Consider the following 115,343-nt stretch of genomic DNA (forward strand, 5'->3'; position numbering starts at 1 on the left):
AGAGGAGGTGTGCAAGCACTGAATTGAAGCCCCGGTAAACGGCGGCCGTAACTATAACGGTCCTAAGGTAGCGAAATTCCTTGTCGGGTAAGTTCCGACCTGCACGAATGGCGTAACGACTTCCCCACTGTCTCCAGCATCGACTCAGCGAAATTGAATTCCCCGTGAAGATGCGGGGTACCCGCGGTCAGACGGAAAGACCCTATGAACCTTTACTGCAGCTTTGCAGTGGCATCAGAGACATTCTGTGTAGGATAGGTCGGAGGCTTTGAAGCCCGGGCGCCAGCTCAGGTGGAGCCATCCTTGAAATACGACCCTGAATTTTTCTGATGTCTAACCGAGACCAGTAAGCCTGGTCCGGGACCCTGCATGGTGGGCAGTTTGACTGGGGCGGTCGCCTCCCAAAGTGTAACGGAGGCGCGCGATGGTGGGCTCAGGCCGGTCGGAAACCGGCTGTCGAGTGCAATGGCATAAGCCCGCCTGACTGTGAGAGTGACAGCTCGATCAGAGACGAAAGTCGGCCATAGTGATCCGGTGGTCCCACGTGGACGGGCCATCGCTCAACGGATAAAAGGTACTCTAGGGATAACAGGCTGATCTCCCCCAAGAGTCCACATCGACGGGGAGGTTTGGCACCTCGATGTCGGCTCATCACATCCTGGGGCTGGAGCAGGTCCCAAGGGTTCGGCTGTTCGCCGATTAAAGTGGTACGTGAGCTGGGTTTAGAACGTCGTGAGACAGTTCGGTCCCTATCTGCCGTGGGTGTAAGAGACTTGAGAGGATTTGTCCCTAGTACGAGAGGACCGGGATGAACATACCTCTGGTGCACCGGTTGTCACGCCAGTGGCACAGCCGGGTAGCTAAGTATGGACGGGATAACCGCTGAAAGCATCTAAGCGGGAAACCCACCTCAAAACTAGGTCTCATAGAGCCGTGAAAGACCATCACGTTGATAGGCCGGGTGTGAAAGTGCAGTAATGCATGCAGCTAACCGGTCCTAATCGCTCATACTTCTCACATCAAAACACATGCACAGAAATCAGCCACACTCTCTTCACACCGCACCAACCTCCACCCTCTCTCAAAAGACAGGGTGGGCTGGAAGACCTGGTGGCCATTGCGAGGGCCCTACACCCGATCCCATCCCGAACTCGGCCGTGAAATCCCTCAGCGCCTATGATACTGCACCTTAAGGTGCGGAAAAGTCGGTCGCCGCCAGGTCCCCCAGCCCACTCACATAACCCAAAAAACCAACATCAATCACACCACCGCGGGGTGGAGCAGCCCGGTAGCTCGTCAGGCTCATAACCTGAAGGCCGCAGGTTCAAATCCTGCCCCCGCAACCAATGTATCCTGCACCAAGAACTTACTAAGAACGCCAGCATCAGGGTGATGCATGGCGTTCTTCCTGTTTGACGCAAATCCCAGCATTGCAGGCCCATTCACCGAACCTGCTCTTTATTCCAAGGACTTCGAGCCTCCTTCATCTAAGGAAAATATTTTAGATTTCAGAATTATTCTGGCGTAGCGATGCTGCAAGCTTTCCACAGTGGAAACCAAGGGGTGAACCCGATGTTATGCGTCGTACAGTAGTCGAGCATTTCCTCGCTGGTACGATCGACAAGGTCGTAGCGGTTCTGGGCGGTCGCGACCTCAAAGAACCTCGATGCTGCCTTGATATTCTCAACGGACACCTCGCTCAGTCCCGCGTAACGAATCAGTTTCTGATCGATGAAGGACCGGATTGCATCGAACTATTCGTCCGCCGGGACTCTAGAATCAATGCGGTGCAACTGCCACAGGTCGATCTGTTCGACGCCCAGATTGCGCAGGCTCTTATGCACCTGCTGCAGTAGGTATCCGGTCGCTTTACGGGTTTCCAGATGTTTGGCTCTGAACAGATCAGGCCCCCCTTTGCTGCAATACGAGGCCCTTGAGGTAGGGATGTAGAGCTTCCCTGATCAACCATTCCGAGACGTCGGGTCCGTAGGAATCCGCCGTATCAATAAAATTGACGCCGAGTTCGGGAAGACGCTTCAGCGTGCGGATAGCTTCATCATGATCAACAGGCGGTCCCCATATGCCTTTGCCGGTGATGCGCATTGCACCAAAACCCAGACGGCTGATCTCGAGATCGCCGCCGATTTTGAACGTGTCGGATCGGGAAGCGCTGGAGGGTGAGTAAGTCATATTCCTCAGTTCCTTCATGACGGGATTGCCTCTGATGCCAGTATCTCGGCCAGCATAGAGATGTGTCAGCATCCGGACTTTCATACTGGCGGCGTGCTCGGCAGGCGCCTCGAACTGTCCGCGCCACTGAGTGAATGTGCTATCGCTCGCCGTTATGGGAAGAAGGATGATCGTAGAGCATAGTTTCTGATGGGCAGCGCTGATTTAATCATCGAGAACGTCACCACATGGTCCATGTCGATAGAAGCTGTTCACGGATAGGGCCGACATAGCCCATTTCAACACGGCGAATTGCCACCCACGCGATCACCGGGCTCACTGTCTTCAATCACGCAGCTTTGTACGCCCGGTAACCAGCATCCAAGGCGCTGAAATCACGGACCAGTCCCCCCATCGAAATCCGACGCGGCCGCGCCTACAGCATTGACCGTAATGCCCCGCTCACCCAGTTCTTTTGCCATATACAGCGAGATGACTTTGGTGGCGGCCTTTCTGGCTGAGATGCGGCGGTATGTTCTGGAACTCAATTTCCGCCCCAACTGCTCCATAATATTCACATGAAGCAGGGTCAGGGAGTTATAGATCGGTCAATCTGGAAAATTGTGACTTTAAGGCCTCTTTGCCTCATGCGCGCTAGTGTCTGTCTGACTGTGTTCGTCCGGACATCGTCGCGTTGGCATCCCACAATGTTAGAAGTGACGTAATGGCCGCATCCAATTGTGTTGATGTCGCCCCATCCCGAACTTCGCAGGTCATGCCATGGAGAAATGTCGTGAGAATATCGGGCAGGACTTTTGTGGCTGCGCAATCCTGCAGTTCACCGTGGGCAACGGCGCGTTCCACGCAGGTCCGGATCCCAGCTCGTGTCCGCTGCCGCTCGCTTCCAAGGAGGGCCTGAACAGGTTCGTTTTCGGGTGAACAATTGCTGGCGCCCGATACGACCAGACATCCGCAAGGGTGCGTCCGCGCCGCCTGCATACGCGCTGAGCCGCGCAGGGTTCGTTCGATTGCATCGCGCGATGACAGACTTTCGTCCCATAAGGGCGCCATAACCTGTCCATAGGTCGCCAGATAATGCTGCACGACTTCGCGGAACAGGGCTTCTTTGGAGCCGAACGCTGCGTAGAAACTCGCGGGCGAAATATTCCCCATGCAGGATTTTAGCTGCGTCAGGGACGTCGGTTCATATCCCTGTGCCCAGAAAAGCGCCGTGGCCGCATCAATCGCCTTGTCCCTGTCAAACTCACGGGGACGACCTGTCCGCGCCATGCTGCTGCTCCTTCTAAAAGACTTCCATATTAATCGATCCAGAAATAATTGCCAGAATTTTGCTACTCATATATATACCAACCGATCCATATATGAGTAGCCCATGATCCCGAAGACGACATCCCTCCGCAGGAACCCCGATGATGGACTGCCTGTAGCCAGTCTGCTCGCGCTGGCGATGACTGGCTTCATCTGCATCATGACCGAAACTCTTCCCGCTGGTCTGTTGCCCGAGATCGGGGCTGGCTTGCATATTTCCTCCGCATTGGCCGGCCAGATGGTCACAGCTTACGCTCTGGGCTCCCTGAGTGCCGCGATCCCGCTGACACTGGTCACACAGCGTTGGAGGCGAAGACGGGTTCTGCTGCTGGCGATCATCGGCTTTGTAGTCTTCAACTCCATTACGGCATTTTCGACGCATTACGACCTGACCCTCGTGGCGCGATATGGTGCAGGTGCAGCGGCAGGTCTCGCCTGGGCCTTGCTGGCAGGCTATGCGCGCAGGATGGTGACACGGGCCCAGCAGGGACGTGCTCTGGCCATCGCCATGGTCGGGACGCCGATTGCGCTCTCGTTGGGCGTTCCGGCGGGTACATGGCTGGGCGCGGCTGTTGGCTGGAGACTGGCCTTCGGGATCATGTCGGGCGCCACCCTGCTGCTAATCGTCTGGGTTCTGGCGAAAGTTCCTGATTTTCCGGGCCTTGCACATCACGAGCGTCTGCCGTTCGGGCATGTCCTGCGAACGCCAGGTGTACGGTCTGTCCTGAGCGTCGTGATGACATGGATGCTCGCGCACAATGTGCTGTACATCTATATCGTACCGTTCATCGCTCCTGCCCGACTGGCGGGGGAAGCCGATCGCATCCTCCTGCTCTTTGGTTTCGCCGCTCTTTTCGGCATCTGGCTAACCAGCCGTACGGTCGATCACGCTCTGCGTCTGTCGGTTCTGGCCAGCCTCGCAATCTTCGCCGTTGTCGCTGGCGTTTTTGCAATCGGATCTGCATCGCCTGTGGTGATCATGATCGGCGTCACGGTATGGGGCCTGACATTCGGTGGCGCTGCGACGTTACTTCAGACAGCCCTTGCGGACGCGGCCGGTGAAGGCGCGGATGTCGCCCTGTCGATGAACGTCGTCGCCTGGAATAGTGCCATAGCCGGTGGAGGAATTCTGGGCGGGGTGTTGCTTGAGACCTGGGGGGCTATGTCGTTCCCCTGGGCTGTAATGGGTCTCGCGCTTGCTGGACTCCTGATCGCATGGAAGGCCAGATCCCATGGATTCCGACCTGGGCACCGGCTCGGGCATGAGGCCGAAAACTAAAAGTTTGATGTGGGTGGATTGTGGATACGAGAGGCATCAGCCTTGCCAATATATCGGTCGCTATCCGGCCCGAGGACCGAGTAAAATGATACTCGTTCCGATCAAACAAATCAGACCGCCCGCGATATCCCAACGGTCGGGTCTCACGCCATCAACTGCCCACAACCAGAAGAGAGAAGCACAGACGTAAATGCCGCCGTAAGCCGCGTAGGCGCGTCCAGCTGCGTCACTGTCGACGCGGGTGAGAAGCAACGCGAACACGGTCAGAGAGACCATGCCTGGTGCGACCCACCATGCAGATTTGCCAAGGCGTAGCCACGCCCAAAATGCGAAGCAGCCGCCGATCTCCGCCAGCGCAGCACCGATATAGGCAAGAATGGTCATCATCAGTTGGCTCCGCAACAGGCTATGGCCAGCCTTGCCGTCCCCGACAAGTCGTCCACTATGGAGTAATCAGGCTCGGGCCTTTCCTACATTCTGTATCGCACGCTGTGACGAAGTGCGCGATGCTCATTTCCAGTCTCATCACAGAGACCTGGGCAGATTACCGAATTCAACTCCATAAAACCCTGAGTTCAAACGGCATCCGTTTGCAGAAAACGCCTGATGCTTTCCAGAACCTGCCATCGATTCTTTTCCATAACCACCATATGCGTTCCTTCTCCAATTTCGACCCAGCGTCGGTAAGGTGCGTTTTTAAAGCGAGGGAATAGATTCACCATTTGCGCGGTGGTTACACTCCTGTCCCACTCGGCATGGAGCAAAAGAACCGGGACTGTGATGTGTTCTGGCTCGTAGAAGGATTTTCCAGCAGACCAGTATTCGCGAATATCCTGTATCACGCCTGCTGGTGCACGGATGATACCATTCTGTTCTGCAGGGTCGCTGGCAAGCATGACCGTGCCCCATTGCTCGAACCATCCTGCAGGAAGAATCTCGCTGCGTTTGTCTTCCGGTACGCCGTCCAGCCAGTTTTTGTGGAATGCCGCGACATCGAACCGCCGATAAGCGTGAACAGGCCCGCCGGGATCCAGCAGAGCCACGCCTTTATTAATCCATTGCGGCGCTATGAGCGTCAGTTTTTCGACTTTATCGTTATTCGCGGCTGTATAAGCGCCTGTAACGGTACCGCCCCATGACATACCGATCAGGCACAGGCGAGGAAGACCGTGCTGGGTCAGGATATAATTGACGGCGGCTTCCAGGTCACGCACGGCAGTTTCAGTTCTGACCTGAGGAGGGGCGTCCTCCGGTGCGCCCTCCATGCCGGGTGGGCGTGTTGAACCTCCGAAGCCACGCACGTTGAGCGCGTAGACGTCAAACCCATCTTGAGCGAGGCTGTCCATAAACGTCCCATCGCCAACAGGAACGTCAAACAGACTCTCCGCTGGTAGTGTCGCACCGTGCATCAACAAAATGGTGCGCTCTGGACCAAATGACGGGATGTCCGTGCGTCGTTTATGACGCAGATGGAGTGAAATACCCGTAGTATCACTGGGGATATGCAGGTTTTCTGTATGAATATTGGTCATTTGATTTCTCCTGTATCGGGCTGTGCAAATTCCCATGAAAATCCGTTTTTGCGGCGTTTGACGTAACCTGCACTCGTTTCTGCAAAATGCGGCGTGAAACACAGGCTTCCACTTTCGGCGGCCTGTTCGAGCATCCATCGACGCGAGCGTTCTGCCGTTTCAATGAATTCGCAGTAAACGGAGCGCAGATCCGGGCGATAAACCTGAAGTGGATGATGCATGACATCTCCCGTGAACCAGGCTTCCTGCCCCTTCGACCTCAGGCGGATTGAGGCATGGTCGATGCTGTGCCCTGGGGTCGAATGAAAAGAGAGGCCTGCAAGGACTTCCTGACCGTCGATTGCGATAGGCTGTCCAAGCCCGGCTTCGATCACTGGAAGCATGCTGTCTTGATAGACACGGCGTAGTGGTCGATGGTCGGGAGGTCCCAAAATCTCAGGGGGCAGATCCGGCGCCGGATCAATACCGTCGTTGCTGGCGCCATAACGGGCTTCAATTTCCGAAAAATAATGACGTGCGTTCGGAAAAGTCGGCACCCATTTTCCGTCTCGTAAATGGGTATTCCATCCGACATGATCGGCGTGAATATGCGTGTGCAGTACAGTATCAATCTGTTCGGGCTGGACGCCTACAGCAGCAAGACGTGCAAGAAACGGCGTATGCAGATGATCAAGTGCTGGTGCGGCTGGTAAGGGCTTATCATTACCGGTCGCGGTATCGATCAGGACCGTGGTGCCCGGCAATTGGACGAGCCATGCGTGGGTTCCTTGCGCAAGTCTACCGGTGGTGCTGTTAAAGGAGCCGGGCGTTAAGGACGAACCAAACGTCGCCAGCGCCTCAGGATCCATATCCGGATACAGTTTTCCGGGATCAGCATTGTCCCAGTGCAGTTCCTGGATACGCGTAATGCGGGCGTCTCCAACGTGAAAAGCTTCTGTCATTTCAGCCCCAATGCAATTGTTTTGCGTTGCATCTAGAGCTAGGGTGCATCCGATCATCATACAAATCGATTTGACGCATGAAGCCTATTGATCATTTCAATCTTCGATCCTTTGACCTCAATCTGCTGATCGCCTTTGATGCCCTTGTGTCAGAACGCAGCGTCACGAAGGCTGCGCACCGTTTGCGTATTCAGCAACCGGCAATGAGCCATGCTCTGGCAACGCTGAGAATACTTCTGGCAGATGAGGTGCTGGTAAGGACGGGTGCCGTCATGCTGCCGACCGCCAAAGCAGTCGCCATGGCTCCGCGTGTTGCTGAGATGTTGAGGCAGGTTCAAGTCATTCTGACAGCCGAGGACCGGTTTAACCCGGAGACAGAGAAACGAATTTTCCGTTTTGGATTTTCATCCGAACTCGAAGTCTTCTTAATGCCCAGACTGACGTCTTATCTACAAAGCCATGCGCCGGGGATACAACTGCTGTCACGAGGCTCGCCGCGTAGCGAAGTTCATACGTTGCTGGACACTGGTGCGCTGGACATTGCGGTTGGGTGTTTTGATTTCGGGATGGAGCGTCACTGTGGCGTGCCACTGTATGAACAAACGCTTGCCTGCTGCTTCAACCCTGATCTGATTGATCCGGACGCTCCACTCACGATTGAACGCTATCTTACATTGCCGCATGCGCTCATGACGTTGAAGGACGACATTCAGGGCTGTTTGTCTGAGGCTCTGGGGCGGATCGGTCAGAAACTTAATGTCGTTCTGGCCGCATCAGATTTCCTGACTGCGCTGGCCACAGCCGCGACTGCGCCGGTTCTGGCGACACTGCCCAGTCGTATCGCGCATCAGCATGCAGAACATTTCGGTTTGACGTTACGACCCGTACCGTTGGATCTGCGAATTCCTGCTGTTTCAATGGTCTGGTCTGTTCGCAGCGATCGCGACCCTGCTGCCATGTGGCTGCGTAACGTCGTGACGTCGCTATTAAAAAATGACATCCAGACTTCCAGCGTCTTTCTGTAAAAAAACATAGCTGCTCTTTTGCAACCATACCCTGCAATTTTTTCTGTTGTACGGAGTATCTCTGTTATTCTGGTCTTTTCAGGCTTGGTAACCCCGTGCCGGAAGCTGTAAAATCCGGCATAGCTTCTCGGTTGCTCACTCGTACCGTTCCATCTGCTTTCCGCTAGCAGGAAAGTCCATTATCCGAAGACTATTGCTATGTTCGGCGACTATACCCGGGAGGCACACCGACAATCCGTTTGTAGGCACGGCTAAAGGCTGCCTGAGACGTATATCCTAGCCGATCGGCCACTCTCTCAATGGAAATTTTGTCGTAAGCAAGCCAGGTTCGGGCAATGCGCATCCGTAACTCACCAGCATAACGCAAAGGGGTAACACCTATCGTTTCCTGGAAGCGCTTTGCAAAGACGGAGCGCGAAAGACCGCTTTCAGCGGCCAGCTCCGCCACACTCCAGTCACGTCCAGGTTGTCGATGGAGGGCAAGAATGGCGCGTGACAATCTCGGTTCCCGCAAGGCTGTTACAAAAGCGGAACTATTACCGCAACCGCATTCGACCCAGCCCCGAACGATGACAGTCATCACAACATCCGCCAGACGCGCAAGAATACCAGCATCTCCCACGCGTCCGCTGCAGGCTTCCTGTTCCATGGCTGTTAAAATCGGCATAAGTTCGAGGTAACGCTGGCTCGTAGCATCAATCTTTATGATCTCGGGCATCAGAGGCACAAGCCCTTGCAGACCGCCAAGGTCGAACTCCATGCAGCCACTGAAAAAGATGGACTGCGGTTCAGGGGTTGTCACGGCATACAAGGTCTCGCTGAGAGGAGCGACATCGTAATGCTCGATATCCTGAACTGAAGCCGTCGGATCGGAGACGATTTGATGAGCGCTCCCTTGCGGCAAAAACACTGCATTTCCCGCCGCGAGCGTCTCACGAACTCCGTCTTCGGTTCGAAGCTCTGCCGTCCCAGTCGCCATAAAATGGAAATAGGCGCAACCGGTTTTTTCTCTGAACGCAAAACCAAAAGACGGACCCACATGGATGCGACGGTATTGAAGACCGCGCAAACGCATTCCGAGAAGAAGCTCACTCATGAGGTCGGAGGACGGAGAAACCTGATCCAACATCAAAAAATTCCGGCTTTAGGATCAAAAAAAACGGATTTCCAATCATAGATCGTCCCGATCGATCTGCCTAGCCTGTGACGTAATGGCAATCTTGAGGACATTTTTATGAGTGACGCATTTCTGGACCCAGTCTCTGCTGAGTCCGGCGTTATCGAAGCGAAGGAGGTTACGTCTCCTGCATGGATGGCGGTCTTTTCGCTAACCATGGGGGTTTTCGGACTTCTGACAGCGGAATATCTGCCCGCAAGCCTTTTGACCCCCATGGCAGCCGGGTTAGGCGTCTCAGAGGCGCTGGCAGGACAGGCGGTTACTGTAACAGCGGTGATCGCCATGTTCTCGGGATTGCTGACAGCAAGCCTGACGCAGAAGATCGATCGCCGCGTTGTGCTCCTCGCGTTCAGTCTGTTGATGATTGCTTCCAATCTGCTGGCAGCTCTTTCAACGAGTCTCACCTTCCTTCTTGCAATGCGTGTTCTGCTGGGTGTTGCGCTGGGCGGGTTCTGGAGCATGGCGGCTGCCGTAGCGATGCGCCTTGTTCCAGCAGCACTTCTGCCACGGGCCCTTTCGATCATTTTCAGCGGTATTTCGGTGGCAACTGTCGTCGCCGTACCCTTTGGCAGTTATCTCGGCGGGTTATACGGTTGGAGAAGCGCCTTTTTTGCTGCCGCAGCGCTCGGGGCTGTGACGTTGCTCTTCCAGTTCCTGACACTTCCGCCTCTGGCACCGCAGCGTCCGGCTAAGCTGAGTACCATTCTGGGAATCCTGCGCAGGCCGGGGATCGGCGTGGGCATGTTGTGCTGCACCTTTGTCCATACGGGGCAGTACGCCTTGTTCACCTACATCCGGCCCGTGCTGGAAAGTGTGATGGTGATTAACGTCAGCGGTCTGGCATTGGTGTTGCTGGCATTTGGGATCGCAAACTTCGTTGGAACACTGGTTGCCGGATGGGTACTGGAACGTAGCCTACGCGCTACGCTCATCGTCATGCCGGTTCTGATCGGCGGAGCAAGTCTGGGTCTGATCCTGCTGCCTACTGGAACAACCGGTCAGGTGCTGCTGGTGATCCTATGGGGGATGGCTTTTGGTGGTGTTCCTGTAGCGTGGTCTAACTGGGTCGCACATGCCGTGCCGGATCAGGCAGAAAGCGCAGGCGGAATGGTCGTCGTGTCCGTACAGTCTGCCATCGCTACTGGTGCGGCTGTCGGAGGCGTGATGTTCAGTATTGGCGGTGTGATAGGGGTATTTAGTGTAGCCAGCGCCATCCTTCTACTTTCGGCACTACTAATTGCCCTTCGGGTCAGGGTCCGGCCGCATTGATCTGAGTACGGCAATCTGTTTGGCGATCCTCGCGAACAGAGAGTCAATTCTGTCTTGGCAATCAACTTCAACGACACTCCCGTAAGCATCGCTTCGGGAGTGTTTTTTTGATGTTGTAAAGTGGCTAGCGGATTTTGAGAAGGCTCTGTCCCATTCAGACAGAAGCAAGGGCGGGTGTCCGCCATGGCGTTGCTGAACAACCTATTCGACAAACAGAAGAAGTATCTGATCGATGCTCGCCTTCCCTTCATGCGATTTCTGTTCTTGGAGCGAATATTATCACCAAAAGACCACCAACGCCCGTCCGTTAACGCCTTAATCAGGGCATAACGGCTTTAGTTAACGGTTCTTTGATTCCCTCACACCCTCGACTTTTCAAGCAACGTCGTAACGCGTGTCAGAAAAATTTCGTTTTTTAGACGGTGTTCATGATGAAATTCAGTAAAGCGAAAAATCTGCTACACTACGAGGAAAGTGTTTTTCGTGGTGTGAGTGGAATGCCCTTTTTTAAAAGACTAAAGTCGCGTTGAGAATGCTGTGAATAAATCTGTAGGCTATTGAATAATATTGACATTAATGATTTTAATAAGTGTGGAGTAATTGAATTGATAAAAAATAGTAATAAACGGATTTTTTTCGCTACATTATCATTGGTGTTGTCAGGATGTGCGACATCGGAATTGGACACAGCCCCCGCTAGCCCTGATCAGCCGTGGCAACCCAATGTTACTGCCGGGGGGGTGATCATTCCTGGAAAAGAAAAAAAATTATCTAAACTATCTTTTCCTGCAAAATACACACTTCCCTCAAATCCAAATGCAGTTATTCAGGGGGAAGCGCCACTGCTTAATGATCAAAAAAAAGATTCATATACTCTGGCAGACCTGATTGATGTTGCGCAGTCCTCTAATCCGCAAACAAGAAAAGCATGGAATACTGCACGAGATGCGGCGCTGGCCGTTGGAATTATTAAAAGTACTTATCTTCCCACGTTAACGGCAACTGTTGTAGGAGGATGGTCTCGAGCGAAAAGCCAAACTACGGATGCATCGTTTGACGCAGACAACTATGGCTCAATTGGCATCAATGGCAACCCAAAGCGGCGCAGTTCAGGGTCTGCGGAAGTTCAGACAGTAGGTCTGCGATGGTTGTTATTTGATTTTGGTCGGAGAGAATCCCTTATTAGTGCTGCGCGTCAGGCTCAATTGGCAACTAATGTTCTTTTCACGGGTGTGCATCAGAAAATCATCTATGGCGTTACAACTGCTTTCTATACACATGCTGCAGCCTCTACTCGCGTGCAACTCTTACAGACATCGCTGGAAAATGCAGAACACGTGCAAGCCGCGGCAGAGGCAAGGCTGAAACAGGGGCAAGGAACAATCATGGATGTCACACAGGCACGACAGGTGACCGCACAGGTCAATCTGCGTCTTGTGCAAGCTCAAGGAGAAGAACAGAATACTTATCTGGCGTTACTTAATAATATGGGAGTTTCGACGGAATCCCGTATCAATCTTGAAGACGTATCGGGTCGTTCCCTGTCTTTGGAAGATGTTCGTTTAAGTGACGAAGTGGTCAAAGCAGCGGTTGGACGTCGTCCGGATGTATTGGCTGCTTATGCAGCAATGCGTTCTGCGCAAAGTCGTATTTCTGCAGCGCGAGCGGCATTTCTTCCAAGCATCTTTATGACAGGCAACGTGGCGTACTCAACAGGGCGAACCAATCTGACTTCCATACCGAGTGCCAGTGATAGTGTATCTCCAACTCTTAATCTTTCAGGAAACCGTTTCAGTACGTTGATTCTTGGCGGTATCAGTGTCCCTATTTTTGACGGTGGTTTGCGTTCTGCCATTGTCAAACGCGCACAAGATCAGGAAGACAGTGCAGAAGCCACTCTTCGACAGACAGTCAATGGTGCAGTCCAGCAGATTGTTCTGGCGGAGAATGCCCTGCATACAAGCCTTCAAGCTTACGACGCGGCATCCAAACTCCGTGTGGCCTCGCAGACGAACTTTGATGCAGCTTTGTTATCGTACCGCTCGGGAACGGGGTCAGTGACACAAACGGAGTTGGCGCAGAACGGGCTTCTTGACGCTAATCTCAGTCGTTCAGATGCTTATTACGCTGCTTTGATTGCTGCTGCGGGGTTGGCCTTTGGGACAGGTTCTTTGGGTTGAAAAAGGTAACCTCCAGCTTCCAGAGAGCTGCGTGATTTTCTGTATGATGCTCGATCAAAAAGATAATTAATGGCTGACGTTCAGTTCTGGAGATTGCTTGTATGAGACTGCCGGATTTCGAGGCTTGGGCCATTTTTGCCAAAGTGGCCGAACGCGGTTCTTTCGTGCGCGCTGCCGAAGAGCTTCAGCTTTCCAAACCGACGATCTCGAAAGCCATCAGTCGTCTGGAGCAGTCTCTGGGGGTGGCGCTGTTCAGCCGGAATTCCCGTCAGATGTCCGTAACGGAAACAGGTCGCATGCTGCTGGGACATGCAAACCGGATACTTGCTGAGGCAGAAGCAGCTGAAAGTGAAGCCCGTGGAGGCACCCATCGGCCTTCAGGCCTGATCCGGGTCGCTGCGCCCATGACGTTCGGAATCAGGCATCTCTCGCCCGTACTCCCGGCCTTTCTGGAGCGATATCCGGATATCGACATCACTGTGGATTTCAGCGATTCCCTCGTTGACCTTGTGGCTGAAGGGTATGATCTGGCTTTGAGGATTGCATCTCTGGCCGATTCATCCCTGCGTGCCCGGCATCTCTGTGGAGTTCGGCTGCTTCTGGTTGCAACCCCGAAGTACCTGGATCGTATCGGGCGTCCGACGCATCCTCGTGACCTCGAAGAGCAGAAAAGCTTCGTTTATACGAATATATCCGCTCCCGGTACGTTGCGCTTTACGTCCACAAAAACCGGTGAGGATTATGTGCTGTCCCAGGCCTCACGTTTTAGGGCCAATAATGCGGAGGCTTTTCTGCCAGCACTGGAAGCGCATCTGGGATTTGGCCTGTTTCCCGAATTCATGGTCTGGGATGGCATGCAGGATGGACGGTTCGAACAGATCCTGCCGGACTGGGATGCCGCGAGCATTGCGCTTTATCTCGTGACATCCAGCAGTACGCTCCGCCCCTTCCGGGTCAACGCCTTGATGGATCACCTGATCTCGGCGTTTGAACATCCGCCCTGGGCCAACACGACTGCATGAAGTTCGACCAGATAAGACTATGGGCTTATCGACGCAGAGCATCCACAGAGAAGCGACCGGCTCCAGAGGCCGCGAGGGCGAGAAGACCGCCTGCGATACTGAAATTCTTGTAGAAATGAATCCACATATCGTATCGAGCCATGCCGTCGAACGTCCAGTAATGATGACCGATGAACGCTGTGACGATCGTATAGATAGCGAGAAGAATGGAGAGCGGTCTCGTTAGAAAACCGGCGATAAGTGCCAGACCGATACCGAGTTCGGTGACGATGGCAATAATAGCAGACACTGTCGGAACCGGGGCACCCGTGCTGGCCATATATCCTACGGTTCCTTCAAAGCCCGTCAGTTTGCTCCACCCCATCAGGACGAACAGAAGGGCGAGAAGAATGCGTGAGGCAAGAAGAGCCTGATCGCGTGGAAAGGACATGTTCATCGGTTTGTCTTTCGTATTTGAAAGTATCTGACATTCAGCCGGAGGCTTGCTGTTCTGCGCTCCTAGGCCGTTGATGTCTGTTTTACCGTTGCCTCAGAAATCAATAAATGGAAACTATAGAAACTGTATGTTTCTATAGTTTAGCCGGATGAGCCAGAGAAACCACGCCCACCCAGCTCGTCGGAGAACGCAGTACAGAACACTGTCACGGACGGGTCGGTGCTTCTGACGTCTGGCTTGCGGTGACATCGATGGTCACACCCACCTGAAGCGCAACCCACTGTCCGGTGGCCCACGGGCCCTGACCAATGCCGAAAGCGGAGCGGATCAGATCAAGATGACCTTTGGCGTGAGCTGTCTGGCCGTTGATGTCGAGAGTGAAAGGCAGGGTCTCGGGCCTGCTGACACCACGGATCGTCAGCGTTCCAACAGCTTCGTATGCATTACCGCCTTTGGCCCGGAAGCTGCGGGCTTCAAACGTCGCAGTCGGGAAGCGGGCTACATTGAACCAGTCACTTCCTGGCATGGCTCCATCACGCTGTTTGTCCGTTGTCGTGGCGCTTGCAATATCGATCGTGATTTTCGCATGCCCCTCTTCGGGATGAGCCGGATCGAAAGAGATGGTTCCGTCGAATTTTCCGAAATGTCCCGTAAAGGCATGTCCGGTCTGTGTTCCCGAAAAATCGATCGTGCTGTGAGCCGGATCAATCGTCCAGTCTGCGGCGAAAACAGGTGTCGCGCCCAGAAAGCTCATGGCGAACGCTGAAAAGGCTGCTTTTTTAAGGAAAGCCATGATGTCAGTCTCCGTGTCTGGGAACAGACTTTCTGCCAATGGCAGGAAGCATCTGTCGCAGGGTGTTATCGTTCAAAACGACATGGTGACGCAGGGCAGCGGCGATGTGCAGAACAATCAACGCCAGCAGAAACCAGCCGCCCCAATGATGAACCGCTTTTAGTGCGGTTTCGACGGGGGCTTTATTCTGCAACGTTGAAAGCACTGGCAGATCGGGCCAGAGGATGGTGCCGTACAGAAGGGTTGGAATCCCCAGAGCGGACACCGACACCATGGCCCATCCGCTCAGCGGCATGAATATTTGCAGGCCGTATAAAGCTGCATGCGTCAGATGGGCCGCCATGCGCTCGAACCCCTTCATGTCACCGGGAAGCTCTGGCGGCCTGTGCGTCAGGCGCCAGACAACCCGCAGGGCAATAAGAACCATGACCGTAATACCGATCGACTTGTGAAGCTGGTACAGCTGAAAAACACGCATCGGATCAAGAGACAGATGATCCATGACCAGCCCCATGACGATCAGGGGCAGGATTCCCGCAGCGATCAACCAGTGAAGGATGATCGCCACGCCCGTATATCGCGTGATCCCGCGGCTCTGCTTTGCGGGCGCAGCCATGGACTCAGCCCTGCTTTTCGAAAGCGCCGGCAATCCGCAACTGCACGGCATCGCTGACATATGGGACATACATCTTCACACCAAAATCGCTGCGCTTGATGGTGCCTGTGGCTTCAAAACCGGCTGTGTATTTCTTGTCGAGCGCGTTCACACCTGCACCGATGAAATGAACCATCAGCGTCTCGGGCTTCGTAACACCATGCAGTGTCAGATTACCGGTCACGATGGCATCGGCCTTGCCTGTGCGACGGACGGAGGTGGATTCAAACGTGGCGTTCGGATACTGCGCCGTGTTGAACCACTGGTCGCCCTTGAGTTCTTCGGTCAGCTTGGCGCTGGTCGTCTGAACCGATCCAACCGGAATGCTCACGGAAAGATGGGATTTAGCCGGATTTTTGTCGTTGAGGTCCAGCGTGCCGGAAACGTCGGAAAAGACGCCCTGATAGTTCGTGAACCCAAAATGCAGAACGGAAAAGCCAACCTGAGTGTGGCTAGGTTCGACGTCATAGGTGCCGGACTGTACCTGTTCCGGGGCCGTGACGACCTGAGCTGCTGCCGGATGCGGAATGACGGATGCAAACGTCAGGGCGGTAAGGGAAAGCAGAAAGAAAGAGGATTTCATGTCGGGTTCTCTGGTCAGAATGAAAAAGCAGGGACGGAGAGACAGGCCCTGAAAGAACCTGTCGTGCATCCTTGTTGACCAGAAAATTAAGTGAGAATTTTCAAGCAATAAACAAAAACAACAGAAACTCATCGTTTCCTGTTTTTTACGTTATCCCTTCCTCTGAAGCCCCCAGATGACCAGCCGCCTCAATCTCCTGCATATCCATGGCCTGTTCCATTTCCCGTAGAACCCGGTCATGGATCTGACCTGCATGATGCAGGCGCAGGATTTCCTCCCGTCCTGCTTCGATGGCCTTCAGCACGGCTTCGTAATGGGCAATTTCTTCCGGACGATGCGCGTCAGTATCCTCCGCATACTGACGTGCTACATCCAGGCGATAGCGATATTGTTCCAGAAGACGCGGATGGCGCTCGCTCCCGTCTGAAAGACGGGACGCCTCTTCAATGGCATGAAGCTGCGCCTCGGCAACCGCAATCCACGCCCGGTTTTCATCAGACTGGATAACACGCAGTTCTGACCCCCCGTTGATCCTGAGCAACCCGATCAGAGGCGCCAGCGTCGTCCCTTGGACCAGAACGGTGACCAGAATCGAGGCAAAGGCACAGGCCAACGCCAGATCACGTCCGGGAAACCCTTCCGGAAGCGACAGGGCCGCCGTCAGGGTCACGACTCCCCGCATGGCCGCCCATCCCATAATCGTTGAAATAGCCACAGACGGACGCGCAAACCGTTCCGGCCAGCGCCGACGCAGCAGACCGACAATTCCGTCCGACGCGAACAGCCACACAAACCGGGACAGGACCATCGCCACCAGTACGATCCCGACGGGATAGACGAGATGGTGCAGAATATCAGGTGTGCCTCGAAGGCGGCCCAGAACACCCCGAAGGGAGAGCCCGATCAGAATGAACAGGACGGATTCCAGCAGGAAAACGAGCACTTTCCAGAACGCATGAGACTGAAGGCGGGTCTCCGCATCAAAATCCCTGTGCTGATGCCAGCCCAGAACCAGCCCCGTGGCGACGGTGGCCAGAACACCCGAAACATGGAGATGATCTGCACCGATATAGGACACTTCCGCCAGAAGAACCGTCGTAATGATAACCATGTCACTGTCGCGCAGGCGGCGGATGACAAACAATCCTAGGAACCCGACGAGAAGACCAATCAGCACCCCGCCAACAGAGACGACACAGAACGTTGTCAGTGCCTGAAAGGGACGAAAAATTCCTGTCAGAGCCGCAACGACCCCAAAGCGGAACAGAACCAGTCCCGTAGCATCATTCAACAGGCTCTCACCCTGAAGCAGTGACGTCACACGACCGGGTAGGGACAGGCGCTCCAGAGCCGCCTCGGCCGCAACGGCATCGGGCGGAGAAACGATCGCGCCCAGCGTGAAGCACGCGGCCCATGGAAGAGCGGGAACCACGAGATGCGCCGCCACACCTACGGCTGCGGTCGTGAACGTCGTGGTGCCAACCGCCAGAAGAAGAATACCGGACAAGTTTTTTCGAAATTCCCGCCATGCCGTGAACCACGCACTGCTCATCAGCAGTGGCGGAAGAAAGACAACCATGACCAACTCGGGGTCGATCGTGATCTCGGGCGACCATGGCGAAAGAGCAAGCCCGGTACCGCCCAGAATGAACGCCGCCGCAGGGGGGAGCTTCAGTTTGCGCGATAACAGTTCAAGAATCAGGATGACGGTCAGAAGAAACAGAAAATACTCGTAACGCGCCGTATCAGACATGTTGCGTCCAGTGCTGGAGCCTGCTCGGAAAGAGAGGGATGTGATTTTGGATCTAGCACATCGAACGCGATACTGTTTCCAGTTCTCCGACCACTCCGGCAACGAAATCCGAAAAGGCGCGCGCCTTGGCGTTCGTGAGTCTGCCAGAAGGATAGACAACCCATAGATCGACAGGTGGCAGGGACCAGTCCGTCAGGCATCGTACCACCGTCCCACGCTCTAGTTCGGACTGGAACATCAAGTCTGCGGCGATGGTCAGTCCCAGATCGGCAAGCACCGCGGCGCGGATTCCTTCGGCGGCGCTTAGGTTCAGGCGCGGACTCAGGACTGCGCTCATTTCTCTTTCCTGTTGGCGGAATTTGTATCTGACACCATTGTCCCGCGCATAGGTGACAGCCTGATGCAGGGTGAGGTCTTCAGGAGTTTCAAGGGGCAGGGAGGTGCCCAGATAGCGGGGCGTTGCGATGACAGATCGCTTTCCGCTCCCGAGGCGTTTAGCGATCATCGTACTGTCGTTCAGAGGCCCGACACGAATGGCAACATCAATTCCTTCCGCCATCAGGTCCACACGCCGGTCATCGAGTTCGATATCCATCTGCAGTCGCGGATGTTTCTTCAGAAATTCTCCAAGACGAGGCACGATCTGAATCCGGCCGAAGGTTGTGGGAATCGCTACCCGGAGCCGACCTTGCAGACTGAAAGTACTGTCGCGCGCAGCGGCATCGGCCTCCTCTGCATCGGATACGATCCGGGCTACGCGTTCGAAATATCGCTGTCCGGCATCCGTTGGTGTCAGACCATGCGCAGAGCGGAGCAGAAGCTGCACGCCCAACTGACGCTCAAGCTGGGCAACGGCCTTCGAGACCGCCGGCTGCCCAAGATGCATCAGCCGCGCCGCCGCAGAAAAAGAGCCACTCTCAACGACCCGTACGAAGACGGTCATGGCTTGAAGACGATCCATTTTATTATTCCATTATGGAATTCTCTCTATACTGAAATGACGGCTGCCAATCCAATACGGAAATCTTCATCCTCTGAGGCACGCCACGGATGGCGCGTTTCACACAGGATTGTTTCCCATGGCCGATCTTCTCTTTTCCCCGAAATTCGTAGGCGCCATGCGGCTCGAGCACCGCATCGTCATGGCGCCCCTGACCAGAATGCGCTCCAGCATCGGCAATTTGCCCAACGACCTGATGCTCGAATACTACACCCAGCGCGCCACGCCGGGCGGTCTGCTCGTTTCTGAAGCCTCTCCGGTTGCACTGACGGGATATGGTTTTGAACGCGCCGCTGGAATTTACGATGACGCACAGATCTCCGGCTGGAGACGCATCACGGATGCAGTCCACGCCAAAGGAGGACGCATGTTCCTGCAACTTTGGCATGTCGGGCGACAGTCTGCGCGTATTCTCCAGCCTGGTGGCGCAGCCCCTCTTGCTCCATCCGCCATCAGGGCAGACGGCACGGCATGGACGCTCAATGGCACAGTCCCTTATGACCCGCCCCGTGCTCTGGAACTTGATGAAATTCCGCCATTGATCGACGCCTACCGTCAAGCCGCAGCACGAGCCCTTCAGGCAGGATTTGACGGTGTGGAAATCCACGGTGCCAACGGCTACCTTCCCGATCAGTTTCTGCAGGACGGTACAAACAAGCGTACCGACGCCTATGGCGGCCCGGTCGAAAACCGCGCACGCTTTCTTCGGGAAATCACTCAGGCGGCCATTGACGTATGGGGCGCCGATCGCGTCGGCGTTCGCCTCACGCCCAGCGGATCTTACGGATCAATGTCCGACAGCAACCGACACGCAACATTCAGCTATGTCGCCACAATGCTGGAAAACATGGACGTCGCCTACCTGCACATTGTTCAACCACGGATCGGCGCGGATGCAGAACCCGACCCGGTCGATGTGTCTATCCTGCGTCCACTCTTTTCCCGAACCCTCATCGCCGCAGGCGGCTTCACAACCGCAAGCGCCGAAAGACTTCTGGAATCTGGGGACGCAGACCTGATCGCATTCGGACGCGCCTTCATCGCCAATCCGGATCTGGTCCTGCGATTACGGAATCATTGGCCGTTGAACCGATACGACCGCTCCACCTTCTATGGCGGTGATTTTCACGGCTATACGGACTATCCGACATTCAGCACTGAAGAGAATGAACAGCCAGCGCTCCCATCCCAGCCGACAATCGAATAAGGCCTCACGTCATGGATGAACCCTCCCTTCAGAATCCCGCATGCCGCGCTTCCGAAGCGAGTCACGGCCCGGAAGCACCTCTGTCCGGGTTTCTGACGCTGGGGATGGCTGTTGCGGCCGGAATCGCGGTCGCCAACATCTATTACAACCAGCCCATGCTGGGCATTATGCGGCGTAACCTGCCCGGTCCGCTCACAGGCCTTATCCCGACCGTTACCCAGCTTGGCTACGCTGCAGGACTCTTCTTTCTTGTGCCAGTAGGAGATCTTCTGGAGCGCAGGCGGTTGATCGTGTGCCAGTTCATTTTTCTGGCTCTCGCACTCGCAGGGGCAGCACTGGCGCCCAGTGCCGCCGTGCTGCTTGTCGCCTCCCTTGCCGTGGGAGCCATGGCGACTGTTGCCCAGCAGATTGTCCCGTTTGCCGCACATCTGTCGTCTCCTGAACGTCGTGGCCATACGATCGGTATCGTCATGGCAGGGCTTCTGGGCGGCATCCTGCTGAGCCGCACTCTGGCAGGCATGGTCGCCACCTATGCCGGCTGGCGCGACATGTTCTGGCTGGCTGTGCCAATTGCTCTTGGCGCAGGAGCGCTGATGGCCTGGCGTCTGCCGACAAACCGTCCCACCGATACCAGCCTGAATTATAAGCAGTTGCTGATGTCCCTCGGCGGTCTGTGGAAGGAATTTCCAGAACTGCGCCTCGCCGCTCTCACGCAGGGCTTTCTGTTTGCTGCCTTCAGCGTGTTCTGGACAACGCTTGCTCTTCGTCTGCAACAACCCCGTTTCGGCCTTGGAGCTGATGCTGCCGGGCTGTTCGGTATTGTCGGAGCAGTCGGAATTCTCGCAGCCCCCCTGTCGGGCCGGATCGCGGATCGGCACGGCCCACACCGGATCATCATTCTAGGCGCGACATTAACGCTCGTGTCATGGATTATCTTCGGTTTATGGACCTCGTTGGCCGGATTGATCGCGGGCGTCACCGTACTGGATTTTGCGATCCAGAGTGCCCTCATCTCCAACCAGCATGTTGTTTATGCGCTACGTCCGCAGGCGCGGGCCAGACTGAACACGATCTTCATGGGAACGATGTTTCTGGGAGGCGCAGGTGGTTCAGCTATGGCGATGTGGGCATGGTTGCCATGTGGCTGGACAGGTATCGTCATCCTTGGGGGAGTGTTGGCGCTATCAGCCACGTTACTTCAGCTCCAAAACCAGATCAGGACACGAAGTCGATAGTCTGGAAGTCCCTGCAAACCTACATGCCGATGATGTCTGGCCTGACGTCATCCAAGAGTGTTGAGGAATAAGGTGCAGCAACACAGGGCTGTTGGAGAAATATGAGAGGGTTATTTTGAGTTCGCGCAAAATAACCATTTAAAAGAAGGAAAAGGCGGAAAAAGAAGCAAAAAGTGTATTTTCTGAGATATTTTTGCAAAATTTGATCGAATAAGGGAACTTTAAAGCACATTTTACATAAACATCTGTGCCGCAATCTCAAGGTTTGCATGGCAACGGGTACAGAAATTCATTCTATATTTTATGGAGATTTAATAATGAAAAAAACCGTTTTAGCCTCATTGTTTTGTGTGGCTGCGTTGTCAGCCTGTGAATCTCCTCAGCAAATGGTCAGCCAAAAAGACGACCATCTGGCAGCAGCAGGGTTTCAATTGAAGCCTGCATCCACACCCCAACAAATTGCCATGTTGAAAAAACTCCCGTCGCATCACTTTATCCGTCGGGTACACGGAAACACAGTAACCTATGTCTATGCTGACCCAACAGTCTGCGGTTGCCTCTACGTTGGAAATCAGGCTGCTTACGGTCGCTATTTAGCGTATCAGCAGCAGCAGAGCCTCGCCAACGAACAACAAATGACGGCTGAAGATTATCAGGATGCCCAATGGAATTGGGGAGACTGGGGTCCTTGGGGGGGTGATTTCGGTCCAGATTATGGTTTTGGCCCAGGTTGGGGTTGGTAAAGTTTAGTAAAATATTTCCCAAAAATAAGCTCTCAGAAAATAGAGAGCTTATTTTAATTTAATTTCTGAAATTAAAATAAATATCTGAATTCTGATATTTGGCTCTAGGTTGATCAGAATAAAACGATTTTTCAAAGACTTCGCGATGCGTACCTTTTAAAAGGACGTTTCGTGGAATTACGAAGCTGCAATACCTCATGCTATCGCGTTGACAGCGCTCGACACTCATAACAGTTTTGAGGGCAGCGCCGTTTGGATGTGAAAAACAGCTGGAGCGGTATGTAAAAAACTTTCTGTCCCACAGCTGCTTCGAAAGATTTTACTAATCTCGGGCAAAAATGTAATCTGTCAGAACTATATTTTTAGCAGCAACAGTAACAAGGCCTCCGTCGTGCAAAAAGAAAAATCTGCAATAGTAATATTTGTTAAAGATGAAGCTCACGACATTATGGCATGGTTATCATGGCACATATCTTTAGGATTCAAAAAAATATTTGTGTATGATGATCATTCAACTGACGGAACTTACGAAATAGCAAAGTCTTGTGAAGATATTTATAATGTTGAAGTTTTTAGAACCTCTATGAAAGAGGGAAATTTTTATTATAGACAGAGAGACAGTTATTTCGATGCTATCCAGCGAGCTTCCGGCCATTATGAATGGATCGCTATGCTCGATGGAGATGAATATATCAGCATCGAAGGATCCAATAATATCAATGATTTTTTAGAGAAATTTACCGAAAATGATACGGCAATTGCGTTAAGTTGGTGTATATATGGAAGCTCAAGTAGGGTATTGAAAGATAAAGTTCCGACTTATCAAGCGTTTAATTATAGGTCAACTGCCGATCTTGACGACAATACACTTGTTAAAAGCTTTGTGAGGCCTGAAGCCGTTAACTTTTCATATGAAAATCCTCACAAATATAATCTACATTATGGAAATTATGCAGACTCTTTAGGACGTCCGGTGCAATGGCGGTCCGGCGCAACAAAAGATATCGTGTGGGAAGGTGCACGCGTTAACCACTATATCTGCAGGTCCATGGAACATTATATTGGACGCATTAAAAGACGGCTAGGATCTGATTTATCAAATAGCACGGTTTACTGGTCACATTTTGATCGTAATGATGTTTATGATCCTCAGGACCAGATACAAATTAACTTAGCTAATGATGTATATAAAAATATTCAAAGGAATATATTCAAATTTTCCCTGAAAACATTCCTTATAAACGGAAATTATTCTGATGATTTGCTAAATTCAGCAATTAAACCAGAGAATATAGATATATTTTATTTGAAAAGCTTTCACGGTTCCTATTTATCTATCAATAACATTGATGGCCATTTGGTGCAGGGGGAAGGGTATGAAAAAATAATGGCGGCTATTCTTCAGGATAGCAATAAAATATTAATTTTTAGAAGTCCATTTGTGTATTCATCAAACATAAGATTTCATATCAATCTATCTGCTCAGACCAGTTATTGTTATGAATTTGATTTTGAATATTCTGGTGATCAAATACACATCAAATCACAAAAAACTGGAAAATATTTGACAGCTATTCCTGAAAATCAAGGTGGATCTGTAGAGTTTTCGAGAGAACATGCAGCAGGATGGGAGATGTTTTCTATAGCAGAGAAAGTTGGGGAATTTAAATTTTTTGGGAAAAAAGATTATTCATCCTCTGATTTAATCTATTATATGCTTAATTCTGGTGAAAATTTTTCCTATGAAGAATTTATCCTTAGATTATCTACATTCAACACCTCAGATACGATCAATATGTGTAACCTTCTTGGTGTTCAGATAATGGCTATTATCTGAACACCAAGAAGGTAAGATATAAGATAAAACAGATTAGCTCTTTAGTGCTGCGGCTACAGCTTCAAGCGGTTTTAGTCCGAAGCGTGTGTCGGGTTCCAGAATATTACCTTCAGCCCATTCGTTCCAAGCTTTGAAGAAAATGAAATTATCACCACCGACTTTTCTGTTTCTCAATACTGCTTTGTGCACGTATTCACCTAATAATTCAGGAGAATACCCTTCAAAGACAATCCCACGGCGTTTGCAACGTGGCGTGTTGTCCCAACCCGTGGTTACGCAGGGGATATAGTCCGGTGATGCCGGAAGGTTTTTAAATGCCTGATCAACAACGTCTCGGAAGGGATGGTGGATCGGTGCATTCATGGCTTTTCTTAATGCGTCGGGAAGCCAATCTGCCTGAGGTGCGCAGGCTAGGCTCAGGACTCATTCTTTAAGATAGAAGATGAAGGTTGCTGCGATATGGATTGCGGACATGAAGATATGAGCGCATCGGTCGTATCTGGTCGCAATACGTCGCCAGTCTTTGAGTTTCGCGAACATGTTTTCGATGAGGTGGCGCTTTTTATACAGATGCCAGTCGTAAGGCAGCTTTGATTTCCGGTTCTTTTTCGGGGGAATACAGGCAGTGATATTGCGTTCTGCAAGCGATAACCTGATCCGGTTGCTGTCATAGCCTCTGTCCCCGATGACTTCTTCTGTCTCTTCGGGGAGATCTGCCAGCAGCACGTCTGCGCCTTTGAAGTCACTGACTTGTCCTGCTGTCAGATAGAGGCGAACAGGCCTGCCCTGACTATCGCACACGGCATGGAGTTTTGAGTTCAGGCCGCCTTTTGTCCGTCCGATATGGCGGGGAAAAGCCCCTTTTTGAGTAGAGACGCCGCCGTTCTGTGTGCCTTGAGGTGTGTTGCATCGATCATCAGGCGCTTTGAACGGCCAGCCTGTTCTGTCAGGGCGACAAAGATCCGGTCGAAGACACCCAGGCGGCTCCAGCGAATAAAACGATTGTATAAAGTCTTGTGCGGGCCATACGCTTTCGGAGCGTCTTTCCACTGAAGCCCGTTGCGGATCACGTAAACGATTCCGCTCAAAACACGCCGGTCATCCACACGGGGCACTCCATGCGGCAGAGGAAAAAACGGCTCAATCCGCTCCATCTGGCGTTCAGACAGCAAAAATACGTCACTCACAGCCTTACCTCCATCGGTAAGCCTGTGAATCACAACGTCTCGCTCAGTTCAATATTTTAATAGGTCCTGAGCCTAGGCGACGCATTACGCGGCTCAATAATCCTAGCGGGCGTTGGTCTATGTAATCTCCCGGTCCGCAAGGCATGACCTGATCACAACAGGTGATAAGTTTTTCAGGGTTACTATTGGCCATGCCGATGATGTGAAGGCCGGGAAAGCCGTGTTCAACAGCCAGATTACGAAGCGCCTGAATATAAGACGGTGGATCGGGGAGTTCATGGACACCATAGATTGGAAAAACAGGCCGTCCATCAAACGTAATATAGCGCGGGTCCCGGAAGGCCTTTGAGAGAAAGGCGAAATGGGCCCGCATATCCTCCTCACCATTATAGGTTTGTTCCATGAGAACATGACTTGGTACTCCATGCCATACACCAGTCCAAGACTGGTTGGCCTAGCATAGACAGAAGGGGAAGTCAGGCTTTTGCGTTTCCAGAATTTTATTGAATGGTTTCTCTAGAATGCGTTTGCCGTTGCCGAACCAATAATGCCAATAGCAAAAGCCTTCTATGCCATGGCTCTGTGCCATGTGCGCCTGCGCGGCATAGACGTTTTCGTCCAGTAGATTGTAATAGCCTAACTTTTTTGGAACGATCGGTTGGACATGATTGTTGAAAATCGAACTTTTGTCCATTCGGTAAAACCCTTACCCTATCATGCGTCGTTTTTTGGGGTTTGATGAAACTATGGCAAATAGAAAGCGATAATTTTTAATTCAGGGTTCAATTTTTAATCTTTCTAGAAGATATTATTGATAAATTTTAAAGGACATCATTGAACCGGTCTAGGATATTTACCGATCTTCAAAGTGGTTTATCTGAAGGAATTGAAGAAATATTGAATAACTCTAACACTACAATTGTATTTTTATGTAATATCTAATTCTCTTATTTGTAATGGAATAGGATATGATGACAGGTGGAGCATCTGTTGAAGAGACGCTTTTCCGTCATTTGATGAGGTGCGAGCTGTTAAGGACAAGATATGTCCGCTGTTTGGTCAGGCTCGGGTTGCGGTTTCGACGGAGCATTATCTGGAAATGCTTTAGGGCAACCTGCCGCGCAAGACGGGTTGGTAACGTGCAGAAGCCGCAGGCGACGAGGGGCTCATGGCGTCAGCAGGCTTTGCTGGGACGGACGCAGTGGGGCGCCCACGGTCTTTGCTCATTGTCCGCAATCATGTTCAGGAAGCCCTGAGTGATAAAGACGCTGTTCTCGTGGTTGATGAGACGGGGTTTCTCAAAAAGGATCGGCGTCTCGGTGTGGGTTGCCAGTATATAGGGGCGGCGGGTAAAATTACGAACTGCCAGATCGGTATGTTCGTGACCTACGTCTCATTGTGCGGTCATGCTTTTGTGGATCGTGCCCCGTATCTTTCTAAAGCCTGGAGCACAGATCCGGTACGATTAATTTCAGCCTCTGTTCCAAAAAGCAGGACTTTTACGACCACGCCTACTCTTGCACGGGAAGTGATCGAACGTAGTCTGTACAGCGGTCTTCCTTTCGAATGGGTTATTGCGAACAGTGTTTATGGTGTGGACGAGATAGAGATGAGCCTACATCATGCCGCAAAAGGATACGTTCTGGATGTGGCAGGCAGTCACGGATTCAACTTTTGGGGCTTGGGGAAAGACCGGTTGCAGTAGAAACCCTCTATATTGCTCAGGACGCTCCGCAAGAAGACTAGGTTTCCCTGTCAGCGGGACACGGAACAAAGGGCGAGCGGATTTATAAATGGTTATGGTGTCTGCTCGCCGAGCTCCAAGGGGCAGATATACCCCGGCTGATGACAGAGTCTGGATGCGCAGCCTCCTCGCGGGCCGCAATCCAGTCGATGGAGATCGCGCATATTTCACCGTCTGGTGTCCTTCGGGAACACCGCTTGAAAAGTTGGTACAGGTCGAGGGTACACGATGGCGGACCGAAGAAAGGTTCAGAACAGCCAAAAACGAATTTGGCCTCGACTATAACGAAACCCGGTCCGGGCCTGCTTAAAACATCGTCATATGTAGTTTGTCATGTTGGCCTACGCCCCCTATGGCCGGGGTCAGGACACAGGCAAATGACCAGCCTTCAAAAAAGATAGAGAGTCCGGTACAAAGTCTGATCCGGCAACCCATTCAGGAACTCCAGCGCCTTATCGTCAGGCTGACTCAGTGTCAGATCTCTCTCTCTCAACCATATTCTGCACTGGTCAAAATTCAGACAAACATATCAGGCGAAATCCTACGTCTTTCGCATCAAAATATAACTGTAGTGCTAATGGCGCTATGAAGTCTCTAAGCTGTTTTGGGATGTGACAATACTGCTCTTGTAAACGGAAGCCCAAGTTCGCGAAGACTGATTCTGGCAAGAAGGCGAAGTATACCGAGATTAAGCCACTAGGCTGTGTTTAAGCGGCGGAGGTAACGCGCCACGGCAGGCCTGTTTTGAGGACAGCATTGGCGATTGTGACGAGACGCCGTGCGATGGCGACAATCACCAATTTATGGGGTTTGCTATGCTGCTTCATGCGCCTGGCGACAGCCTTCAGAACAGGATTATGGCAGGCAGCTGCCATTCCTGCCTGGAACAGGACGTGGGGGAGAGAGCTTCGGCCCCCTGAAATGACACGTTTTCCGCGCATCGCGCCGCTATCGTGAACCATTGGTGCAAGTCCGGTCATGGCGGCGGCTTCGGTCGCTGTCATACGACCGAGTTCTGGCATTTCTGCGAGAAGGCTGGCGACTGATACTGGGCCGAAAGCCGTTTACGCGCGTCTATCATCTGTGCTCTGCGAACCGTCAAGGCCCGGAGAAGCTGAAGTTTTTCATCTGGCAGTGTTCGGCCGGCCTCTGGGCGAAACACCATGAAGCGCGCAACAAGTTCCGCGTTGATCTGGTCGGTCTTCGCTCTTTTTCCCATGGAAAATGCGAAAACTTTGATCTGTGCAGGTGACAACTGGACTGCATTGATCCCTTTATGAATAAGAACACGCCAGAGCGCCCATTCCTGTTCTCCTGTGGCTTCAAAGCCGACCTTGAGATCGTCGGGCATGCTCTGAAGGATTTCGAATAATCTGGCATAGCCATCGAGTGAATTCTGACAACAAAATCTCTGTTTCCCGGGTAGGAAAAAGGCATCAAGCCAGTCTCGGGACACATCTATGTCAATGAAGATTTGCGCAGACATATCACTCTCTCTTTCCTTATGTTCGCGGTCCCGGAACCGGGCCGCCGTCAACTGTTCGAGAGGGTGAAGAGAGGCGAGATCAGCCTTCTAGAAAACGTGGTCAGGCTAGCCAGGTGTTAAGCGCTGTATCTGACCTCATGAACGCCCCTGGCCAGGGGCGTTCATGAGGTCAACATAACAGGCTGGAAACACATAAGATGTTTGGTCCCGGGGTTTGATGGTTTAGATTTCTGATGAATCTTTCTGGCTCTGAAGTTCATATTTTGCAGACATATTCGTAAGGCGTGAGTCCACTCAGCGTTTTGAGCCTTCTCCCGAAGCTGTAGGTTGCCATGAAGTCGTTGAGGTGGATCTTCAACTGTTCATGGCTGTCGTCATGGAAGCGTTTGACGGTTGCTTCCCTGATTGTCCGGTTCATCCGCTCAATCTGACCGTTCGTCCATGGATGATTGGGTTTCGTCAGACGATGTTCGATCCCGTGGGCTTCGCAGAGGATGGCGAAGCGCGTGGGACGCGACCACACCGTATTTCGATTACGGGGCTGCTCAGCGAACTGGATTCCATTATCGGTCAGAATGGTATACACCCCATAAGGAATGATGCTCAGGAGATGTTCGAGGAATTCTCAGGCCGTCCTCCGATTGGTTTTTTCGACCAGTTGTGTGACAGCGGATTTGCTGGTCCGGTCGATGGCAACGAAAAGATGCAGCTTGCCTTCAGCGGTCTGGACTTCGGCAATATTGATGTGAAAAAAGCCGATGGGATAGCGTTTGAAGCGCTGCCGTTTTGGCTTGTCTCCCTCCATGTCCGGAAGCCGTGAGATCTGGTGACGCTGAAAGCAGCGGTGCAGGGCCGAACGTGTCAGATGAGGAATGCTGGCCTGCAGGGCATAAAGGCAGTCATCCAGCGGCAGTAAAGTATGCCGGCGAAAAGCGACTGCCATGGTTTCTTCGGTTTTTGTCAGGTTTGTTGAACGAGGCTCTTCAGGGCCAGTTTTCTGATCTTCAACAGTCTGGCGCTTGCGCCATTTTGCAACGCTTTTCGGATCGATCCCGAACTCCTCGCTCAGTGCCGCGAGCGAAGCCTGCGATCGCTGTATTGCTGCTCGCACAACGTGCGTGGTCGTGGCGCTGCCATGACGGCTCTGGTGGCAATACGCCGCCAATCTTTCATCTTTGCGAACATGTTTTAGATCAGGTGGCGCTTTTTATAGAGATGCCAGTCGTAAGGCGTTTTTGATTTCCGGTTCTTCTTCTGCTGGATACAGGCGATAATGTTCCGCTCTGCGAGAGAGAGTCTGATGCTGTTGCTGTCGCATCGCTCAGCAGGCGCTTCGATCGACCAGCTTGTTCTGCCAAGGCGATGAAGATCCTCTCGAAAACACCTAGGCTCAGGACTCATAGCTAGAAGATGACGGTTGCGGCGAGGCAGATGGCTGAGAAGAAGACGGTCGGGCATCTGTCATAGCGTGTTGCGCCCTGCCGTCAGGCCTTGAGTCTCCCGACCATGATCTCGATACGGTTACGTCGTTTATATTTTCTCTTATCGTATTTTATCGGTTCCCCGCGGGATTGCCGTCCTGGAATGCAGGGCTTTATCCCTTGCTCTTCCAAGGCGTTCCTGAACCAATAGGCATTATACCCGCGATCTCCCAGCATCCATTGTGCTGCGGGAAGACTGTCCAGAAGGGCAGAGGCACCAGTATAACCGCTGATCTGTCCCGCCGTCATGAAAAAGCTTAGCGGTCGTCCGTTCTGATCGGTGATCGCATGCAGCTTCGTGTTCATGCCACTTTTTGTCCGTCCGATCAGGCGGCCCGGAGCCCCTTTTTTAGCCACAGGCTCGTAGCTGTACGGTGTGCCTTGAGATAGGTCGCATGAATCATGATGGTCTGGGGCTGGGCTTTTGCAGCAGACAGGCCATCCATTATCCGCATGAAAATGCCCATGGCGCCCCAGCGCTTACAGCGGTTGTAGAGCGTCTTATGTGGCCCGTATTTTCGGGGCGCATCACGCCAGTGCAGAGCATTGCTGTTCACAAAAATGATGCCGCTCAGCACACGGCGGTCATCGACGCGAGGTTTACCGTGGCTCTTGGGAAAGAACGGCCGTAGACGCTCCACTTGTTCGTCCGTCAGCCAAAACAGATCGCTCATCTTCAGTCTCCTTGCAGAGCCTGAATCAGATTTCCGCAATCAAATCAATGGGTCCTGAGACTGAAGTGCAAACTGATCCGTGTTAAATTAAAATCAAAAAACCGTGCTATATATATAGATAATGCAAAATGTCTCGGGTTAGATCGTAATACACGGTTCAATTTTCTTTTAGAGATATATTTTATTCGGCTCGATGGAGCCAAAATATCACTCAACGGACATTCGGATCGGCTTTCCTCACCCGGAGTTCTGTCTTCCAGGCCATCGCATGTCAGAGATGATTAGTTCCGTTTATTAGCATTTGTTGTGTTCGGGTTTTATCTCAACCGTTATTCGAGCAAGCAGGCACTGAGATCCTCGTTTTAGGCTGAAGGTTTGAAATCGTGCGTTAGTTTTTACACATACGCGTGAAACCTAGAGTTTTTTAGAACGCTCTAGGTACGGATAAAAAACACTTTTAAAACATTAAATATGTGATATTTTAGGTTATAGTAACGCGAATCTAATGATGGAATATCATACCTCACTTAGAGAATGTTTTTCATCTTTACCGGTAAACTATATCCTGTGAGGCAATACATGGCCAAGTCCGATCCTATCGTCCAGTTACCGGACGGTTTTTATCTCAATCGTACACCTTTGCTCGCATTTGGTTTGTTGTGTTGTCTGTTTTCTCTATGGGGCTGCGCCATGAGCCTCAATGACGTGTTGATCGGGCAGTTCCGCAAAGCCTTCATGCTGTCGGATTTTCAATCTGCCCTCGTGCAGTTTTCCTTTTACATCAGTTATTTTGTGCTGGGCATTCCAGCAGGTATGATTATTAAGAAATTCAGCTACAAATGGTCCATCCAGTTGGGATTGTTCCTTTACCTTATCGGCTGTTGTCTGTTTTTTCCCGCGGCATATTTTGCGACATATCAGATATTCTTCGTGGCTCTTTTTGTTGTTGCTGCCGGACTGGTCTTTATTGAAACCGCTGCCGATACTTACTGCACCTTGCTTGGCCCACCGGGCCGTGGAACGCATCGTCTGAATTTTGCGAGTGCTTTCCAACCGATAGGCGCCATTCTGGGAGCCAGCATGGGGGCTTATCTGATTTTCAAGGAAAACGATCTTTCGCGTGAGCAGCTCTCTGCCATGCCAGTTGCTCAGGCATGGCAGCATCAGCTCGTTATGATCCACGCCACTCTTGAGCCCTATGTCTACATCTTAGGGGTTCTATTGGTCGTCATGATCGCCATTGGCATCACGCGTTATCCAGCCTGCAAAGGGCGTGATCAGCAACGCAGTTATGAGCTCGATACTGCGGGTGCCCTGAAAAGGTTGTTTGCCAACAAACGCTTCGTCCTCGGTATTCTGACCCAGTTTCTATATGTCGGCGCACAGGTGGGCGTCTGGAGCTTCATTATCCGTCTTTCCATGAGACTGGGGCACATTAACGAAAGACAGGCATCTGTTTACCTGATCGCGTCATTTTGTGCGTTTTTTGTTGGCAAGCTGGTGGCAAATTTCTTCATGCGGCACGCTCGTCCGGCGCGAGTTTTGCTCGTTTATAGTCTGCTCTGCATTATTGCACTAGGTTATGCGGTCATGGTGCATGACTTCACGGCTGTGTATGCAGCTATTCTCGTTAGCGGGCTCCTCGGTCCCTGCTGGCCAACGATCTATGGCCTGACCGTTGATGAACTGGGCCATGACCGCGCTTATGGCGGATCAATTCTGGTTATGAGCATTAGTGGCGGTGGTATTCTTCCACTATTGCAAGGTTATATTTCAGATTCTACTGGTGGAAACATGCAACTTGCTTATGTTGTGCCGATGGGATGTTTCTTCATGATTGCAATCTTCGCAGCGTACTGCATAAGAAATACGAATGAAGCAGCAGAACATACAGATGTGAACTCAGTTTTTCAAACTATTGATTAAGATAAAACCCGCTTTGAGAGAAAGCGGATTTTATGGGTAAGCAACGTGCAAGACGTATGCGGAGGAGGTAAATCACGGGTTGCCCCGGAGGTGATCCGTGAAGAGCTGATGTTGGTGGATCTGGCGTCGAAACATGGCTTGCAGCAGATGATGATCGCGCAATAGAAGCCCACGCAGTTGCAGGCATGGCAGCGATTTTCTCAAGCACAACGAGGCTTTCACATTTCGGGGTGCTTTCAATAGGTTGTGCGAAGCTGCGAAATCTTTGTGGGCGTTTAGTGCATTATTCGTGGTTGGATATTTTCATTAAGATGAGGCCACAAACTATGAAGATTGCAGCTAAAGCTCTGGTCAGGGTGAACGCTTCTCCCAAGATAAATATCCCGACTAAAAATGCCCCGATTGCGCCTATTCCTGTCCAAACCGCGTAAGCCGTTCCCAGAGGCAAAGACTTCATAGCCAGAGAAAGTAGACCGAAACTAATCAACATCCCCACAAACGTGACTATGGAAGGCCAGAGCTTTGAAAACCCATCTGACTGTTTCATGGCAAAGGCCCAGATTACCTCGAAAGCACCAGCAACGATAAGAACAATCCAGTTCATAGAGATTTTCCAGCATTTTTAAGAAATTCAGAGAGCCCGTCGGAGCAAAAGAGTTGCGAGGAAGAGCATCACACACCCGATAACAAGATCTAAAATCTTCCAGGATTTTGGTGTGGCAAACATTGGCTGCAAAAAACGTGCGCCATATCCTAACGCTCCAAACCACAAAAAACTCGCTGATGCCGCCCCAACTGCAAAAAAAGATCTGAGATGGAGCGGTTGCGCTGTGGAGGCCGTGCCCATCAAAAGCATCGTATCGAGATAGACATGCGGGTTAAGCCAGGTGAACGCTGCTACGGAGGTCAATGCTCTTGATAAAGAGACGGGCCCGCCTTCAGTCACTGTCATGCTCTCAGAAAGTGTGGCCTGTCGTAGCGCTTTGATGCCGTACCAAAACAGAAATCCGGCGCCAGCAAGGGTAAATCCTTTTGCGACGTGTGGCAGTGAGACGAGTAGAGCGCCCATTCCACTTACTCCTGCTATAATCAGGATAGCGTCTGAAAAGCCGCAGAAAAGAACGATTGGACCGACATATTCGTTCTTCAAACCCTGTCGAAGAACGAACAGATTTTGAGCGCCAATAGCGACAATCAGCGAGGCAGAAAGCGCAAATCCGGACAAAAAGCTGATAATGAAAGGCATCATTCAGCTTTTTTATACAGCACAATTAATGAAGGAAAACTTGTTTTTCTTATCCTTATAAAGCAATCCTTCATTGATGTTGGATTATAACGCTCTTGTGGCCGTCAGTGCTGTTATCCGAGAAGGCTCTTTTGAGGGTGCGGCGAGGAAATTGAATATTACGGCTTCTGCCGTTTCTCAACGCATCAGAGGATACGAAGACCGGCTGGGTGCTCTGCTGGTTATCCGGGGACAGCCATGCAGACCAACAGACCTGGGGCAGGCTCTGGTAACTCATCTGGACAAAGTTTGTTTGCTCGAGGCGGAAATTCCTCATCTTTCGCACGCGTCAGGCTTTTTGTTGCAATCCGAGATTACTCTCAGAATTGCCGTAAACGCGGACAGTCTTGCAACGTGGTTTCCAGAGGCCATCTCGCGCTTTACAACAGAAACAGCCATTTGTCTGGACCTTCTCGTCGAAGACGAGACCTGTACAGCAGATCGTCTTCGGGCAGGCGAGGTCACAGCCGCGATTACGGCTCAGACGGAGCCGATTCCAGGATACAAGTCCGTCCATTTAGGGAAGATGCAATATGTTGCCTGTGCCACTCCTGATTTTGCAGCAAGCTACTTCAGTAACGGAGGAACAGTAGCCGAGTTTAGGGATGCACCCTGTATATGTTTTGACCGAGACGACGCTTTGGAAGCGCGATGGTTGTATGATCTTCACAAAACCGCTCTGCCATCACGGATACATTACATTCCTTCGACGCAGGGCTTCCTTGATTTTACACTCAAAAATGTCGGGTGGGGGTTACAGCCGCTCGCCCTGGTGGATAAATATCTGTCTCAGGGTAATCTGATCGAGATTGTTCCTGATAATCGTCTTGCTGTTGACCTTCATTGGGTCATACCAAGGATGAATAGCAAATTATTGAATGATCTCACTATTCACTTAAAAAACGAATGTGTGAAACATTTTTGGTTCGATAGAAGCGTAGGGAATTATACCGTTTGAATATATTGGTTTTTTGACAGGAATAATTTAGATGCGAGGTATTGCTGGAATCCGTTTCTATACATCTGTTTGATGTTTTTTTTACTCTTCTGACGTCACACATTCGTCGGGCAGAACCCTAACAATCTGGGTCAGAATTTCTTCTGTCAGCATCTTTGAGAAAAGGAAATCCCAGCCAAGGCGCTTGAGCCTGACGAAATTTCCTTGGGATACTGGTCTGTAAAAAGACTCCAAACCAAAGGCGAAACAATCGACGCTTGGATATTCCGACGTTACGTCCAGGAGGGAATGATGGCTCCGTGATAGGCTTCAAGCAGCTTGGTGCGGACATTGGGTTTTTGAAAAGCGCTCACCAGTGGCTGAACCCAGTTGGCATGGGCATCGGGCTCGTTTACAGCGATAAAATTAATATAGGGATTATTGTCCATACTCTCTCGCGCCAGACGCTCCGATTTAAGGTCGATCCCGGCTTTGTAAGCCCATTCCGTAATCACTACGCCAGCATCCAGATCTGGCAGAGAACGCGCGAGAACAGGATCATCCAATTCTTTTATCGTCAGATTTTTTGGATTTTCGGAGATGTCGAGTGCGGTTGGCATTTCGCCTGCGTCAGATGAAATCTTCAGCAGTCCGAGAGATTGCAGGAGTTTAAGCGCGCGTCCTTCGTTCGTAGGGTCCGCAGGAACGCCGATCGTTGCACCATCAGGAATTGTGGAGAGTGTTTTCCATTTTTTCGAATAAAAGCCGATCGGTGCGAAATAGGTGTTTCCAACAGGCACGATATGAGATCCAAGCGCGGTATTCTGGGCTTGAAGGTAAGGACCGTGTTGAAATGCGTTGGCGTCCAGATCTCCTGCCGCAAGGGCTGCGTTGATCGGATTGCCTTCAGAAAAAGTGACGACTTCGATTGTCAGGCCGGTCGTGCGGGCATTTTCCTGAACAATACGCCAGATATCCTCGTCTTCTCCTGACAGGATACCGACCCGTACAGGCTTTGCTTGCGCTTTTGCGGATGGACCAATGAAGGATGTGGCAGCGAGGAGCGTTAGCAGGCTGCGACGCCCCAGAGAAATACCGGGCGCGGACTGCTTCTGGCTTGGAAGGCGATTACGCATGGTGCAGGGCTTTCGATGAAACGGCAGAGAAAAGATCACTGTGATGTCGGGCCGCGACATCTGGATGGGAGCGCAGCCGCCCTTTGAGTGTGTTCTGTCCGATCTGGGAAAAGAGAGGATTGTTGGGGTCCTGCGTGATCCCGCTGCTGGAGCTTGCCAAGGCGTCGGGCAGCGGGAGGATTGGCATCGTTGCGTCGAGTTGTGCCCCAAGGAAAAAGGCCGCAGAAAGCCTGTCCCGCCCTGAGTTCGGGCTGACGACACGATGAATCGCAGCCTTGAAATATCCGCTTGTGGCGACTTCCAGCAATTCGCCGATGTTGACGATGAACGTCTCCGGCTGGGGTGGTGTCTGAAGCCACTCACCGTTTGCCAGTTCCACTTCCAGTCCGCCCTCATTGTCCTGAAGGATGAGCGAGAGGAGGTCGCTGTCTTTATGAGCACCCACGCCCTGCCTCTCTCCCTCGCCCTGATGGCCAGGATAATGGATGAGTTTCAAAAGCTGATAAGGCGTATTGCTGACGACGGGATGAAAAGCGTTCGCCGCTTGACCTAGAGATAAAGCAAGCGCTTCTAGCAGGCGTCTTAGGACATTCAGAACCTGCTCCTGCCATGACAGAACAATTATTTTGAGTTGTGGAAGTGCGTCTGGCCATTGGTTGGGTCCCTGAAGGCGCAGGTAAGCTGGCTTGTCCTTCAGATCTTCCACGATGGCTCGTTCGGGGCCGATATCGAGTTGCTCTCGCCAATCTGCTTTGCCGCGTGTGATCTCTCGGCCTGCATGATTATACCCTCTGAAATGTGGAGAATTAACCATAGAAATACGTTCTTTTTGCGTCATCGACAGAGAGAAAAATCTGGTCGTCTGTGCCATGAGATCGGTATTCAGATCAGCCGAAATTCCATGGCCTTTCAGGTAAAAGAAGCCATATTCGTGGGCAGCGTTGCGCAGAGATGCAAGGAAAATCTCGTCTGGCGCCTGATGATCCTGCCACTGGGACAGGTCGATGGTGGGTAGAGAAAGAGTGCTCTGCGTCATACACGTAACCACTTTCGGCTCTAAATTTTTTGCCCTTGGAACCCCTTTTGCAACAGATTCCAAGGTCATGCGTCCTCATATAACCCTCCATAAAACGCGACATATATTAAATCCACATCAATGTTATGTTTGACTCAAAAAACACTATGAAATAATCAACAAAACACAAATCTTCTTGAAAGAACTTTTATGCGTAGTGGTTATGTCCTGGCGCCACTTCTTGTTGGCCTTTCGTTTTCTGGGACCTTTCCGGGGGCTGTCGCGGCCGAAAATACTTCGGGTCAGGATAGTACCGGCGTGAAAAAACAGCCCAGAAAAGAGACTGTGGTCAAAAAAAACGTGCCTGCCGTCAGGACAGAACAGGCTGTGGCTGACGAACCGGAGCAGGTCATCGTGACGGGTACGCGCGATCCCTCCCAAACGGCGGCACGCAGCATCAGCCCCATTACGATCATTGGGGGCAACCAACTTAGGGCGACAGGCATGACGGACATCCGGGAGGCGCTGGTCCAGCTTTCTCCCTCTATCAGCCGTGAAGTCAATGGCTCGGATCAGGGATCGGTCGTAGATGCGTTAAGTCTTCGGGGACTAAATGCCGATCAGACCCTGGTGCTGGTGAATGGCAAAAGACGGCATACGACAGCCGCCATTGCGGTGGATGCGTCTTCACAGCAGGGAACGACCCCTGTTGATCTGGATATGATCCCGATTTCTGCAGTCGATCACATTGAGATCCTGCAGGATGGTGCGGCTGCTCAGTATGGATCGGACGCCATCGCGGGCGTGATCAATGTCATTCTGAAATCCAACAATCACGGCATCCATCTTCAAGCTGTCAATGGCGGTTATGCTGCAGGAGACGGCTTTACGACCGGTGAAAACCTGAATGCAGGTTTCAAGCTGGGTCATCGTGGATTCCTGAATCTCAGTGCGGAATTCAAACATCAGGATCGCACCCAGAGAACGGGGATTGATCCCCGAACCGGTAAAAATAACGATCTGGCAACGGGTCAGCCTCAGGTGACGCGTGAGTCCATCGAAACGAATTTCGGCTATCATGTGACGGATGCCATAGAGCTTTATGGTTTTGGAACATTTACGCACCGCGATGCCGAGCGTTGGGCTTTTCTGCGTGCTCCGAGCACCACTGCGGCTGACGGGCTTTCCGGGATGTATCCGAACGGGTTTGAACCCGTCGAAACAATGCCTGAGAATGATTATGGCTTCACGCTCGGTTTTCGAGGAAAACGACTTTACGGTTTTGACTGGGATCTGAGTTCCACGATCGGTGGAGACCACGACACGCTGGGGGATTATAATTCCGCCAACGCAGACGCTTATAAAGAGACAGGATATTCCCCGTCGCGTTTCTTTCTTGGCAGTTACTCCAACCAGCAATGGACGAACAATCTCGATATTCGGCGCGGCGTAGATCTGCCGTTTCTGTACAGCCCCTTGAATATTGCGTTTGGTGGCGAATATCGCCGCGATACCTATTCCATAGGAGCGGGAGAACCGTTGTCGTATTACTTGAGCGGTGCACAGGGATATCAGGGCGAAACGCCTCAGGATGCCGTTAACGCAGCCAGACACGTCGCAGCCGCCTATGTTGATTTCTCGACGCAGATCGTCAAACGCTGGCGGGTGGATCTCGCCGGACGGTTTGAGCATTATGACGACGTTGGAAATGCGCGGACGGGAAAGATCTCCACGCGATATGACATCAACCGTTTCATCGGATTTCGTGGAACCGCCAGTACCGGCTTTCGCGCTCCGACCCTCGCGGAACAAAATTTTGCGGCTTTCATCTCCAGCCCGAACTATGCAACCGGACAGATTGCGGCCAATTCACCCGCTGCGCGCGCTTTGGGTTCGCCTGGCCTCAGACCGGAAACATCCACCAATTTCAGTGCAGGCATGATCCTGAATCCGTTGCCTCGGCTTCATATTAATGTCGACGGTTATACAATCTACATCAAGCACCGGATCGTTGATGGAGGGTACGCTTCAGGTGCCCGGGCGGTAGAAGCCTATGCCGCAGCGGGTGTGGATACGTCCGGATTTTCTGGCGATGAGTCTGCAGTCAGTACAAACTACTTTACGAATGGTGCCAGTACCCGGACAACCGGCCTTGATATTACGGCGCATTATTCTTCGGACTTTGGGCGTTATGGGAAAGTGGACTGGGATGCGGCCGTCAATTTCAACCATACCAATGTCAGAAACATTGCCCGGACCGGGGAGGGGGCTCCGGTTCTGAACGCTCAGCAGATCAGTTTGATGTCAACGGAAAACCCGTCCAACAAGCTGATTTTTGGAGGGATATGGCGTCAGGGAAAATGGACGGTCGCCGTTCACGAAATCCGTTATGGGCATACGACGTCTGACCTGACATTCGTTTCAGGAAGCAACGCTTTTTCGACAACGGATTTTTACCATCAGATCAACCGTCCGCGCTTCGTGACCAATCTTGAAGTCGGTTATCAGGTTCTGCCTCAACTTCATCTGGCGCTGGGCGGCAACAATGTCGGGAACGCCCATCCCAGCCGTGTGCCGTCCTTTACGGCAGATTATAACAACAATCTCTACGACACACTTAGTCAGCAGCTTTCCGAAGAGGGTGGTTTTTACTATCTTCGGGCTGATCTTTCTCTTTGAATATGATGGTGATGCAGAATACGGGTATGGCTGAAGCGAATGAGATGTTGAAAGTTGAAGGTCTGTCAAAGACCTTTGATGGTCACCTTGCGCTGGAAAATATCAGCTTTTCTGTTCTTCGCGGTGAAATTGTAGGGCTCATTGGACGTTCGGGGGCAGGGAAAACCACCTTGCTTCGGTGCCTTAACGGCGCAGAAATCTTGGATTTAGGGCGCGTTCTCGTTGAAGGAAAAAACCTCAGCGTCCTTAAAGAGCGGGAACTGCTTGCCCTTCGACAAAGGATCGGTCTTGTTTTTCAGGGCTTTAATCTTCTTCAGTCCCGCACTGTAGCGGGAAATATTTCTCTTGCTCTTGAGATTTTGGGAACTCCCAAAAGAGAACGGCAGCACCGTATTCAGGACCTGATCCATCTGGTCGGCCTTGAAGGGCATGAAGGAAAGTATCCCTCACAGCTTTCCGGAGGACAAAAGCAGAGGGTTGGGATCGCAAGGGCGCTGGCGGGTCATCCGGCTATTTTGTTGTGTGACGAAGCAACATCCGCGTTGGACCCTGAAGCAACGACTTCAATTCTCGCCCTTCTTGAAACCGTTAATAAAGAGCTTGGTGTTACGGTCATTCTCATTACACATGAAATGGATGTTATCCGTCGGCTGGCTCACCGGGTGCTTGTGCTTGATCAGGGACGTATTGTTGAAGATATCTCCAGTGAATTACTGAATAGAGGGGAGGCGAAGCACGCCTTAACGCAGTCTTTCATCAGTCGTTTGCCGAATAATGGAGAAGACATGGAGGGCGCCGGATATGCATCATCAGGTTTTTGATCTGTTTTTCAAAGCCACGCTGGCGACGCTCGAAATGGTTTTTGCGTCCGCAGCAATCGCCGTTCTCTTTGGATTGCCTCTCGCTATTCTTCTCACCATCACGAGGTCCGGGGGACTATGGCCCGTTCGTCCCATCGGTCGGATTCTTGGGGTTGTGGTTGATCTGACAAGAGCAGTGCCCTTCATTATTCTTCTTGTCGTTTTGATCCCTTTCACGCGCTTCGTAATGGGAACGGCTCTTGGGACTGCCGCGGCCATCGTTCCACTGTCCATTACCGCGATCCCATATTTCGCGCGCATTGCGGAAGTCTCATTGAGAGAGGTGTCTCCGGAACTGATTGATGCGGTTCGTGCTATGGGCGCAACACGGACGAAAGTCGTTCGCTCGGTTCTTATTCCCGAGGCTTTACCAGGGCTGGTCTCCGGCCTGACCGTCACACTGGTCACACTCATCAGTGCATCTGCCATGGCGGGTGTTGTTGGCGCAGGTGGACTGGGGGATCTTGCAATCCGCTACGGATACCAAAGGTTTAATACAACCATGATGTTGTGGGTGGTGAGCATTCTTGTTGTATTGACGATTCTTGTTCAGATCGTTGGAAATTCTATTTCTGCCCGATTGAGGAAGAATTTCATATGAGGATGGTGTTCCTCTTGATGACGTCTTTAGGAAGCTCAGACGCCACTAAGAGCACCTTTCCAACTCAGCTATAGGCTGGAAAGGTACTGTCTAACCTATGATATGCAGCCAAAATCTTCTTGATCCTGTTTCTGGCTGCAATCGTCATATTTCTACCTTGAGCCTTAAATCCATATTGATTCCGGTATATTATTCTGAAGTATCAATCATCTAAATCATGTCCGTCATCTGGGCCTTTAAGCTGGCGGCTTTTTTCACCAGTGACGCTAATAGGAGTGTCTCCGCGCACGGTAATCCGGCGCAGGAGGCGGGGATGGGTGTCGAAGTCGGCCGTGGCGTAGTGTTGCGTGGCGCGGTTGTCCCAGATGGCGACATCACCGGGTTTCCAGTTCCAGCGGACGGTGTTGTCGATCTGCGTGATGTAGGACTGAAAGATTTCCAATAGCCGGTTGGCATGTTGGGTAGGAATACCACGGATTTCTTTGAAAAAATGACCCAAAATAAGTGTGCGTTCGCCGGTTTCCGGGTGGACGCGGACGACCGGGTGCTCCGTTTCATAAATCTTTGAGATGAAGCTTGCGCGAAAATTGGCAATTTCCTCGTGACGAAGATCATATTTATAGAAATTGGTATCGTAGTCGTTGCCATGAACGGCCCAGAGTGTGTCGGCGAGTTGTTGCAGCGGGGCGGGCAGGTCGTCATAGGCCGTGGCCGTGTTGGCCCAGAGGGTGCTGCCGCCATAAGGCGGAATTGTGATGGCGCGCAGAATGGAAGCTTTGGGATAGGCGGGGACGAACGTGACATCCGTGTGCCAGGAATCCGTGGAGCGGCCGTTGCGCGAGTTCAACTCAAATGTGTAGGGGGTGCCGTCTGCGGCGGGGATAGTCGGATGGAGGATCGGGTCTCCGAAAACACGGCTGAGTGTTTCATGCTGGGCGTCATCAAGAAACTGATCGCGCAGGAAGATCACCTTGTGGCGCAGCAGGGCGTCATGAAGAAACGCCTTGTGTTCTTTGGGCAAAGGCTCTCGGGCATTGATGCCATGAATGATGGCACCGATGCGGGACGTCACCTTTTCAGCGCTGAGGGTGTCGGCGAAGGCGGGTTCGTTGGGGACAAGGCGGAGGGTCGTCATGAGGGAAGTCCTTCGGGCTGGGGGACTACGGTGCTGTTGAGAGCACGGTCAGGGCGTGTGAGGGGCGGTGGTGTGATGAAAAAAGTGAGGATGGCGCTGGCCAGAAAAAGTGCGGCGTAAATGAGAATAATGCCCTGCGTGCCGACAGCACCTTCAAAGGCATAGACGATGAAGGGGCCAATCCAGACGCTGCTGCCGGCACCGAGGTTCAGCAGGGACATGGCGATACCCTTGTGATCTGGCAAAAGAGACGGCGTCAGGGCCGAGAGCGGCACATATCCGGCAAGAGTCATCCCGAAGACGGCAGCGGAGGCGTAGACTGCGAACAGGCTGCTCTGGGCGTAGAGTAGGGGGATCCAGTACAGTCCGACGCAGCTCAACGCGCTGCCGATGCCGCCAAACCAGATCACAGTCTGGCGCCAGGAAATGTAGTCGCTGGCAAAACCGATCAGCAGGTTGAAGACGATATTGCTGGCGAAGATGATTTCCAGAAACCGGATCCACACATCCTGCGACAGGCCCAGACGGCTGGTGAAGAAGAAGGGCATGAAGACGATCAGGCCATGCGTGGCGCTGGAATTGACCGCACGCACGATGCAGGCCAGCCCTACGCCCGGATTGTGGCGGATCTGGCGGACTGTTTCGCGCAGGGTCGGGCCGATATCCTTCAGGCTCCCTTTCTGCGACCGGGGCGTGGCAGGTAGGGGCAGGATGGCGAGAACGCCTCCAGCGCCTACGCCGAGCAGGGCGATCCAGAGCGTAACGTACTGGCCGTACACTGGCAGCAGGAGTTGCGCCACGATGGAGCCGGCCGTAGGCAGGCCGCAGGTAAAGCAGAACCAGAACAGGCCGACGGCCCGTCCCAGACGGTCCTGCCGGACCGTGGTGACGAGCAGGGTCAACAGTCCGTAGGAAAACAGCGGATAGCCTGCTCCGCGCAGTCCGTAGGTCAGCAGAAGCAGGGTTGGAGAATGGGCGGGAATGGCGACGCCGAGGAAGAGGAGCTGTGGGAGAACCCAGAACAGCAAGCCTGCCGTCATGACCGTGCGGCTGCCGAAAATATCGCATAGCAGGCCCGAGAACCAAGCCGCCAGGGCAGCAGCCAGACCATAGGCCGTAAAAAGGAGGGCGACGAAGTGTTCCGTCTGGCCCGTCTGGACCAGAAACGGCGACAGATAGCCGACCTCGACACCATCTCCGATCATAAAAACCAGAAGCCCGGCATATTGCAGCGCGAAGCTCCGTGGCAGGCGGCTGGCGGGCAGGAGTGAGGCGGTGGGGACCATCGTCTGCATCTCAGAAATCCGCATGAACCGCGCCAAAATACTGGCGTGGAGCACCGAGGACGACGGACTGATAGTCGCCCGCCATGGGATAACCGTTCTGGCCCATGGTGGAGATGTATTTCACGTTCGTCAGGTTATAGACGTTGAAGTCCAGCGAGAGGTGTTGGACGAAGCCTGTATGGGACAGGTGGTGGAGCTGTTTGCTCAGGTCGTAGCGGGCGCCGAAATTAGTCAGCCAGTAGGACGGGACTTTGGTGTCTCCCGTATAGCTGAGGTTACGCTTGCCGACATACTGGGCCTCGATATGCGCCTGAAGGTCATGCCAAGTGTAGGACAGATCGGCATGGTACATCAGGCGCGGATAAGCCACGACCTGTTGTCCCCGGATGTTGTAGGTCACCCGCGATCCATTAATGGTCTGGGTGATGTTGTTATCATAGACAGCATGGTTGTAGCTGATGCTGTTGGTCAGGCTCAGTCCTTTGACGGGGGTGAGCGTAACAGCACCGTCCACGCCGCTCATCGTCACGCCGCCGACATTCTGGATGGTGGTGTAAGGCTGGGTTGTCGGACCGGTAGAGATGCGTTGCAGGCGGTTGGAAAAGATCGTGTGGTAGCCGTAGAGCGAGCCGCTGATGAGACGGCCGGTGTAGCGGTAGCCGCCAGCGAAGTTCCAGTCGGTTTCAGGTTGCAGGCTGCTTTTGGACGCCAGATAGGACGCCTGTGAGGTCGAGAAGGGTGATGAGCCGCTGTTATAGCCCGAGACCGGATAGACCTTCACGTTCTCGGCAATATCGAAATAGAGTTGATGGCCGGGAGCAAAGCGCCATTCCCCGCTGAAATGCGGCAGGAAAGGTTTGCTGGAGGTGAGGGAATCTCCGCCTGCAATCGCAGTGGTGCGGGTGTAAGTCTCCCAGTTGGCAAGGGCCCCGACGCGGCTGGTATTCAGGACGGAACGGAAACCGGCATGCAAAGCGATGGTGTTCGTAACGTGATAGGTGTCCTGAAAATAGGCGACAAAGGTGTTGGTGTTGAAGACCTGCCGATAGCCATTCTGAAACGGGTTCTTGAGATTATCGAGACCATTGACCGGCGTCGCGGTGCCGTTGAGCACGTCTTCCAGCAGGGGTTCCTGATAGAGCGGTTTGCTGATGTCGAAATGGGTGTTTTCGTACCACAGCCCCGCATTCAGCACGTTATGCGCGATGCGGTAGGACAGGGACGTCGTGAAACCGAAGCGGTCCGTATCGGGCTGCGTGACCTGATCGATCAGCGGGGCGCCGTTGGGCGATGCGATCAGCGGGCTTGCAACCGATCCACGCTGGTAGGAACGATGTCCATAGGCGGTGCTTTGCCAGCGCAGACGGTCGGTTAAAGCGAGATCCGCCGAGACGCCGCCGATATAGGAATGCTGCATCTGCGCGCCTTCATAATAAGACGCGGTATAGGGGCTCTTGAGATTGGCATAGGCAGCCGGAACCTGTCCGCCGGGCAAGCCGCGCTGGGCCAGTGCCAGGCGATAGGCTTTCTCATATCCTCCGGGTTGTCCGATGAAATTGTCGATCGCGTAGCCACCGTGGTTGAACATATCCAGGCTGTAGTCCTGGTAGTTCTGCATCTGAAGGTCCGCGTAGTCGAAGAAGGCCGTGATGCGGCTGTCCTGTCCGATGGGGTGCAGAACCTTCGCATTGATCTGCTGCATGAACTGGTCCTGTCCGCCACGCCATTTGTTGGTGTCGTTACGGGCATAAGAGACATAAAAACGCGTCCCCTGCGGGTTCAGATCGCCGCTTTCGAGCCGCAGAAATGTCCGGTACATCGCATTGCTGCCAAAGGTCTGGTTCACGCTTGCGCCGCGCTTATGGGACGGATCGCGGGAAATGAACTGCACCGTGCCGCCCAGATTGGATGTACTGGCGACGCTTTCCGAGCCCGTGGAGGCTGAGACATCCATTCGCTCGATGTTTTCGGACGATATGGCAGATGTTGGGCTGAGGCCGTTGACGTTGCTGAACTGCTGATCGCCCAGCGGGATGCCGTCCAGCGTCATGCCGATCTGGCTCTGGTCGAAACCATGCATCAGGAACGAGTTCTGCCAAGTATTCACGCCCTGCGGGTCTCCGGAATTGAACAGCACGCCGGGCAGCCGTGTCAGGGCCTTGAGCGGATTTGTTCCGGCTACATATTCACGGATCGTGGCGCTGGAGACGGGGTTGGATACCCAGTTGGCCTGCCGGTGTCCCTCCACGCCGATATTTTCGGCAATATGAGAGGTCAGAGCACGCGCTTTGGCAGGCGGCTTGTGAGTGGGGGGCGCCGGCGTGGCGTGACGGGACTTCTCGTCGGGCTTTGTGACGGGTGCGCTGGTGGCGGCAAAGGCCTGCGTGCTGACCGAGAGGGTCAGCAGAGCGATTAAGGATGCGGAACCGCTGGGGATGCGGTTGGAAAACTGAAAAGCGGACATGGAAAGACACTCACAAGAAACAGGAAAAGGGGTTTTCAGGTCTTGGGAGGATCAACAGCGCCAGGCTGGATGGTCGGCGGCGGGATGCGCAGAGGCATTCTGAGGAAAAAGGCTTTCACGCAGGGTTTTGCCGGGTTTGGGCCTGATGCGACCGCGACGCTTCAGTTCCGGCAGGACGAGGCGAATGAAGTCGTTGTAACTGTCCGGATTGATGAGCTGGATCAGGTTCAGCCCGTCGGTTTCCGACTCTTCGAGCCAGCGCTCGATCTGGTCCGCGACGGTTTCGGGGCTGCCGACAAAAGTTTTGGCGCGACCGAAGCCTTCTGCCGGGCTCGTCGCTTCGGCGATGGTCCAGGGCCGGCCGCTGATGGCGGGATCGAACTGTTCAAGGACGGACTGGCTGGCCTCCGTTGGGCGATAGGTCAAAACCTCGTCCGTCTGGTTCTTTGAGAAATCCACCCCCGTCATGGAGGAGTAATGGATGAGCGATCCGGTCGCGTCGTAGAACGCTTTGTATTCGGCAAATTTGCGGATGGCTTCTTCTTCCGTTTCACCCACGACGACGGCGGCAGCGCAGATGAAGCGCAGGCTGTCGGGATCGCGGCCTTCGCGTGCGGCTTCCTCCCGGATGCGTCGGACATTCTTTCGCGTTCCCTCCGCTCCGGCGCCGACGACGAAAATGACTTCCGCATGTCGGGCCGCGAAAGCGCCACCACGGGCGGAAGCCCCGGCCTGAAGAAGGACGGGAACGCGCTGCGGGCTGGGTTCGGCGGTATAGCCGTCTGGAACGCGATAGTACCGGCCGTCATGACGGATGGGATGAACCTTTTCCGGGTCTGTATAGATCCACTCGCCCGACGCCGTTTGCCCGCGGATGACAGCGTCTTCTTCCCAGGATTTCAGCCACAGCTTATAGACGATATCCATGAATTCGTCTGCGCGGTCATAGCGTTCGTCATGCGGGATCTGATGGTCCAGTCCAAGATTGCGGGCCGCGCTTTCCTGCTGGGACGTCACGATATTCCAGCCCACACGCCCTTTGGTCAGATGATCAAGGGTCGTCAGTTTGCGGGCGAGCAGATAGGGATGCTCGTAGGTCGTGGACAGCGTGATGCCAAAACCGAGCGATGTGGTGGCGGCGGCCATTGCGGACACGAGTAAAAGCGGATCGATCAATGGGGACTGGATACCGTGCTTCAGGGCAGCGTCCGGGCTGTTGCCGTAAACGTCAATCTGGCCGAGGGCATCCGCGATAAACAGGGCATCAAACCCGGCGTCATCCAGCGTGCGGGCCAGTTCGGTCCAGTATGTGATGTCCTTGTAGCGATATGTCTGGTCGGCAGGATGGCGCCACAGCCCGTAATTCAGGTGTGAGACCGTCGCCATTGTGAAGCCGTTGAGAATGATGTGCTGTCCCATTACGCCACCCCCACGCGCCATTGGATTGGCGGCAGGGTACCGTTGACGGCGTAATCTCCGACAACACGCGTGCGATAGACGCGCGGGTTGTGATTGCCCAGGGTGCGAACATTGCGCCAGTGTCGATCAAGGCCGGCCACGCGCAGGGTGGCACCGCCGCTCAACGCATCGAACAGGGCGGTGGTGGCCTCCAGAACCAGCGGGAGGATGCGGTCCTGCACCTGCCACACTTCGAGTTCGGCGCGGGCGACCGTGAGGTCGAGTTCCGGAACCGGACTGTCTGCAACGGCCTGAATGGCGCGGGCGGCGCGCTCAACGGCAGCGCTGGCAAGATAGGCGGCACTGAACACATGCCCAACGATTTCAAGAATCTGTGGGTCTGCGGCAGGAAGGTCTGCATTGCCGTGGCTGAAAGAGCGTTTGCGACGACGCACGGCATCCGCGACATCTGTTGCCGCAGCACGGGCGATACCCGCAACAGTCGCCAGATGATAAAGCTGGAAGAAAGCCTGCGAATGTGGAAAAGCCGTATTGCCGTAGCGCAGATCGGCTTCTTCAGTATGGACGTTGCGGAAATGCGCGGTGCCACTGGCCGTCAGACGCTGCCCAATCCCATCCCAGTCATCCACGATTTCGAGACCGGGATCGTTGCGGGCGGCTAATGTTTTGACGGTCTGGCCGTCTTCGGTGGTGCCGGTAACGGTGAGCCAGTCAGCGTAAAGTGAGCCAGTTGTGAAAAACTTGGAGCCGTTGATAACCCACCTGCCATCCGTTTGGGACAGGGTGGTGCTGAACAGATCGCGCTTGGAAGCCGGGCCTTCAGCGGCGGCGGCTCCTGCGGTCTGCCCTGTGCCAAGGCGGTCGAGCCATTTTGTACGGTACGGGCCAGCAGATTCAAACAGCAGATGTTCGACGAAACCAAAATGCGCCCTGAGTGCCTGTGCGACGTTTGAATCGGCCGTCGCTAGCGTAGTAACCAGGGCAAACAGGTCTTCAAGACTTGCGCCAGAACCGCCATGTACAACGGGAACACGAAGGGCTGTAAAGCCACTCTCTTTGAGGAAGCGGATCTGTTCGAAAGGCAGTTCGCGGTTCAACTCGGCATGCAGCGCCTGTCTGCGGATCTGCTCGAAAACAGGAGCGAAACGGTCGTGCAGCGGAGTAATTTCACGGGCGTCCTGCCCCCAGAGAAGGGAAAGGTCGGGAGAAGGTGTGTCTATCGTCATAAAACAGGAACACCTGAGTTTCAGAGTTATGAACGTTAAAGATTAGTGCATTAATTATTATTCCAGATGCTGAATGTTGTTTTTGGAATAGTCAACATAATTAGTATAATTTTATATAAACTATTATAAATAGTTATTAATAGACAATGTTGGCCCAGATGTGCGATTTTCGCTATGTTGAAGACTATCTACGGGACAAAAGGCTTTTGATTGATACCTGACCGGCAATAAGGCGGCTCCAGAAACTGGCCAATGTCTGCGTGCAGCTTTTCAACGTCGTCTCTTAATCACTGTAATTTTGCCCCAAAATCCATCCTTTCAGGCAAAATTACAGCTTAACGACATGTTCAAGGGCGACGCATGTTGTAGACGATATTGGCCAGTCCGATCTTCATCGGTGGCATAGGTGATACCTACAGCCCGGAAAACAATTCTATCCGTGAGGCTGTAAATTGCCTCAATAATGACCGCGGATTGTGAAACTGAAAGTCCGAGGCTCACCAAAAATCATGCCGTCATAGAATCCGGCCTGTCGCACGTAGGTTTTGTCCGTCAGATTGGTGATGTTGCCAGCCACATCGATCCACTTGGCCAAACGGTAGCGCGCCATAAGATTGATGAGCGTGTAACCACCAACACGCAGGTTGGAACTGTCATACTTCCCGTTCCCAAGCGGACGGCCAGGATTGGTGGTCCATTCCGTGTTCGTCTGGCTGGAAATGCCGCCGCCTATGGTCAGGCGATGCAGCGCACCTGGGAATGTATAGCTTGTGGTCAGGCGAACGAGATGGTGCGGGTCCTGCCGATAGCTCAGGCCTTTTTCGTACAGATAGCTATAGCCGAAGAAGACATTCCAGCCCGGCAGAAGTTCGCCAGAAGCATCAAGATCAATACCTTCGGTTTTGACGCCATTGACGGATCGGTAAATGGATTCACCCGTCGTTGTATTGGTGGCACCCGTCGCTTCCGCCACATTACTCTGTCTGTTCAGATAAAAAGCCAGAGATGTGTTCAGACGCTGTTTGAAGAAGGCTCCTTTCAAACCTGTTTCATAACTTTTCCCCATGACAGGACTAAGGGGCTGATTGTTGGCATCTCTCAGATTGGATTGGGGGGTGAAGATATTGGTGTAACTGCCATAAACGGACATGGTCTTTGTAAAATCATACACCATGCCCGCATAAGGCGTTAGAACGGCGTTCTGGCGTCCTGTTCCTGTCGCCCCCGAATACTGGTTCTGTACATTATACGTACCGCTATACGCTTCGTAGGTGCTCACCCGACCGCCAAGGATCAGGGAAAGACCTTTGGCAAGAATGAAACGCCCTGAAGTGTAGGCACCGTAATTACGCGTCACATCGACTTCGCGTGCTTTTGTCCGATGTGTCATAAAATCCGGGTATGAACCATCCCAGGTCTGCCAGTTGGCAATGGGAAGGCCTGCCGCACGATACTGACAGCCCGAATATGGCGTAACACCTGCAATACTACAGTTTCCGAGCGCTTTGCTGAATGTGTATTGCGTCAGCTCATCATTGTACCCGTTGAAGCCGAAAACGATCTGATGCTCGTGTCCAAGAAAATGTATCGGACCTGAGATATGAACATCCGCATTGTCGCGCGCGTCAGCATATTCGGCGTGGAGCGCATTGAGGTATCCACCTGTACCATCCTGATTCCAAAAACCGGCATAGCCTCCGATATTTCTGGCAGCATTGTTGATTTTGGCGACACCCAGGTTGCTGTAGGAACTGCCCTGCGTTCGCATATAGCCGACTTTTAGGTGCCAGCCCGCTGAAAAATCGTGATCGTAATTGATGAAAGCCGTGTACTGGTCCCGCGTGGCCTGACTCCAGTCTGCCGCCGGGTTGGTGCTGCGGGGCAGGTGCGTCTTAGTGCCATCAGCATACCAGATCGGAACATTGGTTCCCCATGAGGCGCCGTCATTGCGGGTTCGTTCATACTGAAAACCAAAGCTCAACGCATCTCGTACAGAGAGATCCGCAGCGAAATTGGCAAGTGCACCTAAACGGTTGACGTGCTCACGAACGCGAAATGTATCCGTGTCATCCCATGTAAAAACATATCGGCTGCGGATCGTGCCGGAATGATTCAGCGGGGTGTTGATATCCGCCATGACCCGATGCTCATTCCAGTTACCCAGTCGAAGCAGGCCATTGGCTGAGAACTCTTTGGTGGGCGTCTTGCGTTGTAGATAGATGGTTGCGGATGGATCACCTGTTCCTCCAAGAAGGCCATTGGCGCCACGGACGATTTGAACATTCTCATACAGGTCCATATTCATGGACGAACCAACTCCCCCGAAACTGGTGGTGGCATCAATCTGCATGCCATCGATTTTGTAGTTGGTGATGTTGAAACCACGCGCACGATAAGTCGTCCGCCCAGCGTTGTCATTGGCGTAGGATGTGACACCAGGTGTTGTTTTCAGCACGTCATCAAGACTGTTGATCTGCTGATCGTCCATAATCTGTCGTGTCATGACAGTTACGGTCTGAGGCGTCTCGCGAAGACTGAGGGGGAGCCCCGTGGAAGCGCTGGTTGAAGGGGCGGTATAGCTTCCATGGTCCCATCTTTGGGAACGGACAATGATATTTTCAGCTGTAGGAGCAGTTTTTTCGTGTGCTGTCGACTGCCCAACATCCTGACCTTTTCCTGAATGCGGTTTTAGTAACACCCTTTTCTTTCCGATATCGACATGTTTTTCGGATTTTTCAAGAACGGGAGGCTTGTCTTGCACGTCGTCGGCGTGAGCGTATCCAGGAATACCCGTTGCCAGGAATGTGGAAGCTAAGAGGGTACTTAAGGCGCAACGCGTTACAGGGCGCAGGTTCACGTCAGCAGTTCCAGAGCAAAGAAATTAAAATGATAATCATTATCATTTGCATATGGATAGCAGGGTGGTTTTGAAATGAAAAGAAACGCATTTATTACAAAAAATATCTGTTGGTATGGAGATTTTAAAAGAGCGCGATACTGGGTTGAGGGACCAAGTTTTCATTCAGAAGATTTATCAGTCAGCGAAGCAGGCAGCATTCGAAGAGGAGTAAGATCTACTGTCATTCTGTAGACACTCTATCCAGGGAGGCCGTAGCAGGACCAGTTTGTCTAATGTTTCGATGAGCGCGCAGGGATGAATGTCTCAACGAAACGCTGGTTACGTCTCTGGTGCATATTCCCGAGATCCTGGTTAGCCTATTAATTCCAAATCATAAAAATCGAGGACTTTTTTGCGAGTGCTAATAAAAAAAGCAGCATGTTATCTGGCCCCCTTAAATGACGATCATGAAATTTGATGTATCTGTTTCAACAATAAGGGTCACTTTTTGTGGGTTCAGCCGCAAATTGTATAAAATCAGCGAGGTACTGAAGTTCCTCGTCCGTTTCGCGTCTACCAAGAAAAATCTGCTTCGCAATTCCGTGTTCGCCAATTTTTATTGAGTGCAAATCAAATCGCGGTGCATATTCGGTTACCAGCCATCGGGGGAGAACGGCGACGCCCCGGCCGTGCTCAACCATGACCAGCATGATATCAGTTGTTTCGATTTGCTTCTGCTGACGGGGTGCGATGCCAGAAGGTTGAAGAAATTGGGTGAAGATATCCAAACGTTCTGTAGGTACGGGATAAGTTATGAGGGTTTCATTGATTAGGTGTTCTGGAGTTATATATTTATTGTTTCGTAATGGGTGATCTTTTCCAACAACAAGAACAAGTTCGTAGTCAAATACTGGCGTAAAGATTAAGCCTGGCTTGTAAAGTGGGTCAGGAGTTACAAGAATATCAATTTCATTGCTTAGCAGTGCTCCGATACCGCCGAACTGGAATTTTTGCCTGACATCAACATCTACTTTCGGCCAACGTTCAAGGTACGGGGATACGACATTGAGTAACCATTGATAACAAGGGTGGCATTCCATCCCGATCCTCAATATTCCCCGTTCGCCATTAGCAAACTGTTCCAAACGTTCTTCGGCAAGTGAAAATTGTGGTAGAAGACGGTTCGCAAGAGAGAGCAGCCATACGCCTGCTTGTGTTAAAACCAGAGAGCGCCCCTCGCGTCGCCAGATTTTTATGCCAAGCTGGATTTCAATCTTACGGATTGCATGACTTAGAGCGGGTTGAGTCAGATTTAATCGCGCCGCAGCCGCCGTTAACGAGCCTTCCTTTGCGACTTCCTGAATAATCATCAGATGGTTGCGTTCCAGGATAGCCATATTTCACCTAGCAATTATGTAAAAATTTATCTTTTGATAAAGAAATATCATTTATGCTTATAATAAGAAAATACTCCAGCAAGCCATCCCTCATAAGGTTATTTTTGGGTGTGATTGGTAACTGTTGGCAAGGTATGGGGGCTGATTTGTGGCGGGCTGTAACTGCCGCTCACAAAGCCTGAAAATGAAATTATGTAAAAAAATCTCATAATTATATTCTACTTTATCCGTGCTCTTCCTGAGTATGTGGGGAATATCTATGTACCTTACTTTAAAAGGCCAATTTAATGCTGTTGAGGTGAAGTCGAAATAATTAATTACGCTTGGGAAAATTATTTAGAAGGCTCTGGATTTTAAATTTTCTTGATGGAAACCCATTGCACTTTTAGTGCGTTTAGGAGCCCAGTGTTACTTTGTCGATTTATAAATAAATTATTCAAAAATAATTTTTAGGACAAAAGTATGATTGAATTAAATTCGATAGAAATTGTGGGGAAAAATAATTTTCCTCTCATGGAAAATAAAAAAATTGGATTCATTCTCGCTTTTTGTGCCGGATTGATGAACGCTTGGACTTTTTTTCATGCGAAAACCTTTGCTACTGTCCAGTCGGGTAATGTCATTCAGGTTGGTTATCGTTTGGTCGAAGGGGATTGGACTGCATTTTGGTTCGCATTTAGTTCTATCCTTGCTTTCGGTTTGGGATCCGCATTATGCGGTGTCTTGATGGCTACTCTTCTGAAAGAAGGTAAGACTTTTTCAAGTGTCGTATTGTGGTCAGAGTGTATTCTACTTTCAATCATAACGTTTCTGGCATTTTTTGGTACAATTCCAGCGGATTTCTTAGCTACAGCTATTAGTTTTGTTGCGGGAATGCAGGGGAATGCCTTCCATAAGGATCATGGAATGCTTTATGGAAATGTAGCTGTTACTTTTGTTGTGCAAATGGCATTCAATTTTTTAGCTCAAAGCTTTTTCAAGAAAAATGGAATCAACGGAGATTCCAATTTGGTTTGGTCAGGAATATTTTTCTTTGTTTTATTTGGTTTCGCTAGCGGCGGGGCTCTTGGATTTTTCTGTGATAAAAACATAGGAGACAACACGTCTCTAATAATTACCATTTTTTCTCTAATAATGATTGCTATTTTTTCAAGAAAAAACAAATCAGCATCAGATCCAAGGACTGGTGCGACATTCGTTTAAAAATTTACCTTGATAATACTGTGTTGTTTTTTTTTCTTCTGATAGGATGATTAGTGATGGAAAATTTAAAGCAGCCAATTATGGGCTCCAAAGGAGCTGATATTGTTGGCCCGCGTAATCCGGAAATTGAACTGCAAAATCCAGATATTTTTCTACCACCGGCGACAGATAAGGGTGGCATTCCTAATCTGAAGTTTCCTTTCGCTATGGCGCATAACCGTCTTGAAGATGGCGGGTGGGCAAGAGAGGTCACCTGTCGTGAAATGGGCGCGCTGAAAGAGCTCGCTATCGTTAATATGCGCCTTCCTCCTGGCGTCGTGCGTGAAATGCATTGGCATAAGGAAGCGGAGTGGGCTTACGTGCTCAAGGGAAAAGTTCGCTTCTACCTTATGGACGACCAGCGTCAGACTCTTATTGAAGATCTGGAACCGGGAGATTTATGGTTCGCTCCAGCAGGCTTCCCACATGCTATTCAGGGCTTGGAAGAAGGTACAGAGTTCGTACTTGTTTTTAACGATGGGAATTTTTCAGAAAACCAAACACTATTGGTGACGGAATTATTTGCGCATGTTCCATTGGAGGTTCTGGCAAAAAACTTTGGCGTTCCTGAAGCGGCTTTTGCAAATATTCCATCACATGAAAAATATATCTTCCGTCAACCGGTTCCACCCCCGCTTGAGCAGGTACGCCGGGATCTTGGCGCCGTAAGTTTTACCGACAAATACGTGTTTCGTGCCTCCACTACCCCGCCTACGGCTTATCCAGGAGGCGCAACGCAGGTTATCGACTCACGCAATTTTAGTGTGACGACGTTGGCTGCATTGATTATTGATCTCGAACCCGGCGGAATGCGTGAGATTCACTGGCATCCGGATGCTGATGAATTGCAATACTATATTTCAGGAAAAGCTAGAATGACGGTATTCGATGCCGTTGATAATGCCAGGACATTTGATTTTGTTCCCGGTGATGTCGGTTATGTCCCCAGAACTTTAGCGCATTATATTGAAAATATAGGTGACGAGCCAGTTCGTGTCATTAACGTATTCCATACAGGACAATATAAAGATATTTCATTCAACAACTGGTTAGCATTAACCCCTGCACACCTAGTCAAAGGACATCTTGAGGTCGATGATCAGTTTATTAGTCATCTCAGGAAAACGCGGCAACCTGTGGTTAAAAATAACAGATAAAATAATATTCTCTGCTTCATACCCTACTGGTGTAAAGAATTTTACGTATATTTCTGGATATGAGGGTAGATCACAAGCCTCCGCATCAGCCTGTCCAGTAGAAGAACAGGTGGTCGTTTATTAATAACCGCTTTTGGCTGATTAGTGCTGGTTTTCGTTCGCTGGACCTTCAGTGAACGACAACCAGAAGTGTTTTAAAGTCTTTCCTGTCAGGCTCTGAGGTCGCGGAGCAGATCGTATCCATGTTGGGCAGCCATTCCGGCCTTCAAGTCCCTGCCGACACTGCGTGCGCAAAGGGCAAGGGACAAGGCACCCGCATCGGGATGGCCCTTGCTGCGTTCGCCATGCATTTTCGCACGTCCCATCCTTGGTAAAAGGTTGCGCGTATCCTGCGCAGCCTGATAGGCGGTTTCAGCACCTTCCATCCAGGCTTTGACGAGTTCATGGCCCGCGGCCAGTTCCCGCTCCAGCGTTTCCACAAACGGGACCAGCGCATCTACGAGCGTCTTGTCGCCGGGTTTTGCCCTGCCGAGCAGCATGATGCGTTCCATGCTGTTACGTGCCCCCTGCGAAAGCTGTTCGGCACTTGGCAGACGTCCGTCATCAAGCGCCGTGCTAAACGCCCGCAGACCCTCCCCCCACAGAGCCCCCGATGTGCCGCCGGCACGATCGGCCCACGCATCGGCGGCCGTGGCCAGAACCGTGGCAGGGCCTGCACCGGCATTGGCTGCGTTGCGGGCTGCGCGGGCCGACGCGGCTGACCCGCGCGCCATGCCCTGTCCATGATCGCCGTCGCCTGCAAGGGCGTCGATATGGCCCAAGCTGGACTCCTCGGCGGCCAGCATCTTCGCCAGGTTTTCCATAACATCCGCGACGCACGCCCCGCCCTGACGGCCCGCTGCGGTAGCGGAGCGCATATAGACGATCGTGGCCTCATCCTCGACGGCAAGATCGGCCACACCATCTCCAATCAGCGTTCCGTGGCGTAGGGCCGCAGAATCCACTGGTGCGCGCCAGTATTGCTCAAGGTCTTCATCGAGCCATGTCAGGGTGAGGGAACAGCCCGCCATGTCCAGACTGGTGACATACTCGCCCACCAGCGGAGCCACGAGGGTCAGTCCGGCGTTTTCGAACATCGGCGCCAGTGCGTTCCACAGCACGAAAAGCTCTTCCTGCTTGGTGCTGCCCAGACCGTTCAGCAGAACGGCGACACGGCGCGGTGCTTCATGGGGGATTTCTGCCAACAGGCGATCGAACAGGATTTTTGCCAGTGCCTCGGGGCTGGGAACGTCCTGTTCGTCAATTCCCGGTTCACCGTGGACGCCAAGCCCGAGGGCCATACGGTTCTTGGGAACTTCGAACAGTTTTTCAGTCTCGCCGGGCAGCGTGCAGCCGTCGAAAGCCACGCCGAAGGTGCAGGTCTGACGGTTCACGCGATGCGCGACTTCCTCAACTTCATCGAGCGTCAGGCCAGCTTCGGCAGCGGCCCCCACGATCTTGAAAATCAGCAGGTCTCCCGCAATGCCCCGGCGGCGTTCGCGGGTGGAGGCGTCCGAACTGGCCACGTCATCGGCGGTTGCCACAACGCGGACGTCATAGCCCTCTTCGCGCAGGCGGTCGGCGGCAATCCCGAAATTGAGCACATCGCCCGCGTAGTTGCCGTAGCCGAGGATGATCCCACCGCCGAGATCGGCCTGTCGGGCGATGCTTTTGATGGCCTGCGTGGAGGGAGATGCGAAAATGTCGCCTGCCACGGCGGCATCGCCGAAGCCCTTGCCGACATAGCCCGCAAATGCGGGATAGTGGCCCGAACCGCCGCCCAGCACGACGGCGACTTTGCCTTTCGGGCCGGGCTTTGCCCGCAGAACGCCGCCACGGACGAGGCGCACAAGGTCATGATGGATCAGGCTGAACCCGCGAAGGGCTGACATTGCGAAATTGGATGCGTCGCCGCAAATCTTGGTCATGTGTTTTTCCTCCAGTCGTGTCCCGCAGCGGGACAGTTAGGCTGCATCACGGTTGAGGTAACGACGGGCCAGCGCGTCGAAGGAGATGGCGAGGACAACGATCCCGCCGCTGACGACCGACTGCCAGTAGGGCGAAATTCCGAACAGAACGATGATGTCTTCGATCATGCCGATGATGACCGCACCCAGAACCGCTCCGACCGGGCTGCCGATGCCGCCGGTGGTTGCGACACCGCCAATGACGGCTGCGGCGATGGGGGCGAGAACCCAGGTGTCACCGATGGAAGGCTGGGCCGTTCCCAGACGGGCGACCATCAAGATCCCGGCGAGTGCGGACAGGAACCCGGCGAGCGCGAAGGCGCCCATGCGGATGGCGTTGACGCGGATGCCCAGCATCCGGGCGGCGTCCGGGTTGCTGCCGATCGCGTAGATGTAGCGGCCGACGGGCGTGCGAAACATGACGAACGCCACAACCGCCAGACACACCAGAAGCACGACGAACGGCACGGGGACGCCCATGACGAGCCCACGCCCGAGAAAGGAGATGTCACGGGGGATGCCCGTAATGGCCACGCCTTTGGTCGCAACGAGGTTGGCGCCGCCATAAACGCCGGCCATACCGATTGTCAGCACCAGCGAGTGAAGGCGAAGCTGCGTAATGAGCGCCCCGTTCAGCAAGCCGCACCCGGCTCCCATCAGCAGGCACAGAGCCAGCGAAAGCCAGGGGTTCAACCCAAGCTGCACCATTAAAATGCCGCCGACCACGCCCGCCAGACCGCCAATGGCGCCAACGGACAGATCAAGCTCGCCCAGAATCATGAGGACGGACTGCCCGATTGTGACCAGCCCGACAAAGGCCAGCGCACGTGCGATGATCATCATGTTGAAAGACGTCAGGAAGTGCGGCGACAGCGCACACGAGGCCCCGAAAATGATGACCAGCGCGGCGATGACGCCGCCCAGCGGATTGCCCACCAGACGCGACACCAATGCTTTCGTAGGAGGCATTTTCGGCGGCTTGGACGGCGCGGCGGGGAGGGTGGTTTCAAGCGACATGACGGGTCTCCGGGGCGCCGATGATCGCGCCGACAAGCGTGTTGACGTCGGTAGTGGCCTGATCGAACGAACCCGTGATCCGGCCGGAGTACATGGTGATGATCCGCGAAGCGCAGCGCTGAAGCTCGGTCATTTCGGACGAGACGAGGATGATCCCTACGCCTTCTTCGGCAAGCTGCTGCATAATGCGGTAAATCTGGAATTTAGTTCCGATGTCGATCCCTTTTGTGGGCTCATCGAAAATCAGGACGCGCGGCCTGCGAGCCATCGCCCGTCCGATAATTGCCTTCTGCTGGTTGCCGCCTGACAGATGAACGATTTTTTTGGCAGCGGAAGATGTCCGGACGTCGAACTGCCGGATTGTCTCCGCCACGACGTCATTTTCGCGCCGGGAAGAGATGATGCCGCCGCGCTTCATGCGATCCAGAACCGAAAGGCTGATATTTTCCCGCACGCTGAGCAGCGGGAAAATGCCGTGATGCTTGCGCTCTTCGGAAAGGTACACCATCCCCATCGCCACGGCACGGTCCGTGCGGCCACGGGGGATTTCTTCTCCGTCGAGGAAGCACTGGCCGGATGTGGCCCGATGATAGCCGAAAATCGTCTGCATCAGCTCGGAGCGGCCCGCGCCGACAAGCCCCGCAAACCCAAGAATCTCGCCCCGGCGCAGGGTGAAGGAGGCGTCCGAAAACCCCGGCCCTGAAATCTGTTTAGCGCTCAAGATGGTGTCGTTTTCACTGACGGCGAACCGTGGCTGAAATTTCTCTTCCAGTGAGACAGAACTGCCGGACATAAGCTGGATCAGGTGTCCTTCCGTCATGCCCTGCATAGGGTAGGTGCCGACGCTGCGGCCATTGCGCAGAACCGTCACCGTGTCGCCCAGCTCAAAGATCTCTTCCATCTTGTGGGAGACGAACACGATCGCGCAGCCGTCATCGCGCAATCTGCGAATGATGCCGAACAGATGCTCGGTTTCGTTCGCCGTCAGCGAGGAGGTCGGTTCATCAAGAATGAGAACCCTGAATTCCTCACGGCAGGCTGCGCGTGCGATCTGGAGAAGCTGCTGGTCCGGCACGCTGATGCGGTTCACCAGATGGCCGGGTTTTGCATGAATGCCGAAGCGCTGGATGAGATCTGCCGCAGCCTTTTCCATGGCACGTCGTGAGACCGTCAGATGGCCGAAGCCGGAGCGATCGAACGGCATGAACATGTTTTCGGCTACCGTCATGGAACCGAAAAGGCTCAGCTCCTGCGGCACATAGGCAACCTTCGTAAACAGGGCGCGATCTGCCAGCGCGTCTCCGTCTTCGATCAGGACGCGGCCTTCATCAGGGGCGACGAGGCCGGTCAGAACCTTGATCAGCGTGGATTTTCCGGCACCGTTTTCACCAGCGAGAATATGGATTTTCCCTGGCTCCAGCGTCAGGTCCACATGATCGAGCGCGACCACGCCGGGATAGGTCTTCCGTACGGCTTCGATCTGAAGAATTGTCATGGTCGTGTTTCCCTTGTCCTGATCGTGCGGCAAGATGTCAGAGGGTCTTGCTGGTCAGAAGATCAATTCCGGTATCGATATATTTGGGTGTCTTCTGTCCCATAGCTTTCTGCCACGCAGAGATGACGGCCCAGTAACCCTGCATTTCGGGGCGGCTGGAGGCGGAAGATTCCGCTACGCCGTCCTTGATGAGCTGGATCATGTCATTGAGGTTGTCGAGGCCGACTTCCTTGACCTTTCCGGTTTTGCCACCTTCACGGATGGCCTGTCCGATGCCCACCGGTCCGGATGCATCACAGGCGACCCAGCCCACTAGATCCGGATGAGCCTGCATGATGGCGGAAGCCTGTTTTTGTGCGGTTTCGATGCTGTCATTGTCGATCCCAGTCGCCACGACTTTCATGTCCGGGTATTTCGCAAAGACCTTCTTTTCGCATTCGGCCCGAAGCGTATGGTTCGGAGCCGTCGGAACGCCCATCATGATGGCAACCTCGCCTTTCTTGCCAACGAGGTTCGCCAGTCTTTCAGCCGCCATGGTGCCCTGTTCGCAGAAATCTGCGCCGACGGCCGTGATGTCCATGCCTTCGGGAGGCAGGGAGTCGAACACCGTCATCGGGATTTTCTGGTCTGCTGCTTCATCCATGGCAGCGCGGTTGCCCTTTTCATCCAGCAGATCGAGGATCAGCCCGTCGGGATGCGTGGCGACGGCGCGTTCGATAATGTCGTTCTGAGAAGACACATCCGCCGTTTGCGGCGCGCGATATTCGATCTCGACCGGGCGGCCCGTTGCTTTGGTGATCATGTCGCCAGCGGCCTTCGCCCCCGTCATGGCTTTATCAAACCAGGGATGGACCGTTTTGGGGACCAGAACGAAACGCAGGGGCGCGCCACTATCCGCCGCACAGGCGACGCCGGAGGACAGAACTGGCGCAGCCGCCAGCATTGCGGCAAAAGCAAATGCCGTTTTCATAACTCTGTTCTTTCGAAAATCAGCCAGAACCTGCTCGGGCTGAAAGTTTTTATTTCAGCAGCTCATATCCGCAGAGGCTGGCTGCCGGTATTTCCTGCCGAGTGCATCAATTCCGGCAATATTGCGTGCCGATGCACTTGTGGGATCGAAGGTGCAGGCCAGCCATGCTTCCACGATCGACTTCGCGACTTCCGGCCCGATTACGCGCGCGCCCATGGTGATGATATGCGCGTTGTTCGACAGTGCGGCGCGTTCGGCGGAATAGGTGTCATGCGTCAGGGCCGCCCGAATGCCAGGAATTTTGTTGGCGGAAATGCACACGCCAATCCCGGTTCCACAGCACAGGATGCCTCGGTCGAACTCACCGTTCAGAACCGCCAGCGACACGCGCTCGCTCAGTTCGGAATACAGTTCGGCGCGCTCATCTTCGGGATGGGACATGTCGACGACGACATGACGTCCAAGCGTCGAGAGATGCTGGGTCAGAAGCTTCGCCAGACCTTCTCCAGCGCTGTCTCCACCAATGGCAATACGCATGGTTATTTCCCCCGTTCTTGCGTTCATTCAGCCATTCAGGCCGCTATTTTGTCCGAAACCAGATCACGCACACTGTCGATAAGCGCCATGAAGTCCGTCGCCTTCCAGGCGGCCCGTCCGATGAACACACCATCCACATCCGCAAGCCCGACATAGCTGCGGATGTTGTCCCGCGAGACGCTCCCGCCATAAAGCAAGGGGATGCGCGCGCCCTCAGAACCGGCAAGTTCCTGCACGACACCCCGGAGGCGGGTGTGAACGTCCGAAACGAAGTCTGCGTCCGCCGGGCGACCGGAAGATCCGATGGCCCAGACCGGCTCATAGGCAATCAGGACATGCGCCAGATCTTTCCGCGCCACACCATGCAGCGCGATCTTGGTCTGCCGGGCGAGCGTTTCATGCGAGACACCAAACTCATACTCGTCAAGCGTATCGCCGATGCAAATGAGCGGGCGCAAACCGTAACGAAGTGCTGCGTGAACCTTCAGATTGACTGTCCAGTCCGTCTCGCCGAAATGCTGGCGACGTTCGGAATGTCCGATTTCCACCATCGAGGCCCCACAGCCCCGGATCATCTCCGGTGAGACTTCGCCTGTCCATGATCCGCTGTCTTCCCAGTGCATGTTCTGTGCGCCGACTAACAGGGCGCTGTCCTCCAGAATGGTGCAGACATCCTTCAGGGATGTGAAAGGCGGGATGACGAAAGGCTGAATCCCTTGCGGCGGAACAAACCCTTCAAGAACCTGTGCTGAAGCGATGGCTTCGGCCGGGCCCTTGTTCATCTTCCAGCTCGTTCCGATCCAGACCTGACCCATCTCCGACCTTTCGAAAGGCTGAACGCTCATCCCGATTCTCCGTGTTGCAGAACGGTATATGTTAGCTTGAGCGTTAAAGCATAACATAAAAAAGTTACTAATACCAAAAACAACGATACACAACCCGGGGAGTTCAGTTGGAAAATACTCTTGAAGACTAATTTTTCCTCGTGAATCTCCCGGAGAACCTGTCTGTTTCAGAATCACATAAAAATGTTATGCCGCGCGTTCCAGGAGGACAGTTTCGGTCACGACGCTATCCAGATCCGCTTCTCTGAGTGGTGGTATGCCCTGTGCGCCCAGTTTTTCATGATAGAGATGCGTCGCTTCTTTCGCCGACAGGGCGCCATCGGTCACGCTACGCATGGCCTCGATCAGCAGAAGCGGGTCATCCGCATCCACGATCTTGCGTCCGAAAAGTGCCGCGCGTGCGCCACAGCACTGCGCCTGATGGATCAGTTCCAGACAGTCGCGCGTTGTTCCGCTGCTGCCCCCCATGATGCCCACGATCACGGAAGGGTCGAACGCACAGAGTTCGCTTAGAGCGTCCGCGCCATTAAAAGGGACCTTGAGGAAAACGGGGCGCTCTTCACGCCGCAGACCTGCCAGACAGCGGACGATCATATCGTTCAGATAAAAGCCGCGATCCGCCTGCGCGATCCTGCCTTCATTGGGATTGAAGACCTCAAGGAAATACGAAAAGCGGCTTTCTTCGGCCTCTTCTCGAAAGCGTGCGAACTCTTCCAGTGCAAAACTGTCCTGTTCGGCATCGCCATTGAAAGTCATGGAATACAATCCAAGGCTGGTCTGCGCTTTTTTCAGCGATGCCGAGCGGAAAGGAACGGATTTCTGGGACTGGTAAGATCCACCCCGTCCGCGCCACAGATCCGTTGTGTCATTGGCCCGGATCGCGGACTGAATTCGCGTTCCGGCAAAACCATCTTCCGCAATCAGGGTCTCCAGAATGGAGGCCGACGTCAGCATGATGTCCACGATGTCCTGCTGGAGGATAGTGTGGATCACATCAACATATTCGCGACGGGTCCGAAAGCGGGAATGACCCTGCCTGATGTCACGACGCAGGCCCGTGGCGCTGATCCCCGCCGCCATGTCGGAGTCCTTGGCGTCCGCCAGAATGAAATCTGTGCGGTCGTCCTGACCAGACATCATACGGGCGATTTTTTCTTCGTAACGGTTCATGGTTCAGGCTCTCAAGGCTGTCTGTGAAGGGGATGTACCCGGAAGTTCGCCCTTCAGGTTGTGACGCTCCTGCGCTTCCTTCCAGGCCGCACGGCACTGTCTGTCTGTCTCCTGCGCGTTCCATCCCAGCGTTTCGCCAACGATACGGCCCACTTCGAGGACGGTGTCTGGTTTCAGCAGGCCGCTCAGAGCGATCGGCGTCCGGCGAAAAAGAACATCGGAAAGCGTGCGGACCAGCTCTTCGGACGCCACAAAGGCCAGTTCGCGCCGCGTATAGGTGGGGAGCGTGCGCAATGGCGCGTCGGCTTCTTTCTGGCAGAACGTTGCAAAAGCGCGGGCACGCGATCCGTACCGTTCAAGCAGAATTCCGGCCCTCTGACGCGGCATGCCATAGGTCACGAAAAACTCGTCCAGATACGCGGAATACCGCTCCGGCGTTGGATAATCGCGTCCACCGCCAATTGGAAAATTTTTCGTAGAGAGGTGCCGTGCAGAGCCCAGAATTCCAAGTAGGCGGTCTCCAACCTCTTCGGCCAGCCCGCGGAATGTCGTCCACTTCCCGCCTACCAGAGACAGAAGAGGTGTTTCTCCAAGCCGGTTTTCATGCACGATATGGTCACGGCTGATGGCGCCAGGATCGGCTGCATCGGTTGCGGGGAGAGGGCGGACGCCACTGTAGCGGTAAACTACGTCGTCAGCGCTGAAATGAAAGCCGGGGAATAGGTCTGCGACCATCCGCAGCATGTAGTCCTGTTCGTCGTCGGTGCAGGTGGCGGTATCGGGATCTTCGATCCGGATATCGGTCGAGCCGACCAGAACATGACCGTAAAACGGATACGCTAGGCAGATCCGTCCATCTGGCGTTCCGAAATACATCATGCGCCCTTTGAGCTCGCGCAGAAGTCCGTCGTGCCGCAACAGGAGATGTGAGCCTTTCGTGCCGCCGATATAACGCGTCGTCTGACCAAGGACGGCATTGATGCGGTCGATCCAAGCACCTCCTGCGTTTACCAGTGCTCGCGTCCGAACGTTGCGCGTTTCTCCGGTGATGCTGTCTTTGAGCTGTAAAACGCCATCGGCAAAAGAAACCGGAACGGTATAGGTCGCAACTCCGCAGCCCGTCCCGACATTCAGCCCGTCCTGTACACATTCGTAGCCAAGCCGCTCGGGCTGGGTAATGGCAGCGTCATAATATTGTGCGGTGGCGAGAACATCCGTCGCCATATGCGGCCATTCTTCCCGCGTTCTGCGATTGAGGAAGAGGCTATGTCGGGGCATGACGCGCGCGCGCCGTCCCAGAAAATCATAGATCTGAAGCCCGGCTTCCAACACCAGAGCCCCCCGGTCCGTCATTTTCCCCCCCAGGCGCAGGAATTTCTGCAGGGACGGGACGATGCCTCCGAGCCATGAGCGGATCGGCAAAACTGTTGGCAGGGGTTTGACCACATGCGGCGCATTGCGCAGTAGAAGATTGCGCTCCAGAGTCGACTGCGCGACCAGGCGGAATTCACCCGTTTCGAGGTATTTGATTCCGCCATGGATCAGGCGGGAGGGCGCACAGGAAGCTCCGGAACAGATGTCGCTCCGATCAACGAGCAGGACGGGCAGATCCTGTAGCGCCAGTTCCCGAAATAGCCCGGCCCCGTTAATGCCGGCCCCGATGATAATGACATCGAACTCCGCATTCTCGCGGATATCTTCCAGTCCGCTCATGGTCGCGCTCCCTGTGTCATGGTGCCGGCCATGGCGTAATTCAGAACTGGCCCGGCCTCTACAAGATCGTTTTCACGGGACCGTTCTGCCGCGGCAGGCTTCAGTGAAGACGTTCCGCCGTCGTAGAGGTCCGACCAGAATGGCCTCATGGCCTGCGTCAGAGCGACATAGCGGCGATAGATTCCCTCATAAATGCGCTCGCGGTCCAGCTGTGGTCTGTAGGTGTGCATCGGCACATCCTGCGCGGCCACGGCATCTTCAAGAGTGGCATACAACCCTACGGAAACGCTCGCCGTCAGGGCCGCGCCAAGGGCTCCGGCCTCGCGGACTTCAGGTATGCGGACAGGCATTCCCAGAATATCCGCGAACATCTGGGCAATGGCAGGCTGTCCGCTTCCGCCACCTGAAATTCCGACCCTGCGAACCGGTCCGGTCTGTTTCAGGGCATCGACATGTTCGCGATGATTGAAGACTGTTCCTTCCACCATTGCCTGAAACAGATCGGCCCGATCATGCCACGACTGCACGCCGAACAGGGATGCACTAGCTGGCGCATCATACGGTGAGCCGAACAGGAACGGATGATACAGCGGAACCGCAGGACGGGCTCCTGGCTGGGACAGACGCGCTTCTATTTCCGCAGAAAGAACCCGTGCTGCGTCGTGATCGCCCGGCATGAGGATTTTCGCCAGCCATTCGAGATTGCTTGAGGACGCCGGAGAAATCGCCATGCAGTTCCACAGTCCGCGACGATAACCCGCGCGGCAGGCCCAGCCTTCTCCGACGACAGGACGGTCGCGGAAAACCTCATTGATTGAAAAGGTCCCAGCCGTGATCGACAGATCGCCCGCTTTAGTGTGTCCGAGACCGACGGCTGCGGCTGTTACATCATGCAACCCGACCGAAACTGGCGTGCCGGCAAAAAGCCCCGTCAGGGCTGCGGCTTCCGCCGTCACAACGCCACCCTTGTCACACGAGAGGCGCATTTCCGGCAAAGCGTTCCGGATGTCCGCAAGACCCAGAACATCCAGCAGGTCGTCGCTGTAATCCTGCGTGTACAGATCGGTAAAAGACGTGCTGGCCTCGGTCAGATCCGTCGCGATTTCACCCGTCAGACAATACCGGATCCAGTCCTTGGCAAAAATCACGGACCCGATCGCCTGATACCGTTCCGTTTCGTTGTCCCGGACCCAGGCGAGAAGCGTGTTAGCGGAATACACATAAGGACGCTGCCCCGCGATAGGCAGTGTCAGATCGGAGACGCCGTCACGCTTCCAGTGCTCATGAATAGCTGTCGCCCGACTGTCGAGCGACATGATGCCCCGGCCCAGCGGATTACTTGATCGGTCAAGTAGAAAAACACCATCTCCGTGCGCTGTGACCCCGACAGACGCAATGGCACTCCCGTCCAGCCCTGCAGCGCTGAGCGCATCGCGAATGGATCCGATAACGGCCTGCCAAGCTTCATGCATATCGCGCTCAACATGGTGCGGACGCTCCATGTGCTGTGCAACACGGCGTCGCCCTGTTCCGACGATGGCCCCTGTGGACGAAAACACAACGGCTTTGGTCGTGGTGGAACCGCTATCGATTCCGATGATGAAATCCCGGCGCATTTCTGGCCCTCCAGACGGCTTCAGTGTCAGGGACACGCAAATTCGAAGGACAGCCATATCACCAATTGCGAGATATAGAACACATATATCTGTGATATTTTAAGATTTAGTGTGACTTATCACGCTGATGCCCCGATGACGGGCTAGAAATCTGATCTGCTGCGGATAACCTGCACGGTTGTCATCACAGCAACCGTCAGCCATAAAAACAGGGAATGCTTCTTCTTGAGTGGATGCAAAAAGAAGCGCGCGTCATACTGCTCGCAATCAGGCACCGACATATCCATCCATGGCCTGTTTTTCTAACTGTTTGGGACTGATTACATATGAAAATAGCTGATTGGATGGTGGAATCAGGCGTTGCGTTTGGAACGAGCGGCGCGCGTGGGCTTGTGACGTCCATGACGGATGCTGTCTGTTTTGCGTATACCGTCGGCTATCTCAAACATTTACAGACGCTGGGGGAGTTTGCTCCCGGAACATCCGTTGCTATCGCCGGAGATCTCCGGCCGAGTACGCCACGCATTTTGCGCGCCTGTGCGGCTGCCATTCTCTGGATGGACGGTCAGCCGGTAAATTGCGGCTTTGTGCCGACGCCTGCTCTGAGCCTCTATGCGTTTGGCAGAGCAATTCCGTCTCTCATGGTGACGGGAAGCCATATTCCGGACGACCGGAACGGCATCAAGTTCAATCGCGCCCGGGGCGAATTTCTTAAGAACGACGAAGCTGCCATGCGGCATGAGGACGTCACGCTTCCGGAAGGCTGGTTTGATGAGCAGGGCGCCCTGAAAATTGACGTTGCAGTTCCGCCGCTAACAGATGTCCTGACAGAATATGTAGCCAGATATGTCGATTTCTTTGGTCCGACAGCGCTTTCGGGTCTGAAGCTGGGGATCTATCAGCATTCCGCAGTGGGTCGAGACGTTTTGGTGTCCGTCGTCGAAGCTCTCGGGGGTGAAGCGCATCCTCTGGGGCGCTCCGACGTGTTTGTTTCGGTCGATACGGAAGCCGTGCGTCCGGAAGATGTCGTTCTCGCGCGGGACTGGGCGCAGACCGGAGATTATGATGCGATCCTAACGACGGATGGTGATTCCGACCGACCGCTTCTGGCGGATCAGAACGGTCGTTGGCTCCGTGGTGATGTGCTGGGCATCCTCGCGGCCCGCAAACTGGGTGCTGTCTCGGTCACGACGCCTGTCAGCAGCAATACGGCACTGGAAGCATCCGGCGTTGCGCCCTTTGTTCAAAGAACGCGCATTGGCTCGCCGTTCGTCGTGTCAGGCATGACAGAGGCTGTGGAAAATGGCAATGTTCCGTCCGTTGGCTACGAAGCCAATGGTGGCTTTCTGCTCGCCAGCGATATCGAACATGACGGCCGACGTCTGGTGGCATTACCGACGCGCGATGCTGTTCTGCCGATGCTCTGTGCGCTGGTTTCTGCCAGAAGCGGGCAGAGCGGGCTTGCGGAACTTCTTGAAATACTTCCGCCGCGCTTCACCGTGAGCGATCGTCTGAAAGACGTTCCGACAGAGCAGAGCAAGGCTCGTCTGGCCATTCTGCGGGAGGATGTTCCGGCTGTGAGCAGGACCCTGGGGTTTGTACAAGCCTGTGGACCAGTCGCAACTGTCGACGAGACGGACGGTATCCGCATGACGTTCGAAGGTGGCGATATCATCCACCTGCGGCCATCCGGTAATGCCCCGGAACTGCGGGTGTATATTGAATCGGCCACGTCCGAGAGGGCTGAAGAACTTCTGACGTTGAGCCTTGAAGCTGTCAGACGCTGGACGGCGTAAGCGACCGGCCCGCGGTCAGGCTTTGCTCCTTACTGAGAGTTTGGCCTGATCAGCGGGGGGTGAAGGCGGGAAGGGCAGGGCCGTAAACGGCGGCGGGACCATTCATAATGCCGATCTTTCCGCGAACACCGTAAGTTTGAGCGGGAAACTGGATGACGCTGTAGGGGCTATCGCTTTGTGCCCAGTAATCGCTACTGGCCTTACCGTCAGACTGATTGACAAGAATGATTGAGCCGGTGGTCATGTACAGAGAACCTGCCGGTTTTCCGACCAGAGCATGCAGCCTGATTGGGGGGGCGTGCGGAGGGGAAATTTCTATATGTCCGTCGAACGTCCACGGACCTGAAATAAACGCCGTCATCGCGTTGTAATCGAGACGTGACGCAAGCCAGTCCAGTTCCATACCGCCTTCATCGTCCACGCCAAGCGTATTGTTGAAAACGCCGACATCCACTAGCGCAATGCGTTCTCCGGCATCCACTGGGTTGGGAATGGTATAAATTCCCGTCGCATTGTTATGGATCTGGACATGAGAAAGTCCAAATCCATAGGCATGGTTCCCAACAGTTAATCCGCGCCGAAAGTTTGAAATGGAGATATTCTCCAGCATAATGGCCGCCGCACGGATATTGTCTTCATCTTCATTGTCGAGAATGATCCCATCTGCCTTAGGCTGACCGGTCAGGACAAGATGATCAATGCTGTTAGCCGCGGTATCGTAACTTTCAGGCTGCCCCTTTCCATCTGACGAGATAACGATCGCAGGTTTTCCATCAGGAAGACCGGAAGCGTCCAGGATACCATTGGTCAGGGTTGTCGTGAGTGGATTGAGGTGAAGGGTGTTCTGAAGTTTGTAGACCTGCCCTTTCAGATCAACCCGACAATGGACTGGCCATGCAGGGCAGGCCGCGATCATCGTGGCCGGATCGCTCGGATGGGCATTGGCGAGACAAGTGGAAAGCACCACCGTCATTATACCAGAAATCACAAGGACTTTCAGGGGGCGACCAGTCATGGCGTATGTCTTCCCATTTGCACGAAAAGCCGTCTGTCAGGAAAAAATTCTTCCTGTATTGCGTTGGGCTGCCTCGCTAGCCGCGCGGCAGAAATATCCCGCCAGCCGCCCCTGAAGCACCTTGAAATAATAAGCCGTTTTTTCAGATTGTCGACGGAGAAGGCTGAGGCACACACCACCAAAAGGACGAATGAAAAATGTCGCGACTGTCTTCAAGGCTGCATGGTTTTTGCGAAGGACATATCCCATTCCAGTGCCGTAATCATAGGCCCGTTCACCATTGAGAGTGGCGGGCTTGTCCGTGTGTCGGACCAGAAGAGCACGATCATGATATCCTTGCGATCCTGCTGCCATTAAACGTAGAGCAAGATCAGGGCCCTCTGCTGCACCAAAGGGGGCTCCAATCCCCAGATTTTCATCAAATCTGCCAATTTTTTCGAACATCGTGCGCGGCATGAAAAAATTGAATTCGATCAGGCCTGTCCAGATATTATGCTGATTTAACTTTTGACTGCTGGTCAGCCAGCGCCCCATAGTTGTAGGGGCACCATCCAGATTGAGCACGGCACCCGTAAGAAAGCCTTTATCGCCTGTTTTACAGAAATAGGTGTTCACTCGCTCCAGCGTGTCGGGTTCATAAATGCAGTCGTCGTCTGGAAACGCTATGAGATCCCCTACTGCGACACTCGCGCCAAAATTACGGGCATAACGCAGTCCACTGATATCGGGATGAAGATGTTTCAACGGCCATTTGGTGCTGTATCGCGAGACGAGGTCATCATAGATGTGCGATTTACTTTGATCGACCAGAATGACTTCGAAATCTTTGTAAGTCTGCTTTTCCAGACTCTGCATGAATGCTTCGACCTCAACAGGACGAGCCAGAGTCGAAATAACCAAGGAGATTCTCATTTCAGGAAGCCTTTTTCTTGGAGTGGAGTGTTGCAGCCCGCTCGGGCGTAATACGGTTCCTGAGCAGATCACCAAGCCCGATCAGATTTCCTAAGAAACGTCCTTTGCGATCGACATAATATTCGGGCCTGAGTGATTTCAGGCTATTAATAGTCAGGTGCCGCCCCGCGCTCTTTAGTGCGTTGGACCAAGGATATGTTCCTTTTTGGGCCAAGTAGATGCAATTGATAATCTGGGAATAACCCAGTCGAATTCCGGACCCTTTCCCGGTCTTGTTACCAAGATGTACACCTTGTGCGCTGTTAACTTTAACGACCCTGCCGTGAGGCAGAAGAGAACGGGAAAAATCTATATCTTCATACCAGGAATAAAGAGGTAGTCTTTCATCGAAGCGCGCGCCAAGGCGCTTTATGGCGGCGCAACGGAATACCATGTTGCAGCCATATGTGTTGAAAGCATCCTCAATTTTGAAAACCGCTTCCGTATTAGCCTGAGCATTCAGGCGGTTTGCGTCTTCAATTCGCAGCCCAGGTCCCTGCGCACCATCTGCCAGTACTTGGCCGGTGGCCCCCAGAATATTGGGATTGTCGCGAAATGCTTCGACCATACGGGCGATATATGTCGGGTGAGGGAAAAAATCATCATCGAAAAACAAGATGATGTCTTCGTCTTCAAGACGGTCGAGAATAACATTGCGCTGAACGGAAGCCCCCTGATACCCGGTGACGAGATCGAGTGAAGCCATGTCTCGGAGGATTTGGGGGATAGCGGAAATATCGTCCGGTTTGGCGTAACTGATGATGATCCTGTCCGGTTTGACCGTCTGATGCGCCAATTGACGCACGAGTTCTGCTAGAATTTCAGGACGACCACTGGTAGCGATACCCACGACAGTCTGCATTTTTTCCCTGAATGGTACAGCCTCTTCAGCTTTCGTGAGTGTTGGCGGCATCTGTCGATTTTCCTCATGAGAGCTTTGTGGGCGGAAGGCATGTGTCGAGGGCATCTGGGCTATATCGGTCACCATGGATTAATTCGATCCGACATTTACAATGCGGTTGCCACGTTGTTGTGCTAGAGAAACGAGCGCATCGCGGGCCTTGGTGGCATGCGTCATATCACGGTAAACCGAGCATGCATGGTCATTATTGCGGATCGTTAGATTGTAGCGGCTATTAACGATTGTTATGAAACGACTATTGGCGTTCCATAGGGCCATATGGTTGAGTTCAGATGTAGGAAGCGGGTCAGAAGCAAAAAGACGCTTCGAGCCGCCATCGATGACGGTGCACCACAAGACCATTTTTCTGGAAGAAAGGTCTGCAGTTTCGTCCTGTGCTGCAGCCGGCATGATGACGGTAGCGGCAATCAACATTACCAGTAGGCGGGAATTTGTCAGCATTTGATAAATTCCTCTCGCATGATGTCTAGCAACTGTCGGGCGGCGATCGTCCAACGGTATTTCTGAACCTGTTCATAGCCTGCACAGCGGAGATCATTGGCGCGGTCTGGGTGGTCGAGCAATTCGATGACACGTGCTGTCAGATCGGAGGGGTCCCGACCGAACAGGGCGGCCTGACCGCACACTTCGCGCAATACGGGAATATCACGGGCTACGACTGGGCAACCGGCTTCCATCGCTTCTACGGGGGGGAGGCCGAAACCTTCATAGATGGATGGAAAGACAAAACAGGCAGCTTCACTATAGAGCGCGTGTAGCTCCGCATCCGTGACCCTGCCGACATAGGTTGCATGCTGCAGGTCAGGAGTGCCGGCGCTGAAAACCCGTCCGTTCATTCCGCCGCTAATGACGAGTTTGATCCCTCGCTGACTCAACGTTGCCGCCAGATGATCGAGGGCTGCAAAATCCTTGTGGGGCGCTTTGTTACCAACGGCAAGAACGTATTTTCTGTTCTCCAGGCCATTGGTTTTCAAAACCGATCTGTCGGCCGCAATGTGCGTGGCGTGATCCGCGCCTTCAGTAATAACGCTGATGCGAGAAGGGTCGATTTTCAAATGGCGTGCGATGTCGTTTCTGGAAAACTCTGATACTGTAACGATACGCGTTCTGCCCAACGCCAACAGGCGATGTAAAATCTTATAATATGCGCGGAACTGACGTGAGTAAGATTGCGGCGTTGAAAAGACACCGGCGTCATGAATAACAACCAGTTGCCGACTATGCCGCGATGACAGGTGAAGAGGGGCCGTGTTACCCAGATTAACGAGCAATCCGGGTGCAGCAGCCTTTGGAAGATCAATCTGCTCCCAGATCTGTCCCTGAAATCGACCACAGGAGCGTGCAGGAAAACCAAGGTCCACAGAAATTGAAGCTGCTGGGTTTGTCTTGGGTGTTAGAAGCTCAGGGCGTGATAGGTCCGCAGGCCAGATTTCCGACAGGGCACGCGTAATTTCCGTTGCGAAACGTTGGACGCCACTAAGCGACTGGACCGAGAAGCGTCCGTTAAGAAAAATTTTGCTCATTGTAGAAATGGTCATTACGAAGAAGATACAAGTTTGCGATAGTGGGAATATTCTCCCATACGGAGGCTTTCTTCAGGTCGCAGGTTTTCGATATCAACGAATGTAAGGACCGCGCCCAGACAATTTGCATGGTGTGTCCGTAATATTCTCTGTGTCTCGATCACCGAACTTGCAGATGTTTGATGCCATTTGACAGCGATGATGACGCCTTCGGCAAAAGACGCCAAAACGCCCGCCTCGGGAAAGCTCAGAATGGGTGGCGTGTCGATAATGATCTGATCGTATTCACCGCGGTGTTTCTCCAGAAATTCTCCCAAGGCCCCGAAATTCAGTACGCCGCGTTCTCCTGTTTGGCTGGCGACAAAAATGTCCAGCCCCGGGAGCGCGTCGTGAACGAAACCATCTTCGTGCGCTCTGAGGTCCAAAGCCAGCAGGACGCTAGGACGGTGAGCGTCACAGTCGATCAGAAGAGCCCGCTTGCCGAGTGCTCCGATGCTTGCAGCCAGTGAAATGGCGAGCGTGGTTTTCCCTTCACCGCTTTCTGCAGAGGTGATGACCGTGATTTTTGTACGGATTGAGGGATTGCCGAATGTTAGGATGGCTCGCATGGAATTGAGCATCCGACCATAGAGAGAGTCTCCGGATGTAAGTTGTTCCCGTAGAGAGCCTCTGAAACGTGGGAGCGCGCCCAGTCCAAGTAGGCGTGTTTGTTGCTCCAGTTCTGCAAGCGTTCGAAGACTGCTGCGAGAGCGGTCACGTAGCAGAGCTGCGCCAACGCCCAAACCTGCTGAAATCAACAGTAGAAGTATACCGTACTGTTTTTTAGGAGGACCAGCTGGCCCTAAGGGCTGGCTTGCTGGTGTTATGAGGCGGGCTTCCGCTTGCTGTATGGTTGTTTCTGCTGAAATCTGACCAAGACGTGAGAGATAGTCCCGATACAGAGTCTGGGCTGCCGTCGCTTCTCCGACGAGCTGCCGAAGTCGGATGTCTGCATGCTCTTCTTCTGTCACATTTAGCTGAAGAGCGTTTGTGCGCTCTTTGAGGGCATTTACGCGCTGCTGTGCTGTCTCGGCTTCGTAGCGCAGATTTTGTAAAAGCTTCTGGCTCTCAATGGAAATCTGAGCATCTATGCGAGCAGCTTGGGCACGTGCCGCGATCAGCTCTGGATTCTGGTCGAGGGCCGTGGCAGCCAAGGTCGAAATGCGAGCATTGACCTGAGCCTGCTGAAGCCTGAGATTTTGAATGAGCGGAGAAGTCGTAATCGCAGTAATTGTTCCAATGCTGCCGCTAGACGTCGCTTCATGATAAATCGCCTGCTTACTCGCTAAATCTGCTTCTGCGTCACCAAGCTCATGATTCATCTGCGTCAGATGGAGATCATTGGGCGTAGAAGGCAGCGTAATACGGCCGGCACGCCCAGAGTCTCCTCCTGAATCGTCTCCGAGCAAATGTAGATTATGTTCCTGTCTGTAGCGTGAGACTTCTTGTTCCGCTTGAATTGATCTCTCTCGCAAAGGAGCAATCTGTTCTTCCAGAAGAACACTTGCGTTCCGTGCGGCCTGAATTTTGGCTTGTTGTTCAAAATCAAGATAAGCTTTGACGTAACCATTAGCGATAGCTGGCGCTAATTCGGGTCCTGCAGATCGTGTTGTAATTCCAATGATCGCCGAGCGACCATCATTGGCGATGTGCACTTTCCCCATAAGTATGCTCGAGGCGATTTCGTCGCGCTGTTTTGGGGTGAGAGAAACAGAAGGCTTCTCCAGCCCGAACCGCTTTTTAAGCTGCGATAGAAACGAAGGGTTAAAGGCCTTGGCATATTCAGGCGTGTCAGCGAGGTGCAATCGCTGTGTCACCATCAGAGCAATAGTCGGGCTTTTGAGAATGCCGAGCTGGGTATTGAGCGCCACCAGATCTAGAGCACGATCAGCATAGGGACTGAGTTCTGATGGAGAAATCATACCGCGGGCGCCGATCGCGATTTCAGCGACAGATTCGTAATAAGGTTTGAGAGTTGCAATGGCAGCGGCTCCCATCAGGAACGTGCCGCCTGTCACGCAGCACATCAGAAGCCTATGTTGGCGCAGAATGGATGAAATTCGTCCGAAACCTGCGAACTCCTGTTCGGGAGCAGGCCCTATGTCCATCTGAGGATAGTGTTGTTGGGGCATTGCACTGGAAATCTGGCTCATAAGTAATGTTTCCTGCTCACCGCGCGCCGCGTCTCAGAAAAACGGCTGGAAGGGTTTTCGCAAGAATTGCGATATCGTGCCAGAGAGTCCAGTTTCGTACATACCACCGATCGAGTTGGACACGCTCTGCGTAACCGGTATTACTTCTACCGCTGACCTGCCACAATCCTGTAATTCCTGGCCGAATAGCTTTGTAATAGTCGAAGTTTTCGCCGTAGTGACGCACTTCAGCCTGAACAATCGGACGCGGTCCTACCAAACTCATATCACCACGCAACACATTCAGAAGTTGGGGCAATTCATCAAGGCTTGTCTTTCGGATGAAATGACCCACATGGGTAATTCTGGGATCATTACGCAGTTTTTGGGTTTCCTGCCATTCGGTCGCGGCCAGAGGATTGGTTTCCAATAAATGCTTCAGTATTGCGTCGGAATTTTTTGCCATTGAGCGAAACTTCAGGCACTTAAACTCACGGCCGTTCTGTCCAATACGCCGATGACCATAAATTGGCTGACCACCGTCAAGAGAAATGAGGACATACAATATTACATAGACTGGCAACGCAAGAATAAGAAGGAGGAGGGCTGCCAGAAAATCGAATGTGAATTTAAGTCTGCGCTGGAAGGGATTTTCCAGATTGCTTTTATAAGACAGGATAATGGTGTCATGACTGAAGTAAGACGACTGCGTAAGACCATGTGTAGGCATCCCTGAAATTTGCGGGATTAACGCAAAAGGAACGCGTCTACGCGTCAGCCATTCGATCATGTCGCGCGAGTGTGGCGCGGTTGGGTCAAGGCAGAGAATAAACTGAAGCCTCGAAGAAGCGTTTGCATTCTCAGAAGCCAGAAGGGAATTCATTGCCACTTCGGGGCTCAAAGCACCAATGACTTCGTAGCTGGACAGCGTCTCGCTGGCCAGAACATGACGAACCTGCGTTGTTTCCTCGGCATCACCGATCAGAACGGTAGGGATTTGCCACAACCGAAGCGCATGCAGAACGCGTCGGCAACATTGTCTAAGGAACTCTCCAAAAAAAGGAAAGATGATCCAAGGCAGAAGAAGCGCCATTCGCAGACTGGGAATTTGAAAAGCGAATGCCCAAAATCCGGTTGCCAGAAGGGCGCAGAAAGCAGCCGTAAGCAGACGCCCAAATTCGCTCCAAAACGGAAATCGTATACGATATTCACCGCTGGCAAACATATACAGCAAAACGCCGATGCAGATCGGCATTAATGATCTCATCGTATATGAGGCGTTGACGCCGACATCCAGAAATGGCGGATATCCAGACGACATGTTGTGCATGATTGCCGCGACCCAGCTGCCGAGCCGCAAAGAAACAAACATGGCGATTATGTCGCTTACAAGAAAAATCAGGAGAATTCTTGACGAGCGATCGGATGTTAACCGAGAGCGAGTAGAGTTGGATGTATTTGCCGAACTTCCATCCGGAGAAATCGCGAGAGCGTCTTGCGGGAAGGGAGAATGGAACAGGCTCATCGGCTCTCTACATTAAAGAAGCTACCGAATAGGATAGCGGTGTTACCTCCCCCTCAATAGCCCTTAACAAAACAGGCATTAAAGAACAATCAAGTGGAAGCAAGAATATTAATCTATGGGAAATCTAGGTTATTACTGGCATAAAATCACATATGGGTCTACGGCATTAATAGTTAATAAATCGTCATAGCATATATATTTTATATAATTTCCTATTGGCTCAACAGGAGCATTTCTGGGCGGTTTTTTTTCTGTTAGATGGTGTTTTATGTTCGTGTGTCGTGAGAAGGTCGGTTTGCGTCTGCTATTTGCGCTTGAAGTAGGGATTGCATCGCAGCTTTCCTTGTTTCTGAGCGGGGTCGCCCATGCGCAGGTTGTGACGCAGAACCTCTCTGCTCTGGGGAGCGCTGAAGACAGTCTCTCTGTCGATGCGTTTCAATCGGACACAGATCGCCGATATGGATCACAAGGTTTGCGATATGGACCTTGGGCGATTAACGGGGAAGTATCTGAAGGGGGCGGGTATACCAACAACGCCGACCAGATGATGGGCGGGGTGCCAAGTGCGGTCAGCGTAACCAATGCGGACGTTGAAGGATTATTGACCCAAAGTCGAAGGCTTCTCAATCTTGGCGCCAAGGTCAGCGAACAGTATTATCCTGAGCGGAAACTGCAGAATCAAACCAACTGGACGGCGTTTCTGCGTGGATATGAACAGCTTGGCCGTCATCGTATCTCATACCGCTTGAGTCATGAGAAGATGACTCAGATGCCGTCTGATCTGGGGGCTTTTGCCGTCAATCAGCCTATCCCGTATTTTGTGGAAGATCTGAGTCTGGACGATAGGATTGAGACGCACGGCAGGCTCTCGGTTATCCCAAATTTTGATATGAAACGTTTTCTTTTCACGGATCTCGGAGGCGATAATATTTATCTGAAGCAGTCTTATCGTAACCGATTGCTGTTTTCCGAAGGTCTTGGGCTGCGTTACAGCCTCGCGGAGGGCAGCGATCTATTAATGATAGCTCAAGGTGTTGAGATCCGGTATTCTAATAACCGGTTTCATCTTCCCTCGCGGGACTCTAACGGATTTTCGGCCCTGCTGGGCTATGATTATGAAATGCCAGGTCCTTTTAGCATTCGTGTGTTGGGGGGGTATCAGAATCGATCTTATAATGTTTCAGCCTATAAAACTCTCAATACGTTTTATGCGGAGCTTCGTGGAACATGGACGCCCACTCGCCTAACGCGAGTTTCTTTGACAGTATCGCGTGGAATTGCTGACAGTGCGTTTGAAAGCGTAATCGGTTTCATTTATACTACTGCCGCTATTGATATCCGTCAGGTCTATTCTCGTAATATCGTGCTGCATGCCGGGTTTCAGCTTCAACAGGGTGGAGCCGGGCAAACGCCAGCTATTTTCCAGAACACCCCGCTGGATCAGACAATGACATCACAGTTGAGCGCCAATTTTACTGTTGGCGTTAATTGGGCGCTGAACCAGCATTTTTCTCTTGAGGCATCTAACGTCTATCGAAATGCTAATGCTGTAGGAAGCAGCCGATACAGTATCGACATGGCTATGATAAGCGTGAAATATCAATTATGATAAAGTTCTCATCATGACAAAAAAATCTTGGATGCCGTTGTTGCAGAGCCTGCGAAAATATATCCTTTTCCCTGTATCGGGCATTGCTCTGGCTGCCTGTAGTCCAGGTGCCGGTCTCTCTCCGGTGCCTGTATACGATCCAGTGCAATATCATCTCGGGACTGATGATGAGGTGCGCCTGATAACATACGGTCAGGACCAGTTAACCTCTGATTTTCGAATCGATAGTGCAGGTAACATTGATGTCCCGTTGCTTGGCAATGTTCATGCGTCCGGTCTGACGACGGAGCAGCTTGGGCAGCAGGTTACGGCGGCTCTGCGTCAGAAAGCCATTCTACGGGATGCAAAGATCGCGGTTCAGGTTACGGCTTATCGTTTGATTTCGATAATTGGCGAAGTCGAACATCCGGGACAATATGCATATCAGCCGGGTATGACGATGCTTTCAGCCGTTGCTGCCGCTGGGGGTTTTACATACCGTTCTTGGGAAAAATACGCGTACACAATCCGTCAGGAGGGAGGCTACACGGTCGCCGGACTGCTTTATCCCCAGAATTTCGTCAAGCCGGGGGATGTCATCAAGGTCTATGAACGGCATTTCTGATGCCGAAGATCTGATTCTCTAGTCGGAGTGTTGCTATCCAGTGGCAATGCTCAGGAAAAGAGCCAGTAGCCGCCAGCAATCCAGAAGAATGTTCCCAGAAACGCTGCAAGGCCAATTCCGCTACCCGCGATTGGCGATTTATCTTCTGCCGAAGCGGGTTTCGTTGAATGAATGCAGGCACCTGCCATGGACTGGCGTTCGATGGCAGCAGAATGAGAAAAAAGAGACATGAAATCCATCCGAGTTGCGATCGTACATGAATGGCTTGAAAATTGGGCCGGCTCTGAGCTTGTCATCGAGCAATTAATTAAGTGTTACCCGGATGCGAAAATCTTTGCCGTTGTGGATTTTTTATCTCCGAAAGATCGAGCACGACTCGGCGGCCGCGAAATTCAGACCTCATTCATTCAGAAACTACCCTTTGCGCGTAAACTTTTCAGACATTATCTCGGTTTGATGCCTCTCGCCGTAGAGCAATGGGACCTGGCTGGATTCGATATCGTCATCTCCAGTCATCATGCAGTAGCAAAGGGAGTTATTACAGGCCCTGATCAGCTCCATGTGTCCTATGTTCATTCACCAATGCGTTATGCATGGGACTTTCAGAATACCTATCTCCGTCAGAGCGGGCTGCATCGTGGACTACGCGGTCTCTATATTCGCTGGCTTTTCCACCGTTTGAGGAACTGGGATGTCCGTGCGGCAGCTGGGGTGGACGCGTTTATCGCCAACTCTCATTATATTGCCCGTCGCATCCGGAAAACATGGCGTCGTGACGCTGCGGTCATTCCTCCTCCCGTCAATCTGGAGCGTTTTTCGGTTTCTCAGGAGAAGAAAGACTATTACGTCGTGGTTTCGCGACTGGTGCCTTACAAGCGGATTGATCTAGTGGTGGAAGCCTTCAGAAGCATGCCTGAAAGAAAACTGATCGTCATTGGCGGAGGAACAGATCTGGAGCTTGTTCGTGAAAAGGCCGGAAATGCTCCCAATATCGCGATCAAAGGGCATGTTTCTGATTCCGAGCTTCAGTCGACGTTAGAGGGAGCCAGAGCCTTCGTCTATGCGGGTGAAGAAGATTTCGGTATTTCTCTGGTCGAGGCACAGGCGGCTGGAACGCCAGTCATTGCCTATGGTCGCGGGGGAGCATGTGATATCGTTCAGCCAGGCGTGACGGGTCTTCTTTTTGACACCCAGAGTGCGGAAAGCATTGTCGCGGCTGTTCAAAAATTCGAAGAGCATGAACAGGATATGGCGCCCGAACTGTGTCATCAGAATGCACTCCGTTTTTCAGAAGATTTGTTCCGTTCGCGCTTTACGGCATTTGTCGAGCAGCAATGGCGGGAGTTCATGCCTTCCCGGTCGAACGACAAGGTCTGACATGCCTCTGACCGCGATGGGGCTGATTTTCTGGCCCCTCAGCTTCATTTTCTTTTTTAAGAAAAATCCGCAGTGTTTGCTGGAGTTGACCCTCGTCGGAGGTATCTTTCAGGCTGCGGCAGTCTTGGTGATGGGAGGACTTGGTCTACAGCCTGTTATGGCTCCTGGTATGTTGTTTATTGCATTTATGAGTCTTCAGTTGGTGCTGGGAGTTAAGTTCTTGGCAGTCGGACCGATCTTAAGGTTCTGCATGCCGCTTTTTCTATCGTTTTTCTGGGCGCTACTTGGTTCTATTTTACTGCCCCGGTTGTTCGAAGGGGTAGTTCTGGTCTGGCCACAAAAACTTGACGATGTAGCGGCTCGAGTGCCGCTCTCGCCCACACGCGGAAACATGACCCAGGATTGTTACCTGATTCTCAATCTTATCATGTTTGTCATGACTGTTTTTTTTCTAACCCGTCGTGAGTCAGACCCGCGACGGCTTTATAACGCCTATCTGGTTGGAGCTGCTCTGGCGTGTGTGGTCGGTTTTTGGGAGATGGCGCATCGTTTGGTAGGAAGTATTCCATTTCCAAAAGAATTTTTCTATTCCAATCCCGGTTGGGCAGTGCTGGATGAGCAGATGAGCGGCCCGGTACCGCGCATTAATGCCACTTTCTCCGAACCCTCGGCCTGTGCGACCTTTCTTATAGGGACGCTTTATTCAACAGTATGGTCTACCCTGAGAGGATATGGAAACTGGGCAACACGATTGATGATTTTTCTTAGCACTGTGTGTTTGTTGATGACGACGTCAACCACAGGTTATATTGCTATGCTGATCGGGCTGGGTCTGTTGCTCATTTATGCCGTGTTGAGTCGTGAGAGGCGACTGTTTCGGCGCCTGATGATGTTCATTGCAGGTGGAATACTGTGTATGGGTGTAACCACGCTGGCTCTGACAGCTTTTGCTCCCGATGTCATTAAGGCGGCAGCAGAAGTCATGCTGGAAACGCAGGACAAAAAACAGTCAGCCTCTTATGAAGAACGCACCCAGAAGGATGCTGACTCTTACCAGCTCGCGTTTGACACCTATGGTCTTGGTACCGGTTGGGGAAGCGACCGGTCCTCCAGTCTTCTTCCCGGGTTCTTGGCGACGATAGGTATTGTGGGTGTTCTGCTTCTCGTTATTTGGAATGGAAGCCTGTTTCTGAAAATATATCGCACCCTCAAGGCTGCGGCGAGCGAGCGATCATTTGATGCCTGGATCATTGAGGCGACATTCACGGCGTTGCTCGGACGAACCGTAGCAACGCTTATTTCAGGGCCAGTTCTGGGCACGATGGATTTTTATGTGTTGCTGGCCATGCTGGTATCGGCGTTGATTCGCCTTCAGACCAAAACGGGAAAGCGGGTGCGTGCCTGACGGCCTCGTAAGTGTCATCGGATTTTTCAGTGACTTCGGAGACGAAAATATCCTGTGGCCAGTGATGGCTCTGAGTAGCTTTCTGCTGATCGTGCAGGGACGGCGGAAAATATTTTTTCAGTGGCTGGCTCTGGTAATCTTGGTGTTTGGTGCAATGCTGGTCCTCAAATTACGGTTTGAGGCATGCGGCCGAATTCCGGGCCAGAATCTTTACAGTCCAAGTGGGCATACAGCAGGTACGACGTTCGTTTATGGCAGCATGCTTGTGCTGTTTGGTCGATTGCCGATGACGGGTTTTGTGGTGGCTCTGGGGATTGCACTGCTCGCTGGCGCTGCACGTGTTTGGCTGCATGTACATTCCATTGTCGAGGTTTGTGTTGGTGCTGCAGTAGGGCTGCTGGGCGTTTTGTTGCTTGTGCTCGCACGATATCGGGAAATGCAGACGTCCTTACAAAAAAAACAGCCCGAATGGTCAGTGGTAATGTTCTTTGCAGCAGTTCTGATCGTTGCATTGTCATTGCACGGTTTACGTTCTCCAGCAGAAGTATGGCTCGAATATTTTTCACATCGGTTTGTTGCACCATTCAGGCACTGTCCTGTAACACTTCAAGTCGCCTAACCCTGTTTTTGTTCAAATCTGGAAAAGTACCATGAGTAAACTCGGCTTCCCGTTATTTCTCAGGCCCGAGGCAAAGCTGCAAAGCGCGAAGAGACTGCTGGAGAGCGGAAAGGTCAGGCAGGGACTCAGGCAGTTGCATACTTTGGCGACGTCAGGAAATGCGGAGGCCCAGTTCGCTCTGGGAGAGCTTTATCTGGCGGACAAAGACGTGCCCATAAATCCCGGGGAAGCTCTGCGCTGGTTCCAGAAGGCCGCAGACCACGGCCACGCACAAGCGTGCTATAAACTGGCACAGTTGTGTTACATGGGGCTGGGGCCCACGTCCGCAAGTCGTACGACAGTTTTTGAAAGAATTCCCGAACAGGATGAGCCTGATTATGAAGGCGCATTGCACTGGACGGCCAAGGCCGTTGACCGTGGAGATGCGGACGGCATGGCAATGATGGCTCATCTCCTGATGCAGGGGCCTGACAGCCTGCGCGATCCGGAAAAAGGACGGAAACTTTACCGCAGGGCCGCCGAGGCAGGTAGCGTGCAAGGTCTTTATGGTTATGGTCTCGATTTGCTCGGAACTGCGCAAAACGCTACGGAGCGCGAGCATGGATTAGTCTATATTCGCAAGGCCGCGCAGGGAGGTCTTGCGGATGCTGAACTGACCCTTGGGACTGTTCTGGAATATGAAGGCGGAAAAGACACTCAGGCCTTCGATCATTTCATGAAAGCTGCCGAAAAAGGTCGACCCGGGGCGCAGATGAAGGTTGGGATCGCCTATTATCAGGGACGGGGCGTGGAGCGCGATGTTTCCAAAGCCGAGACATGGTTACGCAAGGCCGCGCAGGGTGGAGAAATTGAAGCGATCGCACTGGTTGGGGATATCAACCTTCAGGGGGATGGGGTGACGCCCAATTTTCCGGAAGCTCATTCCTGGTATCGCCGGGCTGTACAGTCCGGGCATGCAGGGTCTGCGCTAACGCTGGCTCAGTTACTTTATAATGGGATGGGATGTGCTGCTGATCCTGCGGAAGCACGGAAGCTTCTGGATTTTGCAGCATCGCGCGGAAACGCTGCTGCGAAAGAACTCCTGCAACGTCTCCGGTAAGTCAGAACGACAGTGATAGAGGTCTGTCTGTCGGGTGCGCCTGCGCTAAATCGCGGCGCGGTTTTTTCCTAGTTTCGACATGCATATTCCGACGACCTTGGCTTCTACGGACCCAGGTTTTTTGCTGTTCAATGCCCAGAGTGCGAGCAGTGCGAAGACATAGGCCATGAGCCCGGTGGTGCCGAGGATGAAAAATTTTACAATGCCTGGCCATGAAGATGGCAGGAGATACCATTTGATGCTTTCTATGCTGAGCCATGAGACGATGCCGGCCAGGCAGGTTCGCCAGTTTTGAAAAATGACCGCGCTATAAGAGACTTTGATCAGCGTCTTGGTGGTCGAGAGATAGATAAGCATCATGATGAACGCGACACAGATACGCCCCCAGCACGCACCAAGCGCTCCAGAAGGAGACGATCATATTGCCAGTTGATGGCACTGACGATCTGACCGCCACTGCTCCAACCGAGAAAATTTCTGAAATCGCTCCATCGCGACAGCGTAAAATGCGGTTTGTATGGAGAGATCACATAAGAAACGATCATTCCAAAAGCAGTACTCGTAATCGTCGCTGCAGCAACGGCCCAGTAAGAGCGCGTTGTGACAGCCACAAAGACAGCAACGATCAGAGCGCCGAATTTTCCAAGAAAATCGATGATACATTCGCGCGAAAAATCAAGACGTTTTGCATAAAGCGCCAAACCTGGGCTCTGCATTCCGCGCAGCGCAGGTGCCAGACTAAGCGCCATGAGCAGCGGGAAGAGTCGGGCATCATGGTATAAAATGGAAAACGGTAAGGAAATGAGGAAGACAAGGACACAAATAGTGGAGCCGCGTAGGAAACTAAGCGTAAATGCCGTGTCGAGATGGTCTTTGTCTATGGTCTCCAGAACAACCAGCGCCTGGGACAACGGGAGTTCGAAAATGGCTTCTGTCAGATAAATGACGGACATGGCCAGGGATACCACACCAAAATCAGCTGGCAGCAGAAGATGTGTCAGAACAACAAGCGACACAAAATCCAGGAAACGGCCCAGTAGCTTGGCACCGACAAGAAAAGCCGCTCCACGGGCCGCTTTTGCGCCGACATTGGTAAATGCTTCCTGCTCCGGGATCGGGGCATTTTCCGGTTCGAGGCTATTAGTCACGAAAGTACGCCAACCCTTCAACGCAGCCACCCCGGCTAAGGGTGGCACCAGTCCAGAACATGTTCAGGTTTCAAGATTATTTCTTTCAGGCCGTTTGTTCCATGCCCTGAAATATAAAATTCTTATTGCCCGTCTTCATTTGGGGCAAATCTGCCTGAGCCTTTCATCTGCGCTGTTTGATGACTTCGCGATACACATCCATCGTCTGGTCGCAGACACGGCTGATATCGAAAAATTCTATGTGGCGGAGCGAGGCTGCTTTCTGTTGAGCCAGAAGGTCTGGATTATCTAGGAGTGATAACACCGCTTGGGCAAGAGCTGGTGCGTCTTGCGGGGGTACAAGCAGGCCGGCATTCCCGACGCTGCAGACTTCTGGCACACCGTCTACATCGGTTGCTACGATGGCGCAGCCTGCTTCACGTGCTTCGCAGATGACCAATCCAAAAGGTTCACGCAGGGACGGCAGAACAAAAATATCCGATGCGTTCAGCCATGATCCCGTATCTGGCAAAGCCCCACGGAACAGGATGTTGGCGCCTCCCTCCAGAGCCGCAGCCTGCTTTTCGTACTGCTCTCTGTAGGGGCCGTCTCCCAGAATGTTCAAAGTTGTTTCAGGATGACTGCGCCATATCATCTCAAAAGCGTCCAGCAGGGTGGAAATCCCCTTGCGCGGGTGGAGGCCGCCCACTGAAATCAGGTTGGGTCGTGGAAGATCAAGATTTTGATCTGGCCATTCCTTACGGCGTACAGCATTGCGCGTGCCATTCAGTACAGTTCTCACACGGGATCTGGGAACGTGACGGCGGATCATTTCTTCCGATACAGCGCGACTGACCCCAATGACGCGGTCTCCCAATCCCATGAGGATGGCATGCCAGTCAAAAGAGTTATGAACCGTCGTTACAAGCGGAATTCCAAAGAGACACGTCCAGGGTTTGGCGAGCACTGCACCGGTCATCATGTGGGCATGAATCACATCCGGTCGGAATTCACGGATGACTTTCCATATAGAAAAGAACGTCTTGATTCCCTTCCGAACTGTCATTGCTTCCTGTGGCACATCGATCAGAACAACTCCATTTTTCTTCAGGAGAGGCTCGAAGTACCCGCCAGAACTACCGAATGCGACGGTATGTCCCTTGGCGGTTTGCTCGCAGGCAATGTCAACAGCGGCATGCACGTTGCCATTGGCAAAACGGCAGTGATTGGAAAGATGAAGAATGCGCATCGGATTTCTAGTAATTGATAATATTCCATTTGTTTACCACGTATTTCCTAATCGTTAATGAAATATAAATTAATAACTAAACATAGAATAGAATTAATCATATTTTAACGAAAGAACGAGGCACCAAAGATCATTTGGTCTTTTTCTTGGAGGATTCTTTGAGTTGGCCGGTGTGAGAAAGAGCCACCTTTAAGCGAATCTGTGCTCGATCTCCGTTCAGCTAAAGACCAGAGATAATAAAAAATGCTTTAACGTCTTATTAATGAGAAAAAATTCTCCCTGTGTGCGAATAGGCGCATATTATTCGATCTAAAAATGCACGGATAAACAATTCGGTGCGTATAGGTTGATTTATAATACGTCGGGATTGCTCCCGATTATGCAGGATAATTGTGACATGGCTTCGACTTATTGGACTGGTGGCACTAGCGGCGACTTTTATAACGTCAAGAACTGGTCGACCGGTGCGTCTCCGACGACATATCATGACGTTACCATTTCTGGAACGAGCTCCACCGCCACGGTTGAAGCCGTAGCTTGCGCACCGAGTGCGACGGCTGTTCCTAGCCTGACAATCGGTGGGTACGGCACGCTCGACATCACGGCATCTTCCTGCCAGTCCAGCGAAAGCTCTCCTGTCTTCTCGACCAGCGCTTTCCAGGTTTTTCAGTACGGCTCCATCGTCATCGACACGCCTTCGGCAGTTCAGCTCGGCGACATTAATGTCATGAGCGGTACCCTCACCATTGAAAACAATCGTAGCAATGTTTTTATGGGAGCTGGTTCGCGCCTGAATGGCGACGGTACTGTGAATCTGATTAATTCCACGTTTGGCAGCCAGACGGCTAGCATCAACGTCGAAAATTCGATGCACATTACGCTCTCTGGAAACAGCTCGATGTACACGGGCTTCCTGACAACGGGCGTGTCTGTTTCCTTCGACTCCAAGTCGAGCGAACAGTTTTTCCTCAATGGTTCGGACAAAGCGGTCGACACCAAATTCTCGGGTGTTTCTGATAAGACCCAGTTCGGTATTACGGCGAATACCGGTGAAACGCCGCTTTCCGCGTCGTATACCAAGAACGCCGATGGTAGCTACAGCCTTGTTGTACAGGAAAGCGATAATCACACACTTACCCTGAACAGCGTCACGATGGCTTCCGGTTACACGCCGGGTAAGCTCGCGATTACGCAGGATAAGAGCGGTAATTATCTTATTTCTGACACATCCGCGAACAGTGGTAACTCTGGCGACCATTGTGGTGGTCACGGTGGCCATTGGGGTGACCACGACGGCCACTGCGGCTGGAACGGCCACGATGGTCACTCGGGTTGGAATGGTCACGACGGTCATTCGGGCTGGAACGGCCACGATGGTCACTCAGGCTGGAATGGCCACTCGGGTTGGAACGGTCATAACGGCTCCAGCACGGGTTGTGGCGATCATGGCACCAGCTGGGGCTGGGGTTGGGGATCTGGTGGGTGTGATTACTCGTCTTCCATGCAGCAGATCATTTCTTCTTGGAACAGCGCCTTCTCGTCCTGCAAGGGCTGGCAGCCGAGCAACTGTGGTGGCAGCAACTGGCATGGTGGAAACTCCGCTCAGGCCGGTAGTGCTTGGAACTGCTCTTCCAACTGGGGTCAGCAGAGCGGTTCACATGGCTGCTTCTCCTCATCGGGACAGTCTTCGTCGCATTCCCAGACACCTGTGATCCACAACCCGTCACCCTGGGGCTGCTAATCGCTTCGGCGATCAGTAGATTCAGGAATTGAGAAGAAGCACCCGGCAATGGGTGCTTCTTTTTTGTTTCCAGTATTAATGTTGGAAACAAAATCGTTTCAGGAAAAACAAACAGAATGTCTGACAGGACGCACGAGACCGCCCGTTTGAATAGACCTTCTGGGGATCATATCCCGTCCCTGCAATCATTGCGGGGTATTGCATCCTTAACCGTATTGATGCGGCATTATGTTCGTTGCTTTCCGGGAGGCGAAACCTTCTGGCTTGCGTACCAAAATATCTTTTTCAATTCACAAGCTGCCGTTGTCGTATTTTTTGTTCTGAGCGGCTTTGTATTGTCTCCTTCTTTTTTCAATAAACCCACAAGTGTGAGTGAGCTTGCCGGATTTTACGTGCGGCGTTTTTTTCGCATTGTGCCGCTGCTTGCAGTCGTAACGGCTTTTTCGTTCTTCTATGTGAAATCGGCTTTTTCGACATGGAAAGTGCCATTTGCCAACTCTTGGTTCGAAGGGTTGCTGGCGCACGACGTGCCACTGTCGGCCTCGATTCTGGCCAGATGCTTCGTTGGTATGAACAGTGCTCTCGTTCCCCAGAACTGGACAATCGCCTGTGAATTGCTGGTGGCATTAATATTGCCATTTCTTGTCAAAGCCTGCACCGGACGTCTCTGGCTTGCCGCATTAACATTCGTCATTGCAGCAGTATTGTCGTTTCTTGCGGCCGATGGTGGTGGGAAAAGTCTTCCTGTCCTTTATGCAGTCGATTTTGTTATTGGGATTCTGACCTTCAGGATTTTACAGTCTTATACCAAACGGTATTCCGACCTCTTTTTTTACGCTGCGGTCATCGGGCTTGTGTGTACCTGGAAGATGGTGGAAGTAGTGACAGGTCAGGTTGATCTGCCATTCAACGATCCACTCCGCAGTCTTGTCGAAGCCATTTTTGCCGCCTTCATCATTTATGGTCTGGCGACGAAGAACCATATGGCCCGACTTCTTTCAGCACGCTGGCTGGTGTGGCTTGGAGATATTTCCTTTGGAATATATCTCGTTCATTTTCTGGTTATTGTCGTTGTTGCGCGGCTGATGGCGCATTTTCTAGTTCCGTATTCGCTTCCGACACAGATGCTCCTGATGCTGGTTCCGGTTCTCGCCATATCTTTGGGGGCGTCTTATTTTTCCTATCGTTTCATTGAAATTCCTTTCAATGATCTTGGGAAAAGCCTTCAGCGCCACGTTAGGGCTGCTCTTGCTCGGGGATGAATAACGAAAATCAGGCGCATTCTCTTCCCGTCTGACTGAACGGGAAGAGAGCGTGTGGTCTTTAGTAGCGCTCGGGGACGAGCATGGTCTCGGGGGTGGGTTCGCGTTCATAATCCGGATGAAACACGCGCTCCGGGAGAATCACCTCTGTACGGCTGACGGGCTCATAAGGCACGAGAGACAGGAAATGGGCGATGCAGTTCAGGCGCGCGCGTTTCTTGTCAACGGCGGGGACGACCCACCATGGCGCTTCGGGGATGCTGGAGCGTTCCAACATGACTTCCTTGGCCAGCGTGTAGCTCTCCCAACGACGGCGGCTTTCAAGATCCATCGGGCTGAGTTTCCACTGCTTCAGCGGGTCTTCGATCCGGGCGCGGAAACGGGATTCCTGTTCTTCGTCCGTAATTGAAAACCAGAATTTTATGACCCGGATGCCACTCCGGACCAGCATGCGCTCGAACTCAGGAACGGAGCGGAAGAATTCTTCATATTCTTCGTCTGTGCAGAACCCCATGACGCGTTCAACGCCAGCACGGTTGTACCAGCTGCGGTCAAAGAGAACGATTTCGCCCGCGGCGGGAAGGTGGGCCGCATAACGCTGGAAATACCATTGTGTACGCTCGCGGTCATTCGGTGCCGGAAGCGCTGCGACGCGGCAGATCCGTGGGTTCAGACGTTGGGTAATACGCTTGATCGCACCACCTTTTCCAGCAGCGTCCCGACCTTCAAAGAGGACCACAATACGCTCGCCGCTGGCCTTGACCCAGTCCTGCAGCTTGATGAGTTCACCCTGAAGGCGGATCAGTTCGCGGAAATAGGTACGACGGAACTCACGGTCAGCAGGATCGAGACCTTCGCCTTCGTTTTCTTCCAGAGAGAGCTCGAATTCTTCATCCAGATCATCGATGATTTCGTAGCGCATGCGCGCCCGAGCCTGTTCGTCTGGCGAGAGACCGCCGAAATCGTTGTCCTGCGTCATGAATGGGTTCCTTTGTCACCGGCTTTACAGGCCGTGAACAGAACCTTATCGGGCAAAGCGGATCTGAAGTTTGAAACTTAATTGAAATCACAGAGCGGATTTTTAAAAAGACGTGGTCATGTTCAGACCCAGAACGGCTCCCCGTGATGCGGAGGCAGCACCTTTTGCCGGTTCCTGACCGCCCAGATTCCAGAAATACTGGAAATCCGGCTGGAGGGTGACGTAATCGCGGACCGGAATCTGCCATGTCAGCTCGATATGATTTTCTGGCACCAGAAGTCTGGCCGTACTGTCTGAAAGACGAATGACGTCCCGCGCGTTTTCTTTGGCGCGATGACTGAAAAATCCTGTTCCCCAGCCAATTCCAATGACGTCGTTGGGGCGGGACGGAACAAACCCCTGAAAGGTCAGTCCGGCTTCCACCTCTGCTGTAAGACGGTTTCTGGTGCCGCTGGCCATGGTGGTGCGTACAAAAGCATTGATGGCCTTGACCGGATCGCCGATGGTTCGCCAGAGCGCCTGATCAAGAACGATATATCCCAGCCAGGTCCCGGAGTGGTAGAAGGGCGTACCGGTGCTGTCAGGGCTGCCCAGAAGGCCGCCCTGACTGTCAAAACGCGGGTCCGGAAAGCGCCCTGTGTCGTATAGGCCGCCAATCTTCCAGGTTCCTGGAAGGGCGGGTGCATCCTTTCCCGAGAGACTCTGTGCTGCATCGACCCAGAGCTGGGCTTCTCCCATGAAAAGGGTTCCGCCTCTCGTGGAAAAAGTGGTCCCTGATGGGTCGATCCGTGTCGCGCTGAGAGTGCTGTAGAAGGGGCCTCGGGTTGGATTGTCATCCGTGATGGCGAGCATGAGAACGAGCGGATAGGCGGGGGACCATTTGATCCGTGTTCCGACAGCGGAAAACGGCCATGAAGGGCCACCGGAATAGAGATTGCTGGACGTTGAAAGTGGCCAGCCGAAACTTCCATTCAGGAACAGGGATGCGTTCTGGCTGACCAGGAATTCGGTATCCAGATCGATCGTTCCGACGCGGATGTCCAGTCGGTTTCCAAAAAAACCCTGCCCGTACCAGAGTTCAAACAGGCGTGTCGTCCGGCCTGCGTCATAACCACTGACCGGGTTGAGGGAGCCAAGACGTTCTCCGGCCAGAGATCGTCCCCGGACCTGAATGGCGCTGATATTGAACAGCCCGTCATGCCATCCAAAGGCCCGGCGGGTCTCTAGCAGAAGACTGGCAGCCGTCATGCCGTCATAGGTCGGACCGGGATGCTGGCCACCAGAGGCGAGGCCCCAGATTTCCTCGACATCCTGAAGGTTGAACCGGATTCCTTTTCGGCCCAGCCAGGATCTTGCGCCGCCGACATCCCCGAGAAGTTCGGTACCCGCATCTTCAGGAGGCAGGACGAATCCCGGTGCCGGTGAGGGTAGGGGAACGCCCGAGGGTAGCACATCTGTAACGAGCGGAGCGGTTGCGGCCTGTGCGGTTCCGATCAGTGAGACCAGAGCGAGCCATGCGCTCGTCAGTCGCAGGAGCGAAGGAGAACGTCCTTCGGACATGCTGATATCCCGTCAGACAGATGCGGGGAGGGTGAACGCCGGAAAAACCGGATCGAACGTTCCGGCAGGGCTGAAGACATGCAGAGATCGGCAATGATCCGGAACGCGGTCTGGCAAGACGGTTCCCCTTCCCTGAGGGCGTGGACTGTCCGGACCATTCACAGGACGGGGAGGGGGAAGTGAAGTGAAGTTATTATGACGTGGCAGAGTTCAGGGCCAGTCAGACAGGACCCTGTCTTTTACGCTCGTGGGGAGTGGCACGTAATCCAGATCCCGCGTCACGTCATCGCCCTGTTTCAGGCCGTATCTGAAAAATGTTTTTGTGGCGGCGGCTGCCGTTTTGTCTGCCGGATGGACAGGAACCAGAACGAAAGTTGCGCTCATGATTGGCCAGGCCTGCGGCGCCGGGGCCTGAAGAAGATTCACGGCGTAATGGTCAGCGTGCAACCAGTCTGCGCTGGTGGCGGCACTGGTGAACGACGCTTTTTCCGGCGCGACGAACTGCCCCGCATGGTTTTTTAGCCGGACGGTATTGAGCCTGTTCTGGCGCGCAAACGCATATCCCACAAAGCCGATGCCCCCGATGGACTGACGCACGCTGGCCGCGACCCCGTCATTCCCCCGCGCTTCTGGGCCATCACCCCACATCCCGGCTTTCCAGTCAGGTGCGACGTCATGCAGATAATCCGCAAAAACATGGCTGGTGCCAGAGGCTTCCTCGCGGTGGATAGGGAGCACATCCAGATCCGGCAGACGCAGGCCGGGATTTAGCGCTCGGAGATGCGGATCGGCCCAAGACGTGATCGTGCCGTCAAACAGCGCAGCGAGTGTTGGTCCGTCCAGTTTCATCTGGTTGGAAGCAATGCCGGGGACATTGATAATCACTACGATCGCACCTAGTGCAGTCGGGAACTGGTAGAGACCGTTTGCATCCAGCAAGGCGTCCGCAAGAGGGAGATCTGATGCTCCGAAATCTGCACCAGAAGTCATGACGAGCTTTTGCCCCGCACCGGAACCGACGCTTTGATAGGTCAGAGACAGGCCAGTCTGGTGGTGAAAACCTTTCCCCCATCCCCGATAAAGCGGGGCAGCAAAGCTGGACCCGCCCCCGGTGAGATCAGCCGAATAGGCCGTCCCGCAGAGAAGAATTGCAAGAACGCCTACCATGTAGCGCATGGCCCGTTTGCCCTGATGCAACATGCTCAACCCTGTTCCGGTTTGTGTCCCGGTTTTTCTATCACTTCGGTCAAGCGCGTGGCCATGTCTGTCTATGGGATCAGGCGTCGATATCGTCCAGATAATCGGCCGACGGAACAAAGAACAGCGAGCCCGTGACGGGACGACTGTAATCCAGCAGGCGATCGTAATTTCCTGCCGGTTTGCCGACGAACATGTTGTGCAGCATTTCCTCCGTAACGGACGGGGAGCGGGCATAGCCGATGAAATAGGTGCCGAACTCCCCCTTCCCAGCCTCGCCGAACGGCATGTTGTCGCGCAGGATATCGACCTGCTTGCCGTTGCGCGTCACGACGTTCAGAGCGTTGTGGGCGTAAGCGGGCTTTGTTTTGTCATCGAGTTCGACATTGGACAGCTTTTTGCGCCCGATGATCTTTTCCTGCATCTCGACGGGCAGGGTGTTCCAGGCGTCGAGATCGTGGAAATATTTCTGGGTGATGACGTAGCTGCCGCCTTTGAAAGCTGCGTCTTCATCGCCGATGATGGCGGCCTCACAGGCTGCGGCATTTTCTGGGTTTTCCGTACCGTCCACGAAGCCGATCAGGTCCCGGTCGTCGAAATATTTGAAGCCGTGGACTTCATCCACCACCGTGCAGACGGCACGCAGGCGCTCCATGACCAGCTTGGCCATTTCGAAGCACATGTCCATGCGGGTGGCGCGGATATGGAACAGCATGTCACCGGGTGTGGAGACGGCGTGATGGACGCCTTTGATTTCCTGAAACGGGTGCAGTTCCTGTGGACGCGGGCCCGGAAAAAGGCGGTCCCATGCGCTCGATCCGAAACCCAGAACACAGGAAAGCTGACCGTTCAGATCCCGGAAGCCGACCGTGCGGCGCAGGCCTGAAAGATCCGCACAGAGGCTGCGAATGGTGTTTTCCGCATCCGTGCCGGGATTGATGTTCAGGACAAGGAAAATGGCGGCGCGCGTCAGGGGGGCGGCAACGGGCTGGGGCGTGGCGTCGGACATGAAAGCAGTCTTTTCATCAGCGGAGAAGAAATGGTGCCCTCGTTGATAGCGTGCCCGGCGTCTGGAGAACAGGTTACGAAAACAGGTAAAGCCCGTTTTGAAATACAGTTCGCGTGCAGTAATGTCCGGCCACAAACGGAAAAAGGTCATCATGGACAGCAATTTGAAATGCCCGGTCTGCGGGTGCGAACATGTTTATCCGGACGGTGCGCTGTGGATGTGCCCGGAATGTGCGCATGAGTGGAACCCGGCCGAAACGGCAGCAGAACATGGCGCGGCGTCCGGCGAGATCCGTGACGCCAACGGCAATGTTCTGGCGGATGGCGATACGGTTACGGTCATCAAAGACCTGAAAATCAAGGGCTCGTCCATGGTCGTCAAGGGCGGGACCAAGGTGAAGAACATCCGTCTGTCGGACGGCGGAGACGGGCATGATATCGCCTGCAAGATTGCCGGAATCGGGGCGATGAACCTGAAATCCGAGTTCGTCAGGAAGGCCTGATGGACAGCGCCGGGCCGTCCAGAATATCGTGGGCGGCTTTGAGCGCCGTATGTAACTCGGGATAGATATTCCCTGCCCCGAGGGCAGGTGTGATGTGATGGCGGTCCATGTCTGAACGCAGATAGACGCTCACCCGTCCGAAAATCAGTGCAATCCCGCGCTGCTGGAGTTGCGCGATCAGGTCTCGCAGGTCGGCGGCGGCGGAATAGTCGATGTCCGTGACGGGGCTGGCATCGAGGACGACACAGCGGACCGGGTGCGGCGCGTGGTCCACCAGAGCCAGAAGGTCCTGCCGAAAGCGCGTCGAGTTGGCGTAGAACAGATCCGCACAGAACCTGAAGACGATGAGGCCCGGAGCCGTTTCCAGCCCGTTCTTCGCAGGCAGGGCTTCCAGAATTCCTGTGCCTGCGGCCTGCTGCAGGACCATCGTATGCGGCTCGTAGCTGTGTCGGACATGGCGAAACAGCGAGAGCGCGATAGCGAGGAAAATACCTTCCTCGACACCCACCCCCACGACAACGGCGGCGGTCGTCATGGCCAGCCAGAACTCGCCCGGACTTTCCTGCCGGATTGCGCTCAGACTCTTGAGGTCAATCATTCCGATGGCGACGGTAAAAACGATCCCGGCCAGAACACAACGGGGCAGAGCCTCCAGCGGGTGCGTCAGAAACAGCAGAACCGTGAGCGTCACGCAGGCGAACGTCACCTGTGCGACCTGACTACGCGCACCGGAACGCACCGCCATGGCGGTCTGGGTGGGGCTGCCATTGACGGTGAAGGTGCCGCTCAGACCGGCGGCAATATTTGCGGCGGACAGCCCCAGAAGGTCGCGGTTCTCATCGACGGTTTCATGAAACAGCTCTCCGAAGACCCGGGACGTGGCTGCACTCTGTGCGATGATGACGAACACACACGACGCCGCCACGGGCAGGAGGGCCAGGCAGTCGTTCCATGAGACGCCAGGCAGGCCGAAACGCGGTAACCCGCCCGCGACATGGCCCAGTGTGGGAACGCCGTGATGTGGCAGGTTCAGTCCCATGCTCAGCGCGATGCTCCCGATGACGACACAGAGCCCCGTTGGCAGATGCGGCGCAAGGCGCTGTCCGGTCATGAGAATGCCAACCGTGAAAGCGGAAAGAGCGGCGACCATAAGGTTGGCCTGCGGGATCTGACGAAGCGTGTCGTAAGCCTGAAGCAACGGGTTATGCGTGCTGACGGACACGCCCAGCATATCGTGCAGCATGGCGATGCAGACCTGTACGCCCACACCGGCTAGAAACCCGGTGAGAACGGTACGGGACAGGAAATCCGCCAGAAATCCCAGCCGGAAGACCCGCGCCACAAGCAGGAGAGCTGCGCAGAGCAGTGCCGTCATGCTGACGAGTGCCATGTAATGCGGGCTGCCCTGCGGCGCCATCTTGCCGATGGCACTTGAGAAAATAGCCGCCGTTGCGGAATCGGCCGCCACGACCAGATGCCGGGAGGACCCAAAGGCTGCGAACGCCACAAGCGGCAGCAGGACCGTATAAAGCCCTGTAACGGCGGGCATGGCCGCGATGCGCGTATAGCCCAGCACCTGCGGAATATTTACTGAAGCCAGCGAGAGTCCTGCGATGATATCCGTCCATTTCCGGCGGAGGGCTGTGGGTTGGGGCTGTGCTGACATGAGGCGTATTTTAGGCCTGTGGTTCGGATCTGTCTTCACAATGTTCCGCAGGAGGTTGGGTCCCGCTCGAAAATGGCTCATGATCTGTCAGAACGAGGATGGATTTTTCGTCCATCAGGCAAAAGGAGCAGGATCATGACCCAGAGAGTAGCGCTCGTTACAGGTGGATCGCGTGGCATCGGTGCGGCTATTGCGCTGAAGCTGGCGCAGGATGGATTTGATATCGCCATTACTTACGCCCGCAATGAAAAGGCCGCGCAGAAAATTGTCGGCGAAGTCGAAGCGCTGGGACGTCGCGCCGTTGCAGTGCAGGCCGATGGTGGCAGCGCTGACGGCAATATCGCGGCGATTACAAAGACGCATGAGGCGTTTGGGCGTCTGGACGCGCTGGTGTGCAATGCAGGCATCTACCCCTATGGCCCGATCGCCCAGATGAGTGTCGCGCAGATCGAAGATGTTCTGAACCTCAACCTGCGCGCGGCAATGATTGAGACGGTCGAGGCTCTGAAATACATGAAAGCGGGTGGTCGCCTGATTTATATCGGCTCGGCCTTTGGCGAGCGCGCACCGTTCCAGGGCATTTCGCTCTATGCCGCCACGAAAGCCGGTCTGATCGGGTTTGCAAAGGGTGTGGCGCGGGATCTCGGACCGCAGGGCATTACGGCGAATGTCGTTGAGCCCGGCCCGATCGCGACAGATCTCAATCCCGAGGACGGTCAAGGGGCTGCCGTCATCCGCAGCTTCACGGCCACGGAATCCTACGGCAAGGTCAATGACATTGCCCGCACGGTGTCCTTCCTCGCCAGCCCTGATGCTTCTTACATCACCGGCGCGTCCATTCTGGTGGATGGCGGCCTCGTCGCCTGAGACCGGAGACAGACTTCATGCCCATGTCCGTCACGATCTACGGAATCCCCAACTGCGATACGATGCGCAAGGCACGCTCATGGCTAGCCGAGCATGGGGTTGCGACTACTTTCCATGACTATCGCAAAGACGGTGTTCCGCAGGCGCGGCTGGAAAGCTGGGTGGCGAAACTGGGTTGGGAAAAGCTCCTGAACCGTTCGGGAACGACGTTTCGCAAGCTCCCGCCCGAGCTTCGGGAATCTCTGGATACAGACCGGGCTCTGGCGCTCATGCTGGAACATCCCGCCATGATACGGCGTCCCGTGCTGGAAGGGCCGGAGGTGCTGCTGGTCGGGTTCCGTGCCGACGACTACGCGGCTGCTCTGTCCGGCTCTAGTGATCCAGACCAAGCGCCCTGATCTTGCGGTGCAGTGTGGCGCGGCTCACGCCTAAAAGACGTGCGGCCGCGCTTACATTTCCACGGACCGTTCCAAGGGCGGAGCGGATAACCTGCGCCTCCGCCCGCCGGAAATTCGGCTCTTCCTGACTGTCAAGCAGAGGCAGGAGCGCCGGAAGTCCGGACAATTCGCCTTTCGGCCAGTTCATATGCTGGCGGCTGGCGTGTGTGGCCCCACGAATATGACCGTCCCGATCCAGCGCAATCAACATTGTCGAGGACGATGTTGATGGTCCGAGAGTCAGGATCATGTCCTCCCGGAAGCGGTCGTGAAACAGTTTCTCCTCCACGCGCCGGGCCGTTGTCTGGAGGGCATCCATCAGAAGCGGCGCAGCAGGCAGCACGTTTTCGGCCACGAATGAGCTGATATCGATGGCCCCTGCGAGATCCCCGATGGAATTGTAAACAGGCACCGCCATGCCGGTCAGTTTGCGGAAGCACAGACGCCAGTGCTGGTCGTGAACGACCATGACCGGGCGTTCCTCACGCAGGCAGGTGCCGATCGCATTCGTTCCGGCGTTGGCCTCATTCCAGACTGCGCCTGCCTGAAAACGCCATCGCCGACAGCCGCTCAGATTGCTGCGCTGGGTGTGGCGCGAGAGGACGACGCCGGTGGGGTCAGCCAGCATGACCGTGAAATCCAGAGGGTCCACCAGCGTATGCAGACGCTGCATTTCGGGGAGTGCACTTTGGATCAGGCGCTGCGTGCGGCCGCTGACAAAGCGTAGTTCAGGCTGGCTGAGGACCTGTGTTTCCCAGCGTTCGGACGGATCCAGATTGTAGTTTGTGGAGCATCTCGCCCAAGAATCCGACAGGCATGTCCGGGCTGTGGCCGTGGTCATCGTGCCGCCCGCACGGTGGGATACGACACCCGGTGCCGAAAACCTGTCGCAATTCTGCGACAGGTGCGTCGCAGACAGTCACAATCGGGTGAGGGTGCAACCATACAGGATAGCCTGTTGAGGAGACATTCAGGAATGACGGCTTCTGGAAAAGGCGAAGCGTTGCGTATCGGGTGTGTTTCTTCGCAGGCCATCGGTAACGCAACACTCCTTTCTTTTCCGGTTCAGTGCTGTGGGTCGGATGGGACACAGGCATGAAAGCCGGAGCTTTTGCAAGCGCCGGTTATTGCCGCTCCTGACGTACGAACAGAGCTGTCCCGTCCGTCACAGCCATGACGGAGCGCCAACGATATCGCGTTCCGCCGATGATCAGGAAAGACAAATCATTTCAGAGAGAATGGTTTTCGTTTTTCGCAAGAACGAGGTGTCATGTCTGCTTCACTCCAGAGGGTAATGTCTCCATTAACCTCTATCCTGCTCGCAGTTGTCGGGCTTTTCCTGCTGGGAGGGGGAGGATATCTCCTCGTTCTCGGTGGTTCGTGGTTCTATGCCCTTATGGGGCTCGTGATGCTTGCTGCGGCGGGTGTCAGCTTCCGCAATCCGCTGCTGGGTGCGCGTCTGTACGCTGTGCTTCTGCTGGTGGCGACCATCTGGTCCGTGTTTGAAGTCGGGTTCGACATCTGGGGTCTGGAAGTCCGTCTCTTCACGCTCGTCGGTATCGCGGCCTGGATGCTGCTGCCATGGGTGTGGCGGACCGGTCAGACCTGGGTTTCGGACAAGCGCGAGCTTCTCGGCTCGGCCGTTATTGCGATGGTTGCGATTATCGCAAGCTGCTTCACGTCCTACTCCATCAACGGTACGCTCCCGGCCGACCGTATGACCGCGACCAACCAGTCCGACCTGACGGCAAAGGATACGCCCGATGCCGACTGGCCGGCCTATGGCCGTACGGTGGGTGGAGACCGCTACAGCCCGCTGGCTCAGATCACGCCTGCGAATGTCAGCAACCTCAAGCGCGCCTGGGTGACCCGCACAGGTGACGTTCAGAAGGCGGATGAAGGTGTTGTCGCCGGACCGGATCAGGGCCACGAGTTCAACCTTGAAGTCACCCCCATCAAGGTCGATGACACGCTCTATCTCTGCACGCCGCATAACTGGGTCATGGCTCTTGACGCCAAGACCGGTAAGGTGAAGTGGAAGTTCGATCCCAAGCCTGCTGCCGAGGATCTGGCTGCCAACGTCTATCTGGCCTGCCGTGGCGTGTCCTACTACAAGGCGCCGGACGACTATACGGCTCCGGACGGCTCCAAGGCCTGCCAGAAGCGCATTTTCTCCCCGGTCGGTGACGTCCGCCTGCTGGCTGTTGATGCTGAAACCGGCAAGCCCTGCGAAGATTTCGGCGAGCATGGTTTTATTTCCCTGCGCCAGTATCTCGGCCATGTGCCGCATGGCTTCCACTTCGTGACGTCTCCGCCGCTGGTGGTGAAGGATCGCGTGGTTCTGGGCGGCTGGATTTTCGACAACCAGGCGAATTTCGAGCCCTCCGGCGCAATCCGTGCGTTCAATCCGATCAACGGTGAGATCGAATGGGCTTGGGATGCCGGTCACAACCCGGAAAACTGGAAGCCCGGCCCGAACGACGAGCTGACGCGTGACACCCCGAACGCATGGGGCGTTTACACGGCTGACCCGGAACTTGGCCTGCTGTACCTGCCGATGGGCAATGCGCCGCCGGACAACTGGGGTGGTTCGCGCCGTTCGTTCGACGACGCCACGTCCAGCGCCACGATTGCTCTTGATATCGAGACGGGTGAACGCCGCTGGACCTTCCAGACCGTGCATCACGATCTGTGGGATATGGATCTGGCTATCGGACCGTCCATGGTCGATCTGCCCGGCCCGAATGGTGAAAACATTCCTGCTCTGATCCAGAGCACGAAGCGCGGTGAGTTCTTCGTTCTGGACCGTCGCACCGGTAAGCCGGTTCCGGGCTATCCGGTCGAGGAACGCCCTGTTCCGACCGCGGGTGTTGCAGCGGATGACCATGTCTCCCCGACGCAGCCTTTCGCTGTCGGTCTGCCGTCCCTGACGCCGCCGGACCTGAAGGAAAGCGACATGTGGGGCGCGACGCTGCTGGATCAGATGATCTGCCGCATCCAGTTCCGTCAGTCCGCTTACGAAGGTCAGTTCACGCCGCCGCATGTTGGCAAGACGACGATCGTCTATCCGGCATTCTATGGCGTGGTGGACTGGCAGGGCGCATCCATCGATCCGCAGCGTAAACTGCTGATAGCCAATGCGAGCTACCTGCCGTTCCGGATCCGTCTGGAAAAGCGTCAGAAGGCCGAAAACGCTGGCATTCTGCCGAAGTGGAACGGTCAGGGCGACAAGCCGGAAGCCAAGGGCGACGCGCTGAGCGTGTCTCCGGATTACGGCACGCCGTACATCGCCTATACCAGCCCGTGGCTGAACCCGCTTCAGATCCCCTGCAAGGGACCGGTCTGGGGCAAGATCACAGCCATCGATCTGGTGACGAAGAAAATCGTCTGGCAGCACCCCGTCGGCACCACGCGCGACACGGGTCCTTTCCGGACGCATAACAACCTTCCGCTTCCGACCGGTATGTACAACATCGGCGGCAGCGTCCTGACCAAGGGCGGCGTCTCCTTCATGGGAGCAACGGCCGACGATTACCTGCGCGGTTTCGACATGTCGAACGGCAAGGTCATCTGGCAGGACCGTCTGCCTGCAGGCGGACAGGCAACACCGATGTCCTATCAAATTGATGGGAAGCAGTATGTTGTGATCGCCGCAGGTGGTCATGGGGGCCTTGGCACCCGCAGCGGTGATTATATCATCGCCTACAGCCTGAACGGAGACCAGAGCACAGCCGCGCACTGATCTTTCGGTCAAGGATGGAGCGTGTCCCTGTAAGGACACGCTCCACACTCCCGCTCAATCTCTATGGAAATTCATGTCATGCGTCGCAAATTCACGCTCGGAGTGCGCCTTGGTGCCCTGACAGCCTGGTTGCCTGCTGTTGCTCTCGTTCCGGGCTTTGCCGCTCATGGCGCGGATATTCCCCTGGCCATCATCGGGCCGCACGAATACGACCTGCCGGTGGATTTCAAGCCGTTCAACGTCGTCGTGCAGTATGGCGACGGCAATGCTGCCGGTTCGGTCTATGACAGCGGCGGTCAGCGCCGGGCGCATGGCGGCAGCCATACCTGGAGCGGTATGACGAAATATGTGCATTTCCGCAGTTTCGACGCCATCCCGCATGTCAGCTTCGCCTTCGAGTTGATCCAGTCCGAAGCCTATACGCTGGCCAACGGACAGAATTGGGGCGGTCTGGGGACGACGATCGTCGGCCCGGCGGCGTGGTTCAAGCCCAATAAGCACAGCACGCTCGGCATCCAGACCTTTATGGAAACTCCGTCAGGGACGCGGGATGCCACGGCGATGCATTACTGGGCGAACCTGTCGAGTATCATTTTCGATTACGAATGGAAGCATTTCAGCTTCGATGGCGATCTGGGCAGCGTCGTGAGTTCGACCAAACACCGTAACGGTGAGCATAGCTATTCGCCCGGCAACGTGTTTTACACGAACCTGCGTTTCAGCTGGAAAGCCACGTCACGTTTCGAGCCGTTCTTTTCGCTCGACTGGCAGAACAGCGGCGGTATGCACGACAACACATCCAACCTCTGGGTCGCCAATTCGAGCAGCCGCGAAACGGCGCTTGGCGTCGGTGCGATGTTCTATATCACCAAACGCCTGTCATTCACGCCCCGCTATTCCCATTCGGTCGAAGGACGGAACGTGCCGGAAACAAACGCCTATTACATGAAGATCGCCTATCTTTTCTAACCTTCAGGCCGCCGCCTTCGGCCGAAAACGCGCCGTGGTGATGTCGCAGTCATACTGTGCGGCGGTTTCGCAGGGATTGCTGGCGAGTTCGTTGACGGCCTCCAGAATACGCTCGACCTTGGCGTCATCCATCAGCACGCTGAAATTCAGGCGTGTCCAGCCCGGCTTTTCAATTTCCTGACCGGACAGAATGGCGCCACGGATCTGGTCCGATTCAGTCTCGTCGATCCCCAGAAGACGGTGCGCATAAGGCCCCGCACACGCACAACCGCCCCGGACCTGAATGCCGTAACGGTCTGACAGCATGCGTGTGAAAAGCTGCTGATGGATAAATACGTTGTTTTTTACATCGCGGATACGGAACGAAAAGATCGGGAGTGCGTCGGCGGTCGGGTGCCCCAGAATTTCGATGGCGGGATTGCCGCTCCAAGCTTTCACAGCCCGGGCACGCAGTTCCGCATTGCGCTGCGCCATATAGGCGTCGCCAATGACGTCCTTGACGATGAAGGCCAGCGCTGCTCGGATGTCCCCGATCACGTTCGGCGTGCCACTTTCCTCACGGGAAGCGAGATTGGCGGAATAGTCGTGGTTCCACGGTGAGACGAACCGTACGGTGCCGCCGCCCGGAAGAACAGGCAATGTGCGCGAGATTGCGGCATTCCGCACGATCAGAATGCCCGAAGCCGCAGGGCCACCGATGAATTTGTGGCAGGAAACGACAACCGCATCTTTCTCGAACGGCGTTCCGGGCTGCATGTCGATCGCGCAGTACGGTCCTGCTCCGGCATAATCCCAGATGGACAGGGCGTTATTCTGTTTGAGCAGGGCCGTGACAGCGTTCACATCCGTCAGAATACCCGTGACGTTGGAGGCGGCTGAAAAGGAACCAATTTTCAGACGGTCTGCCGGGCAGGATTTCAGTGCCCGTTCCAGAACATGCAGGTCGGGGCCACCTTCGGTCGCTTCGGGAATTTCCACAATTTCCGCACCGCTTTCGCGCCAGGGCAGGATGTTGGAGTGATGCTCATAGGGGCCGATGAAAACGATCGGCTGCTTTCCCGCATCACACAGAGCCGGAATCTCCAGCAGATGCACCAGACGGTTCAGTCCTGCTGTCGCACCATTCCCCATGAAAATGGTCGTGAAATCGGAGGAGGGGGCTTGGCACAGTCGCGAGATGGTCGCACGGGCACTGCTTCGCAGGCGCGTCATGTAGGCGCCGCAGAAGGAGGCTTCGGTGTGGCTGTTGGCATAGAACGGCAGGATTTCGTCCATGATGAACGTCTCGATCTGCTTCAGCGCACGTCCTGAGGCAACATAATCGGCGTAAAGAAGGGACTGCGTACCGAACGGCGTCGAGAACTTGGCACCATCACCGATCACGCCCTTGGCGAGTGCTGACAGTCCGTTGCTGCGCAGGGACTGCTCGAACAGTTCGAGAATGGCAGTGCTGTTATCGAGATTGCCGATCGTTTCCATAGCGCGATGTTCTTTCCCTGCGTGATGAAGGTAACGATAGACCGATGGAATGCGCGAAAACCGACTCTTTTTTGAGGATGAAAAATCATTTTTGTGGTCATATGATGCGATATGGCCAGAAAACTCGATCAAACGGACAGGGCGATCCTGAGAATCCTCCAGAAACAGGGTACGCCCTCGCAGCGTGAACTCGCCGAGAAGGTTGGGTTATCGCAGAATGCCTGCTGGCGGCGCCTGAATGCCCTGCGCGAGGATGGCGTGATCACTCACGATACGGTCCGTCTGAATGCAGCCGCGTTGGGCCTGACATTGACGGTGTTCGTGCTGATGCGGACGCGCCACCATTCGCGCGAATGGTTTGAGACATTCCGTAAGGTTGTCGGTTCGATCCCGAACATAGTTGATTTTTATCGGATCGCGGGCGAATACGATTATCTTCTGAAGGTGGTGGCCTGTGACATGAACGATTTCGATCGTGTGTATCAGCAGATCATCAGCAAGGTGGAACTCGATGCCATCACGTCATACATGACCATGGAAACCCTGGCGGACAACAGGGATCTTCCGGTCTGAAACGTCTCTCCCGTCCACAGCAGGAAGTCTTTTTGTCCATGAGTCAGCCCGACCAGCTCGCCCACAGTCTGCGTACGCGCCATGTCGTCATGATCGCCCTTGGTGGTGTGATCGGGGCCGGATATTTTATTGGGGCGTCCGCAGCGCTCTCGCTGGGTGGCCCTGCCGTTCTGCTCTCTTATGCGCTGGCCGGAACGCTGGTCTTTCTGGTCAATCTGATGATGCGCGATCTGGCGCTGAAAGTGCCGGGACGGGCCTCATTTCTGGGACAAATCCAGTATGCGCTAGGAGAGCGGGCAGCCTTTGTCGCAGGCTGGGCGTACTGGCTGACATGGATTATTGCGATTGCCGTGGAAGTCATTGCGGTCGCGACAATGCTCGCTCCCTATATTCCGCTGCCTTATGCCGTCATTGAGGTGCTCATCATGGCCCTGATGACAGGCGTGAACCTCATGTCCGTCAAAGGGTACGGAGAATTCGAATACTGGTTTTCGGCCATCAAGGTTCTGGCGATTGTCTGCTTCATCGGGATCGGCGTCTGGGCGCTGCTGAGCCGCCCTGTTCCGGTGCATGAAAACCTGTTTGCACATGGTGGTCTGCTGCCGCATGGCTGGCTGGCACTGCTGGCAGTCATTCCGACCATCCTGTTCTCCATGGGCGGCAGTGAGATTTCCACCGTCGCAGCCGTTGAATCTGACAATACGGAGCAGAATATCGTCCGCGCCACGCGCTCCATCGCGCTGCGGATCGGCGGGTTCTATATCGTCTCGATCGCGCTGGTCCTTTGTCTGGTGCCGTGGAGCGATGTCGTGCCGGGCTATTCGCCGTTCCTGCTGGTGCTGCACCGTCTGCATGTGCCGTTCGCGGACGTGGCTCTTGCGATCGTGGTGATGACGGCGGCGCTGTCCAGCCTCAATTCCGGGATCTATGTGACGTCGCGCATTCTGTATGAACTGGCGGAATCCGGGTCTGCACCAGGGCTGTTCCTGACGGTCGATACCTCTTCGAAACTTCCCCGCCGGGCCATTCTGGTAAGTGCGCTGGCCTCCATTCTCGTCGCAGCCGTGGCCGTGCTGTCGCCGACGCTGATCTTTGGACTGCTCGTCAGTCTGACGGGCGGCTTCATGGTGTTTAACAATACCATGATCGTGGCCGGCCGTCTGAAACTGGTGCGGGAGTCTGCCTGGAAGGCCTACGCGGCTCTGGTGCTGATTGCCTGCACCCTGATCGCCATGCTGATCCAGCCCGAAACGCGCTCACAGATCATTCTCGGGGCCGGCGCCCTCCTGCTGATCTTCGCCGCAGAACGCTTTGTTCCGCGTCGTCAGCCCGACTGATGATTTAGTAAGGCACTCCCAGATCCCGGTCGTTGATTTTTTCAAAGACCGGTTTCGGTGTGTCGTGAAACGTCTGGAGTGAAAATTTCCGGTAACTGATATCCTTGTAGCCCCGAACGAACATCACCCCGTCGCTTAGGTCGGAGAGTGCTGTCCAGACGGTGTATTCAGAAACCGTTTTTCCGGATTCCTTCTGTGTTTCGCCGCCAAGCGTATCGGTGGTAATGTTTTTCATGCGATCAAACCGGTTCATGATATGCGCCAGAATGTTGATCGCATCTCCTGATGACTGGGCCACGGGTGCATAGCTGGTGTAGTAAACGCCACGAATGAAACGCCCGACAGAGGTGTCTGACGATGGCAGATCAGAGGCCGCAATCCCGCTATCCGGCTGGACGACTTTCATGCTTCCCAGAGTAGCCGCAGATCTGTCCTGATTGGTCAGCTGCGTATAATTATTCAGGTTCTGGAGATGCCACGGAAAATCCGGCCCGTTTGTCATGATCTTTGTTGGATTGTCATAGACATGGAATTTTCCATTAAGCGTTTCGACGACGATGCTTCCGCCGTTTTTATCGTAAAACGCAAAATGAAAAGGCGATTTCACACCGCCCAGTCTGGCTAGAACGGGAGACCAGAAATGCCCATTGTCAACGGCTTTCCGGACCTCATCCACGGTGGCGAAATTGGCCAATGCCCATTCCCCGAGCGATGTTACAGGAATGGATTCCCGGTAGCCTGACTCCGCCAGTGGATTGAGGGTGGCGTCCGGCACCATATTGGCGCTGAAAGATAGGCCCGCCCCATTCATACCCTCAAGCATGTTGTGGTCGTCACCGTCATCATAGACGGGCGTGGTAATCGCCAGAATGGGATAGAAAGACTTGTAATGCGCTCCGGCAGTGCCGTTCGGCGCTTTTTTTTGGAACGCCGTCTGTGCGGGATAAAAAGTCACCCATGACGGCAGATCTTCAGGAAGCTCCAATGTGCGTCCATGAAAAACATGGCCTTTGTTATCCGTAATCGCCAGACTTGAGCAGGCCTGCCCGATGGTAGGGAATAAAAGGACAGAGGACAGCATCATACTGGAAAGAGGCGTTATTTTCATTGGGTTAGTCCTAAAAATCGTATTTGACAATTTTTTGCGTGGATAATTCAGAATTTTTTATCTTCATTAAAGACGATATATTTATCAGGAAGTTTCTTAACTTGGAGTAAAGTCACACTATGAGCCATGGGATGGGACTTCTAGAATAATGCTCTCTGTGCCGGGCTTCCGGGGATGCTCGCTCCAAAATCCCGCTCGATCCAACGTCGGAGCACGAGCAGGATCTGTTCCTGCTGCTCGGGCGTCAGGGGTTTGCCCGGCCCCATGCCGTGCCATTTCGACAGACAACTGCGGCAACAGGCCCCCGTCGCATGCTGGGCGATAAACACCGGATGACCGCGCATGGGGGTCTGCTTCCCGTCGCGTGGTGGGTGTGCTGGGGCGAGGCGCTCGGCGATGAAGGCCGCTCCATGACCCATGACAACATCAAGGCCCCGGCTTTCCAGATAGAGTCGGGCCTGATCGTCCAGATGAAAGCGTGAGCGGAAACGGGATTGGGCGAGGCGTTTGAAGAGATCTTCGGGGTCAAAACGGCTCACTGATCCACAACCTTCTGAAAAACAGGCAAAAAATCGCGTGAGAGGGCGCTAGCCCCCTGTAAGAACATTTGTTCTTTCTCCATATGGTGACGGATGGACGCTTTTCCGAGACGCTCCCGCTCATCGTCCGGGGCAGGAGACACCACAACACTGACGGTTCTCTCTCCGCTACAGGTGCAAGACCTGTTCTCCGCGCGGCTGGAGGAAATCTGTGCGGCTTTCGACGAGTGGGGCTTTCCGCTGATCGTGGCGGGACAGCTTGGCGATGCTGCGCCCAATTCCTACCCGAAATATTACCAGCTTCCGCTCACCGACCCGCAGTTCGGGACCACCCTGTCGCTGGAAGTGCAGAAATCCGTTTTGGTACGGGCCGGTGTCGGTCCCGGCGATCATGTCCATGTGACCGGTATGCTGCGGGCGCGGCAATATCGGGGGCAGGTCGTCCTGCGTTTCGAGGTCGTGGCCGTTGAACTTCACGACCCAGCCCGCCAGAAGGTCGAGCGTGTTGAGCGATCCATACTCGATGTTCTGCGCGGACTGCCCTGCGCCTCTCACTCTTATCCAACCCGCCCTGAGGCGCGACTGCTGCTGATCCACTCGGCAGCATCCAGTGCACTGGTGGCCGAGGATTTTCTTCAGGCGCTGGGCGGAGCGTGGCGCCCGGAGCGTGTGAGAAGTCTGCCCACAGCCATGAACGATCCCGGCCGTCTGGCGGAAGCGATCGGCACCTGTCGTGAAGAGATCGTTGTTCTGATCCGCGGGGGCGGGGATGCTTCGGATTTCGTCGTGTTTGAAAACCCGCAAGTGATGGAAGCGCTGGCCGTCTGTCCGGCGCATCGGGTTCTGGGGCTGGGGCATACAGCCAATCGCACTCTGGCTGAACGTGTCGTGGACCATGCAGCCACCACGCCCGCCGATGCCGGACACTATATCCGGCGTATGAGCGGCCGGATCTGGCAGGAACAGGAAGAAGCCCGTGCGCAGCAGGAAGAAATGGCCGCACTTCGGGACAGCGTGGCGCTGAATGTCGTGCCGGAACGGGCACCCATCGCAGCGCGCCTGCGTAGTGGGCTGATATTGCTTGCGATTGGCTTGGCGCTGGGTCTGCTACTGACCCGGCTACTCTGATCTGTCAGGCTGTCGTAGATTTTGTTTTAACGGCAAAATACATTGCCGACATACGCATACGTAAAATACATGTCGAAATGATTTGCTCGTGGAGCGGGAATTTCTGTAATAAAGACTGTTTCAGCAAAAGTGAAAGCAGTGTTGGACAATGCGATGACGGCTTTTGAGAAAAATTCCGGCCGCCACGAATTATGCCATTTGAAATAACGATACTGTCGAAAATGCATCGCTATTTCAGTCAGGTTTTTAAGGCACTAACTCGTGGCGTGTTCTTTCTCTCGCTATCCTCAGCGCACGTCCACGCGGACGAAGGGTTTTGTGGCCGAAGGGTCAGTCATGGCGTGCATTTCGATCTGGATGGACTGAGCTCCTGCCTTTTCGATATGCGCTGCTACACCGGCCGCCAGATGGTCGGTCACGTCCGTCAGAGCCTGTGCCTGTGCGTCCGGCGTCGGCTGGGACGGGGCGAAAGCTTGCACGACAAACAGGACGTTCGCCTTGCGGGACAGGGCGGCTTTCGCAGCACGTTCGACGATGGGGCCGTATTCGGATTCCGGCGTTCCTTCTGAAATCGACAGGAATGGAGCATGCGGCGGGGGCGCTGGTGGTGCAGGCGGGATATAAGGGTGAGGAGGTCTGCCCGCGTTCGGATTGAATGTACGCTGATCCAGCAGTTTGCACCCCGACAGCAAAGGCGCAGCCAGAAGCAGCCCTCCCATCAGGAGTGCAGAATGCGGAACAAAACCCCGCTGCGAACGGAAATGTCGGACGAATGGTGCCATATCGCGCGGAACCGTCGCAGGAACGGAGGGTTTGAGCAAGATTATAGAGTCAACTTCATGAAAAACTGTTGATGCCCCCTGTCGCTCTGCTGTGGCGGTGCTATGGAATATGTCCGAGTTTTCAAAGAGCGGAGTAGGGCAGGTCATGGCTGTAAAAATCGCGATCAACGGCTTCGGACGGATCGGACGGCTGGTGCTGCGTGGCATCATCGAGAGCGGGCGCACGGATGTCGAAGTGGTCGCCATCAACGATCTGGGGTCTGTTGAGGCCAATGCACATCTGCTGGCCTATGACAGCACGCACGGCCGTCTTCCGGGCACGGTCCGCGCCGAAGGCAACAGCCTGATCATCGAAGCAAATGGTCGCACCTATGGCCCGATCACGGTGTCTGCCGAGCGTAATCCGGCACAGGTCCCGTTCCAGGGCGTCGATGTGGCGATGGAATGTACGGGTCTGTTCACGTCCCGCGAAAAGGCTGCTGCCCTGCTTGAAGCCGGTGCAAAACGCGTCGTCATTTCCGCTCCGGCTACGGACGTCGATGCGACGATCGTGTTTGGTGTGAACAACGACGTCCTGACACCGGACATGAAGATCATCTCCAATGCGTCCTGCACCACGAACTGCCTCGCGCCCGTGGCCTCCGTTCTGGACAAGGCCTTTGGGATCGAATGTGGTTACATGGTCACGATCCATTCCTACACGGGCGACCAGCGCACGGTGGACACCCTGCACAAGGACCCGCGCCGCGCCCGTGCCGCCGCCCTGAACATGATCCCGACCTCTACGGGTGCTGCCAAGGCTGTCGGTCTGGTTCTGCCGCACCTGAAGGGCAAGCTGGACGGAACCTCCATTCGCGTTCCGACGCCGAATGTCTCGGTTGTCTCGTTGGATTTCGTCCCGACACGCGCTCCGGCTTCTGCCGAGGCCGTCAACGAAGCCATTCGTGCCGCTTCGCTCGAAGGCTCCCTGAAGGGTATCCTCGAATACAACACGGCACCGCTCGTCAGCTCCGACTTCAACCATGACAAGGCGTCCTCGATCTTCGACGCGACGCAGACGGTCCTTGTCGATGGCGGCAAGATGGTGCGTGTTTGCTCCTGGTACGACAACGAGTGGGGCTTCTCCAACCGTATGGCTGACACGGCCGCCCTGTTCGGGAGCCTTTGAGTGATGGCCTTCCGCACCCTTGATGGTGTGGACGCACGCGGCAAGCGCGTGCTGGTCCGCGCCGACCTCAACGTTCCGATGCATGACGGCGTCATCACCGATGACACCCGCCTGCAACGGGTTGCGCCCACGATCCGCGAACTGGCCGACAAAGGCGCGCGCGTCGTGGTGTTCAGCCATTTCGACCGTCCGAAAGGGCAGGTCGTCCCGGCTCTGTCGCTGCGGCCGATCGCGCTGAAACTCGGTCAGATCCTCGGCCAGCCGGTCGGCTTTGTGGCTGAATGCGTCGGTCCGACCGTGGAAGCCGCGGTCGGCACGATGGCAGACGGAGATATCATCGTTCTCGAAAACACACGCTTTCATGCGGGTGAAGAAGCCAATGACCCGGCATTCGCCAAGGCTCTGGCACAGAACGGGGACATTTTCGTCAACGATGCGTTCTCTGCCGCACACCGCGCCCATGCCTCGACCGAAGGTGTGGCTCACGACCTGCCGTCTTTTGCCGGTCGCCTGATGCAGGCTGAACTGGGCGCGCTGTCGGCCGCTCTGGAAAATCCGGAGCGGCCCGTCGGTGCGATCATCGGTGGCTCCAAGATTTCGACGAAGCTTGAGTTGATCGGGAACGTCATCGAGAAGGTGGACACGTTGTTCATCACGGGCGCGATGGCCAACACGTTCCTTGCGGCTGAAGGCATGAATGTGGGCAAGTCCCTGCAGGAAGCCGACATGCACGAGACGGCGCGTAAAATCGCGCATCTCGCGCAGGAAAAGGGTTGCGAGATCATCCTGCCCGTCGATGCAGTTGTGGCGCGCGAGTTCAAGGCCAATGTCCCGACCGAGATCTGCCTTATCGGTGAAGTTCCGGACGATGCGATGATCCTTGATGCCGGTCCACGTACGGTCGCGCTGATCCGCGAACGTCTGGACACGCTCAAGACGCTGGTCTGGAATGGTCCGCTCGGTGCATTCGAGATCGCGCCTTTCGATAAGGCAACCGTCGATGTTGCACAGTATGCCGCGCAGCTTACGGAAGAGGGCAAGCTCAAGACGATCGCCGGTGGCGGTGATACGGTCTCGGCTCTGCGTCATGCCGGTGTCGTGGACAAGATGACCTATGTCTCCACGGCTGGCGGGGCTTTTCTTGAGTGGCTGGAAGGCAAAATCCTGCCGGGGATCGAAGTTCTGCGCTCTGCGGGCCACGATCTGGGGCTCACCTGAACAAAAAGCCGGGGAGGGTAACCTTCCCGGCTTTTTTTATGGAAATAAAGGCGATGCCGAAAAGAGCGCTGTCAGTCTGTCTTCTCTTATGCGCTCTTGCAGGCTGTCAGGCTTACGATCAGCCCCCGACAGCGCCCGCACCGCCGTCTATGGGAGAATCCATCCGCAGCGGGCGTCCAGCGGGGATGCTTCTGTCTCCGTCAAAGCCTGACCAGACGCCCTATTTCTGAAATTTTGGACTGGTGTCGGACAGGCATGGATTAATCAGTCTTTCACAAAAAAAGCCCCTCAGGATATCCCGACGGGCTTTTTTTGTGGTGTGTGCCTTCAGGCCTGGAGTCCGTTTTCGCGGCGGCGCAGTTCCACTTCCGCAGCCATGGCTTTCTGGAGCTTTTCCATGGCACGGGCTTCGATCTGACGGATACGCTCGCGTGAGACGTTGTAGTGATGGGACAGCTCTTCCAAGGTGGAAGGTTCTTCCTTCAGACGACGTTCGCTCAGGATATGACGCTCACGCTCGTTCAGAGTCATCATGGCCTGATCCAGAAGCGCCTTACGACCAGTGAACTCTTCAGATGCGGCGTAGGTCTGTTCCTGATTCTCGTGATCGTCCACGAGCCAGTCCTGCCATTCGCCTTCGCCATCAATGCGCAGCGGTGCGTTCAGACTGTGGTCCGGTGCGGCCAGACGCTGGTTCATGGACATGACGTCCTGTTCCGGCACACCCAGAGTGGTCGCGATGGAGTTAACCTGCTCCGGCTTCAGATCGCCGTCATCGATCGCCTGCATCTGTCCTTTCAGACGACGCAGATTGAAGAACAGCTTCTTCTGTGAAGCGGTCGTGCCGATTTTCACCAGAGACCAGCTATGCAGAATGTATTCCTGCATAGCGGCGCGGATCCACCACATGGCATAAGTGGCAAGGCGGAAGCCACGTTCCGGATCAAACCGGCGCACAGCCTGCATCATGCCGATATTGCCCTCGCTGATGAGTTCGTTCACCGGAAGGCCATAGCCACGATAGCCCATGGCAATTTTGGCTACGAGGCGCAGATGGGACGTGACAAGGCGGTGTGCCGCGCTCGTGTCCTCATTTTTGCGCCACTGGCGGGAGAGATCGAGTTCTTCCTGCGGCGTCAGCAGAGGGAACTTGCGGATTTCCTGAAGATAGCGGGTGAGATTGTTCTCTGGACCCACTGAAATGACGGCTGGGGATGCCATGGTCTTCGACTCCTTTCGCCCGGGGCTTAACCCGCATCCGGATGAGATGGAGACTCATACGGACCGGCGACGGGATAGTTCCGTCTGACCCAGGTGACGCATTGGGAAGGACTTTCACGTCCCCGACCGTCAGCCCCCGAACTGGGCGACCTCTGGTGGTACGATCCGTTCCGGCGGCGCGTCAGCTCGTCGGATAAGTTGTTTGTGACAGGCTTAGCCAAAAAAGTCAATGGCCTTTTAAGGTTTAGCCGATCAGTCTCTTTTTCAAGGTCTGGAAGTCTTCAGGGGGCGCAGTTTCGAACGAAAGCTGCTTTTTCGTCCGCGGATGGATGAATCCGAGTCGGGTCGCATGGAGCGCCTGACGGGGAAAATCGAGTGCCGCTTCCTTCGCATCCTGCGACAGACCGCGCGCCCCTGCGGGAATCCGGCGCAGATAGACCGGGTCGCCGAGCAGGGGGTGGCCTGCATTCGAAAGGTGAACACGGATCTGATGGGTGCGTCCAGTGGCAAGACGACATTCAATCAGGGAGACGGCAGCTTGATAGGGTTCGATCAGTTTGAACCGTGTGAGAGCCACCTTGCCGCCACTGCCCACGACCGCCATGCGTTTGCGATCCCGTTTGTCCCGGCCGATATTCCCGTCGAATTCGCCTTCAAGCGGCAGAAGCCCCCAGGAAAGTGCCAGATAGGCGCGGTCGATGTCACGGGCGGCGAAGGCCTCGGACAGGGCATTATGAACCATGGCCGTCTTGGCTACGACCATCAGGCCGGACGTGTCCTTGTCCAGACGATGGACGATACCGGGGCGCTTCTCCCCTCCGATTCCTTCGAAACCTTCTCCACAGTGGCCAAGCAGGGCGTTGACCAGCGTGCCCGTCTCGTTTCCGGGAGCAGGATGCGTGACGAGCCCCGCCTGTTTGTCGAGCACGATCAGGTCATCGTCCTCGTACAGGATGTTGAGCGGGATGTGCTCGGCGATGGGACGAGCCGGGGTCGGGGCCGGGAATGTCAACAGCAGTTCCATGCCGTCACGCAGCGTTTCCGCCGGTTCGCAGATCGTCTTTCCATTAATGGAAAGATTGTCACTTTCAATCAGGGCCTTGACCCGGGAGCGTGAAACCGTGCCGATGGCGTCCGCCAGCGCGCGGTCGGCTCTCTGGCCAGCCGTGGACGCATCGACAACAAGACGGAATGGGGAAGCAGGATCAGACATGACACAGGGTGTAGCCGAGGAAATGGCGAACAGCGAGTCGCAGACACCAAAAGCGCTTCTGGCCGCTGTAATTTTGATGGGCGTGCTGATTATCGCGGCCGTTTTCGGATTGATTGGCGTGATTGCCTACCGCTTCCTGCATCCGCGTCCGAGCATCACGGCAACTGTGCCGTTGGCTGAAGGAGGCTTTTCCCGTCTGGCGCTTCCGCTCGGTGCGGGCGAGCGCATTGCGGCCGTTACGGCGCGTCCTGACGGTCTGATGGCGGTGACACTGAGCGGCGCCGGAAGTGATCGTGTGCTGTTGTGGAACCCCGAGGCTGGAAAAATCGCCGCCGAACTGGATTTCGGAACCCCCGCACCGTCTTCGCTCTGACCGGTCTGAACCTGCCGTCGTGTTTCCGCGTTAAGGCGGCAGGATTTATGAAGGATCTCGGATAATGGGACGTCTGATTGATGCGGCCTTGGCCGTCGGTACGGTTTTTGGAGTGCAGTACGCCTCGCGCGAAATCAGCCCGGCGGACGATCCGTCCACGCGCCGATGGTACGATCGGCTGAACAAGCCGCATTTCAATCCGCCCGGCCCGGTTTACGGCGTGGTCTGGACGATTCTGGACGGTCTTCTGGCGTGGTCGGGATATCGGCTTCTGCGTGCCGAGAAATCCTGTTGCCGGACGGTAGCGCTGATTCTCTGGGCCGTGTGCGTCGCAGGTGTGGCAGGCTTTCCGTTCTTCGTGTTCCGCAAACGTCAGCTTGGAACGGGTCTGGCCATCTGCGTCGGCCTGATCATGACGTCAGGTGCTTCGATCTGCGCGGCGCACAAAGTGGACTGCAAAGCTGCCTCGATGCAGGTGCCGTTTTTTGCATGGCTGATCTTCGCGACCTGCATTCATGAAGAGATCTGGCGTACGAACTGAAAATATTTCAGGAGACGTTCAGAATGGCTGCCATAAGCCCGGGAAACCGTGCGTCAAGCTCCGCCAACCGCAAGGAATTGCGGTGCTGGACGCCTTCGATCCGTGTCCGCAAAACGCCGCTCTCACGCAGGACCTGAAAATGATGCGACATGCTGGATTTAGGCCGTGTTCCAATCAGCGTGGCGCAGTTGGCTTCCCCAACACGGCCCAGATGCCGCACGATCTCCAGACGCGCAGGATCAGCCAGTGCGCGCAGCACCGGAATGAGTTCGAATGTCGCGGAGTCAGGATGGTCATAGGCAGCCATAGAGGTCTTATCCCTTTCCTGAAGTTTTATCGCAACACTTGCTTTGTTCGAATTTTATCGAACAATATGGTGATCAGTCCATTGAAGGAGAAGCAGGATGCCAACGCTGTTCGATTCGATTGATTTCGGTCCCATTCACGCGAAGAACCGGATTCTGATGTCCCCCCTGACGCGCGCGCGCGCCGACAGGAACGCTGTTCCGACTCCGATCATGGCGGAATACTATGCCCAACGCAGCAGCGCCGGGCTGATCATTAGTGAAGCCACAGGCATTTCCCGAGAAGGTTTGGGCTGGCCGTTTGCTCCCGGGATCTGGTCGGATGAGCAGGTGGAAGCCTGGAAGCCGATTGTGGCTGCGGTTCATGCCAAGGGCGGCAAGATCGTCTGCCAGCTCTGGCACATGGGACGGATGGTCCATTCTTCCGTCACGGGCACGCAGCCTGTTTCGTCTTCTGCGACGACTGCTCCGAATGAAGTTCATACCTATGAAGGCAAAAAGCCTTACGAACAGGCGCGCGCAATTGATGCCGCCGATATCAGCCGTATTCTGAACGATTACGCGAACGCGGCGCGCAACGCCATCCGTGCGGGTTTCGACGGGGTGCAGATCCATGCAGCCAATGGGTACCTCATCGACGAATTCCTGCGAGATGGGACGAACCTTCGCACTGATGAATATGGTGGTTCTCCGGAAAACCGTATCCGTTTCCTGCGTGAAGTGAC

The 115,343-nt window shown here is 54.2% G+C and carries 99 protein-coding genes, 1 tRNA gene, 2 rRNA genes and 6 pseudogenes (2 of these 108 cut by a window edge); 43 read left to right on the forward strand and 65 right to left on the reverse strand.

Annotated features, from left to right (window positions below):
• The 3 genes from ABDK74_RS11160 to ABDK74_RS11170 form a co-directional block, all read left to right on the forward strand.
• Positions 1 to 1,021 (forward strand): 23S ribosomal RNA (locus ABDK74_RS11160); it begins 1,716 nt to the left of the window's first position.
• 85 nt (positions 1,022 to 1,106) lie between these two features.
• Positions 1,107 to 1,221 (forward strand): 5S ribosomal RNA (gene rrf, locus ABDK74_RS11165).
• Positions 1,222 to 1,269: 48 nt separating this feature from the next.
• Positions 1,270 to 1,346 (forward strand) — tRNA-Met (locus ABDK74_RS11170).
• Positions 1,347 to 1,547: 201 nt separating this feature from the next.
• Here the strand turns inward: ABDK74_RS11170 and ABDK74_RS11175 are convergent.
• From ABDK74_RS11175 to ABDK74_RS11190, 3 genes and pseudogenes are all read right to left on the reverse strand, one after another.
• Positions 1,548 to 2,190 (reverse strand): annotated as a pseudogene (locus ABDK74_RS11175) (aldo/keto reductase); the annotation flags it as partial.
• Positions 2,191 to 2,576: 386 nt separating this feature from the next.
• Positions 2,577 to 2,690 (reverse strand): annotated as a pseudogene (locus ABDK74_RS11185) (3-oxoacyl-ACP reductase); the annotation flags it as partial.
• A gap of 133 nt (positions 2,691 to 2,823) precedes the next feature.
• Complete coding sequence (locus ABDK74_RS11190) at positions 2,824 to 3,459, reverse strand: TetR/AcrR family transcriptional regulator (RefSeq protein ID WP_346003849.1); 636 nt, start codon at positions 3,457 to 3,459, stop codon at positions 2,824 to 2,826.
• 103 nt (positions 3,460 to 3,562) lie between these two features.
• Here ABDK74_RS11190 and ABDK74_RS11195 point away from each other — a divergent pair, with 103 nt between their 5' ends.
• A complete protein-coding gene (locus tag ABDK74_RS11195; protein ID WP_346003850.1) occupies positions 3,563 to 4,777 on the forward strand; it encodes an MFS transporter in 1,215 nt (404 codons plus the stop codon).
• A gap of 60 nt (positions 4,778 to 4,837) precedes the next feature.
• Here ABDK74_RS11195 and ABDK74_RS11200 read toward each other — a convergent pair whose 3' ends face one another.
• The 3 genes from ABDK74_RS11200 to ABDK74_RS11210 form a co-directional block, all read right to left on the reverse strand.
• Complete coding sequence (locus ABDK74_RS11200; protein WP_194256139.1) at positions 4,838 to 5,164, reverse strand: YnfA family protein; 327 nt, start codon at positions 5,162 to 5,164, stop codon at positions 4,838 to 4,840.
• Between the two features lie 188 nt (positions 5,165 to 5,352).
• Positions 5,353 to 6,309, reverse strand: a complete 957-nt coding sequence (locus ABDK74_RS11205; protein WP_194256140.1) for an alpha/beta hydrolase — start codon at positions 6,307 to 6,309, stop codon at positions 5,353 to 5,355.
• Complete coding sequence (locus tag ABDK74_RS11210) at positions 6,306 to 7,250, reverse strand: MBL fold metallo-hydrolase (protein WP_346003851.1); 945 nt, start codon at positions 7,248 to 7,250, stop codon at positions 6,306 to 6,308. The genes ABDK74_RS11205 and ABDK74_RS11210 overlap by 4 nt, the downstream gene beginning before the upstream one ends.
• A gap of 77 nt (positions 7,251 to 7,327) precedes the next feature.
• On the opposite strand from ABDK74_RS11210, the gene ABDK74_RS11215 reads away from it, so the two are divergent.
• Positions 7,328 to 8,275: a LysR family transcriptional regulator gene (locus ABDK74_RS11215; RefSeq protein ID WP_346003852.1), complete on the forward strand. Its 948-nt coding sequence runs from the start codon at positions 7,328 to 7,330 to the stop codon at positions 8,273 to 8,275.
• A 196-nt stretch (positions 8,276 to 8,471) separates the two neighbouring features.
• On the opposite strand, the gene ABDK74_RS11220 is transcribed toward ABDK74_RS11215, so the two are convergent.
• Positions 8,472 to 9,404, reverse strand: coding sequence for an AraC family transcriptional regulator (locus tag ABDK74_RS11220; RefSeq protein WP_346003853.1), 933 nt, complete (start codon positions 9,402 to 9,404; stop codon positions 8,472 to 8,474).
• A gap of 105 nt (positions 9,405 to 9,509) precedes the next feature.
• Here ABDK74_RS11220 and ABDK74_RS11225 point away from each other — a divergent pair, with 105 nt between their 5' ends.
• The 3 genes from ABDK74_RS11225 to ABDK74_RS11235 all read left to right on the forward strand — a co-directional run bounded on the left by ABDK74_RS11225 (position 9,510) and on the right by ABDK74_RS11235 (position 13,923).
• Positions 9,510 to 10,721 (forward strand): MFS transporter, encoded by a 1,212-nt coding sequence (locus ABDK74_RS11225; RefSeq protein WP_346003854.1) that lies wholly within the window; start codon positions 9,510 to 9,512, stop codon positions 10,719 to 10,721.
• Positions 10,722 to 11,329: 608 nt separating this feature from the next.
• Positions 11,330 to 12,901 carry a TolC family protein gene (locus tag ABDK74_RS11230; RefSeq protein WP_346004218.1) on the forward strand — a complete coding sequence of 524 codons (1,572 nt, stop codon included), beginning with the start codon at positions 11,330 to 11,332 and terminating at the stop codon, positions 12,899 to 12,901.
• A gap of 101 nt (positions 12,902 to 13,002) precedes the next feature.
• Positions 13,003 to 13,923: a LysR family transcriptional regulator gene (locus tag ABDK74_RS11235; RefSeq protein ID WP_346003855.1), complete on the forward strand. Its 921-nt coding sequence runs from the start codon at positions 13,003 to 13,005 to the stop codon at positions 13,921 to 13,923.
• A 25-nt stretch (positions 13,924 to 13,948) separates the two neighbouring features.
• Here ABDK74_RS11235 and ABDK74_RS11240 read toward each other — a convergent pair whose 3' ends face one another.
• The 6 genes from ABDK74_RS11240 to ABDK74_RS11265 form a co-directional block, all read right to left on the reverse strand.
• Positions 13,949 to 14,359 (reverse strand): DoxX family protein, encoded by a 411-nt coding sequence (locus ABDK74_RS11240; RefSeq protein ID WP_194256145.1) that lies wholly within the window; start codon positions 14,357 to 14,359, stop codon positions 13,949 to 13,951.
• A 205-nt stretch (positions 14,360 to 14,564) separates the two neighbouring features.
• Complete coding sequence (locus tag ABDK74_RS11245; RefSeq protein ID WP_346003856.1) at positions 14,565 to 15,152, reverse strand: YceI family protein; 588 nt, start codon at positions 15,150 to 15,152, stop codon at positions 14,565 to 14,567.
• Between the two features lie 4 nt (positions 15,153 to 15,156).
• Complete coding sequence (locus ABDK74_RS11250; RefSeq protein WP_346003857.1) at positions 15,157 to 15,768, reverse strand: cytochrome b; 612 nt, start codon at positions 15,766 to 15,768, stop codon at positions 15,157 to 15,159.
• Positions 15,769 to 15,772: 4 nt separating this feature from the next.
• Positions 15,773 to 16,390 (reverse strand): YceI family protein, encoded by a 618-nt coding sequence (locus tag ABDK74_RS11255; RefSeq protein ID WP_346003858.1) that lies wholly within the window; start codon positions 16,388 to 16,390, stop codon positions 15,773 to 15,775.
• Between the two features lie 145 nt (positions 16,391 to 16,535).
• Positions 16,536 to 18,143, reverse strand: coding sequence for a Na+/H+ antiporter (locus ABDK74_RS11260; RefSeq protein WP_346003859.1), 1,608 nt, complete (start codon positions 18,141 to 18,143; stop codon positions 16,536 to 16,538).
• 52 nt (positions 18,144 to 18,195) lie between these two features.
• Positions 18,196 to 19,104 (reverse strand): LysR family transcriptional regulator, encoded by a 909-nt coding sequence (locus tag ABDK74_RS11265; protein ID WP_346003860.1) that lies wholly within the window; start codon positions 19,102 to 19,104, stop codon positions 18,196 to 18,198.
• Between the two features lie 118 nt (positions 19,105 to 19,222).
• Here ABDK74_RS11265 and ABDK74_RS11270 point away from each other — a divergent pair, with 118 nt between their 5' ends.
• From ABDK74_RS11270 to ABDK74_RS11285, 4 genes are all read left to right on the forward strand, one after another.
• Complete coding sequence (locus ABDK74_RS11270) at positions 19,223 to 20,350, forward strand: alkene reductase (RefSeq protein WP_346003861.1); 1,128 nt, start codon at positions 19,223 to 19,225, stop codon at positions 20,348 to 20,350.
• Positions 20,351 to 20,361: 11 nt separating this feature from the next.
• Positions 20,362 to 21,585, forward strand: a complete 1,224-nt coding sequence (locus ABDK74_RS11275) for an MFS transporter (RefSeq protein ID WP_346003862.1) — start codon at positions 20,362 to 20,364, stop codon at positions 21,583 to 21,585.
• A gap of 317 nt (positions 21,586 to 21,902) precedes the next feature.
• A complete protein-coding gene (locus ABDK74_RS11280) occupies positions 21,903 to 22,328 on the forward strand; it encodes a hypothetical protein (RefSeq protein WP_194256224.1) in 426 nt (141 codons plus the stop codon).
• 391 nt (positions 22,329 to 22,719) lie between these two features.
• Positions 22,720 to 24,165 carry a glycosyltransferase family 2 protein gene (locus ABDK74_RS11285; RefSeq protein ID WP_346003863.1) on the forward strand — a complete coding sequence of 482 codons (1,446 nt, stop codon included), beginning with the start codon at positions 22,720 to 22,722 and terminating at the stop codon, positions 24,163 to 24,165.
• Positions 24,166 to 24,198: 33 nt separating this feature from the next.
• Here the strand turns inward: ABDK74_RS11285 and ABDK74_RS11290 are convergent, their stop codons facing one another.
• From ABDK74_RS11290 to ABDK74_RS11300, 3 genes and pseudogenes are all read right to left on the reverse strand, one after another.
• Positions 24,199 to 24,528: a glycoside hydrolase family 99-like domain-containing protein gene (locus ABDK74_RS11290; protein WP_346003864.1), complete on the reverse strand. Its 330-nt coding sequence runs from the start codon at positions 24,526 to 24,528 to the stop codon at positions 24,199 to 24,201.
• Positions 24,529 to 24,588: 60 nt separating this feature from the next.
• A protein-coding gene (locus ABDK74_RS11295) for an IS5 family transposase (RefSeq protein WP_346002506.1) occupies positions 24,589 to 25,352 on the reverse strand; the annotation gives its coding sequence in 2 pieces (ribosomal slippage) (positions 24,589 to 25,019 and positions 25,019 to 25,352; 765 coding nt in all).
• 43 nt (positions 25,353 to 25,395) lie between these two features.
• A pseudogene (locus ABDK74_RS11300) lies at positions 25,396 to 26,046 on the reverse strand (glycoside hydrolase family 99-like domain-containing protein).
• A 274-nt stretch (positions 26,047 to 26,320) separates the two neighbouring features.
• Between ABDK74_RS11300 and ABDK74_RS15900 the strand changes: the two are divergent.
• Positions 26,321 to 27,563, forward strand: a pseudogene (locus tag ABDK74_RS15900) (IS701 family transposase).
• A gap of 240 nt (positions 27,564 to 27,803) precedes the next feature.
• On the opposite strand, the gene ABDK74_RS11310 reads toward ABDK74_RS15900, so the two are convergent.
• The 5 genes and pseudogenes from ABDK74_RS11310 to ABDK74_RS11330 all read right to left on the reverse strand — a co-directional run bounded on the left by ABDK74_RS11310 (position 27,804) and on the right by ABDK74_RS11330 (position 30,737).
• Complete coding sequence (locus ABDK74_RS11310) at positions 27,804 to 28,100, reverse strand: transposase (protein WP_346003866.1); 297 nt, start codon at positions 28,098 to 28,100, stop codon at positions 27,804 to 27,806.
• Positions 28,097 to 28,582, reverse strand: coding sequence for a transposase (locus ABDK74_RS11315; RefSeq protein ID WP_346003867.1), 486 nt, complete (start codon positions 28,580 to 28,582; stop codon positions 28,097 to 28,099). The genes ABDK74_RS11310 and ABDK74_RS11315 overlap by 4 nt, the downstream gene beginning before the upstream one ends.
• Positions 28,583 to 28,751: 169 nt before the next feature.
• Positions 28,752 to 29,747, reverse strand: a pseudogene (locus tag ABDK74_RS11320) (IS481 family transposase).
• A 23-nt stretch (positions 29,748 to 29,770) separates the two neighbouring features.
• The gene (locus tag ABDK74_RS11325; protein WP_346004238.1) at positions 29,771 to 30,040 is read right to left on the reverse strand and encodes a hypothetical protein; all 270 of its coding nucleotides are present in this window, start codon (positions 30,038 to 30,040) and stop codon (positions 29,771 to 29,773) included.
• Positions 29,986 to 30,737, reverse strand: a pseudogene (locus ABDK74_RS11330) (IS5 family transposase). Before ABDK74_RS11330 ends, ABDK74_RS11325 begins: the two are co-directional and overlap by 55 nt.
• 579 nt (positions 30,738 to 31,316) lie before the next feature.
• Between ABDK74_RS11330 and fucP the strand changes: the two are divergent.
• Positions 31,317 to 32,663, forward strand: coding sequence for an L-fucose:H+ symporter permease (gene fucP, locus ABDK74_RS11335; RefSeq protein WP_346003868.1), 1,347 nt, complete (start codon positions 31,317 to 31,319; stop codon positions 32,661 to 32,663).
• A 283-nt stretch (positions 32,664 to 32,946) separates the two neighbouring features.
• Here fucP and ABDK74_RS11340 read toward each other — a convergent pair whose 3' ends face one another.
• Entirely contained in the window at positions 32,947 to 33,267 is a 321-nt protein-coding gene (locus tag ABDK74_RS11340) for a multidrug efflux SMR transporter (RefSeq protein WP_346003869.1), read from the reverse strand.
• A 27-nt stretch (positions 33,268 to 33,294) separates the two neighbouring features.
• Entirely contained in the window at positions 33,295 to 33,912 is a 618-nt protein-coding gene (locus ABDK74_RS11345; protein WP_346003870.1) for a LysE/ArgO family amino acid transporter, read from the reverse strand.
• A gap of 73 nt (positions 33,913 to 33,985) precedes the next feature.
• Between ABDK74_RS11345 and ABDK74_RS11350 the strand changes: the two genes are divergently transcribed.
• A complete protein-coding gene (locus ABDK74_RS11350) occupies positions 33,986 to 34,906 on the forward strand; it encodes a LysR family transcriptional regulator ArgP (RefSeq protein ID WP_346003871.1) in 921 nt (306 codons plus the stop codon).
• A gap of 272 nt (positions 34,907 to 35,178) precedes the next feature.
• Here ABDK74_RS11350 and ABDK74_RS11355 read toward each other — a convergent pair whose 3' ends face one another.
• Both ABDK74_RS11355 and ABDK74_RS11360 read right to left on the reverse strand, forming a co-directional pair.
• Complete coding sequence (locus tag ABDK74_RS11355; protein WP_346003872.1) at positions 35,179 to 36,021, reverse strand: MetQ/NlpA family ABC transporter substrate-binding protein; 843 nt, start codon at positions 36,019 to 36,021, stop codon at positions 35,179 to 35,181.
• Positions 36,014 to 37,057 carry a 2-oxoglutarate and iron-dependent oxygenase domain-containing protein gene (locus ABDK74_RS11360; RefSeq protein ID WP_346003873.1) on the reverse strand — a complete coding sequence of 348 codons (1,044 nt, stop codon included), beginning with the start codon at positions 37,055 to 37,057 and terminating at the stop codon, positions 36,014 to 36,016. The genes ABDK74_RS11355 and ABDK74_RS11360 overlap by 8 nt, the downstream gene beginning before the upstream one ends.
• Before the next feature lie 366 nt (positions 37,058 to 37,423).
• On the opposite strand from ABDK74_RS11360, the gene ABDK74_RS11365 reads away from it, so the two are divergent.
• The 3 genes from ABDK74_RS11365 to ABDK74_RS11375 are packed head-to-tail and all read left to right on the forward strand — an operon-like array spanning position 37,424 to position 41,176.
• Positions 37,424 to 39,715 (forward strand): TonB-dependent receptor domain-containing protein, encoded by a 2,292-nt coding sequence (locus ABDK74_RS11365; RefSeq protein WP_346003874.1) that lies wholly within the window; start codon positions 37,424 to 37,426, stop codon positions 39,713 to 39,715.
• 26 nt (positions 39,716 to 39,741) lie between these two features.
• Entirely contained in the window at positions 39,742 to 40,536 is a 795-nt protein-coding gene (locus ABDK74_RS11370; protein ID WP_408874481.1) for a methionine ABC transporter ATP-binding protein, read from the forward strand.
• Positions 40,517 to 41,176: a methionine ABC transporter permease gene (locus ABDK74_RS11375; protein ID WP_346003875.1), complete on the forward strand. Its 660-nt coding sequence runs from the start codon at positions 40,517 to 40,519 to the stop codon at positions 41,174 to 41,176. The genes ABDK74_RS11370 and ABDK74_RS11375 overlap by 20 nt, the downstream gene beginning before the upstream one ends.
• Before the next feature lie 202 nt (positions 41,177 to 41,378).
• On the opposite strand, the gene ABDK74_RS11380 is transcribed toward ABDK74_RS11375, so the two are convergent.
• The 7 genes from ABDK74_RS11380 to ABDK74_RS11410 all read right to left on the reverse strand — a co-directional run bounded on the left by ABDK74_RS11380 (position 41,379) and on the right by ABDK74_RS11410 (position 52,942).
• Positions 41,379 to 42,311, reverse strand: a complete 933-nt coding sequence (locus tag ABDK74_RS11380; RefSeq protein ID WP_346003876.1) for a TauD/TfdA family dioxygenase — start codon at positions 42,309 to 42,311, stop codon at positions 41,379 to 41,381.
• On the reverse strand, positions 42,308 to 43,621 hold the full coding sequence (locus ABDK74_RS11385) for an MFS transporter (protein WP_346003877.1): 1,314 nt from the start codon (positions 43,619 to 43,621) through the stop codon (positions 42,308 to 42,310). The genes ABDK74_RS11380 and ABDK74_RS11385 overlap by 4 nt, the downstream gene beginning before the upstream one ends.
• Positions 43,608 to 46,061, reverse strand: coding sequence for a TonB-dependent receptor domain-containing protein (locus ABDK74_RS11390; RefSeq protein ID WP_346003878.1), 2,454 nt, complete (start codon positions 46,059 to 46,061; stop codon positions 43,608 to 43,610). Before ABDK74_RS11390 ends, ABDK74_RS11385 begins: the two co-directional genes overlap by 14 nt.
• Positions 46,062 to 46,112: 51 nt before the next feature.
• Positions 46,113 to 47,480 (reverse strand): LLM class flavin-dependent oxidoreductase, encoded by a 1,368-nt coding sequence (locus ABDK74_RS11395; protein WP_346003879.1) that lies wholly within the window; start codon positions 47,478 to 47,480, stop codon positions 46,113 to 46,115.
• Positions 47,480 to 48,706 (reverse strand): acyl-CoA dehydrogenase family protein, encoded by a 1,227-nt coding sequence (locus tag ABDK74_RS11400; protein ID WP_346003880.1) that lies wholly within the window; start codon positions 48,704 to 48,706, stop codon positions 47,480 to 47,482. Before ABDK74_RS11400 ends, ABDK74_RS11395 begins: the two co-directional genes overlap by 1 nt.
• 457 nt (positions 48,707 to 49,163) lie before the next feature.
• Positions 49,164 to 51,563 (reverse strand): TonB-dependent siderophore receptor, encoded by a 2,400-nt coding sequence (locus ABDK74_RS11405; protein WP_346003881.1) that lies wholly within the window; start codon positions 51,561 to 51,563, stop codon positions 49,164 to 49,166.
• A gap of 470 nt (positions 51,564 to 52,033) precedes the next feature.
• Entirely contained in the window at positions 52,034 to 52,942 is a 909-nt protein-coding gene (locus ABDK74_RS11410) for a LysR family transcriptional regulator (RefSeq protein ID WP_346003882.1), read from the reverse strand.
• Between the two features lie 462 nt (positions 52,943 to 53,404).
• On the opposite strand from ABDK74_RS11410, the gene ABDK74_RS11415 reads away from it, so the two are divergent.
• Complete coding sequence (locus tag ABDK74_RS11415; RefSeq protein ID WP_346003883.1) at positions 53,405 to 54,145, forward strand: YoaK family protein; 741 nt, start codon at positions 53,405 to 53,407, stop codon at positions 54,143 to 54,145.
• Positions 54,146 to 54,201: 56 nt separating this feature from the next.
• Entirely contained in the window at positions 54,202 to 55,341 is a 1,140-nt protein-coding gene (locus tag ABDK74_RS11420; RefSeq protein WP_346003884.1) for a cupin domain-containing protein, read from the forward strand.
• Between the two features lie 209 nt (positions 55,342 to 55,550).
• On the opposite strand, the gene ABDK74_RS11425 is transcribed toward ABDK74_RS11420, so the two are convergent.
• From ABDK74_RS11425 to ABDK74_RS11465, 9 genes are all read right to left on the reverse strand, one after another.
• The gene (locus ABDK74_RS11425; RefSeq protein ID WP_346003885.1) at positions 55,551 to 57,308 is read right to left on the reverse strand and encodes a dihydroxyacetone kinase family protein; all 1,758 of its coding nucleotides are present in this window, start codon (positions 57,306 to 57,308) and stop codon (positions 55,551 to 55,553) included.
• Positions 57,309 to 57,344: 36 nt separating this feature from the next.
• Positions 57,345 to 58,364: an ABC transporter permease gene (locus tag ABDK74_RS11430; protein ID WP_346003886.1), complete on the reverse strand. Its 1,020-nt coding sequence runs from the start codon at positions 58,362 to 58,364 to the stop codon at positions 57,345 to 57,347.
• Complete coding sequence (locus ABDK74_RS11435; RefSeq protein ID WP_346003887.1) at positions 58,354 to 59,859, reverse strand: sugar ABC transporter ATP-binding protein; 1,506 nt, start codon at positions 59,857 to 59,859, stop codon at positions 58,354 to 58,356. The genes ABDK74_RS11430 and ABDK74_RS11435 overlap by 11 nt, the downstream gene beginning before the upstream one ends.
• Before the next feature lie 37 nt (positions 59,860 to 59,896).
• On the reverse strand, positions 59,897 to 60,829 hold the full coding sequence (locus tag ABDK74_RS11440; RefSeq protein WP_194255269.1) for a substrate-binding domain-containing protein: 933 nt from the start codon (positions 60,827 to 60,829) through the stop codon (positions 59,897 to 59,899).
• Between the two features lie 54 nt (positions 60,830 to 60,883).
• The gene (locus ABDK74_RS11445) at positions 60,884 to 61,366 is read right to left on the reverse strand and encodes an RpiB/LacA/LacB family sugar-phosphate isomerase (protein ID WP_194255270.1); all 483 of its coding nucleotides are present in this window, start codon (positions 61,364 to 61,366) and stop codon (positions 60,884 to 60,886) included.
• Positions 61,367 to 61,401: 35 nt separating this feature from the next.
• Positions 61,402 to 62,211 carry a triose-phosphate isomerase gene (locus ABDK74_RS11450; RefSeq protein ID WP_346003888.1) on the reverse strand — a complete coding sequence of 270 codons (810 nt, stop codon included), beginning with the start codon at positions 62,209 to 62,211 and terminating at the stop codon, positions 61,402 to 61,404.
• Positions 62,212 to 62,397: 186 nt separating this feature from the next.
• A complete protein-coding gene (locus tag ABDK74_RS11455; RefSeq protein WP_194255271.1) occupies positions 62,398 to 63,381 on the reverse strand; it encodes a hypothetical protein in 984 nt (327 codons plus the stop codon).
• 3 nt (positions 63,382 to 63,384) lie between these two features.
• Entirely contained in the window at positions 63,385 to 65,094 is a 1,710-nt protein-coding gene (locus ABDK74_RS11460; protein WP_346003889.1) for a glycerol-3-phosphate dehydrogenase/oxidase, read from the reverse strand.
• Positions 65,091 to 66,710, reverse strand: a complete 1,620-nt coding sequence (locus ABDK74_RS11465; protein ID WP_346003890.1) for an FGGY-family carbohydrate kinase — start codon at positions 66,708 to 66,710, stop codon at positions 65,091 to 65,093. Before ABDK74_RS11465 ends, ABDK74_RS11460 begins: the two co-directional genes overlap by 4 nt.
• Before the next feature lie 344 nt (positions 66,711 to 67,054).
• Here ABDK74_RS11465 and ABDK74_RS11470 point away from each other — a divergent pair, with 344 nt between their 5' ends.
• Positions 67,055 to 68,506: a phosphomannomutase gene (locus tag ABDK74_RS11470; RefSeq protein ID WP_346004219.1), complete on the forward strand. Its 1,452-nt coding sequence runs from the start codon at positions 67,055 to 67,057 to the stop codon at positions 68,504 to 68,506.
• 49 nt (positions 68,507 to 68,555) lie between these two features.
• On the opposite strand, the gene ABDK74_RS11475 is transcribed toward ABDK74_RS11470, so the two are convergent.
• The 7 genes from ABDK74_RS11475 to wbaP are packed head-to-tail and all read right to left on the reverse strand — an operon-like array spanning position 68,556 to position 76,613.
• Positions 68,556 to 69,521, reverse strand: a complete 966-nt coding sequence (locus ABDK74_RS11475) for a hypothetical protein (RefSeq protein ID WP_346003891.1) — start codon at positions 69,519 to 69,521, stop codon at positions 68,556 to 68,558.
• 36 nt (positions 69,522 to 69,557) lie between these two features.
• Positions 69,558 to 70,421 (reverse strand): glycosyltransferase family A protein, encoded by an 864-nt coding sequence (locus ABDK74_RS11480; protein ID WP_346003892.1) that lies wholly within the window; start codon positions 70,419 to 70,421, stop codon positions 69,558 to 69,560.
• Between the two features lie 13 nt (positions 70,422 to 70,434).
• Entirely contained in the window at positions 70,435 to 71,460 is a 1,026-nt protein-coding gene (locus ABDK74_RS11485) for a glycosyltransferase (protein ID WP_346003893.1), read from the reverse strand.
• A 3-nt stretch (positions 71,461 to 71,463) separates the two neighbouring features.
• Positions 71,464 to 71,835: a hypothetical protein gene (locus tag ABDK74_RS11490; RefSeq protein ID WP_346003894.1), complete on the reverse strand. Its 372-nt coding sequence runs from the start codon at positions 71,833 to 71,835 to the stop codon at positions 71,464 to 71,466.
• The gene (locus tag ABDK74_RS11495; RefSeq protein WP_346003895.1) at positions 71,829 to 72,917 is read right to left on the reverse strand and encodes a glycosyltransferase family 1 protein; all 1,089 of its coding nucleotides are present in this window, start codon (positions 72,915 to 72,917) and stop codon (positions 71,829 to 71,831) included. Before ABDK74_RS11495 ends, ABDK74_RS11490 begins: the two co-directional genes overlap by 7 nt.
• A gap of 14 nt (positions 72,918 to 72,931) precedes the next feature.
• The gene (locus ABDK74_RS11500) at positions 72,932 to 75,109 is read right to left on the reverse strand and encodes a polysaccharide biosynthesis tyrosine autokinase (RefSeq protein ID WP_346003896.1); all 2,178 of its coding nucleotides are present in this window, start codon (positions 75,107 to 75,109) and stop codon (positions 72,932 to 72,934) included.
• A gap of 16 nt (positions 75,110 to 75,125) precedes the next feature.
• A complete protein-coding gene (gene wbaP, locus ABDK74_RS11505) occupies positions 75,126 to 76,613 on the reverse strand; it encodes an undecaprenyl-phosphate galactose phosphotransferase WbaP (protein WP_346003897.1) in 1,488 nt (495 codons plus the stop codon).
• 295 nt (positions 76,614 to 76,908) lie between these two features.
• Here wbaP and ABDK74_RS11510 point away from each other — a divergent pair, with 295 nt between their 5' ends.
• Positions 76,909 to 78,222, forward strand: coding sequence for an outer membrane beta-barrel protein (locus ABDK74_RS11510; RefSeq protein ID WP_346003898.1), 1,314 nt, complete (start codon positions 76,909 to 76,911; stop codon positions 78,220 to 78,222).
• Positions 78,223 to 78,253: 31 nt separating this feature from the next.
• On the forward strand, positions 78,254 to 78,826 hold the full coding sequence (locus ABDK74_RS11515) for a polysaccharide biosynthesis/export family protein (RefSeq protein ID WP_194255396.1): 573 nt from the start codon (positions 78,254 to 78,256) through the stop codon (positions 78,824 to 78,826).
• Between the two features lie 50 nt (positions 78,827 to 78,876).
• Here the strand turns inward: ABDK74_RS11515 and ABDK74_RS11520 are convergent, their stop codons facing one another.
• Complete coding sequence (locus ABDK74_RS11520; protein ID WP_194255281.1) at positions 78,877 to 79,056, reverse strand: hypothetical protein; 180 nt, start codon at positions 79,054 to 79,056, stop codon at positions 78,877 to 78,879.
• Here ABDK74_RS11520 and ABDK74_RS11525 point away from each other — a divergent pair.
• The 4 genes from ABDK74_RS11525 to ABDK74_RS11540 are packed head-to-tail and all read left to right on the forward strand — an operon-like array spanning position 79,055 to position 83,326.
• The gene (locus tag ABDK74_RS11525; RefSeq protein ID WP_346003899.1) at positions 79,055 to 80,203 is read left to right on the forward strand and encodes a glycosyltransferase; all 1,149 of its coding nucleotides are present in this window, start codon (positions 79,055 to 79,057) and stop codon (positions 80,201 to 80,203) included. The two genes, ABDK74_RS11520 and ABDK74_RS11525, sit on opposite strands and share 2 nt — an antisense overlap.
• Position 80,204: 1 nt before the next feature.
• Positions 80,205 to 81,608, forward strand: a complete 1,404-nt coding sequence (locus tag ABDK74_RS11530; RefSeq protein ID WP_346003900.1) for a hypothetical protein — start codon at positions 80,205 to 80,207, stop codon at positions 81,606 to 81,608.
• Positions 81,601 to 82,227: a phosphatase PAP2 family protein gene (locus ABDK74_RS11535; RefSeq protein ID WP_346003901.1), complete on the forward strand. Its 627-nt coding sequence runs from the start codon at positions 81,601 to 81,603 to the stop codon at positions 82,225 to 82,227. The genes ABDK74_RS11530 and ABDK74_RS11535 overlap by 8 nt, the downstream gene beginning before the upstream one ends.
• Positions 82,228 to 82,258: 31 nt before the next feature.
• Positions 82,259 to 83,326 (forward strand): tetratricopeptide repeat protein, encoded by a 1,068-nt coding sequence (locus ABDK74_RS11540; RefSeq protein ID WP_346003902.1) that lies wholly within the window; start codon positions 82,259 to 82,261, stop codon positions 83,324 to 83,326.
• Positions 83,327 to 83,371: 45 nt separating this feature from the next.
• Here ABDK74_RS11540 and ABDK74_RS11545 read toward each other — a convergent pair whose 3' ends face one another.
• From ABDK74_RS11545 to ABDK74_RS11555, 3 genes are all read right to left on the reverse strand, one after another.
• Positions 83,372 to 83,686 (reverse strand): hypothetical protein, encoded by a 315-nt coding sequence (locus tag ABDK74_RS11545; RefSeq protein ID WP_346003903.1) that lies wholly within the window; start codon positions 83,684 to 83,686, stop codon positions 83,372 to 83,374.
• Complete coding sequence (locus ABDK74_RS11550; protein WP_346003904.1) at positions 83,683 to 84,522, reverse strand: oligosaccharide flippase family protein; 840 nt, start codon at positions 84,520 to 84,522, stop codon at positions 83,683 to 83,685. Before ABDK74_RS11550 ends, ABDK74_RS11545 begins: the two co-directional genes overlap by 4 nt.
• A gap of 115 nt (positions 84,523 to 84,637) precedes the next feature.
• A complete protein-coding gene (locus ABDK74_RS11555; protein ID WP_346003905.1) occupies positions 84,638 to 85,702 on the reverse strand; it encodes a glycosyltransferase family 4 protein in 1,065 nt (354 codons plus the stop codon).
• A 397-nt stretch (positions 85,703 to 86,099) separates the two neighbouring features.
• On the opposite strand from ABDK74_RS11555, the gene ABDK74_RS11560 reads away from it, so the two are divergent.
• Both ABDK74_RS11560 and ABDK74_RS11565 read left to right on the forward strand, forming a co-directional pair.
• Positions 86,100 to 87,443 carry a hypothetical protein gene (locus tag ABDK74_RS11560; protein ID WP_346003906.1) on the forward strand — a complete coding sequence of 448 codons (1,344 nt, stop codon included), beginning with the start codon at positions 86,100 to 86,102 and terminating at the stop codon, positions 87,441 to 87,443.
• 116 nt (positions 87,444 to 87,559) lie between these two features.
• Positions 87,560 to 88,705, forward strand: a complete 1,146-nt coding sequence (locus ABDK74_RS11565; RefSeq protein ID WP_346003907.1) for an acyltransferase — start codon at positions 87,560 to 87,562, stop codon at positions 88,703 to 88,705.
• A gap of 61 nt (positions 88,706 to 88,766) precedes the next feature.
• Here the strand turns inward: ABDK74_RS11565 and ppk2 are convergent, their stop codons facing one another.
• The 4 genes from ppk2 to ABDK74_RS11585 all read right to left on the reverse strand — a co-directional run bounded on the left by ppk2 (position 88,767) and on the right by ABDK74_RS11585 (position 93,450).
• Positions 88,767 to 89,684, reverse strand: a complete 918-nt coding sequence (ppk2, locus tag ABDK74_RS11570) for a polyphosphate kinase 2 (RefSeq protein ID WP_194255289.1) — start codon at positions 89,682 to 89,684, stop codon at positions 88,767 to 88,769.
• A gap of 102 nt (positions 89,685 to 89,786) precedes the next feature.
• Entirely contained in the window at positions 89,787 to 91,244 is a 1,458-nt protein-coding gene (locus ABDK74_RS11575) for a carbohydrate porin (RefSeq protein ID WP_228121210.1), read from the reverse strand.
• A gap of 210 nt (positions 91,245 to 91,454) precedes the next feature.
• Positions 91,455 to 92,444, reverse strand: coding sequence for a phosphate ABC transporter substrate-binding protein PstS (pstS, locus tag ABDK74_RS11580; protein ID WP_346003908.1), 990 nt, complete (start codon positions 92,442 to 92,444; stop codon positions 91,455 to 91,457).
• A 76-nt stretch (positions 92,445 to 92,520) separates the two neighbouring features.
• Positions 92,521 to 93,450, reverse strand: coding sequence for a Dyp-type peroxidase (locus ABDK74_RS11585; RefSeq protein WP_346003909.1), 930 nt, complete (start codon positions 93,448 to 93,450; stop codon positions 92,521 to 92,523).
• A gap of 151 nt (positions 93,451 to 93,601) precedes the next feature.
• Between ABDK74_RS11585 and ABDK74_RS11590 the strand changes: the two genes are divergently transcribed.
• Positions 93,602 to 93,952 carry a zinc ribbon domain-containing protein YjdM gene (locus tag ABDK74_RS11590; RefSeq protein ID WP_346003910.1) on the forward strand — a complete coding sequence of 117 codons (351 nt, stop codon included), beginning with the start codon at positions 93,602 to 93,604 and terminating at the stop codon, positions 93,950 to 93,952.
• On the opposite strand, the gene ABDK74_RS11595 is transcribed toward ABDK74_RS11590, so the two are convergent.
• The gene (locus tag ABDK74_RS11595; protein WP_346003911.1) at positions 93,939 to 95,618 is read right to left on the reverse strand and encodes a SulP family inorganic anion transporter; all 1,680 of its coding nucleotides are present in this window, start codon (positions 95,616 to 95,618) and stop codon (positions 93,939 to 93,941) included. The genes ABDK74_RS11590 and ABDK74_RS11595 overlap by 14 nt on opposite strands.
• A gap of 135 nt (positions 95,619 to 95,753) precedes the next feature.
• Between ABDK74_RS11595 and ABDK74_RS11600 the strand changes: the two genes are divergently transcribed.
• Together ABDK74_RS11600 and ABDK74_RS11605 are read left to right on the forward strand one after the other, a co-directional pair.
• Positions 95,754 to 96,485, forward strand: coding sequence for an SDR family oxidoreductase (locus tag ABDK74_RS11600; protein ID WP_346003912.1), 732 nt, complete (start codon positions 95,754 to 95,756; stop codon positions 96,483 to 96,485).
• Between the two features lie 17 nt (positions 96,486 to 96,502).
• Positions 96,503 to 96,883, forward strand: a complete 381-nt coding sequence (locus tag ABDK74_RS11605) for an ArsC family reductase (protein WP_346003913.1) — start codon at positions 96,503 to 96,505, stop codon at positions 96,881 to 96,883.
• On the opposite strand, the gene ABDK74_RS11610 is transcribed toward ABDK74_RS11605, so the two are convergent.
• The gene (locus ABDK74_RS11610) at positions 96,858 to 97,763 is read right to left on the reverse strand and encodes a helix-turn-helix domain-containing protein (RefSeq protein ID WP_346003914.1); all 906 of its coding nucleotides are present in this window, start codon (positions 97,761 to 97,763) and stop codon (positions 96,858 to 96,860) included. The two genes, ABDK74_RS11605 and ABDK74_RS11610, sit on opposite strands and share 26 nt — an antisense overlap.
• Positions 97,764 to 97,898: 135 nt before the next feature.
• Here ABDK74_RS11610 and ABDK74_RS11615 point away from each other — a divergent pair, with 135 nt between their 5' ends.
• The 3 genes from ABDK74_RS11615 to ABDK74_RS11625 all read left to right on the forward strand — a co-directional run bounded on the left by ABDK74_RS11615 (position 97,899) and on the right by ABDK74_RS11625 (position 101,633).
• On the forward strand, positions 97,899 to 98,021 hold the full coding sequence (locus ABDK74_RS11615; protein ID WP_265588981.1) for a hypothetical protein: 123 nt from the start codon (positions 97,899 to 97,901) through the stop codon (positions 98,019 to 98,021).
• A 171-nt stretch (positions 98,022 to 98,192) separates the two neighbouring features.
• Complete coding sequence (locus tag ABDK74_RS11620) at positions 98,193 to 100,664, forward strand: membrane-bound PQQ-dependent dehydrogenase, glucose/quinate/shikimate family (protein ID WP_346003915.1); 2,472 nt, start codon at positions 98,193 to 98,195, stop codon at positions 100,662 to 100,664.
• 78 nt (positions 100,665 to 100,742) lie between these two features.
• Positions 100,743 to 101,633 carry a transporter gene (locus ABDK74_RS11625; protein WP_206034721.1) on the forward strand — a complete coding sequence of 297 codons (891 nt, stop codon included), beginning with the start codon at positions 100,743 to 100,745 and terminating at the stop codon, positions 101,631 to 101,633.
• Positions 101,634 to 101,636: 3 nt separating this feature from the next.
• Here the strand turns inward: ABDK74_RS11625 and ABDK74_RS11630 are convergent, their stop codons facing one another.
• Positions 101,637 to 103,112: an aminotransferase class V-fold PLP-dependent enzyme gene (locus tag ABDK74_RS11630; protein ID WP_346003916.1), complete on the reverse strand. Its 1,476-nt coding sequence runs from the start codon at positions 103,110 to 103,112 to the stop codon at positions 101,637 to 101,639.
• A gap of 111 nt (positions 103,113 to 103,223) precedes the next feature.
• Between ABDK74_RS11630 and ABDK74_RS11635 the strand changes: the two genes are divergently transcribed.
• Positions 103,224 to 103,685 (forward strand): Lrp/AsnC family transcriptional regulator, encoded by a 462-nt coding sequence (locus ABDK74_RS11635; RefSeq protein WP_346003917.1) that lies wholly within the window; start codon positions 103,224 to 103,226, stop codon positions 103,683 to 103,685.
• Positions 103,686 to 103,723: 38 nt separating this feature from the next.
• Positions 103,724 to 105,022 carry an amino acid permease gene (locus tag ABDK74_RS11640; RefSeq protein ID WP_346003918.1) on the forward strand — a complete coding sequence of 433 codons (1,299 nt, stop codon included), beginning with the start codon at positions 103,724 to 103,726 and terminating at the stop codon, positions 105,020 to 105,022.
• A gap of 4 nt (positions 105,023 to 105,026) precedes the next feature.
• Here ABDK74_RS11640 and ABDK74_RS11645 read toward each other — a convergent pair whose 3' ends face one another.
• Positions 105,027 to 106,130, reverse strand: coding sequence for a linear amide C-N hydrolase (locus tag ABDK74_RS11645; protein ID WP_346003919.1), 1,104 nt, complete (start codon positions 106,128 to 106,130; stop codon positions 105,027 to 105,029).
• Between the two features lie 140 nt (positions 106,131 to 106,270).
• A complete protein-coding gene (locus ABDK74_RS11650) occupies positions 106,271 to 106,669 on the reverse strand; it encodes a DUF4186 domain-containing protein (protein ID WP_346003920.1) in 399 nt (132 codons plus the stop codon).
• Between the two features lie 93 nt (positions 106,670 to 106,762).
• On the opposite strand from ABDK74_RS11650, the gene ABDK74_RS11655 reads away from it, so the two are divergent.
• Positions 106,763 to 107,797, forward strand: a complete 1,035-nt coding sequence (locus ABDK74_RS11655; RefSeq protein WP_346003921.1) for an exodeoxyribonuclease VII large subunit — start codon at positions 106,763 to 106,765, stop codon at positions 107,795 to 107,797.
• Between the two features lie 287 nt (positions 107,798 to 108,084).
• Here ABDK74_RS11655 and ABDK74_RS11660 read toward each other — a convergent pair whose 3' ends face one another.
• Positions 108,085 to 108,618, reverse strand: a complete 534-nt coding sequence (locus ABDK74_RS11660; RefSeq protein ID WP_228121212.1) for a hypothetical protein — start codon at positions 108,616 to 108,618, stop codon at positions 108,085 to 108,087.
• A 106-nt stretch (positions 108,619 to 108,724) separates the two neighbouring features.
• Between ABDK74_RS11660 and gap the strand changes: the two genes are divergently transcribed.
• Both gap and ABDK74_RS11670 read left to right on the forward strand, forming a co-directional pair.
• The gene (gap, locus tag ABDK74_RS11665; RefSeq protein ID WP_346003922.1) at positions 108,725 to 109,747 is read left to right on the forward strand and encodes a type I glyceraldehyde-3-phosphate dehydrogenase; all 1,023 of its coding nucleotides are present in this window, start codon (positions 108,725 to 108,727) and stop codon (positions 109,745 to 109,747) included.
• A gap of 3 nt (positions 109,748 to 109,750) precedes the next feature.
• Complete coding sequence (locus ABDK74_RS11670; protein ID WP_346003923.1) at positions 109,751 to 110,965, forward strand: phosphoglycerate kinase; 1,215 nt, start codon at positions 109,751 to 109,753, stop codon at positions 110,963 to 110,965.
• A gap of 327 nt (positions 110,966 to 111,292) precedes the next feature.
• Here ABDK74_RS11670 and rpoH read toward each other — a convergent pair whose 3' ends face one another.
• Both rpoH and ABDK74_RS11680 read right to left on the reverse strand, forming a co-directional pair.
• Positions 111,293 to 112,186: an RNA polymerase sigma factor RpoH gene (gene rpoH, locus ABDK74_RS11675; RefSeq protein WP_346003924.1), complete on the reverse strand. Its 894-nt coding sequence runs from the start codon at positions 112,184 to 112,186 to the stop codon at positions 111,293 to 111,295.
• 244 nt (positions 112,187 to 112,430) lie between these two features.
• Entirely contained in the window at positions 112,431 to 113,399 is a 969-nt protein-coding gene (locus ABDK74_RS11680) for an RluA family pseudouridine synthase (protein ID WP_346003925.1), read from the reverse strand.
• Here ABDK74_RS11680 and ABDK74_RS11685 point away from each other — a divergent pair.
• Both ABDK74_RS11685 and ABDK74_RS11690 read left to right on the forward strand, forming a co-directional pair.
• A complete protein-coding gene (locus tag ABDK74_RS11685; RefSeq protein WP_346003926.1) occupies positions 113,398 to 113,772 on the forward strand; it encodes a hypothetical protein in 375 nt (124 codons plus the stop codon). The genes ABDK74_RS11680 and ABDK74_RS11685 overlap by 2 nt on opposite strands.
• 64 nt (positions 113,773 to 113,836) lie before the next feature.
• Positions 113,837 to 114,313, forward strand: coding sequence for a TspO/MBR family protein (locus ABDK74_RS11690; protein WP_346003927.1), 477 nt, complete (start codon positions 113,837 to 113,839; stop codon positions 114,311 to 114,313).
• A gap of 7 nt (positions 114,314 to 114,320) precedes the next feature.
• On the opposite strand, the gene ABDK74_RS11695 is transcribed toward ABDK74_RS11690, so the two are convergent.
• Positions 114,321 to 114,620, reverse strand: coding sequence for a helix-turn-helix domain-containing protein (locus ABDK74_RS11695; protein WP_346003928.1), 300 nt, complete (start codon positions 114,618 to 114,620; stop codon positions 114,321 to 114,323).
• A 97-nt stretch (positions 114,621 to 114,717) separates the two neighbouring features.
• On the opposite strand from ABDK74_RS11695, the gene ABDK74_RS11700 reads away from it, so the two are divergent.
• A protein-coding gene (locus tag ABDK74_RS11700; RefSeq protein ID WP_346003929.1) for an alkene reductase crosses the window boundary here: on the forward strand, positions 114,718 to 115,343 show its 5' portion. The gene runs 460 nt beyond the window's last position; 626 of the gene's 1,086 nt are visible here — the first part of the coding sequence; the start codon lies at positions 114,718 to 114,720; the stop codon falls past the right edge of the window.

The organism is Gluconobacter sp. OJB (assembly GCF_039638275.1).
GTDB classification, from domain to species: Bacteria; Pseudomonadota; Alphaproteobacteria; order Acetobacterales; family Acetobacteraceae; genus Gluconobacter; species Gluconobacter cerevisiae.

Coding starts and splice junctions, on each gene's coding strand:
- ABDK74_RS11670 (WP_346003923.1), top strand. CDS start 109,751: ATGGCCTTCCGCACCCTTGATGGTGTGGACGCACGCGGCAAGCGCGTG.
- ABDK74_RS11615 (WP_265588981.1), top strand. CDS start 97,899: ATGACGGCTTCTGGAAAAGGCGAAGCGTTGCGTATCGGGTGTGTTTCT.
- ABDK74_RS11470 (WP_346004219.1), top strand. CDS start 67,055: ATGGTGGAATCAGGCGTTGCGTTTGGAACGAGCGGCGCGCGTGGGCTT.
- ABDK74_RS11410 (WP_346003882.1), bottom strand. CDS start 52,942: ATGGCTATCCTGGAACGCAACCATCTGATGATTATTCAGGAAGTCGCA.
- ABDK74_RS11395 (WP_346003879.1), bottom strand. CDS start 47,480: ATGGGACAGCACATCATTCTCAACGGCTTCACAATGGCGACGGTCTCA.
- ABDK74_RS11350 (WP_346003871.1), top strand. CDS start 33,986: ATGTTGGATTATAACGCTCTTGTGGCCGTCAGTGCTGTTATCCGAGAA.
- ppk2 (WP_194255289.1), bottom strand. CDS start 89,684: ATGACGCAGGACAACGATTTCGGCGGTCTCTCGCCAGACGAACAGGCT.
- wbaP (WP_346003897.1), bottom strand. CDS start 76,613: ATGAGCCTGTTCCATTCTCCCTTCCCGCAAGACGCTCTCGCGATTTCT.
- ABDK74_RS11315 (WP_346003867.1), bottom strand. CDS start 28,582: ATGTCTGCGCAAATCTTCATTGACATAGATGTGTCCCGAGACTGGCTT.
- ABDK74_RS11490 (WP_346003894.1), bottom strand. CDS start 71,835: ATGCTGACAAATTCCCGCCTACTGGTAATGTTGATTGCCGCTACCGTC.
- ABDK74_RS11205 (WP_194256140.1), bottom strand. CDS start 6,309: ATGACCAATATTCATACAGAAAACCTGCATATCCCCAGTGATACTACG.
- ABDK74_RS11585 (WP_346003909.1), bottom strand. CDS start 93,450: ATGTCCGACGCCACGCCCCAGCCCGTTGCCGCCCCCCTGACGCGCGCC.
- ABDK74_RS11610 (WP_346003914.1), bottom strand. CDS start 97,763: ATGACCACGGCCACAGCCCGGACATGCCTGTCGGATTCTTGGGCGAGA.
- ABDK74_RS11225 (WP_346003854.1), top strand. CDS start 9,510: ATGAGTGACGCATTTCTGGACCCAGTCTCTGCTGAGTCCGGCGTTATC.
- ABDK74_RS11455 (WP_194255271.1), bottom strand. CDS start 63,381: ATGAACCGTTACGAAGAAAAAATCGCCCGTATGATGTCTGGTCAGGAC.
- ABDK74_RS11635 (WP_346003917.1), top strand. CDS start 103,224: ATGGCCAGAAAACTCGATCAAACGGACAGGGCGATCCTGAGAATCCTC.
- gap (WP_346003922.1), top strand. CDS start 108,725: ATGGCTGTAAAAATCGCGATCAACGGCTTCGGACGGATCGGACGGCTG.
- ABDK74_RS11425 (WP_346003885.1), bottom strand. CDS start 57,308: ATGACCAAGATTTGCGGCGACGCATCCAATTTCGCAATGTCAGCCCTT.
- ABDK74_RS11565 (WP_346003907.1), top strand. CDS start 87,560: ATGTCTGACAGGACGCACGAGACCGCCCGTTTGAATAGACCTTCTGGG.
- ABDK74_RS11290 (WP_346003864.1), bottom strand. CDS start 24,528: ATGAATGCACCGATCCACCATCCCTTCCGAGACGTTGTTGATCAGGCA.
- fucP (WP_346003868.1), top strand. CDS start 31,317: ATGGCCAAGTCCGATCCTATCGTCCAGTTACCGGACGGTTTTTATCTC.
- ABDK74_RS11600 (WP_346003912.1), top strand. CDS start 95,754: ATGACCCAGAGAGTAGCGCTCGTTACAGGTGGATCGCGTGGCATCGGT.
- ABDK74_RS11515 (WP_194255396.1), top strand. CDS start 78,254: ATGCCGTTGTTGCAGAGCCTGCGAAAATATATCCTTTTCCCTGTATCG.
- ABDK74_RS11575 (WP_228121210.1), bottom strand. CDS start 91,244: ATGTCCGAAGGACGTTCTCCTTCGCTCCTGCGACTGACGAGCGCATGG.
- ABDK74_RS11595 (WP_346003911.1), bottom strand. CDS start 95,618: ATGTCAGCACAGCCCCAACCCACAGCCCTCCGCCGGAAATGGACGGAT.
- pstS (WP_346003908.1), bottom strand. CDS start 92,444: ATGTTGCATCAGGGCAAACGGGCCATGCGCTACATGGTAGGCGTTCTT.
- ABDK74_RS11370 (WP_408874481.1), top strand. CDS start 39,742: ATGGCTGAAGCGAATGAGATGTTGAAAGTTGAAGGTCTGTCAAAGACC.
- ABDK74_RS11655 (WP_346003921.1), top strand. CDS start 106,763: ATGGACGCTTTTCCGAGACGCTCCCGCTCATCGTCCGGGGCAGGAGAC.
- ABDK74_RS11195 (WP_346003850.1), top strand. CDS start 3,563: ATGATCCCGAAGACGACATCCCTCCGCAGGAACCCCGATGATGGACTG.
- ABDK74_RS11450 (WP_346003888.1), bottom strand. CDS start 62,211: ATGAGCGTTCAGCCTTTCGAAAGGTCGGAGATGGGTCAGGTCTGGATC.
- ABDK74_RS11400 (WP_346003880.1), bottom strand. CDS start 48,706: ATGACGATAGACACACCTTCTCCCGACCTTTCCCTTCTCTGGGGGCAG.
- ABDK74_RS11200 (WP_194256139.1), bottom strand. CDS start 5,164: ATGATGACCATTCTTGCCTATATCGGTGCTGCGCTGGCGGAGATCGGC.
- ABDK74_RS11360 (WP_346003873.1), bottom strand. CDS start 37,057: ATGACGCAGAGCACTCTTTCTCTACCCACCATCGACCTGTCCCAGTGG.
- ABDK74_RS11415 (WP_346003883.1), top strand. CDS start 53,405: ATGATTGAATTAAATTCGATAGAAATTGTGGGGAAAAATAATTTTCCT.
- ABDK74_RS11260 (WP_346003859.1), bottom strand. CDS start 18,143: ATGTCTGATACGGCGCGTTACGAGTATTTTCTGTTTCTTCTGACCGTC.
- ABDK74_RS11640 (WP_346003918.1), top strand. CDS start 103,724: ATGAGTCAGCCCGACCAGCTCGCCCACAGTCTGCGTACGCGCCATGTC.
- ABDK74_RS11235 (WP_346003855.1), top strand. CDS start 13,003: ATGAGACTGCCGGATTTCGAGGCTTGGGCCATTTTTGCCAAAGTGGCC.
- ABDK74_RS11430 (WP_346003886.1), bottom strand. CDS start 58,364: ATGTCGCTTGAAACCACCCTCCCCGCCGCGCCGTCCAAGCCGCCGAAA.
- ABDK74_RS11625 (WP_206034721.1), top strand. CDS start 100,743: ATGCGTCGCAAATTCACGCTCGGAGTGCGCCTTGGTGCCCTGACAGCC.
- ABDK74_RS11265 (WP_346003860.1), bottom strand. CDS start 19,104: ATGGATCGTCTTCAAGCCATGACCGTCTTCGTACGGGTCGTTGAGAGT.
- ABDK74_RS11525 (WP_346003899.1), top strand. CDS start 79,055: ATGAAATCCATCCGAGTTGCGATCGTACATGAATGGCTTGAAAATTGG.
- ABDK74_RS11345 (WP_346003870.1), bottom strand. CDS start 33,912: ATGATGCCTTTCATTATCAGCTTTTTGTCCGGATTTGCGCTTTCTGCC.
- ABDK74_RS11325 (WP_346004238.1), bottom strand. CDS start 30,040: ATGCCCGACCGTCTTCTTCTCAGCCATCTGCCTCGCCGCAACCGTCAT.
- ABDK74_RS11440 (WP_194255269.1), bottom strand. CDS start 60,829: ATGAAAACGGCATTTGCTTTTGCCGCAATGCTGGCGGCTGCGCCAGTT.
- ABDK74_RS11445 (WP_194255270.1), bottom strand. CDS start 61,366: ATGCGTATTGCCATTGGTGGAGACAGCGCTGGAGAAGGTCTGGCGAAG.
- ABDK74_RS11435 (WP_346003887.1), bottom strand. CDS start 59,859: ATGACAATTCTTCAGATCGAAGCCGTACGGAAGACCTATCCCGGCGTG.
- ABDK74_RS11605 (WP_346003913.1), top strand. CDS start 96,503: ATGCCCATGTCCGTCACGATCTACGGAATCCCCAACTGCGATACGATG.
- ABDK74_RS11280 (WP_194256224.1), top strand. CDS start 21,903: ATGAAAAAAACCGTTTTAGCCTCATTGTTTTGTGTGGCTGCGTTGTCA.
- ABDK74_RS11495 (WP_346003895.1), bottom strand. CDS start 72,917: ATGAGCAAAATTTTTCTTAACGGACGCTTCTCGGTCCAGTCGCTTAGT.
- ABDK74_RS11275 (WP_346003862.1), top strand. CDS start 20,362: ATGGATGAACCCTCCCTTCAGAATCCCGCATGCCGCGCTTCCGAAGCG.
- ABDK74_RS11220 (WP_346003853.1), bottom strand. CDS start 9,404: ATGTTGGATCAGGTTTCTCCGTCCTCCGACCTCATGAGTGAGCTTCTT.
- ABDK74_RS11270 (WP_346003861.1), top strand. CDS start 19,223: ATGGCCGATCTTCTCTTTTCCCCGAAATTCGTAGGCGCCATGCGGCTC.
- ABDK74_RS11475 (WP_346003891.1), bottom strand. CDS start 69,521: ATGACTGGTCGCCCCCTGAAAGTCCTTGTGATTTCTGGTATAATGACG.
- ABDK74_RS11500 (WP_346003896.1), bottom strand. CDS start 75,109: ATGAGCCAGATTTCCAGTGCAATGCCCCAACAACACTATCCTCAGATG.
- ABDK74_RS11555 (WP_346003905.1), bottom strand. CDS start 85,702: ATGCGCATTCTTCATCTTTCCAATCACTGCCGTTTTGCCAATGGCAAC.
- ABDK74_RS11215 (WP_346003852.1), top strand. CDS start 7,328: ATGAAGCCTATTGATCATTTCAATCTTCGATCCTTTGACCTCAATCTG.
- ABDK74_RS11630 (WP_346003916.1), bottom strand. CDS start 103,112: ATGGAAACGATCGGCAATCTCGATAACAGCACTGCCATTCTCGAACTG.
- ABDK74_RS11380 (WP_346003876.1), bottom strand. CDS start 42,311: ATGACGACCCTCCGCCTTGTCCCCAACGAACCCGCCTTCGCCGACACC.
- ABDK74_RS11240 (WP_194256145.1), bottom strand. CDS start 14,359: ATGAACATGTCCTTTCCACGCGATCAGGCTCTTCTTGCCTCACGCATT.
- ABDK74_RS11460 (WP_346003889.1), bottom strand. CDS start 65,094: ATGAGCGGACTGGAAGATATCCGCGAGAATGCGGAGTTCGATGTCATT.
- ABDK74_RS11190 (WP_346003849.1), bottom strand. CDS start 3,459: ATGGCGCGGACAGGTCGTCCCCGTGAGTTTGACAGGGACAAGGCGATT.
- ABDK74_RS11385 (WP_346003877.1), bottom strand. CDS start 43,621: ATGCGGATTTCTGAGATGCAGACGATGGTCCCCACCGCCTCACTCCTG.
- ABDK74_RS11245 (WP_346003856.1), bottom strand. CDS start 15,152: ATGGCTTTCCTTAAAAAAGCAGCCTTTTCAGCGTTCGCCATGAGCTTT.
- ABDK74_RS11545 (WP_346003903.1), bottom strand. CDS start 83,686: ATGATGCTTATCTATCTCTCGACCACCAAGACGCTGATCAAAGTCTCT.
- ABDK74_RS11530 (WP_346003900.1), top strand. CDS start 80,205: ATGCCTCTGACCGCGATGGGGCTGATTTTCTGGCCCCTCAGCTTCATT.
- ABDK74_RS11465 (WP_346003890.1), bottom strand. CDS start 66,710: ATGCGCCGGGATTTCATCATCGGAATCGATAGCGGTTCCACCACGACC.
- rpoH (WP_346003924.1), bottom strand. CDS start 112,186: ATGGCATCCCCAGCCGTCATTTCAGTGGGTCCAGAGAACAATCTCACC.
- ABDK74_RS11420 (WP_346003884.1), top strand. CDS start 54,202: ATGGAAAATTTAAAGCAGCCAATTATGGGCTCCAAAGGAGCTGATATT.
- ABDK74_RS11685 (WP_346003926.1), top strand. CDS start 113,398: ATGACACAGGGTGTAGCCGAGGAAATGGCGAACAGCGAGTCGCAGACA.
- ABDK74_RS11340 (WP_346003869.1), bottom strand. CDS start 33,267: ATGAACTGGATTGTTCTTATCGTTGCTGGTGCTTTCGAGGTAATCTGG.
- ABDK74_RS11680 (WP_346003925.1), bottom strand. CDS start 113,399: ATGTCTGATCCTGCTTCCCCATTCCGTCTTGTTGTCGATGCGTCCACG.
- ABDK74_RS11620 (WP_346003915.1), top strand. CDS start 98,193: ATGTCTGCTTCACTCCAGAGGGTAATGTCTCCATTAACCTCTATCCTG.
- ABDK74_RS11355 (WP_346003872.1), bottom strand. CDS start 36,021: ATGCGTAATCGCCTTCCAAGCCAGAAGCAGTCCGCGCCCGGTATTTCT.
- ABDK74_RS11255 (WP_346003858.1), bottom strand. CDS start 16,390: ATGAAATCCTCTTTCTTTCTGCTTTCCCTTACCGCCCTGACGTTTGCA.
- ABDK74_RS11590 (WP_346003910.1), top strand. CDS start 93,602: ATGGACAGCAATTTGAAATGCCCGGTCTGCGGGTGCGAACATGTTTAT.
- ABDK74_RS11520 (WP_194255281.1), bottom strand. CDS start 79,056: ATGTCTCTTTTTTCTCATTCTGCTGCCATCGAACGCCAGTCCATGGCA.
- ABDK74_RS11695 (WP_346003928.1), bottom strand. CDS start 114,620: ATGGCTGCCTATGACCATCCTGACTCCGCGACATTCGAACTCATTCCG.
- ABDK74_RS11390 (WP_346003878.1), bottom strand. CDS start 46,061: ATGTCCGCTTTTCAGTTTTCCAACCGCATCCCCAGCGGTTCCGCATCC.
- ABDK74_RS11690 (WP_346003927.1), top strand. CDS start 113,837: ATGGGACGTCTGATTGATGCGGCCTTGGCCGTCGGTACGGTTTTTGGA.
- ABDK74_RS11485 (WP_346003893.1), bottom strand. CDS start 71,460: ATGGTGACCGATATAGCCCAGATGCCCTCGACACATGCCTTCCGCCCA.
- ABDK74_RS11560 (WP_346003906.1), top strand. CDS start 86,100: ATGGCTTCGACTTATTGGACTGGTGGCACTAGCGGCGACTTTTATAAC.
- ABDK74_RS11250 (WP_346003857.1), bottom strand. CDS start 15,768: ATGGCTGCGCCCGCAAAGCAGAGCCGCGGGATCACGCGATATACGGGC.
- ABDK74_RS11210 (WP_346003851.1), bottom strand. CDS start 7,250: ATGACAGAAGCTTTTCACGTTGGAGACGCCCGCATTACGCGTATCCAG.
- ABDK74_RS11540 (WP_346003902.1), top strand. CDS start 82,259: ATGAGTAAACTCGGCTTCCCGTTATTTCTCAGGCCCGAGGCAAAGCTG.
- ABDK74_RS11375 (WP_346003875.1), top strand. CDS start 40,517: ATGCATCATCAGGTTTTTGATCTGTTTTTCAAAGCCACGCTGGCGACG.
- ABDK74_RS11645 (WP_346003919.1), bottom strand. CDS start 106,130: ATGAAAATAACGCCTCTTTCCAGTATGATGCTGTCCTCTGTCCTTTTA.
- ABDK74_RS11310 (WP_346003866.1), bottom strand. CDS start 28,100: ATGACAGCGACCGAAGCCGCCGCCATGACCGGACTTGCACCAATGGTT.